Below are 115,343 nucleotides of genomic sequence, written 5' to 3' on the forward strand. Positions count from 1 at the left end.
AAATGCATCTTTCTGTCAAAGTAAGAAAAAGCTTGCTATAATAATTCTTACGAAAAAAGTAAGAAAGGGTGCGAAAGTATGAACGCTTACGAGGAGTATATGAAAGCCATCGTGCAGCCAATGCGTCAAGAATTGGTGGATGCTGGTTTTACTGAATTAACAACAGCGGATGAAGTGCATGAATTTATGGCAACAACAAAAGGGGTTTCTCTTGTGGTGATAAACTCTGTATGCGGTTGTGCGGCAGGCAGCGCACGACCAGCTGTACGAGAAGCGCTTAAAGAAATAAAACCTGACCATTTAGTAACGGTCTTTGCTGGACAAGACCGGGAAGCGACTGCTGCGATGCGTTCTTATTTTGAAGAGGTTCCGCCAAGTTCCCCATCTATTGCGATTTTGCGTGATGGTCAGTTGGAATACTTCATCCCAAGGGAACAAATTGAAGGGTATGAAGTGGAGCAAATCCGAGATCATATTGTAGGCGTGTTGAAACAAGCATGCAACGCATAATTGTTACGACAGCAGGAAGACCTGATGAAGAATCTTACCAATTGGCTAAACAGGTAAGCGAAGATTTAGGAGTGCCATTTATACCGCGGAAAAAACGTTCTATTAGCAAAATAAGTTTGCTTTATGAAGCGAATGTGTTAGTTGCTGGGAAAAATAGGTTGGAGTATTATGGGAAAGGCTCTCATATGCCTTTCTTCTTTCATCCCGATACAGCAGCTTTTCGTCTGAAACGGCTGAAAAGAGGGGAATCTGAGCCTTTCTTGGAAGCTTGTGCACTGCAAAGCAGCGATTCGTTTTTAGACTGTACGTTGGGAGTAGGTTCAGATGCAATCATCGCTTCTTATGCTGTTGGGGAAAAGGGGAAAGTGATTGGCCTCGAAGTAGATCCTGTTATTGCCTATATCGTTCGCCGTGGTTTAAAAGAATATGAAACAGCGGAAATTTCGTTGAAACGGTCGATGGAACGGATACAAGTGGTTCCTTGTGAGGCAGTTGAGTTTTTGAAAATGCAGGCCGATGAATCCTTTGAAGTGGTCTATCTGGATCCGATGTTTGAACAGACCATTGAGGAATCGAATAACTTTGAATCTTTGCGAGAAGTGGGGAGCCATCATCCATTAACAGAAGAATGGGTGAATGAGGCATATCGAGTGGCCAAGAAGAGAGTTGTTTTAAAAGCCCATTTTCGTTCAACTCATTTTGAAGATTTTGGTTTTGAGCGTAAGGTACGCCTCACTTCGAAATTTCATTTTGGGGTATTGGAAAAATAGGTGGTTAAAAGAGCGAATTCGTTTATTTCGCTCTTTTTTATGTGCGCCCGGCATGTACATGAACGATAGGGTGTAAGTCCCGAACCCCGAAGACAGAAGTAGAGGTTAGCTCAACGCAAGGGTGTCCGTGGTGACGCGGAATCTGAAGGAAGCGATCGGCAAACTTCCGGTCTGAGGAACACGAACTTCATATAAGGCTAGGTATCATTGGATGAGTTTGCTAAACAAAACAAAGTCCTTTCTGCCAAAGGTGGTACAGAGTAAATGAAGCAGATAGATGGAAGGAAAGATTACATTCTTACCCGGGGAGGTCTGGCGGATAGGTGAAGTACGCTTCATAACCTACTTAGTGATAAGTAGCTGAACCGTCAGAAGTCAGCAGAGGTCATCGTATTAGTTGGTTTAGAACTACTAAGAAGGACCGAACAATTAAGAGAGAATAGCCCTTTGCATTCAGTGAGTCATGATGAACACAGAAAACGTAGTACCTCACTTGAGGAAGGAAGCGGTGAATCCCGTGGGAGACCTCTTGGAGGGTGGAGTGACCACTGGCATAAAGAGAACAGCTAATCACGGAAGGAGAATAACGATGCTTTTGAATCAAATCCTGTCACGGGAGAACATGCTTCAAGCACTAAAACGTGTAGAACAGAATAAAGGAAGCCACGGACAATTTCATTCTATAAAAAAGGACGATTTTTTTGTACCCTAAAAACAGAAAAAAGGGCTGAGCCGAAGGTCGATTCAATCGACTTTTCGGACAGCCCCTAATCTATTTGAAAGGGTTGTCTCAGGGGGCACTCCTTTAATTCATTTGATTCAAAAGAGCCATTTCCTTTCCTTGAGAAACAATCCTTTCTGTTATCCCTTTGTTTTCTTGAAAAATAATTACATATCCGCTTCCATTTCAAATCTAGCGTATACAAACTCATAAGTCTCTTCTAACATCCGATCAGAAATGTTTGCAAATTGTATAGGCTCTAGTCCAAAATATGTCACTAAAAATTGAACAATATTTTTGCGCTCCGTATTGCTTAACATATCCATCCCCTCCTGTGTGATATATAACAATTATATTCTATAACAAACTGATATACAACAGATAAATGTCTAATTTTTCTTAAAAAATGTGAACGGTTTATTTTTTTATTTGTGAAGAATAATGAAAGAGAAAAACTAGGGGAAAGTGCCTGCTTTAAAAATATGGAGTGAGAAATTATGAATTTTTTTAGGGGCGATGCCCATAAAATCTATATCCACCTTAAGAAAAATAGGAATGCAATCAGACAATCCAAATATTTAAAGGAGCTGCATGAAGTTCGGGAGTTTTACGAGTCGTTGGAAAGCGATGTGCTGCAATTGATCTATTATCGTTTAGTAAAAGAGCAGAATGGGTCTGGTATGATACCGATTTTTGTTTCATCCATTCCCTTTTTGTTCTTAATCTTTTCCCAACAGCTTCAAAAAATTTTGCTGCAAGAAGGCTCAAGAAATTGGCTGATTTTTGTTGTTTTTTACATTGTAGGAATTACGGCGGCACTTATTTTTCATTTTCGGGAGAGGGCATGGGCATCCTCCCATGTGGAAATGATTAAAGATATTTTGGAGGAAAGAAAAACTTGTAGTTCAAAAAAACTACAGCATTAAGTCAGTTATTAACTTTTACAATATGGACAACACTGTATGTATAAAATGAAAAGGAGGACAAGCTATGGCAGAAACACCATTAAATATCGGTATCATTTTAGGAAGTACGCGGGAAGGGCGAGTTAGTCCCCAAGTGGCAAAATGGATTAAAGATATTGCAGATCATCAAAAGAATGCAAAATTTGAACTTGTAGATATTGCTGACTACGACTTGCCGTTTTTAGGAACAACTGAACCGACAGACCAGCGAATCCAAAAATGGAATGAAACATTAGCCGCCTTAGATGGATTTATTTTCATTGTAGCGGAGTATAATCATAGCATCACAGGCGCTTTGAAGAATGCTCTTGACTTGGCGCGGGAAGTTTGGAATAACAAAGCAGCAGGCATTGTGAGCTACGGTTCTGTGGGAGGAGCTCGGGCTGCAGAACATTTGCGAGGCATTTTAGGGGAATTGGCGGTAGCGGATGTAAGAACACATCCAGCATTCTCGCTTTTCACAGATTTTGAAGACATGACGAAGTTTAAACCAGCTGATCACCAAAAAGCAATAGTGGATGAAATGCTTGATCAACTACTTAAATGGACGGAAGCTTTGAAAACGATACGAAACAATTATTAATACTATTAAAATCTGCTCTTGAATAAACAAAGGAGCAGATTTTTTTTTGATTAAGGAAAAGAGAGTTGGTGGATATTATAATATAAAATATAGTTGACTTATAGGAATTATTAGAATAAAATAACTGTGAAATCATGATGTAGTTGATTGGACAAACCAAAGGCTACAAAATTCTCGGCTCTTCTAGTGGGAATTTTGTGGTCTTTTTTTATTTCAACTTGAAAGGAGACCATTATGACACAATTCAGTTTTATTTCCCATTTGGAGTGCCCAAAGTGCAATGAACGGTACGAAGAAAATAAAATTCAACAATTATGTAAATGCGGATCCCCATTGCTCGTTCGTTATGACTTGGAAAAAGCAAAGAAAAGTTTCTCGAAAGAAGAACTTTCAAAACGACCAAAAAATCTTTGGCGTTACCATGAAGTACTTCCGGTGAAAAATAAAGAGCATATTGTTTCATTAGGTGAAGGGGGAACGCCGCTTCAACCTTTTACGATATTAGGGGAAAAATACGGTTTGGAAAATTTACACATAAAGGATGAAGGAATCATACCGACTGGTTCTTTTAAAACTAGAGGCGCAAGTGTAGGAGTATCTAAAGCGAAGGAACTTGGCGTTACTAGACTGGCAATGCCAACGAATGGGAATGCAGGTGCTGCTTGGGCGTTATATGCGTCAAAAGCAAACATTCAAGCAACGATTGTAATGCCAATTGATGCTCCACTCATCACAAGAAAAGAAGTGTATATTGCTGGCGGCGATTTGCATCTGATCAATGGATTAATAAGCGATGCTGGGAAAGTAGTTGCTCATTTAGTTCGGGAAGAAGGAATTTACGATGCTTCTACATTAAAAGAGCCGTATCGAATTGAAGGAAAGAAAACGATGGGCTACGAAATTGTTGAGCAGCTTGGCTGGAAAGTACCGGACGTTATTTTATATCCAACAGGTGGCGGCGTTGGAATCATTGGAATTTATAAAGCTTTACTTGAAATGCAGGAGTTGGGCTGGATTGAAAAGGGAAAACTTCCTCGTCTAGTTGCGGTGCAAGCGGAAGGATGTGCTCCAATCGTAGAAGCTTGGAAGAAGGGTGAGAAGGAATCCGTATTTTTCGAAAACTCCGCAACATGTGCATTCGGAATAAATGTACCGAAAGCCCTTGGAGACTTTTTAGTGCTTGAAGCGGTTTACGCTACGGATGGTTGTGCGATTGCCGTTTCTGAAAATGAAATATTGGAAGCGCAAAAGCAAGTGGCTTCATTTGAAGGAAATTTTATTTGTCCAGAAGGGGCTTCCACTTTTGCGGCAGCCAAAAAGTTGCGTGAACAAGGTTGGATTCAAGAAGAGGAGCTTGTTGTATGTCTGAATACAGGACTCGGAGTGAAATATCCAGAGACTGTAGAAATTCAAGGAGTGCCTATTTTACAACCAGGGGAAACAATCAGTGCAAAATCTATATAAGACTTGCGGGAGAGAATACCGATGGACTGGCATTACATTATTGAAGTATTACCCTTTTACAAAACTGCGTTATGGCTAACGATAAAACTTGCGGCAATCGGAATCTTTTTTGCCACCATGGTAGGCTTCATTTGTAGCACGATCCAGTATTTTAAAGTCAAGATACTGAGCAAAATCGTGCAAGTATATTTGGAGATTGCTAGAAACACGCCATTGTTAATCCAACTCTTTTTCTTATATTTTGGACTGCCAAAAGTAGGTGTCATGTTAAGCGGGGAAATGTGCGCCATTATCGGCTTAACCTTTTTGGGAGGCAGCTATATGGCCGAAACGTTCAGAGCAGGTATGGAAGCTGTCTCAAAGTCGCAAGTGGAAAGCGGTAAAGCGTTGGGATTAAGCAGTTTTCAACTTGTGCGCTATGTTATTTTTCCTCAAGCTTTCTCTTACAGTGTGCCGGCCTATGGAGCAAACTGCATTTTCTTAATTAAAGAAACGTCCGTATTTAGCGGCATTGCCATTTTGGAACTGACGAATACAACAAAAAACTTGATGGGGATTTACTATAAAACGAATGAAGCGTTATTCATGCTTGTCGTTGGCTATTTGATGATATTGCTCCCGTTTTCATTGTTTTTAATGTGGCTAGAAAGGAGAGTTCGTTATGCTGAATTCGGGCGTTAATGTTTTATTTGAAGGAATTAATTTCCTTCGTTTGCTCGAAGGACTCTTCCATACGTTAAGAATTGCCTTGATTGCCATTGTGATTTCGATTGTAATGGGCATCATCATCGGCATGATTCGCACGACGAAAAACAAGGTTGTGCAATTTCCTTTCAAACTGTATTTAGAGTTATTTCGCATCATTCCGATATTGGTATGGCTGTTCGTAATTTATTACATTATTCCGGTGAATTTCAATGTGGAACTAAGTGCAGATGTGGTGGCGCTGATTGTGTTCAGCTTATGGGGAACGGCGGAATTGAGCGATATTGTGCGGGGGGCCATTATCTCTCTGCCGAAGCATCAGGTGGAATCAAGCCTTGCCCTTGGGCTGAGCAAGTTTCAAATGTATCGTTATGTTTTGTTGCCACAAGCGGCAAAACGTTCCATTCCACCGATGATTAATTTAATTACTCGCATGATTAAAACAACGGCCCTGCTCACAATGATTGGGGTTGTGGAAGTGATAAAAGTTGGTCAGCAAATTATTCAGTTTTACAACTCAGAATATCCAACCGTTGCGTTCTGGATATACGGAATCATCTTTTTCTTTTATTTTTGTATTTGTTTTCCGTTGTCTTGGATTTCTCGGAAGCTGGAACAAAAATGGGCAACTTAAGGGGGGAGTAGAATATGGCGCCGATATTGGAAATTAAAGGTCTTGTCAAAAAATTTGGAGATCGGGTCGTACTGAATGGAATCGATTTACAAGTAGAACAAGGAAAAGTCATTGCGATTTTAGGGCCATCCGGCTGTGGTAAAAGCACATTTTTGCGATGCATCAATGGACTGGAGGAAGTGCAGGATGGACAAATTATTTTCGAAGGTGAAGATTTAACGAAAACATCAAAATGGCGAGAAGTCCGACAAAAAATCGGCATGGTGTTCCAAAGTTATGATCTTTTTCCCAACATGACCGTAATGGAGAATATTCTACTTTCACCCGTTAAAGTTCAAAAAAGAAAACGGGAAGAAGTGGAATTGCAAGCTAAGGAACTATTGGAGAGAGTAGGCCTTGCTGATCGAGCAAACGCTTATCCGAGGGAACTATCAGGGGGCCAAAAACAACGAATTGCCATTGTTCGTGCCCTTTGTACCAATCCGAAAATTATGCTGTTTGATGAAGTGACCGCCTCTTTGGATCCAGAAATGGTTCGGGAAGTGTTGGAAGTAATTGCCCAGTTGGCTAAACAGGGAATGACGATGCTGATCGTGACCCATGAAATGAACTTTGCCGAATTAGTGGCAGACGAAGTCATTTTTATGGATAAAGGAAAGATTCATGAAAGAGCCCCTGCAAAAGAGTTCTTTGCAAATCCACAAACAGAAAGAGCTAAACAGTTTATCAATATATTAAATTTTTAGGAGGATGTAATCATGAGGAAATTGTATTTATTCTTATTCATTTCAATACTTACGATAGTATTGGCAGCATGCAATAACAACGAATCGACAGAGAAAGAAACGGCAAACGATGAAAGCAAATCAGTCATTGATGCGATTAAAGAACGTGGGGTTTTGCGAGTTGCGGTATTTAGCGATAAACCGCCATTTGGGTATGTGAATGAAAAAGGTGAAAATCAAGGATACGATATCGTTTTAGCGAAACGAATTGCGAAAGATTTACTTGGTGATGAGTCAAAAATTGAATATGTGATTACTGAACCACAAGCTCGGGTAGATTTATTGAAATCCGATAAAGTAGACATCGTATTAGCAAACTTTACAGTTACAAAAGAAAGAGCGGAACAAGTAGATTTTGTACTTCCATATATGAAAGTGGCAATCGGTGTTGTATCACCGAAAAGTGCACCAATTTCATCCGTAGAAGAATTGAAAGGAAAAAAATTGATTGTACCTAAAGGAACAACGGCTGAAACATTCTTTATGAAGAATCATCCAGATGTTGAATTAGTAAAATATGATCAAATCAACGAAGCATTCGAAGCGTTAAAAGATGGACGTGGTGATGCTCTAGCACAAGATAATGCTTTACTATTCAGTTGGGCAAATGAAAATCCAGACTTTACAGTGGCATTGACTACACTAGGTGAGCTAGATTATATTGCCCCAGCTGTGAAAAAAGGAAATACAGAATTATTAGATTGGTTGAATGCTGAAATGGAAAAATTATATGAAGAGAACTTTTTTACAAATGCATATGAGGAAACATTAAAACCGGCTTTCGGTGACACAATTCGTGCTGAAGAAGTAGTGGTTGAAACGAAGCCTAATAACTTCTTGAATTTTAACTAAAATCAACGATGCTAAACTTGCTGGAAACTTCTATCCAGCAAGTTTTTATGTTAATATCTTAAAAAAGTTTTTATTTCAATTTAACGGAATAAAGTAAGATAGTTGATAAAGATATCGGAAGTTTTATATGATAGCAATAAATAAAAATGGACAAAAGATTAGGATGGTGAATCATGAAATTAGATGATTGGTTGAACAAAGGGGTTCCGGACATCGCCAATTCATTACTAGATGTTCACAAAAGTTACTTTCCAATTGAACAATCTCTTGGCTTTGAAGGACAAGAGAAGATCATTAAAATTTTGAAGAATTTACGCAGCGTGTTGTATCCTTGCTTTTGCGACACATATAAAGATGAACTTCGAATTGAGACAAACATTGGAAATCTATTAAGATTAACTGCGCTCGATTTAAAAAATATCATTGCCAAAGTGCTGGCAAATAGCGGGGAAAGTAAACCAGAAGCGAAAGCGGAAGAAATCGTCGTTGATTTGCTCAATAAATTGCCTGAAATTCGCGAAATCTTGCAAACAGATATTCAGGCTGCTTATAACGGGGACCCTGCAGCTTTATCTTTGGAAGAAATTTTACTCAGCTATCCTTCCATCACAGCGATTACTATACATCGGATAGCTCATGAACTGTATGAAGCTGGCGTTCCAATTATCCCACGAATTATGTCAGAACATGCCCACAGCTTAACAGGCATTGATATTCATCCGGGAGCAAAAATAGGAGAGTCCTTCTTCATTGACCATGGAACGGGCGTTGTTATTGGCGAAACAAGCACTATAGGCAAAAATGTGAAAATTTATCAAGGTGTAACGATTGGGGCAAAGAGCTTCCCGTTAGATGAAAACGGAAATCCAATTAAAGGCATTAAACGCCATCCGGATATTGAAGATAATGTAGTCATTTATGCAGGAGCAACGATTCTTGGTGGAGATACGAAGATTGGACATGATTCCGTCATCGGAGGAAACATTTGGCTTACTCAATCTGTTCCACCGTACTCAAGAATTTATAATTCCCAACCGCTTCCAAATATTAAGCAATCGAAAAAAGAATAAAAATCTTGTCCCTTAAGCATAAGAGTGCTTAGGGGGTTTATTATTTAAGGAGGAATGAACATGCCGTTGAAAAAAATCACGCCTGAACAATTAATGCAAAAAATGCAGCAAAAGGAGCAGGTTGTGATATTAGATGTCCGGGATAAAGAGAAATATAACAATTTTCATATTGAAGGGGACAACATCCAATCATTGAATATTCATAAAAGCAAAATTTTCGAGATGGACAAAGAAATTTCTGCTTTGCCAAAGAGGACTGAAATCATCGTTACTTGCACAACCGGCAATTCAACAACTAAATGTGCAACAATTCTGTCCGAGCTGAATTATGATGTTGCAGTTTTAGAAGGGGGACTCACTGCTTGGAAGGAATTGAATATCGGAAAGAAAAATAATCTTTGAACGCAAAACTAGGGAACTGAGAGAATGGATAATCGCCAAAATCGTGAAGATAATCGCCGAAGTGGAGAGGATAATCGCCACTTCAAAGAAAATAATCGCCAAACGCAAAAAACTAGGTAATAGAGAATGCGGATAATCGCCAAAATCGTGAAGATAATCGCCGAAGTGGAGAGGATAATCGCCACTTCAAAGAAAATAATCGCCAAGCGCAAAAAACTAGGTAATAGAATACAAAGACTCAATCTCTCAACGTTAACCATGGAATTTGGCAAGTGTATGTATGCATTTTTAATTGCCATTTCATACATTTTCTACTTGCCAAAAACAACAATCAAGAGACTAAGAGTAATACGATTAAGCAAAAAAATTTATCCGATGAAGAACGCAACAGGTTAATGGCAGCAGTTGGGGGAAAGATTTTTCATTATGAATACAAAGCGGAAAAGGAAAAATTATTGCGGGTATGGGTGGAACGTTATGAATACGGAAATTTAGTTGAACAGGCTGGAGACATCGGGGGAATCATTGAAAATGAAGAGGAGAAATTCTCGTTTATTTTCTAGAAAATCTTGAGTGGGAACACTATTATTTGCGTAGTGCAATTATCAATGAAACAGGTCATTCTATGTCGAGTAGCCCATATTTCCAAACCGGGTGAAACTTTAGAAGTGGGATCTTGGAGTTCGATTGTCAGTGATGAGGTTCCTCTGACAGAGGATGTAGTATTAGGGTATATGGGACTTTTTGAAGCACATGACGGGAGCTCGATAAGTGTCAAGTACTAGTCAATCACCTCCTCAAGAATTGGTTGAGGAGAATACACATATTCCTGTACTTTACCTCATTCGAGCTTCATTAACGGATGATACCGACTTGGACGTCGAGTAGGAAGGTGGAATGATGATGAAGCGTTCGGAAAAAACATTAAGAGTTTGTGAGAAGGGTCATCGATATTATAAAAGCAGTGATTGCAACACTTGTCCAACTTGTGAAGCAGAACGAAAACCAACAGAGGGTTTCTTAGCTGGATTTTCCGCCCCGGCAAGAAGAGCACTTGAAAGCCAGGGGATTACAACTGTTGAAGAACTTTCGAAATATACGGAGAAAGAAATCATGTCCCTTCATGGCATTGGTAAAACTGCGCTTCAGAAAATGAAAGAGGCTTTAGATGAAGCGGGATTAAGTTTTAGTAAGGAATAATTTTAATCTTGAAATTTTTTCCATTTGCCGTCATAAATAAATGAACACTCTCTAATATCGGGCTTTATTTTAAAATTTTTTCTCATCGTCGACTTCACAAACAATTGCATTCGATGAAATTTCCGCATGGTCGTTACTTTTCATTATTATTGCTGCTTCAATTGCCTTCTAAAAATTCAGAAAGGGGAGTAAAAAATGGATATCAATCAATTAAAAAAAGCAATTTCAAATCTCAGCGAGCAGGAAGTCAAAAGTTTATTACATTTGATTATGATCCGTTCTGAACATATTGATGAAGACTTCCCAGAATTTATGCAATCCTTGAAAAACGCCCTTATTAAAAGAGAAAAAACACCGAACATGAAAAATCCTGAAACCATCCATATAGTATTCGGTGCTTCTGTAGCTGGTGGTTTGAAACACGCTTTTAAAGATCAACAAACAGAGGAAATCATCGAATTACCGGATTATTTTGCAGAAGGTCCATTGAAACATTATCATACCCCAGAAGGTTTCGAACAACGTTATCAATGGTTTAAAGAAAACTATCAGTGGGATTCAGAGCATGCAGAGTGGTACAAATTTAAAATGAAAGAAGCGTTTGAAAAAATTCAATCGATTAACCCTGAGCAGCGAGTGGTGATTTGGACTTCTTCAAATGCAAGTGAACAAACAGGATTACGCCTAGTGCTTTATTTATTGAAAGAAAAAACAAATGCGGTATATAAAATCAATACGTATGAAGCTTATCACAAACTTTACAAAGGAAAAGAAGAAGATTTTCCTCGCCATACGGGAGAATTAAATATTGAACAGTTGCGTGCATGTTACGAACTTGTAAAAATGAAGGAATTGACGGTAGAAATGCGCCATTCTTTAGCAAAAGAAGGGGAACAATTATTCACTTCCGAGTCGATTTTACGAACGTATAAAAATGGGCAAATTTTGAGCGCTGAAAGTAATCGGGATGACGAGTTCATCATTGAAAAATTGAAGGAGATTCATGAAACGCAAGGGAAAAAGGATTTCCTTAAAGCTGCTAGATTAATTGGAGAAGTGCTTGGTCATATGCAGCAGCATACGAGCTATGAATGGCTTGAGTACCGCTTGCGCCAATTAATTGCCGAAGGGAAAGTAGAATATCAAGGCGAACTCCGAGGCATGAGATATTATGAGGTCAAATTGAAGGAAGCGCTTGTTGGTTAAAGCATGTTTATACATGCTTTCAGCTTGTAGACAAAGTCCCAAACTAGGGGCCAAATCTACAGGCTTTTTTTGTATAATAGGGATAGAATTCTTGGTTAACGGGGGAAATTTAGGATGTTATCGAAGCGTACTGACAATAAGGATAATCGCCAAAATCGTGAAGATAATCGCCGAAGTGGAGAGGATAATCGCCACTTCAAAGAAAATAATCGCCAAGCGCAAAAAACTAGGTAATAGAGAATGCGGATAATCGCCAAAATTATGAAGATAATTGCCGAAGCTGGAAGGATAATCGCCACTTCAAAGAAAATAATCGCCAAGCGCAAAAAACTAGAGAATAGGAAGAGCGAATAATCGCCAAACACGAAAATACTGATAAAGCAATAAAAAAGAGCGAAATCGAAAACTTTCGCTCTTTTCTTTATTAATTCCCCAACGCTTGCAATGGAGCTGGAATGCGGCCGCCGCGGCGAATGATTTTTTCGGAGCTGAATGGATTTACTCCTATTACTGGCGCTCGTCCTAAAAGTCCTCCGAATTCGACCATATCGCCTTCTTTTGCTCCTGGAACAGGGATGACACGTACAGCAGTCGTTTTCTTATTAATCATTCCAATGGCTGCCTCATCAGCAATCATGGCAGAGATGGTGCTGGCAGGTGCATCGCCAGTAATCGCAATCATATCAAGTCCAACTGAACATACGCAAGTCATTGCTTCCAATTTTGAAAGTGATAGTGCTCCTTCTTCAATCCCGCGGATCATGCCGTTATCTTCACTGACTGGGATGAAGGCGCCACTTAAACCGCCAACATAAGATGAAGCCATGGCCCCGCCCTTTTTCACCGCATCATTCATTAAGGCAAGGGCAGCAATAGTACCGTGAGTTCCAACCCGCTCAAGGCCGATTTCTTCAAGAATTTCAGCCACACTGTCGTTCATAGCATTTGTTGGAGCAAGGGATAAGTCCATAATGCCAAATGGAACACCTAAGCGTTTTGCCACTTCCCGGCCGATTAATTCCCCGGCACGTGTGATTTTAAATGCGGTTTTCTTTATAATTTCCGCTACTTCTCCTAAATCCGCATCTGGATAGCGTTTCAGTGCATTGAGCACCACTCCGGGACCGGAAACGCCGACATTGAGCACGGCTTCTCCTTCGCCAGAACCAAGGAAAGCGCCGGCCATAAAAGGATTATCTTCCACAGGATTGCAGAAGACAACAAGCTTTGCACAGCCAAGGCCGGATTTGTCTTTTGTCAGTTCGGCCGTTTCTTTAATGATTTCCCCTAATTGGCGAACCGCATCCATGTTGATTCCAGCTTTTGTGGTGCCGACAGAAATGGAAGCGCAAACCCGCTCAGTAGATGCCAAGGCTTCTGGAAGAGCCTCAAACAACACTTGGTCGCCTTTTGCGATGCCTTTGTGGACAAGGGCGGAAAATCCACCGATAAAATCAACACCAAGGGTAAACGCAGCCTGATCCAATGTTTTGGCAAGTTCCACTGCTTGTTCTTTTGTCGCATTGCCAAGAAGGTCGGCAATTGGCGTTATCGCAATCCTTTTATTAATAATTGGAATACCGTATTCTTTTTCGACTTTTTCAGCAGTCGATTTTAAATCTTTCGCGTAATCGGTGATTTTATCATAGATTTTTTGCTTCATTTTATCGAAATCTGAATCCGCACAATCCCGGAGATTAATCCCCATTGTGACGGTGCGTATGTCCAAATTTTCAGTTCGAACCATTCGGATTGTTTCTAACATTTCATGAATTTCAAAGTTCATGTTTGCACATCCTTTCACACACGATGCATTGCTCGGAAAATTTCTTCCAGTTGTACAGTAATGACAACCCCGATGGATTTTCCAAGGTCATTCAGTTCCTGTTGCAAAGATTCTAAATCTTTTAGTTCAGTTACGTCAATGACCATCATCATGGTGAAGAAGTCTTGTAAAATAGTTTGACTAATATCTAAAATGTTAATATTTCGTTCGGCAAGCACGGTTGTGACTTTTGCAATAATTCCGACTTGGTCTTTCCCAATAACGCTGACAATAGCTTTTCTCATTTGTATCACCTCTATTGATGTAATAAAAAAAGAGATTGGTTTTCCCAATCTCAAAAGCACAAGAACAATAACGGTTTTATCATTCTTCTGTCCTTTTGCCTGAGATTGTGAATCCTTCGGCGCCACAGATGTGGTCTCTCCAGAAGCTGCTCCTGACTGTAGTGTTACCCACAGCATTCATCGCTACACCTATTCAATTCGATACTAGATGATACTAACACCTTTGTTGAAATTGGTCAACTCACATTAATTGAAATATTAAAAGATTTTAATAATTTTGTTGAAATATGTATGTTTTTTTATATATATAAAGGGGAATAGATTTAATGAAACTTTAGAATTTTGCGGTCTTTCTCATTGACAATAAAATTCAGGCATGATATATTTATCTTGAATTCAAAATAAATTGATTCAAGATTTTTTAATCATATATATCTCGAATTCAGAATAAAATAAACTGGGAGGAATGAAAGATGGCAAAATGGGTTATTGATAAAGCGCATTCAGAAATTGGTTTTGAAGTGAGACACATGATGGTATCAAAAGTAAGAGGGCATTTTGAGTCTTATGAAGCGGAGATTGAAGCGGACGATTTAACAGATTTAACAAATGGAAAAGTTTCATTTACATTTGATGTGGCAAGCATCAATACAAAATTGGCAGATCGCGACAATCACCTAAAATCTGCAGACTTTTTTGATGTGGAAAAATATCCAACAATTACATTTAAATCAACAGAAGTGAAGAAAAAAGATGATGATGAATATGAAGTGACAGGGGATTTAACAATTAAAGATGTTACAAAACCAGTCACATTCAAAGTAGAATTCAATGGAAAAGGGAAAAATCCTTGGGGTGTTGAAGTTTACGGTTTTGAAGCAGAAGCGAAAATCAACCGTGAAGATTTCGGGCTTACTTGGAATGCAATGCTTGAAACAGGTGGCGTGTTAGTGGGCAAAGATGTGAAAATTAAAGCTGCATTGGAAGTAAACCCTGCAAGTGAATAAGTTGGATGAAAGCCGATACCTAATAAGGTCGGCTTTTTTATATGCCCATTTGCAGAAAGCGATATAGCTAAAAAAAGAGCGAATTTTTCATTCGCTCTTTTGATTTAATAAACTATGCTTTCTTCCATACGTAAAATACACGATTAAACCAATTATCATCCAGATGAAGCATGTGAGAAATGTAAAGGAAGATAATTGGGTAATGATGAACACGCAAAGGATGAATGAAAGAATCGGTACAATAGGAAATAAAGGTACTTTAAATCCTTCGTTTAATTCTTGAAGGTTCATTTTTCTTACAAAGATGACGCCGATCGATACGGCTGCAAAGGCAATCAAAGTTCCCATATTTACAAGTTCTGCCAATTTATCAATTGGAATAAAGCCGGCAAATAATGAAATAAACAGCGCATAAATCCACGTATTTTTTAATGGAATTTTACGGCGTGGATGAATTTCAGACAGCACTTTTGGAAGCATCCCATCGCGTGCAAAGGAGTACACAAGCCGAGTTCCTCCATACAGCATAACGAAAATCACTGTCATCATACTGATTACGGCCCCTACGGAAATTACGCCGAATACCCAATCTAGGTTTGCCAGCTCCATCGCATAGGCTACCGGATTCCCTACATTCAACTCCGTATACGGCACCATTCCTGTTAGAACGAGGGAAACAGTCACATATAAAATCGTACAAATGACAAGGGTTCCAATAATCCCAATCGGCATATTTCGCTTTGGATTTTTAACTTCCTCGGCCGCCGTGGATACAGCATCAAATCCCAAATAAGCGAAAATCACTAAAGCCGCGCCGGATAAAATCCCTTGGAAGCCAAAAGGAGCAAATGGTTGCCAGTTTTCAGGCTTCACATAAAAAGCTCCGGCAATAATAAAGAGCAAAATAATGCCGATTTTAATAAACACGATAATACGATTCAGCCGGGCAGACTCTTTTACACCTATCGTTAAAACTCCAGCTAAAAGCACAATAATCAGGATGGCCGGCAAATTGACAAAAGTTCCGTTGGCGGGGCTGAAGGAGCCGGACAAAGCTATAGGAATATGAAGTCCGAATCCTTCAATAAGCGATTGGAAATAAGCAGACCATCCTGTCGCTACTGCCGCAACGGCTAAACCATATTCAAGAAGAAGGCTCCAGCCGACGATCCATGCAATCAGTTCGCCAAACAGTACATAGGAATACGTATAAGCGCTGCCAGCCAAAGGGATTGCTGAAGCAAGTTCCGAATAGCATAATGCAGAAAAGGCGCAAACAATCGCCGCTAAAATAAATGAAAAGACGATGGCAGGGCCTGTATGCATGGCTGCAACGGTCCCCGGCAAAATAAAAATTCCTGTGCCGACTACTGCTCCCACTCCGAGAGCAATTAAATCAAAGGCATTCATCGACTTATTAAATTGGGCTTTGTGTTGTTGATTCAACGGTAATTTTCTAAAGAGTTGATTTTTCATAAGTGATCCATTCCTATATTAAAATAATAAAATTTTGATATTTAGAAAAATCTAAAAAGCGCTTTTAGTATAACACTTTTTCGCGTTGAAGTGTTAAAGAATATAAAAGAAATAATATTTAATAAATTAGCAAATTTCTGATAATTTTATTATTACCAAATTATTCTAATATAATTTCTACGATCTATTAATTAAGGTGTCCAATTTTTTTAACTTAATCAAGGTATGTCTAAAAGAAAATTCTCATAAAATCAGACAAATATAATGGGGGAGGGAACCTCGATCAACTTCATGGTTTGCTTAGGTCTCTCGTTATTGCTCTTTGGGATTTTGATGGCGAAATGGACCGCTTTCACATTGGTGATTTCCATTGTTGGCTGTATGGCCATGTTTGGAGGGTTCCTTTTAGATGGACGGACAAAAATAAAAAAGCCATTCCATCACAATGGCTTTACGTTAAACGATAAATGATAAAACGTTCATTCCAAATTTTTTCATTGATTGCAGGAATAGGAATTTCCATCACTTTTTCAAAGGGCGTGGACCGGTTTAAATAATCAAGGTAGTCGATGGTTGGATAATATAAAATCACATCCACTGGCCGTTTCCTTTCTTCTGTTGAACGCATAATATGGTGAAGCGCTTTCATGAAAATGGGCAAGGAAAAGGGGTTAAAAAAATAAAATTTATTTTCGTTCGGCTGAATTGCGTAGTCTTCGGCAAGGCAGCAAAGAAACTGGATATTTTCCTCCTTCTTCCGAAATTTTTTACAATAATTTTCACGGTTTTTTATCGCTTTTTTGATAAATTGTTCGTTCAAATCAATGCCTAAAACAGATGCGTTTGTTTTGTTATGAAGGAAAATGCCAACCCTTCCTAAACCGCATCCAAAATCCACGATGGTGTCATTTTCATTGATGTGATAATGCTTCAACAATTCTTCCAACGCCAAATAAGGAGTCGGCTCATAGCGGTTATAATGGGAAGATTGATAAATGCCATTGTTTATTCCGCAAGTGTCGATATGAAGAAATCGGTCATATGCTGCTTCGTTCATCTTTCTTTCTCCATTCATTTAAAGAGTGCGTTCTCATCATTGGTTGAACATTTATGAACATAGTATAATGGAATCAATGATGGTTTTACAGAGTGAGGAGAACGCATATGTTAAAAAAATTTTTTGGCCGAAAAAATGAACCACTAAAAAATAAAGTCGAATTTTGTGTATCCAATGAAGCCTTTGCCCATCCGGATGTGTACGATGTATTGGAGCAAAGGGAAGATGTCATTGTAGAAGATGCAGGATGCAATTCTTACTGCGAAATTTGCGACTGCCACTATTATGCACTTGTGAACGGAGAACCGGTTGCAGCAGATAGCGCGAAAGAATTATTGGAAAAAATTGAGGAAGCATTAAAGTTGAATTCCGTTCAATAGACGTTGCGAAACTCAAGTAACAGTTCCCGCGCTTTTGCATATATCAAAAGTGAACAAAGTTATGCAATGGAGGGAACGCGATGGCTTATCCCATGTATGGACTTGAACAGCTATTAATCGATGCAATATATTTTTTAGGAATTTTTATTATTGTGGCTACTATTATTTGTGTGATCTCCGGAGCAATTTATAGTTTTTTATATGGAGGCGTTTAAGGATTCCCTTAAGCGTTTTTTTATTGTCAAAAAATATGGCAATCCCATTAGAGGGAATTAAATACTTCTTAAATTGAAGGAGTCATCCATGGAACAAATGAAAGGCAAAGCGTCTAAAATCTTGTTGGAACAAGCATTTCAGCCATTGTATGAAAAAATCGACCGGCCTGAACAGGAAGTAAAAAGTTTGAGAGAAGAATTAAAAACGATCGCATTTCCCTTATTGAAAGCATAAATTATTTTATTTCGCACAAATGAAGGCTACAACTTTAACCACATTATCTCTCTTTTCTATGGCTGTCTGTGAGGACTCATTGTCTTGCGGAACAGCTTTTTTATGAATAAAATATTTTTGTGAAAAAGGCCTATAAAATTGTTTCCTGATTTTCATTTTTAGTTTGTAGTTGAGAAAAATATACTTTATAATTTTGAATTTTTATTCTTGCAAATTTGTAGTATATTAATAAATAGTAAAAAATGATTAATTATTTTAAATGTTCATAAATAGATATAGTATTTTTGATACATTTTTCGATATTAATAAAGGAGCATTAACTTTATATGAATGATAAAAATGTTTCAAAAAAGATGGAGCAATCTTATGACATTCATCAATTAAAGCAGGAGTTAAAAGAATTAAGAGAGCTGAAAGATATCCTTGATAAAACTTCCATCATCATCATTTTGGATGAGCAAGGAAGGATTACATATGTTAACGATTTGTTTTGTGTAACGGCTCAATATTCCAGGGAAGAATTAATTGGAAAAACCCTTCAAGTAGTGAATTCCGGGCATCATTCTAAAGAATTTTTTAAACAACATTGGCATGAAATTTCAAGAGGAAATATTTGGAAAGGTGATATAAAAAATAAAAAGAAAGACGGTACTTATTACTGGGTTCGTTCAACCATTATTCCATTTTTAAATAAGAAAGGGAAACCCTATAAGTATATTGCCATTCAGACGGATATTACGAAAGAAAAGGAATTGGAAGAAGAACTGAAACAATGTAATAAAAAGTACGAATTAATTTCAGAATATATTGAACATTTAGTGGCGCTGGTTGATGAGCAAGGGAAGTTTTACTATATTTCCCCCACATTTAATAAACTCCTGCATGATGATTTGAAACATTTGGAACATCAAAATTTGTTTGATTTAGTACATACAGATGATTTGGATAGGATAAAAAAGGAAATGCAACGATTATTAAAAAATGGAAAGTTCACAACGAAACAGGAATTTCGATTGCTCCATAGTGAAGGAAATTATATTGATGTGGAAGCAAAGTTTAAAATCATTCATGATGAGGATAATGCAAGAAGACCATTTATATTATTGGTGATGAGTGATATCAGTGTTCGAAAAAAAGTAGAGCAAAATATTTATCATTTAGTTTATTACGATAGTATTACCAATTTGCCAAACTGCTCTTACTTTATGAAAGAGCTTCGTTCCTATGTACGGGATATTCAATTAACGAAGGAAAAGTTTGCGATCTTTTGCATTGATTTAGACCATTTTAAATGGATTAATGACGAGCAAGGGCATGATGTAGGGGATATGGTCATTGCAAATGCGGCCAATAATATTAAAGAAGCGCTTCGGGAACAGGATGTTGCGGCCAGAATGAGCAGCGATGAATTTATGGTGCTAGTTAAAAGCATAAAAAATCAAGAAGAAGCGATTGCTATTGTGAAAGCCATTATAGAGAATTTCCGAAAGCCGCTTTATTTGAATGGAAAAGAGTATGTCATTACATGCAGCGTTGGCGTTGTATTTTATCCAGAGCATGGAAAAACGCCAGAAGAGTTGATTAAAAATGCGGATTATGCTTTATCTGAAGTAAAACAAAAAAGTAAAAATAACTATATGATTTTCGATAAGCAGTTTGAAAATGTTTCTTTAGAGCGCCGCATTATCGAAAATACCATGAGAAAAGGGTTGAAAGAACACCAATTCTTTTTAGAATATCAGCCAAAATTCAATATTCAAAACAATCAATTAGTTGGAGTAGAAGCGCTGGTTCGCTGGAATCATCCGGATTTAGGGGAAATCCCTCCAGCAAAGTTTATTTCCCTTGCTGAGGAGACAGGGTTGATTGTTTCGTTGGGAGAATGGATTATAAGAGAGAGTTGTAAACAAGGTAAAGAGTGGCAGGATAAAGGATTTGGTTCCTTTATTGTGGCAGTCAATGTTTCTATGCGCCAATTGGAATCGCCGGATTTTGTTCAAAAAGTCGAGCAAATATTAAATGAGACAGGATTTGATCCTAAGTTGCTTGAATTTGAGTTGACTGAAAGTGTATTAGCGGATTTAAGCAGCATCATACCTGTACTGAAACGCTTGAGAGAGCTTGGCATTCATATTTCTGTCGATGATTTTGGCACAGGCTACAGTTCTTTAAGTTATATTAAACATCTTCCTGTTGATACCCTAAAGGTGGATGCATCATTTATTAAAGACATTCATAATAATGAGGAAAGTAAAGCGATCTTCAAAGCGATTGTAAATATTGCGGATACGATTGGACTAAAAGTGATTGCGGAAGGCATTGAAATGGAAGCGCATGTGGATGCTTTGCTTAATGGCGGATGTACTATTGGTCAGGGATTTTTTTATAGCCGGCCATTGAAGAAGGAAGAGTTTGAAGAATTTATTCAAAGCAGCGGATTTATGTCTTCCAAGTGAAACGAGAATCTCTTGCACTAATCGCAAGGGGTTTTTTGCTTTTATTTGAAAATAATAACTTTTTAAAGAGTTATTTCTATTAAATGATTATAATTGTTGGTTTTAGAAGGAATGAATGAAGGAATATTCACTAATAAATACTATTTTTGAAAAACAGTTCGCCAAACAGCAATTCTCCATAAAAAATAGTCATAATTTATCGAAATATTCTTTTAACAATTGAGGATAAAAGTATTATACTATTTTAATAACAGAAATATTATTCTGAATATTCCACAAAATATTGGAGGCTTTACACTATGACAGAGATTACAATTGAGTTAACAGATAGTCCGAAAGAAAAGCCAGCAGCGGACCAACTTGGCTTTGGACATCATTTTACAGATCATATGTTTATCATGGATTATACAGAAGGAAAAGGCTGGCACGATCCACGCATCGTCCCTTACCAAAAACTTTGCTTAGAGCCATCTTGCATGGTATTCCATTATGGACAAACAGTTTTTGAAGGGTTAAAAGCTTACCGCACACCAGATGGAGGAGTGCAATTATTCCGTCCAGATGCCAATTTCAGACGCCTAAATCATTCAAATGAACGTCTTGTCATTCCACCGGTAGATGAGGAATTTGCTTTAGAAGCGTTGAAAAAATTGGTAGATGTAGACCGCGATTGGGTTCCAGATGCACCAGGCACATCTTTATATATCCGGCCATTCATTATTGCAACAGAACCATTCTTGGGCGTTCATCCATCCAAAAACTACTTATTTATGATTATCATGTCTCCAAGTGGCTCTTACTATAAAGAGGGAATTAACCCAGTGAAAATCTTGGTGGAAGAAAAATATGTCCGCGCCGTTGTTGGAGGTACGGGTGAAGCAAAAACAGGCGGCAACTACGCAAGTTCATTAATTGGACAACTCAACGCAGAAAAAGCAGGCTATGCTCAAACATTGTGGTTGGACGGCGTAGAAAAACGCTATATTGAAGAAGTGGGCAGCATGAACATCTTCTTCAAAATCGATGGAAAAGTGATTACACCGGCACTTACGGGAAGTATTTTACCTGGTATCACGCGCGACTCCATGATTAAAGTGTTAAAATCAAAAAATATTCCAGTGGAAGAACGCCGTATTACAATTGACGAAGTAGTCGAAGCTGCTGATAAAGGCAAGTTGGAAGAAGTATTCGGAACTGGTACGGCTGCAGTCATTTCTCCAGTAGGGGAATTGAAATATTTAGATAAACGAATTGTCGTAAATGACGGGAAAATCGGTGAAGTCTCTCAAATGTTATATGATACATTAACTGGTATCCAATACGGAAAAATTGAAGATCCATTCGGCTGGACAGTACGCGTATAATTGCCTTTGTACTTTTGCTGTAGGCTCGCACCTTGAATGACGGGTGCGAGTTTTTTCTTAGCTTTTGTGTCGGTTATTCACTTTGGCTAGCCTTTCGCTCTTATTATTACTCATAGATAAAAAATACTGTTGAAAAGGGAGGAAGCAAAGTCTATAATTACTAAAAGTTTACATTTTGTTTAGGAAAGGTTGAATGTGGTGAAAATCCGTGTTTTCATCCTTTTATTTATAGCGTTGATTTTGGTTGGTTGCAGTAATGAGGGGATAAAAAATACGATTCAACAAAAGGAATTATCCAGCAAAAATCAATTGTTATTAAAAGCGGCTGTCGGGGAAATGAATTATTATTATGAATTTATTGCTGAAAAGGGAAAATTTTTAAGAATTTGGGTTGAACGGTATCAATACGGAAAATTGGTTGAACAAGTTGGTGGCATTGGAACGGAGATGCTAAAAGATGAGAAAGGAGAAATATTAATTTACTTTCTCGATGATCCCGAATGGGAAAACTATTATTTGAGAACGGTAGTTTTGGATGAATCAGGCTATGCAGTTGCAAACGGACAAATTGCCAAACCCAATGCCAACTTGAATGCAGGCATCTGGAGTTCAAATCTAAATGAAAAAGTGCCGTTAACGGAAGATATGTTGTTGGGGTATATGGCATTTTTTGAAGTGGATGATGAAAGTTCAATGGAGATAAAAACCACTCTGGCGGAACCGAAAGAATTCATCGAGGAAAACCGCGATATTCCTGATATCTATTTAATTCGGGCTTCATTATCCGATGAGGAACGATGGGAATGGTATAACGAATCAGGAGAGGAATTATAGGATGCCGAAAAAAACATGAAAAATTTGCGAAAAAGGACATCGTTATTATAAACAAAACATACAAAGATCAGTAGTACAAACCAAGGCCAAGGTTTGTACTACTAATCTTAGTATGTTTTATTTTTTTGTAACTTTTTCTAGCTTTCAAACGTGGATATAGCGAAAGGAGGGCGTGAGAGTGAAGCCATGAATTTAGAACAAATGTATGTTGTATATGTTCAAGATATATATCGATATATTTTTTCTCTTTGCAAAAATCAAGACTAAATCGTGCAAGAAACCTTCAATTGCGCCTTCCTATATCTTGAAAGCCATAAAGATGAAAAAAATCCGTCCATGGCTCTTTTTATGAATTTGGTTTCTTCCGCAAACAATAAAGAGTAGGAGGGAGAAGATGAAAAGAGCAGTTTTTTTAGATCGGGATGGCGTGATCAACGAAGTGTTGACGAATCGAGTGAAATTTGTCAACAAACCGAAAGATTTATATTTTTTGCCGGGCGTTCCAGAAGCCATCCGCAAACTGAATGAGCATTTTGATTATATATTCGTGGTGACAAATCAAGGAGGCGTTGGGCTCGGTTATATGAAAGAAACCCAGCTCCAGAAAATCCATGAACACATGATGAATGAATTGAAAAAACATGGCGCCATCATCCATAATATTGCTTATTGCCCCCATAAACCGAAAGAGGGATGCTCATGCCGAAAACCCGGTTCCAAGCTGATAAAAGACCTTGCCGAAAAATATAATGTAGATTTGTCTAAATCCTACATGGTGGGCGATACGGATACAGATATTCAAGCAGGAAAGAAAGCCGGCACAAAAACGGTTTTCATCGGGGATGAAGAGCCTTTAGCCGATGCAGTTTTCCCTGATTTATTCACTGCAACGGATTGGATTATTAAGGATGCCCATATGGTTTAAAGCCACAAGCTTTTGTATATATTTCCAAACTTTAGATGAAAAATTTTGTTAATTTCCTATGAATTTGATAAACTACAAGTAATTTTTCTTGTTCTAAAGAATCAACCTCCTCGTGCATGCAAAAATAAAAGAAAAAAAGGAACGATTCGAATGCAGTATCATCCAGGCTGGAATTTTCAAAACAGCTATGTAAAACTGCCGCCTATTTTTTATACAATGCAAGAACCAAAGCCTGTTGCTTCTCCAAAGCTCATTATATTCAATGAATCACTTGCGGAAGAATTGAATTTGGATTGTGGAGCGCTGCAGACAGAAGAATGGATTGCAACTTTTGCAGGAAACTATATCCCGGAAGGTGCAGAGCCGATTGCCCAAGCCTATGCGGGCCATCAATTTGGCTATTTTACGATGCTGGGCGATGGGCGTGCCATCCTTTTGGGGGAGCATGTGACCGCAAATCATCAACGGTTTGATATCCAATTGAAAGGTGCAGGAAGGACACCATATTCTCGGGGTGGGGATGGCCGTGCTGCTCTTGGTCCGATGCTTCGGGAATACATCATTAGCGAAGCGATGCATCATCTTGGAATTCCGACGACGCGAAGCTTAGCAGTGGTCACAACAGGGGAGACGGTCATCCGTGATCAATATCTTCCCGGCGCCATTTTAACGAGGGTTGCTTCAAGCCACATTCGCGTAGGCACTTTTGAATTTGCGCGGAAATTCGGCTCCAAAGAAGATTTAAAAGCTCTTTGCGACTATACCATCGAACGGCATGATCCGCATATTTTACAAGAGGAACATCCCTATCTGGCATTTTTAAAAGCCGTAATAAATCGGCAAGCGGCAACCATTGCTAAATGGCAGCTAGTCGGTTTCGTCCATGGCGTCATGAATACGGACAATATGACGATCAGCGGAGAGACAATCGATTATGGACCTTGTGCTTTTATGGATATTTATCATCCAGATACGGTTTTCAGCTCCATCGATACGTATGGACGCTATGCTTATGGAAATCAGCCAAAAATAGGTGGCTGGAATTTAGCCCGATTTGCCGAATCACTTATTCCTCTCCTTGATGCAGATAAGAACAAAGCTGTAACCCTTGCAAAAGAAGCCATTTCCGCTTACCCAACCCTTTATGTATCCTACTATGTAGACGGTATGCGGAAAAAACTAGGTCTCATGTCTGCAAGAGAGGAAGATGAAGAACTCATCCAAGAATTGCTTGATTTGATGCAAACCTATAAACAAGATTATACAAATACTTTTAGAGCGTTAACGTTGAAAAAACTAGAAGGAGCATTTTTCCAAACTGTTGAATTTCAACATTGGCATCAACATTATAAAGAGCGGATAAAAGACCAAAATCCAATTGAAACGGAAAAGCTTATGAAGCAGCATAATCCTTCTGTCATTCCCCGCAACCATCGGGTGGAGGAGGCTCTGGAAGCGGCAGTGGAGCGGGGTGATCTTTCAGTGATGAAAAAGCTGTTGTCGATTTTGTCGGATCCTTATTCATATTCAGAAGAACAAGAGGAATACTGTACATTACCAGAATGTCCAGATGAACCGTATATTACCTATTGCGGTACGTAAAATTTAACTGTAATGGAGGAATCCACATGGAAAAAATTGAAGTTGGAGAAGTTTTTACAATTGGTGATGAAGAACAACAAGAAGAAGTCGAAGTAATTGCAACGATGACGGTGGATGGGCAAGATTATGTAGCTGTAGCTTATGTCGAAGATTTGCATGAAGATAATGAAGATGAGATTGAAGTATTCTTTTTGAAAGTTGATGAGGATGGTGACTTTGACGTAATTGAATCCGATGAGGAATATGATCAAGTGGCCGATGTTTTTGATGAAATGTTGGATGAAATGGAAGAAGAAGAATAAATTGATTGGGGGGAGCGTGAGAAACTCTTGCGCTCCTTTCTATTTGGAAATATATATAGGAAAATGCTTATTTCCACTCGATTACTTGAGATTTCCCACAAGCTTTAAACAAAATACTTGCAGGATATCAAAAAATATCCATTAAAATGTAGATAAAACAATTCAAAAAAGGGGATTTTCAAGTGCCTAATGTGCAATCAATGGGAATCGTTTTAGGCGTGAGTTTAGTAGGGGTTTGGATATTTACTTTATTGCATTTGCCGGTGCCTTGGCTTTTGGGACCGTTATTTTTCGTACTCATCAGCCAATTTTTTATCAAAACGGACTTTTATTGGCCAGCTGCCTTGCGCAATATGGGATTAATTATTATTGGTATTTCCATTGGACAAAGCTTCCAATTTCATATGTTTAAAAATCTTGGTTGGCTCATTGGTGTCATGCTGTTAATGAACGGAATGATTTTGCTTTTTAGCTTTCTTTTATCTTTAATGCTTGTGAAAGTAGGGAACTTGCCTTTAAAAACTGCAATTATTTGTACGGTGCCTGGGGGTTTTTCTCAAGTTGTCGCATTTGCTGAAGAAGAAGAGATTGATTTGCCGATTGTTACCTATTTCCATGTAATCCGCGTGATTTCGATTGTTATAGGGATTCCGCTGCTTTTGCATGTGCACGCGATGAACAGCCAGAAAGAATCAGCCATTTCTTTTTCCACATTGATGGCTTTAATCCTCTTATTTCTAGTTGCCATCGGGGCAGTGTGGGTAGGGAAGAAGATAAAAATCCCGGTTCCTTATTTTTTATTGCCGTTAATCCTCGTGATTGGATTGCAGTTTTTCTCCATAAATACGCCGGAAGTCCCTAGCCCGTTTCTTCAAATGGCCCAATTAATGATGGGGGCGTATATTGGAAAATTATTAACACCCAAAATGCTTGTATTTGAGAAAAAGATAATATTATTAGGGATTATCACGACCATCCTCTTATTGTTATTTACTGTTGGACAAGGATGGATGTTGATGAAAATGATGAATTATTCTTTGGCTACTGGCATTTTAAGCACGGCGGCAGGGGGGCTTGATCAAATGAGTTTGCTTGCCAGTGCAATTGGAGCTGATGTGAGCGTTGTGACCGTATTTCAATTGTTTCGGATTTTATTTGTATTCATCTTTATATTGCCTTTATTGAAAGCCTTTTGTCATTATATCGATCAAAGGGATGCGGGAAGGGTTTAATTTATTGAAAAAGTTGTTTCTAGTCTTTGGCATAAAGTAATATTTTCATAGATAGCTGAACATCAACGGTCTATACATATGTAAAAATAAAAAACAATATTAATGAACTGTCGATTGTTGAAATCTATGAAAAAATGGTATGATATATATTAGTTTATTCTAGATTACAACCTTTATTTCTGATGAGGAGATTATGACATAAAATGAAGGACAACAAATTAGAATTATGGAAAAAGGCTGTGAAAACGGGAATTATCAAGTCTAATTTAATTCCGATGTTCGCTGCTTTAATGCTGGCCCTTTATACGTATAATTTAAGTTTCATTAAACATATTCCGCATATAATTTTTGCACTCATTGGAACGGCATGTGTGATTGGGGCAGCTGGAATTTTCAACAACATTTATGATCATGATATTGATGCGAAAATGCCACGCACTAAATTAAGGCCTTCTGTGACGGGGGAAATTCATCTTCGTACAATGCTTGTGGTGGGCATTATTTTGCTGATTGTTGGAATTGCCTTTTTGGCGTTGACAACATGGACAGCTGCATTGCTCGGATTCCTTGGGGTGTTTTTCTACGTAGTTCCATATACAATGTGGACAAAGCGGAGAACGATTTGGAACACGGAAGTAGGAAGCATTTCTGGAGCGATGCCGCCGTTAATTGGATGGGCAACTGTAGCACCGGATATTTGGCATCCTGCTTGCTGGGCGCTCTTTATTATCATGATTATCTGGCAGATGCCACATTTTTATGCGCTGGCTATCCGCAAAAAAGATGATTATGCAATGGCCAAAATTCCGATGCTGCCAGTGGTCAAAGGGATTAAAAGAACCTATATTCAAACAAATGTGTATTTAGTTTTGTTAATGTTAACAAGCTTTTTATTTGTCCCTTTAAGCTGGGGATTAACCCTTTCTTCATTGACTCTTGGAGGCATTTGGCTATGGATTAGTTTGGTGGGGTATCGCCAGATGGATGGAAACAAGTGGGCCAATAAAATGTTTGGTTATTCGCTCATCTATATGACGGCTGTTTTTGCGACAGTCATCATTTATGCAGGGGTAGGAATGATATTGAAATAGACATGGTTAAGGGGCTGTCAAGAAAGTGTAAAACTTTCCGGACAGCCCTATTTCTAATAGGAGAATTCTTTAAAAATCTTTGCTCCTGCGGTGGTCATATTAAACGCGCCTCCTCGTCGCAATTTATCTGCGGCGAAGCACTAGCTAAAGCCGCAAAGGGGGCGTCTCAAAATGTTTTTTAGACGCTCTTTTTTGTTGTTGCTAAAATATCTCTAAATTGTGAACAGGAATTTGATAAAAATATGACATCTGAATGGAACAGATATACATCAAATATGCTAGGTGCTATAGTAAATTATGAGAAAAAATTTTGTTGTGTATATAATCGCTCCTTTAGTAATCCAAAATCGCTCATTTGAACCTACATATAATCTCCCCCTGAGAGCCTGACCAATTTAGGTCAGGTTTATATAATTTAATAATTTTGCAGTGGGCATAAAACTCCACTTCACCGAAAAAGGGGCGTCTTCAAATCAGACGCCCCTTTTTTTAACAGTTATCATTGGAGAGATAGACAATTTGATTTTTTCCTTGTCTTTTTGCCATATACAGCGCTTGATCGGCAACTTTAAAAAGTTGAGCGAATTTTTTGGCATATGGAATGCTGGAGGTGCAGACGACGCCAATGCTCACTGTCACTTTAATTTCCTGGGAGAAATAGTTTACATGAAATGAAGTAATTTCGTTATGCAATTTTTTTGCTTTTTCCATGATGTTTTTCGGTTGGCTTTCTTTAAAGAGGACGATAAATTCATCTCCTCCGTAACGTCCGACAATGGTGTTCTCCTGATCTTCATTTGCCACTTTTAAACAAGCTTGCGCGATACCTTTAATAACTTCATCGCCTAATAAATGGCCATAGGTATCATTGATGACTTTAAATGAATCAACATCAATAATCGCGCAGCAAATATGCTGCCCCGATTTTTTATTTTCCTTCAACCATTTGTTGCATGTAGTTTCCAAAAAATAGCGATTGTAAACGCCTGTTAAACTATCCACATTGGCACGCTTCTCAATGGCTTTGATGCTTTGCTGTATATCAAAATCTTTCATTTTAGAAGCAAGTCGATTAGAATAAAGTTTTTCTGTAATTTTGATATAATTTTTCATTGCTTCGTAAGATTTTTTGTAATCTCCAAGGGACTCATAAACCGCTGCAATGGTTTTCAATATTGCCTTCAGCTTGATTTGGTTTTGATATGCAGCAAAAATTTGATAAGATTCGTTTAAGAGTTGCAATGCTTCATTAAATTCGCCTTTTGCACAGTGAAACGTCGCTTTCACATACAAAAAATTTGCTTTTTCATGAGGTAAATTATTAATATATAAATTAGGTTCAATTTTTTTCAACATTTGCTCCGCTTTCTCTAATTCTTTCATGCCGATATGGATGGAAACAAAGTTTAAATAAATATGACATTGTAATAAAATTTCTCTTGGACAGTGGGTTTCACAAATAGCCAGCGCCTTATTTGCATAATTCAAAGCCTCTTCATAATTTCCCTCTAGTATTAAATAACTGCAATAAGTGTTGTAGCTACCGCTGACCTCATAGTACATCTCCAATTCTTCTGCTATTTCAATACAACTTTCTATGGCTTTTTTTGCTTCGCTTAAATCCTGTTCATATTCATAAATTAAAGCACTTAGCCTGTATAAGTGGTATTTATCCCGATCATCCCCGTACTCATTGCATAATTTTTTATATTCAAGGATATGTTGAAAAGCTGTCTCGATTTCACCTAAAAAATAGTAGCAACCTGCAAGATGCAAATGAGCATTCATCATACCCTTTACATCATCTGATTCATTGGCTGAATTTAATAATTCCTTTGCTGCTTTGATTGCTTCTTTATATTTGCCATCAGAAAAGAGGTTGTTGATGATCGATTCCAATCTTGTAAGATGGTAAAGTAGCGCGTTCATTCAGGGTCACCTCCCTTTAAAAAAGGAAGAAATCCCTGGTAAAAGAAATGTTTTTTGGGCATTTCTTCCTTACTTACTATTATAAATGCTATAAAGGGACGAAAATATATATAATGTTTGACAAAATTCGAGGTGAATTGACTTAAAAAACGATAAAATATACTGACTATTATTATAATTTCAATTTTGCCACTTCACATAGATAATCGCACAGTACCCTCAAGCCTTTATCAAAATTTTCAAGATGGAAGTGTTCATTTGGCGCATGGAAGTTTTCTGTTGATAAGCCAAAGCCCATGAGCACAACGGGAACATTTAGAATTTGGTCGAAGGTTGCCACAATTGGAATGGACCCTCCACCGCGAGTGAACGCTGTAGGCACTTGATATACTTTTTCATAGGAACGGCTTGCTGTTTGAATTAATGGATGGTCGAAAGGTGTAAGATAAGGAGCGCCGTTGTCGAATTCTGTCACTGAAACTGTTACACCTTTTGGAGTGTGCTTTTCAACGTGTTTCCGAAGTAGGGCGATAATTTTGTCTGGGTCTTGGTCTGGAACAAGCCGGCAAGTAATTTTAGCTCCTGCTTCATTTGGCAAAACGGTTTTAATTCCTTCTCCAGAAAAACCGCCGAAAATGCCATTGATTTCAAGTGTTGGGCGAGCCCAAGTTCTTTCAAGGAAGGAGTAGCCTTCTTCGCCGAATAACTCATTCACGCCCAATTCCTTTTTCAAGGATTCTTCATCAAATTGGAGTTCTGCAAAAGCTTTTCGTTCTTCTTCAGAAAGTGGGCGAACGTCATCATAAAAACCTTCCACAAGAATTTTTCCATTTATATCCCGGAATGACGCAAGGATTTCAACTAATGCATGTACGGCATTTTGCACCCCGCCGCCATATAATCCAGAGTGAAGATCGCTGTTTGCGCCGCGCACATCAATTTGCACCCCGGCAAGTCCTCGCAGTCCGTAGCAAATGGCAGGTTTTCCAGGGGCGTACATACTTGTATCAGAGATTAATACAAAATCCGCTGCAAGTTTTTCTTTATTCCTTTCAATATATGCAGGAAGGTGAGCGCTGCCAATCTCTTCTTCGCCTTCATAAAGGAATTTCACGTTGACAGGCAATGTACCGAGGATGGCAAAAAGGGCTTCAATGGCTTTTAATTGCATAAACACTTGCCCCTTGTCATCAGACGATCCGCGAGCATATAGTTTGTTTTGGCGTATTTCCGGTTTGAAAGGTTCTGACTCCCATAAGTTTAATGGGTCTACTGGCTGTACATCGTAATGTCCGTAAATTAGTACGGTTGGTTTTCCTTCCGCATGAAGCCATTCTCCATAAACGACCGGATGACCCTCTGTTTCATCAATTGATACGTTTTCAATGTTCAATTGTTCCAGTTGCTGTTTTAACCATTGCGCGGCTCGTTCTACATCTTGTTTGTGCTCAGAGAGGGAACTGATGCTTGGGATGGATAAAAACTCAAATAGTTCTTGTATATGTTTTTCTCGATTTTCCTTAAAATACTCATGAAAACGCTGCAACTCCATAAAAATCCTCCGCTTCTCCAATTTACTAAAATTTAGTATAACACATAAATAAAATTTACAACCAAATGTCAGAAATTTTTGATAAACGTAATAAAAGATATGACAATAATCGAAATCTTACAGGAATGTAATGTAATTGAAAGCTAATCATATAGAGTGTAATACAAATTTTTGGGAAAATGTATATAGAAAGTAAAAGTTTCTTATACGGAGGAAATTAACGATGAATAGAATTTCTGATGTTTATGAGGAGTTTAATCGTTATATATATCATTTATGTTTAAAATTAACCCGCAATCCAATGGAAGCAGAAGATTTAATGCAGGAAGTTTGGGTTAAAGTTGTTCGCAATGAAAAACAAGTGGAACAAGTTGATCATATAAAAGCATGGCTTACAACGATTACAATGAACACATTCCGCGACCGCTACCGGAAAAATGTGCGCAGAAGCAAATATGTAATGAGTCAACCTGAAACATTAGACGTTCCAATACTAGATTTGGTTCCAAATAATGAAGTTTCAACAGAAGAGCAGATTGAAAAAGTTGTTGTAACCAAAATTGTGCAGGAAAAAATGAAGCAACTCGATAGCATTTATCAAAAAACTCTTTGGTATTTTTATGTGGAGCAATATTCCTTAGCGGAAATTTCAACATTAATGAAGGTATCTATTGGTACGGTAAAATCCCGTTTGTTCCGCGCAAAACAAAGATTGAAAGAGATACTGCTTTCTGACCGAAACTTATTGGATGTGGTTCCGGTATAAGGAGATTTTTTAACAAGGGGGCGTCTGAAAAGTTGAGACGCCCCCTTTGCGGCTGTCACTAGAGTTTTTGCCGCAGATAAATGGCGACGAAAAGGCGCGTTTTGTAACCACCGCAGGAGCGAAGTTTTTAAGAGAATATTACTATAAGAAGTAAGGCTGTTTCCGAAAGTGTTCGACTTTCTGGACAGCCTCTTTCTATTTTATAAATGAAAATGCAAGCTGCTTTTTTGGCAACTTGCATTTACCTAAATGGGTGATGTATAGACATTTTTTAACTCCTTCCATATTTTCGAGGAGATTGTTGCAAGCATTTTTCGAAAATGTGATGCAATGTTTGAATTTCCTCATTTGTTAGCATGCCAAACATCGAATGGACTAATGCTATCACTTGGGTTTTTGATTCTTCTAATACTTTTCTTCCTTCTGGCGTTATGGCAATTTGGGAAACCCGGCGATCCTTTGAACTTTGGGATTTTTGGATATATCCGCCTTTTAATAGTTTGGTTGTTAAAACCGTAACGCCGCCAGTTGTAATTTTTAATCGCTCCGCAATGACAGATGGACGTTTTGGCCCTTCTTTTGCAAGCAAGTCCAAAAGGAGTATATGGTTTTTTGAAAATCCTAAGTCATTGATTTGATTCCACTCATTTGACCATTTGCGCTCGAGAGAAGAAACCACTTCAAAGAGAGCGGAAATTGTGTCATATCTTTGGTTATTCATTATTTTCAGCTCCACTTTCAATTTTACATATGGTCAAAGGGGGATTAGCTTACCACTTCATCCGCATGTTTCATTAATTCATTTAATTCATAAGCGCGCACTTTTCGTGGGATAAATCGACGGATGTCCATTTCGTTGTAACCGACTTGGATGCGTTTTTCATCAACGATAATTGGGCTGCGAAGCATACGAGGATGTTCTCGAATCAATTCATAAAGCTCTTGAATGGAAAGTTGATCGATGTCGACGTTTAAATTTTTGAAGTCGTTTGAGTTGGTTGCAATGATTTCATCTGTACCATCTTCTGTCAAACGCAAGATGTTTTTGAATTCAGAGAGCGTCAGTGGTTGGGAGGTAATGCGTTTTTCAACAAATGGGATATTGTGTTCTTTGAGCCATTTAATCGCTTTACGAGAAGATGAACAACTGGATTGTGTATAGATGGTAACTGTCATATTTACCGCCTCCAATATTTTTTTTCATTATAGTGGGATAAATTCAGCATTAAATATCTTACTAGTAAGATATTTGGAAGTCAATTTTGATGAAAGTGGATGTAAAAATAATGTATAACCTTTAATCTATTAATTAATACGTTTTGCTTGGGCGAAGGTTTCGCTTTTTTTAAGAAAATTTGATAGAATTTTTCAGTTTATTGTAGCGCTGAAAGAAAAAACTACTCGCAAGCGTTACATCTTTGCGAGTAGTTTGTTGAGTTCTGCCAATTTCTTTTCCATGCGGGCTAGTCTCTGTTCTGCTTCCATAACAGAGTTGATATGGCCTGTATTTTCAAGTTTTTCTATATCGCCTTGCAAGTTGATGTAATCCATTTTGATTTCGGCAATTTGCTGCTCGATTTCTCGTTTTGTTAGCATAGATAACTCCCATCTTTCAATTTCATTGAATCAACGACAATATTATAACACAAAGAAGGGGAGTTTCATGGATAAAAAAATCAATGGCCGCTTTCGACCATTGATATAAATGTTATTGCACTTCCACTTTTTCCGGATTAGCAGAAAGAAGTAAATGGAAAGTGCCTTTTTGAGTTTTTACTGTGATTGTTACAAACTCTCCAGAAACTTTCACATTTTCTTTGAATTTTTGAGGGTTCATGGAAAGCTCTGTTCCCCAATTGGACATATTGACTAAATAGATGCCGTTATGCAAATTCAAAAATTCGCAAAAAGCATCCTTTGCCAATTCATCAACCTCAGTTAAATTTTCTTCTGCATGTTTTGAAGCTATGTATAATAATGCATCGTCGTCTGCTGCTATCGCTGTCAATAGGGAAGGGCCGCCCACGATTTCTTGGCTTACTAACCATTTGGCTTGCTGTAGATTTTCAGATATTTCAAGGAATGTTTGGCGATCAATAAAACGAATCATATTTTTTGCAAATAGAGAAATATAGCTTCCAAACTTTTCGCGAATATCTTCATGGCCTTTTGTTAAAATGTTTTCCACTAATGTTTCAATATTACCTCTTTGAATTTCTTCAAAATCTTCAGTGGAGAGGCTGTATTCTTTTTTGTAATCATTTAAGGCGGAACTGAACTCTTCCATGGACATATAGCCACGGTCAATCAACGCTTGTGCTAAATATAAATGCCCTCGTTTTTGATGGGAAATCAATTCTTCTACTTGTTCTTCCGTCAAGTATCCAAGTTCAACGGCAATTTCACCAAACCGCTTATCCATTTGTTTTTGTTTTTCATGGACTTCTTCCACTTGACTTGGAGTCATCAATCCTTTATCTACTGCAATAACTCCAAATTTTACATGCACTTTTTCTTGATACTCTAGCACATCTTGAAGCTGCTCATTTGTAATCAACCCACGGTTTAATAAATAATGACCGAAATATTGGCTAAACATGATTTATCCCTCCTTTAAGGCTTTTTCTACAATTTTTACAAGTGTATCGATTTGAATTGGCTTTTGAATAAAGTCATAAGCCCCGTATTTAAGGGCCTCTTTCAATTTGCCGCTTGTACCAACGGAAGAAACCATAATCACTTTAGTATCCGGGTTAATGGCTTTGATTTCTTTAAGTGCTTCAATGCCATCTATTTCAGGCATCACGATATCCAGAAATACTAAACTTGGTTTATATTTTTTCGTTTGTTCCACAGCAGCCACGCCATTTGCTGCTTCATAGAATGCTTCAAAATTAAAAGAATCTAGAGCTTCTCTTAACTTTTTTCTTATAAGAAGTGAATCATCGCAAATAAGGACTGTTTTTTTATCCATGTCATCAGCTCCTTTTTTTATATATACTACTACATACCTATCGAAAATTTCTATATAGCTATCCAAAAATTTTAACATTTAACAAAATATATAAATTCAATAAAAAATAAGCCGATTCAAAATTGGAATCGGCTGAGGTGGATAAAATAATATAGTAAGTATGGAAATATAATTTTATAAGGAAACAATATTATGCCGTTCATAGGCAAAATCTAATAACAAGGATTTAAGAACTTCATTATTGTCTTGGATTTCTAATTGAATTTGTTTTCGAACAGCTCTTTCCCGTCTTGCTTCATGAAGCAATAATTCCATCACTGCATTTTGAATATTGGATTGCTTCATTTTTCGACCCAAACCTAAGTTGATGAATCCATTGTTTTCGCGAGGGAAGGTATTGTTTAACTCCCGTTCATTTTGTGCGCTGACAATGCAAGGAATGCCGACAGCAGCTACTTTATATGGCGTATAGTTAGCATTGCAGATGACGATATCCGCTTCCGGCAATAATTTTTCCAGCGGTTTGTCATCTTTGAAAATTTTCGTGTTTCGACTGCTTAAGGCCATTAATTGCAAGTCGCTGATGGAATGCGAGTATTCTCGATCGAGTGCAATGGTTACTTTTAGTGGGATTTGCAAGTGGGTTAAGTGGCGCAGAGTGCGGTATGTTAAGTTGTTGGGGTCGCCATCTTCATATGCAACAACGATATGTGGTGGGTTTGATAATTCGTTGGATACTCTAGATTCGGCAATGGCTTTCAATGTATCGGAAACGGCGAAAGCAAAACTTCCTGCAAGAATGTTTTGAGATGTGGTTTCCCTTACTTCTTCTATGATGGACATAATATTGCAATCGGCAAGTTCTGCACCTTCACCAAAATCATCGAAATGCACAAGCGTTTTGCAGAAATGGCGTATCGTTTCAACATAGTCAGTGTACGTATCTTTTCCTTCTTGTATAATTAAATCTGGTTCAAATTCTTTCAAGTGTTTAACTAGTTCATTTAGATGGTCGTAAATGATTGGCGACAGCTGTGCATCTGTGAAGATTTCCAATGCTTCATCCTTCGGGCTTTTTAGAAATATCGCAACCTCTTCTTCATCGCTTAATTGCTTTGCAAGAATGCTCGCTCTTTCAAAAGGGTAATAACCTTTCATTGCATTATATTCAACAATAAAGGCGATTTTCTTCTTCTGGTTTTTACTCAATTCCTTCTGCATACAATCCCATCCTTTCCCAATCATTAATTAAAATATGGTGAAAGATTTGAAAGTATGTGTTAAAAATAAAATTTATATGGCTGGCGTAAATATTTTGCTAGAAGATGCAAGAAAATTTTTGAGGTCGGCAAGAATTTTAAAAAAATTTGAGGGATTTCATAAAAACAGAAGAATCTGCAGAAGTTTAGAAAAGCTCTTCAATTTTCAGCCTTAAGACTGAACTTTTTCTTTTTCTAATCCGTTTCCTATCGAAAGATTTGTGCATTTGCTACAATAGACAAATGGAAGAACCTATATGATGGAGGATTTGCAACATGAAAATTCTGCTTGTAGATGGTACAGTTTTTGGTACAAAGACGGGTGCACTATTAAGACAGGTGGAACAATATATTAAAGAAATTGATTCCGTTTTGGAATTGGAAATATTATATTTTTCGAAATTAAAACATCAAATTTTAGATGGAAGCCCGCTTAATGATGATATGAAAATGATGATACAAAAATTTGAAGAAGCGGATGGCTATATATTTGCTACACCGATTTATCAAGCCTCTATTCCGGGCGTGTTAAAAAATGCGCTTGATATGCTGCCGCCGAAAGCATTGCGATACAAACCGGCAGCCATTGTGGCAAATGGAGGTACGTTCCAGCACCATTTAGTCGTGGAAAATCAATTCCGTCCAATTTTGGATTATTTCCGCTGTCTAGTGACGCCAAATTATGTATATACCCATACAACCCATTTTGATGAAAAGGACCAAATCATTGACCAAGATATTCATGAACGTCTGCGGGAATTAGCACGCGTGTTTGTCCAATACTGCAAAATGAGCCAAACGTTGGCGAAAGAACCCATCGATAAACATTAAGCTTTGGGTAGAAAAGGGGCGTCTGAAAAGTCATTTCAAGACGCCCCCTTTGCGGATGTAGTTCTTTCGCCGCAGAAAAATTGCGACGAGGAGGCACGTTTTGTGACCACCGCAGGGAAAGTTTTTAAGAGAATATTACTATAAGAAGTAAGGCTGTTTCCGAAAGTGTTCGACTTTCTGGACAGCCTTTTTTTATTTTTATATGGAAGTTTCCTTCGCATGGCTAATATATGCTTTTTTTGAACTTATAAGAAGTACGTAATAGTTGGATTATTTTTGGATATTCTATAACTAGAGCTGTTATTACTCTAAAGAAGATTGGAGATAAAAGCCAATGTCTTCAAAGGAAATCCTTTCATGGATTATGAACCAATTTAACGATACGGTTGAATTAACATACAAACCATTGGAATTGGACAATAAAAAAATAACCGTATTATACATTAAATCTCTAATCGACCAGGAATTGTTTCAGAAATACATTCTGCAACCGTTTTTTGAAATCGATTCAGAAGAAAAATTGCAGGTATATTTAATGGCCTTGCCGCAATTTCAAGAAGTGCCTTCAAAAGAAGAAGGGCTATTATATGTCATGGAAGGGAATGTACTCGTTGAAATTCAAGAAAACTTGTATGCTATTGACTTCAAGTTGTCAAAAAATAGCGATGTCAATTCCACTTCTGTTGAAACAACCATCCATGGTTCGGAACTCGCCCTGAGCGATAATTTAATGACTAATATTAACATCATTCGCTCCTTTTATCACGAGCCTTCTTTAACCATTGAATATTTTTTGAAAGGGGAAGTGAACAAACCGAAAGTAGCCGTTATTTACGATCAGGAAAAAGTGAAAACAACGGCATTAGAAATGATTAAAGAAAAACTTAAGGAAATTGATAAGCAGGTCATTACAGAATCCCCTCAATTCAGTAATTTTTTAAACCAAAAGCGTTTTTCCTTATTCCCTCAAATGCTTTTAACAGAGCGGCCTGACCGGATTGTTTATAATCTGGCCGGAGGGAAAATTGTGCTGCTCGTCGACGGAAGTCCACAATGTATGATGGCTCCTGTTGTATTTTTTGATTTTATGACAACTATGGAAGATAACTATCATACCTTTGTGATTTCTAATTATTTAAAATTGCTGCGGTATCTTGGGATTTTTGTATGTCTTTTGCTTCCAGGTATTTATATTGGAGCTGCCTCCTTTTCTCCTGAAGTTTTTAGGACGGAATTCATGTTGACCATTGCAGGGAGCCGGATGGGGGTTCCGTTTACATCCTTTGTAGAAGTTCTGTTCATGCTTTTTTTTATGGAACTTTTGCTTGAGGCGAGTATTCGTCTTCCAAAAGCCATCAGTGCCACAGCAGCAACGGTTGGAGGTTTGATTTTAGGTACAGCTGTGACGGAAGCGGCCCTAGCTTCAAGCATTATGGTCATTATCGTATCAGCCGTTGCGATTTCCACCTTCGTTATTCCTGTAAATGAAATGGCTTTTGCCATCCGCATTGTCCGGCTGCTTTTGATTGTCGTTGCAAGTATTTTTGGGTTGGCCGGCCTCACCCTTGGATTTTTGTGCCTCGTTATGTATCTCGTGAATCAAACAAGCTTTGGGGAACCGTTTTTAAGAGTGTATAACTACCGTAAAGAGAACAAGAAGTCGGAGGGAGAGGCTTGAGTCGATTTTATTATTATTTAATTTTGATTAATATGATTGCCAATATTATTTCCGCTGTTCCTACCATTCTTCTCTATTATAGGGAAGATGGGGCTGTTTCCGCTTTAATTGTCGGGGCAATGTTAGGATTAGTCATTGTGGTCATTTATACAAAATTTTTCAACGCCTTCCCGGGGATGACTTTTCCCGAATTATTAGTGAAAACAATGCCAAAATGGTTTTATTATCCATTGCTTTGTTTTATGGCCATCATGTGGTTTGTAGCAGGGGCGAGTACTTTAATCACTTACACCTTTTTGCTAATACGATATTTAACGCCTGATATTCCCATCATGCTTATTGGATTGACATTAATTGCATCGATTATTTTTGGATGCTTTATGAAAACGGATCGAGTGTTATATACAATTGAAATCATTTTTTTAATAAATTTCCCTATTATCATTTTTATTATTATTAAAGCCTATACAAGCAAAAGTTTAGATTGGGATTTTATTAAAGCGGCCATGCTGCATGTGGTGGAAATGCCGAATATGAATGTCATAACTGCCTGCATTTTTTTATCCCTTGGTGTGGTGAATCTCGTCATTTTTAACCGTTTCTTTACGCAAAAACAAAACTTTGGTTTGAAACAGATAATAGTGGTTGCTTTTAGCTCCATTGCAACGATTTTTACCACTTACTTTATTCCAATGGGGTTTCACGGTTTAAAGTCAATTGATGAGTTGGTCTACCCATGGGTCGCAACGAGTGACTCCATGAGAATGAAATTCTTTTTAATTGAACGGTTAGTCTACGTCTTTCTGCTTCTTAATTTGTCCATGGCTTTTTTGAGTATCTTGATTCATTGGCATGTGGCAGTCGAGTTGTTTAAGTTTGTCTTCCGATTAGAGAAAATAAAGTATAAAGACATTCCGATTGGTTATTTGATCATTATCCTCTTTTTTACAGCTGCTTCTTTATTTTTGATTGTAACGTTGACAGAGTATCAATTGTTCCAGTATTCGAAATACTTTTTTAATCTAACCGCTGTAAACTTTGTTACCATGATTTTTTTACTTTTTTACATTGCTAGGAGGATGAAAGGTGCTAAAGACAGTAAAAACTAAATTTTTCATCCTGGCTTCTATTTCCTCTCTAATCCTGCTTTCAGGCTGCGGGGAGTTTAAAGATATTGATAAGATGGTCTTTGTTTCAATGATTGGGATTGATGAATCAGGGAATCCGGATAAGCCCTATAAAATCATTTTAAAACTTTATGTGCCGACGAGTTCTTTTAAGCAAAACCCCGCGCCGGAATATACCTATCTGATTAAAGAAGGATTGACCATGGATGAAACGATTTCTCTATTGGAATCTCATATTGATAAAGAACTGGATTTTGGACATTCGAAGCTGATTGTAGTTGGCGAGAAAATGCTGCAAAACAAAAAAAATAAGGTCATTTTGGATTTTCTAATCCGGAGGCCGGATATTCAAATGATTTCTTATTTTGCGGTGGGCAGACCGAATGCAGAAGAAATAGTAAAATTTGCCCCTGCAGGAGAAACCGCATTGCAGCCGACCATTTTCAACTATTTTGACAATAGCGGGGCGGAAACTTCATACATTGTCACTTCCTTTGTCTTTGATTTCAGAAGAAGAATGAAAGAGGACGGAATTAGTCCAATCTTGCCTATTGTTGAAATGGATGAATCAAAAACTCATTTTATTATTAATAAATCGATTGTATTAGAGGAAGATAAACCGCCTTACGAACTGGATTCCGAAAAAACATTGCTTGTCAAATTGCTTTCCAATGAGGCAAAAAGTATTTTTTATGAGGTGAAAAGGGAAGATGAGCTTTTTGTTACCAGACTTGATACGATTAAACCCCACTACACGGTAGATATAAAAGATAATCATAAAGTGTCCATCAAGGTGGATATTAAGCTTGCAGGAATTATTACAGAATCAAAAAATTCTTTGAGGAATAAAGAATTGCCTAGATACAGTAAACTATTGGATGAGGAAATGAAGGAAAAAGTAACTTCTATTATTAATGAGCTGAAAAGAGAAGGGTATGATCCCATTGGTTTTGGTTTAAGCTTAAATTCCCATACGCTGCCGAAAAATCGAATGAACGACAAGGAATGGCTTTCTGCTTTTCAAAACGCCGATGTAGAAGTCAAGGTAGATTCAAGTTTGAAAAGTACCGGAAGTATTCAATAGCAAATTCTATGCAAAAGGATCAACCGAGAGGGATCCTTTTGTTTCTCATTTACATACCATACATGGGTATTGTATAATGAATTTAAGAAATGGAGGTTGATAAAGCTGGAAAATTGTTCCTACCGAAGAAGCCATCATCCAGACCATGTTAAAAGGGACTTAATAACCCGTTTAAATCGGATTGAAGGACAAATTCGGGGCATTAAAGGTATGATTGAACGGGATGTTTACTGTGATGATGTCATCACACAAATTGCAGCTACTCAATCGGCGCTGAATAGTGTGGCGAAAATTTTATTGGCAGGCCATATTAAAGGATGTGTCGTCAGCCGACTACAAGAAGGCGACCAAGAAATACTTGATGAATTAATCGTAACAATTCAAAAATTAATGAAAAAATAAAGAGGAGGAGTGTTCATGGAAACTGTAACATTAAACGTAAAAGGAATGTCTTGCAATCATTGCGTAAAAGCAGTGGAAGGCAGCGTCGGCGCATTAGACGGTGTACAAGAGGTAAAAGTAAATTTAGAAGCGGGCCAAGTGAATGTTACATTTGACCAATCCAAAGTTACTTTAGAACAAATCAAAGAGACAATCGATGACCAAGGCTATGATGTGGAATAATATTCAACGGATTTTGTGAACGTAACGACAATTTTGGTGGCGAAAATGACTGATTTTGTGAACATATCTTCTGATTTTGTGACAATATCGACAGGGTGAGCCATAATGAATAAAAATTTGAAAGAAACAACCCTTCAAATTACAGGAATGACTTGTGCAGCCTGCGCCAACCGCATTGAAAAAGGGTTAAAGAAAATGCCTGGTGTGGAAAATGCCAATGTCAATCTAGCATTAGAAAAATCAACGATACAATATGATCCGAACCAAGTTAGCGTTAAAGACTTGGAAAAGAAAATTGAAGATTTAGGCTATGGCGTGGTGAAAGAGAAAAAGGAACTCGTCATTACAGGGATGACTTGTGCCGCTTGTGCCAATCGTATTGAAAAAGGACTTAACAAAATGCCTGGCGTGACTAATGCGACTGTCAACCTGGCTTTAGAAAATGCAACGGTTGAATTTAACCCTGCTGAAGTGAACGTTTCCGATATCATTCAACGGATTGAAAAATTGGGCTACGGCGCCCACCTTGAAGATAATAAGAAGGAAACGGTTGACTTTCGGGAGCAGGAAATGAAAAAGCAATTCATCAAATTTCTCGCAGCAGCCATTCTTTCAGTGCCATTGTTATGGACAATGGTCGGTCATTTTCCTTTTACTTCTTTTATATATATGCCTGATTTTTTAATGAATCCATGGGTGCAAATGGCCTTTGCTACACCTGTGCAATTTATTATTGGATGGCAATTTTACACAAGCGCCTTTAAAGCATTGAAAAACGGCAGCGCAAATATGGATGTATTGGTGGCTCTCGGCACATCCGCTGCATATTTTTACAGTTTATATCAAACCATTAAAACCTTTGAATCCACTACTGTGCATCCACAGCTTTATTTTGAAACGAGCGCAGTGTTAATTACTTTAATTCTTTTAGGGAAATTGTTTGAAGCAAAAGCAAAAGGGCGTTCTTCTGAAGCGATTAAGAAGCTAATGGGCTTGCAGGCAAAACAAGCGAGAGTGGTCAGAAATGGAGTTGAAAAGGAAATTCCCCTTGAAGAAGTGGTAGTGGGAGATATCATCCTTGTGAAGCCCGGCGAGAAAATTCCGGTGGACGGCGAAGTAATAGAAGGAAATACGGTTGTTGATGAATCGATGTTAACAGGTGAAAGCATTCCTGTCGATAAAACGGCTGGTTCCCTAGTGTTCGGCTCCACCATCAATAAAAACGGCTTCATCAAAATGAAAGCTACAAAAGTCGGGAGAGATACGGCTCTTGCGCAAATTATTAAAGTGGTGGAAGATGCCCAAGGAAAAAAAGCGCCAATCCAGCGTTTAGCAGATAAAATTTCTGGCATTTTTGTGCCCATTGTTGTGGGAATTGCCGTCATTACATTTGTGATTTGGATTTTCTTCATTGCACCGGGAGAAGTGACGCCAGCCTTAGAAGCAATGATTTCAGTGCTCGTCATTGCCTGTCCATGTGCATTGGGTCTTGCCACACCGACATCCATTATGGCAGGTACCGGCAGGGCGGCAGAGTACGGCATTTTATTCAAAGGTGGCGAATATCTTGAACAAACCCACCAGCTTGACACGGTGGTAGTTGATAAAACAGGAACCGTCACTAAAGGCGAGCCTGCACTAACTGACGTGGTGCTGGCAGCAGGCAAAGATGAACTGACTTTCCTCTCTCTTATTGGTTCTGTGGAAAAGCAGTCGGAACATCCGTTGGCCCAAGCGATTGTAAAAGGAATTGAAGCACGGGGAATCGCTTTACAAGAAGTTCAGGAATTTCAAGCCATTCCGGGACTTGGTGTGCAGGGAATCGTAGCAGGGAAAAAAGTGCTTGTTGGAAATAGAAGATTCATGCAAGCCAATCTTGTGGATATAACGCCGGTTTTATCCCAAATGGAACAATTTGAGGAAAAAGGGAAAACGGCGATGCTTGCAAGTATTGACGGCGAGTTTGCTGGTTTAGTGGCGGTCAGTGATACGGTGAAAGAAACATCGAAACAAGCAATCGAGCGGTTGAAGGAAATGGGCATTGAAGTAATCATGCTTACGGGGGACAATGAACGGACTGCCAAAGCAATCGGTGAAGAAGTCGGTGTTGATTACGTGATTGCGGACGTACTTCCTGAACAAAAGGCGGAAGAAATTAAGAAATTACAGAATACAGGGAAAAAGGTGGCCATGGTTGGTGATGGAATCAACGATGCTCCTGCTTTAGCCGTTGCGGATATTGGCATGGCGATTGGCACTGGTACGGATGTAGCCATCGAATCAGCGGATATCACGCTCATCCGCGGCGATTTAAACAGCATTGCCGATGCGATTTTAATGAGCCGCAAAACAATAAGGAACATTAAGCAAAATCTGTTCTGGGCTTTTGCCTATAATGCGCTCGGCATTCCTATTGCAGCAGCAGGCTTCCTTGCTCCATGGGTGGCCGGAGCAGCAATGGCCTTCAGCTCCGTGTCCGTTGTCTTGAATGCACTGCGTCTTCAAAAAGTAAAATTAAATCATTAATTATAGAAAAAATCACGATCAGATTTGGTCGTGATTTTTATTTTTCCGTTTTGGTTGACCGCGTTGCAACTTTCTATTTCCCACGCATAAATCCCTATGAAATGCAAATGCTGTAAACAGAGCAAACATCAACAGGAGGAATTCCAATGAGAAAGCAGCTTCTTGTATTTACAGCAATATTAAGCCTCTTTTTATTAATTGCCTGTGGAGATACGGAAAATGTATCGGTTAAAAATGAAAAAAAACCAACGGAATTATTAAATAGCGAAGATGTGGATGTGACAAACAATCAAGTGGATGGGGATAAAGTCGTCGGAGATAACATGGACGGTGAATTAGGGCATGCAGATGTGATCCATTCTACGTGGGGCAAAATACCAGAAGGATTAAAAGAAGCAAAAAATCCGAAATTTAAAGTCGGCGATCAAGTCATCATCAATGCTGCCCACGATGATGATATGCAAGGTTCGAAAGGGACGATTGTCGGCGCTTATGAAACTACCGTTTATTCGATTTCTTATGAATCCACAACAGGAGAACCGGAAGAGAACAAAAAATGGTTTGTTCGGGAAGAAATTGATTCTCTTGGCGAAAAGACATTAGATGTAGGGTCAAAAGTCATTATTGAAGCTGACCGGGAAGAAGGCATGAAAGGGGCGGAAGGAGTCATTGATACCGTTGAAGAAACGGTAGTCTATATGGTAGATTATGTAAATAAAGAAGGGCAAACGGTAGAAAATTATCAATGGCTTAAAGAAAGTGAATTATCGCCTGCTAAATAACGCTTTCATCCAGGGGCTGTCCAGAAAGTATAAAACTTTTAGGACAGCCTCAAATTATTGCTACTGCGGTGTAGCAAATGATGTGCAATATGCCAGGGAAAACAGCAATTAGGATAATGAATGCTTGATTTAGATAAAAATGGAAATGGAGAATTGGAGTGAAACCGAATTCTCCTTTTTCTAAATTGTTTCAACAAATGTCTCTTGCATAGTATATGCCCATCTCTTTCTCAAATGAATGAAATCCCGAGATATGCTATAGTTATCATATGACTTACGAAAGGATGTAATCTATGGGAAAAAGCTTAGTATTAGCCGAAAAGCCGTCAGTGGCCCGTGATATTGCCCGTGTTTTAAAATGCAATAAAAGCGGCAACGGTTATTTGGAAGGAAATCAGTACATCGTCACTTGGGCTCTTGGGCATTTAGTAACCCTTGCCGACCCAGAGTATTACGATGTGAAATATAAAACATGGAGACTTGAAGATTTGCCGATGCTGCCAAAAGAAATGAAACTTATGGTCATCAAGCAATCAGCGAAGCAATTCAACGCGGTGAAAACTCAACTTCATCGAAAAGATGTTAGCGAAATTATCATTGCAACGGATGCTGGAAGAGAAGGGGAGCTTGTGGCCCGTTGGATTATCGAAAAAGCGAACGTTCGGAAACCTATTAAACGCCTATGGATTTCATCGGTGACAGATAAAGCCATTAAAGAAGGGTTTAAAAATTTAAAACCAGGAAAGCTCTATGAAAACTTATATGCCTCTGCCGTAGCTCGTTCGGAAGCGGATTGGTATATCGGATTAAACGCGACTCGGGCCCTTACAACAAAATATAATGCCCAATTAAACTGCGGACGGGTGCAAACGCCGACTCTAGCCATCATCGCTGCGCGGGAGGAAGAAATTCAAAACTTTGTTCCAAAAGAGTACTATGGTATACAGGCTATCAGCGACAAAGTGACACTCACTTGGCAAGATGCATCTGGAAATACAAGAAGCTTCCATAAAGACAAAATTCAAACGATCATCCAAAAATTACAAGGCCAACATGCAGTTGTGGAAGCAGTTGAGAAAAAGTCAAAAAAATCCTACGCACCTGCATTGTACGACTTGACGGAATTACAACGGGATGCCAATAAACTCTTTGGCTTTTCCGCAAAAGAAACGTTGAATATCATGCAAAAGCTTTATGAACATCATAAAGTATTAACTTATCCAAGAACTGATTCCAGATACCTTTCATCAGATATTGTTTCAACGATTCCAGAAAGACTTAAAGCTTGCGGAGTTGGGGAATATCGGACGCTTGCCAATGAAATTTTGAAAAAGCCGATTAAAGCCAACAAATCCTTTGTAGATGATGCGAAAGTCAGCGACCACCATGCCATCATCCCGACGGAGCAGTCGCCAAACTTATCTAAATTTACGGATAAAGAACGCAAAATCTATGATTTAGTCGTTAAGCGTTTCTTTGCGGTGCTTCTTCCACCAACGGAATATGTGCAGCTGACGATTCATGCCAAAATCGGGGATGAATTTTTTGTTGCCAAAGGGAAAAACATCCTAAATCCCGGTTGGAAAAAAGTATTTGCGAACGATTTAGTGGAAGAAGATGACGAAGAAATTCGCGAACAAATTTTGCCGCCTATTGAAAAAGGAGATCTGCTTTCAATTCAAAAAATCCAAATGACGGAAGGAATGACAAAACCGCCTTCCCGTTTTACGGAAGCGACATTGCTTTCCGCAATGGAAAATCCAACGAAATATTTGGACTCGAACAATAAAAAGCTCGCCGAAACTTTAAAATCCACAGGTGGGCTTGGAACGGTGGCTACACGCGCAGATATTATTGAGAAGTTATTCAACAGCTTCATGATTGAAAAACGGGGCGGAAAGGAAATCTACTTAACTTCCAAAGGCCGACAACTTTTAGACCTTGTGCCGGAAGATTTAAAATCTCCAGCCCTTACTGCAGAATGGGAAATGAAGCTTGAGCAAATTGCGAAGGGCAAAATGCGAAAAGAAGCCTTCCTTAACGAAATGAAGCAGTATACAAAAGAAATTGTCCATGAAATTAAAACAAGCGATAAAAAATATAAGCACGAAAACCTTTCAACGAAAACTTGTCCGGAATGTGGAAAATGGATGCTCGAAGTAAACGGAAAAAAAGGAAAAATGCTTGTTTGCCAAGATCGGGAATGCGGTTATCGCAAAACGATTTCTCAATTTACAAACATCCGCTGTCCAAATTGCCATAAAAAGATGGAATTGCACGGAGAAGGGGAAGGGAAAATTCTCGTTTGCCAATGCGGATTCCGTGAAAAATGGTCCACATTCCAAGAAAAACGAAAACATCAAACAAGCGGCAAAGTAGACAAGCGCACACTGCAAAAATATTTAAAGAAAGAAGAGACTTTCATTAATGATGCCCTTGCCGAAGCATTAAAAAAATTAAAGCTTGATTAGCGTTTGAAAACTAGGTGGTTCAAAAGCCACCTAGTTTTTTGATAGAAAAGCACTATGGAAAAATAATATTTTTTTGTTTCAAAACATTTTATAATAATAATGATAGAATAAACTCACTATTCAGAAACTTTACAAAGTGGTGTGTAAAATGAAAGTAAATCATCGTTTTGTTGAAAAAGTGGATCCGATAGAAGAAAAGAAGCGTTTGTTACTGCGCAAAGAAATGAAGGAAGCCTATAGAAAGAACCGTGATTTTTTGTATGCGAGAAATAAGATTAACCAATTGTTTCAACATTTATTAGAAAATCCAGAAGAGACGAATGAGAAACCAAAGGCAGAAGAAGTTTCAAAGGAATATTTCCAGCTATTATCCTATACTCCTTTTAGTCAAATCCCATTGGCCCAAAATGCAAAAACGAAGAAAATGGTAGAAGGGAATCGGTTATTTAAAAATTTTCAGCAGAGCAAAGGGCAGAAAGTGTCGTTTAATAAAATATTAGAAAGTCCGATTTTCAAAAAAAGAATGTATCAAAAAGCGATTAATACCTACACTTTTCAAATGAACTTGGCGCAAAATCAATTTCGTTTATATGAGCCGATATTCTCGCAAACTGCATAAATGCCTTTGCCAAAACGTTTCCATCATGGAACGATTTTTTTTAATGAATTTTTCAAACACTTGCCTTTTTGTTATGATTAGTATGCATTGATGAAAATGAAGGTGATGGAATTGACGAAAAAGAAAATGGCAAAAACAAATGCAATTCGTCAGTTGGAACAAAAAAAGGTAGCGTTTCAAGTGCTTACATATGAATCAGAAGGAGTTATTGATGGGGTATCAGTGGCAAAGAAAATCGGGCATCCAGCAAATCATGTTTTTAAAACTCTTGTGACAACGGCAGGACCGGGCAAAATGTTTGTGTTTATTATTCCTGTAGAAGCGGAGTTGGATTTAAAAGCAGCTGCGAAAGTTGCGGGAGAAAAGAAAGTGGACATGCTGCCTTTAAAAGATTTGCTTGCAACAACCGGATATGTGCGAGGAGGCTGTTCGCCAATCGGCATGAAAAAGCTGTTTCCAACCTTTATTGATGAATCTGCAGAGCAACTTGATTACATCATCGTCAGCGGCGGGAAAATAGGGCTGCAAATTCAACTGGACCCTAAAGAATTGGCGGAAATGGTGTGTGCGAAATTTGCACCTGTTACCAAATTTAATACATAGATAGAAAGAAGGCATATAGGGATGAGGAGAATGTATTTATGGAGGTGGGGATTTTATCTCATCGGCTTAATGATTATGTCATTAGGCATAACAATGATCATTAAGGGAGAGGATATAGGGGTCAATGCATGGGATGTGCTGCATATTGCTTTATATAAAACAATTGGTTTATCGATTGGATCATGGGTGATTATTACAGGGCTCATTATTGTTGCCTTTACTTCCCTCATGTACAGAAGTTTCCCGAAAATCGGTACATGGCTTAATATGCTTCTAACAGGAGTATTCATCGACTTCTTTTATTGGCTTTTGCCTGATACAGATTCTTTTTCCTTTCAGCTGATTTATTTTATTGCAGGGATTTTTGTGTTAAGTTTTGGCACGGGAATGTATATTTCGCCGAATTTAGGATCTGGACCTAGAGATGGGTTGATGATGTGGATTGTGGAAAAACTAGGGGGAAGCATTAAGATTGCCCGCATGTCCATTGAATTGATCGTGGCGGTAATCGGTTGGCTGTTAGGAGGCCCGTTTGGCATTGGTACGGTCATTATCGCCATTGGTTCCGGCTATATAGTACAATTTGCTTTGCCTTATTGCCAAGGGCTGTTGTTAAAATGCATCGGCGAAGAGTCGCTGGAAGGAACGAAGCCATTTATTCAAATGCGATGATGAACTACATATTTGAAAACTTACGCAAATTGAGAAAAACTGCTTCTCAATTTGCGTTTTTTATAAAGTTTAATTCGCCATCAAACAATTTTCTTCCCTAGAATCAACAAATCCCGTTTTACTCTATCTAGTTCCGCCACTTCCGGAAAATGTCCCCATTTTTCGAATCCAAAATGGTAAAACAATTGAAGACTTGGTTCATTGTGTCCAAAAATGAAAGCAAGAAGTGTTTCAATGCCAAACTTAGGGCATTCTTCTATCACCTTGCTTAAAATCTTTTTCCCCAGCCCTTGTCCCCGATATTTTTCATGGAGGTAGATGCTAACTTCTACTGTGGCATGATAGGCAGGCCGGCCATAGAAAGACTGCAGACTTACCCAGCCGCAAATATTTCCTTCAGACTCCACCACCCATAAAGGTCTCTTTTCAGGCGTGTGTTCATGAAACCACTGCAATCGATCCTCAACGGTTACAGGTTCTGTATCTGCTGTAACCATTCTGTTTGGAATTGTGGAATTGTAAATTTCTACGATGATTGGCAAGTCTTCGAGTGTTGCAATGCGGAATGTTATATCAGCTGTCATCAAAACCATCCTTTTCATTCATGAAAGTACACTTTTTACTAGTATAAAATAAAAACATTTCTTTAGGAAAATCAGATAAGAATTGAAAGCCCATATCATATAGTGTCTGTAAGGAACTGAGTTGGAGGTGCAGGTTTGGCAAAAGCTTTAGATTCGTTTCTTGAGGAAAACTTGAAGCTACTTAAAGACCAAGGATTATACAACGAGATTGATGTGATTGACGGGGCGAATGGTCCTGTTATCGAAATCAGCGGAAAAAGGTTGATTAATTTATCTTCCAATAATTACTTAGGGCTGGCGACAAATCCACTTTTAAAAGAAGCAGCTAAGCGAGCGGTTGACCAATACGGGGTAGGGGCAGGAGCGGTTCGCACCATAAATGGAACCCTCGATTTGCATCAACAATTGGAAGAAAAAATTGCCGAGTTCAAAGGAACAGAAGCGGCCATTAGCTATCAGTCCGGCTTCAACTGCAATATGGCGGCCATTTCAGCCGTGATGGGGAAGGATGATTGCATTTTATCGGATCAATTAAATCATGCTTCGATCATTGATGGCTGCCGATTATCAAAAGCGAAAATTGTTGCATATACTCATTCTGATATGGATGATTTGCGCAAGAAAGCGAAGGAAGCGGCGGAATCCGGACACTACCGGAAAATCATGGTGATTACCGACGGCGTGTTTTCAATGGATGGCGATTTGGCAAAGCTTCCGGACATTGTGGAAATTGCAAAAGAATTTGATTTGATTACTTATGTAGATGATGCTCATGGTTCGGGCGTCACTGGAAATGGCAGAGGGACAGTGAAGCACTTTGGATTAGAAAAAGACATTGATTTTCAAATGGGAACGTTGTCAAAAGCGATTGGCGTTGTTGGGGGTTATGTGGCTGGTAAGAAGGCGTTAATTGAATGGCTAAAAGTGCGTTCCCGTCCGTTTTTATTTTCTACTGCAGTGCCTCCGGGGGATGTGGCAGCGACCATTGCAGCGATTGATATGTTGATGCAGTCTAGCGAACGGACTGAGAAGTTATGGGAAAACGGCAATTACTTTAAAGAAGGGTTAAAACGTCTCGGTTTTAATATTGGAAATTCCGAAACGCCGATAACTCCATGCATTATTGGAGATGAAAAACTCACACAACGATTTGCAAAACGTCTTTTGGAAGAAGGCGTTTATGCAAAAGCCATTGTGTATCCAACCGTGCCTAAAGGAACAGGCCGAATTCGCAATATGCCGACTGCTTCTCATACAAAAGAAATGCTGGATGAGGCGCTTGCCATTTATGAAAAGGTAGGGCGGGAGCTGCTCGGGGTTTAGCAAGCTGAAAAGAAAGGATGAAAAATTGAAAGGCTCCATTACAAAATATTTCGGGCAGGCGATGACCGGACAGGGATGGAAAAATCTATATAAGGACATTGTACGGGAAGCCAAGGAAGTCTATTTTTTGAAAGGCATCTTCGGCTTCAATGTTTCCAATTTATTGAAAGAAATCGGCTATCATTATGTCAATAAAGGCCATGATATCGAATTTTTCTATGATCCCCTTTTTGAAAATACCATTCAGGCAACCTTCATCAAAGGCATCGACACTTTATTTCTCCAAAGCTCTAAACCTTCCATCGAACCAACGCAACTTGGCACCCGCGATAAAGTCATTTCCTTCTATGAATGTCTAGATGAAGCAATTCTTATTCAGCACGGAGAAAGGCTCAAACAGCTTTCTGAAGAAGCGGAAAAATGGCACGACCAATGTTTTGCTTCTCTTCAAATGGCGATTCAAATTCATGATGAATGGGAAGAAGCGACGCAGCAGCATATGGATTGGAAAGCATTAGAAGAGCAAAGGGAAGAGCTGTTTGACCAAATTTTTAATGGCATTCTTCTGAATAAAACAGGGGTTTTAACCCACCGATTATTTGGAACGTTGACGCCGGATGGAGCAAAAGACTTTCTGCGAAATATTACCAGAAATTTAGAGAAAAGATATTTTATTAAAGGACTGCCGGGGACAGGAAAATCGACCATGTTGAAACAGTTGGCGCAAGATGCGTTAAAAAGAGGGTTTGATGTCCAAAAGGTGTGGTGCGGATTAGATTCCAAATCCATCGATATGGTCATTTTGCCGGAATTGAAGCTTTGCATTTTCGACAGTACCGCTCCCCACGAATACTTCCCTGAAGATGGAAGGGAAGGGGATGTCATCTTTGACATTACAAAACATTGCCAACTATCCGATGAAGCCGAGGCGAAAATTGAAGAAATTTCAAAGAAATATCGAAAAGCGATTCTCCGTGCGACGAACTACGCCAAATTGTATGCTGAAGCAGAAAAGGAAATCCGCGAAATTCTTGACCAGGCAACGGATTTTTCGAAATGGAAAAAGCAGTCGTCCTTTCTGTTTTAACATGAAAACCCCTTGGATTCTCTTGAGAGGGTCCAAGGGGTTCAAAGTCAGGAAAACATGCATCAAACATATATAAAGAGGAAAGGTGAGTGAACCATTTTCTTTTTATAGAAGCAGACGATATGGGTCTTGCAAGTAATCGGCGATTTTTCCCAAAAATTCTGCGGCAGGAGCACCATCGATAATTTGGTGATCGTAAGTTAAACTGAGCGGCAATTTCAATTTCTCCACCACTTCACCATTTTCCAGTGCCAGTTCTTTTTGGATGGCACCGACACCTAAAATGCCCACTTCCGGTGTATTCAAGATAGGGGTAAAGTATTCGATTTCATAACCGCCCAAGTTTGTAATCGTAAAAGTCGATCCGCTGTAAAGGCTGCCGTCCAGTGTGCCTTGCCGTGCTTCGGTTGTCACCTTCTTGATGGCAGCGCCAAGTTGGGACAAGGACATGAGATGGGCGTTTTTGACGACGGGAACGACCAAGCCGTCTTCCACCGCCGTGGCCATTCCGATATGCACTTCTTCCACACGGATATATTCGCCATTATGATACCAGGCGTTCATATCCGGCGTATCTTTTAGTGCCAAAACGACCGCTTTTGTCAGAAGGGTATTGATGCTTAGTTCATTATTGTCAAGCGGTTCTTTCACTTTCGACTTGATATCTTCGCGGAATTTCATCAATTCGGTGATATCCACTTTTCGATGGTTCGTTACTTGGGCAGTTGTTTGGACACTGCGCATCATTCGTTGGGCAATGGTTTTGCGCAAACCGGCAAGTCCGGCACCATATGAAACTGTTGACGCGGCTGGAACGCTGTCTGTTGCCGGAGATGCTTTCTCCATAGAGGCTTGATATCTCAATATATCTAACCGGGTAATTCGCCCGTTGCCGCCTGTACCGACAACATTGCGAATATCAATGCCAAGTTCTTTCGCCATCTTGCGGGCAATTGGCGTAATAAAGATTCTTTCTCCGTCATCTTTTACATTTGATTCCGTTTTTGCAGGTTCATTTGCCACCGGTGTTTTGACGGTTTGTACTTCCGGTGTACCGGCCGATGTAGAAGGGGAGCCGATCTGTTCACCAGGTTTTCCGATATACGCAATGGGTTCCTTGCTTGGTACGACATCTCCTACTTGAGCGACAATTTTAATGATTGTACCCGACTCTGGTGCAACGACTTCACCGGTCAATTTCTCTGAACTGATTTCCGCCACTGCATCACCTGCATGAACTTCATCCCCTTCATTTACAAACCAATGTTCTACTGTACCCTCTGTCATCGTCAAGCCTAGCTTAGGCATCAATATTTCCGTAGCCATGATGAATCACCCCTCTCTATTTAACTCTCAAGTCATCGATAATTTCTGTCGCTACTGTCAATACTTTATTAGCATCTGGGATATATAATTTTTCAAGATTAGCAGCAAACGGAACAGGTGTGTTTGGCGCGCATACGCATTTGATCGGTCCATCTAAATAATCAAAGGCTTTGTCTGCTACAACTGAAGCGATATCAGTTGCCGTGTTGTTGTGCGGATTGGATTCATCGATGATAATTAAGCGGCCTGTTTTCTTCACAGACTCCAGTACTGTTTCTTCATCCCATGGTGCAACAGTGCGCAAGTCAATGACTTCGACTGAGATATTGTCCTTTTCTAAAATGTCTGCAACTTCTAAGCCGACGTACAACATTTTTCCAATGGTAACAATTGTCAAGTCTTTACCTTCACGTTTGATGGCAGCTTTGCCAATTGGGATTGTGTAATATTCTTCCGGTACTTCGCCTTTCATTCCGTACAATGTTTTATCTTCCGAAAAGATGACAAGGTTATCATCTTCAATAGCGGAGAGGAGAAGACCTTTTGCATCATATGGTGTTGCAGGGACAACGACTTTGACGCCAGGAATTGAACCGAACAAACCGTAGTAGGAGCCGGAGTGTTGAGCTGCTGCGTTCACCCCTGCACCGTGCATTGTGCGCACTGTCATTGGGACTTTCGCTTTTCCCCCGAACATGTAGCGCATTTTTGAACCTTGTCCGATGATGGAGTCAAAGCAAAAGCCGATAAAGTCGCTAAACATCAGCTCAGCTACAGGACGCAAACCAGTAACAGCCATACCTACAGCCGCAGCCATATACCCCATTTCGGAAAGTGGCGTATCGATGACTCGTTCACGGCCGTATTTTGGCGCAAGACCGCGGGTTACGCCCATTACACCGCCCCAAGCATCTTCGTTGGCCTCTTCCAAATGTTGGACTTCCGCTCCGCCTGCAATATCTTCACCTAATAAAATGATGTTTTCATCTTTTGCCATTGCTTGATCAAGCGCTTCATTGATTGCTTTCATGAATAAAATTTCTCTAGCCATTCTCTATAACTCCTTTCCAAGTTTTTTAGATTAGTCCGCAAAAACATCTTGATAGAGTGATTCAGGTGATGGTTCTGGACTTTTTTTCGCAAATTCAATCGCTTCTTCAATATCGCGAACGGATTCTTCCCTCAATTGATCCAACTCTTCTTCAGTCAATAAGCCGTTTTCGATGGCGTATTGACGGAATACTTCAAGCGGATCCACTTCCGCCCATTCTTTTTCTTCTCCGCTAGGCGCTTTGTAAGTTTGTTCGTCACCTTCAAAGTGTCCGTGGTTCCGGTAAGTGACGCATTCTATTAGTGTTGGTCCTTCACCTTTGCGTGCGCGTTCGATTGCTTCGCCGGCCGCTTCATAAACGGCGACAACATCTTTTCCGTTCACCCGAACCCCAGGCATATTGTAGGCGGCCGCTCTTTCCGCGATTGTGCGGGAAGCGGAAGAATACCATTGTGGAGTGGATTCGGCGAAAAGGTTATTCTCACATACAAAAATCACCGGCAACTTCCAAATGGATGCCATATTCAAACATTCATGGAATACACCTTCATTAGCTGCACCATCACCGAAGAAGCAAACGGCAACCCGGTCCGTTTTCTTATATTTGTTGCGCATGGCAGCACCTGTTGCCAGTCCGAAACCGCCTCCAACCATTCCATTGGCGCCTAAAATTCCTTTATTCATGTCGGCAATGTGCATGGAACCGCCTTTACCTTTGCAAAGACCTGTGGCTTTCCCAAAGATTTCAGCCATCATTCCTTTTAAATCGCCGCCTTTGGCAATACAATGCCCGTGTCCTCGATGGGTGCTTGTTATGTAGTCTTCATCTGTCAGGTGGGCACAAACACCAACAGCAATCGCTTCTTCACCGGCGTATAAGTGCACAAACCCCGGAATTTCCCCGGCAGCGAAGAAACGTTTTACATTTTCTTCAAAATTGCGGATATCCTCCATGGATTTATACATGGATTTTGCCTTATCTTTTGTCAACTCCGCAGTATCCGTAGCTGTGCGAATCTCTAAATCCACCAATTCTTTCACCGACGTATCAACACTCGTAAACAATTTAGGCATGCCTTTTGCTTTTTCCGTCATTCTTGATTCCTCCTTATGATTTATTGATGTTTTAATATTTTTTTGGCTGTATCATGGATCAACTCAGAAATGGTAGGGTGGGCGAAGACTGTGTTTGCCAATTCATCAACAGTACCTTCCGCTTCATGGACGGCAAGAATTTGGTGAATCAGGTCCGCCGCATTGGGTCCGACAATCACGGCTCCCAATATTTCCCGATATCTCCTTTCGGATATGATTTTGACAAATCCTTCTGTTTCATTGGCGGCAATGGCCCGTCCATTGAATGAAAACGGCATTTTTTCGACAATTACGTCATAGCCTTTTTTTCTTGCTTCTTCTTCACTCATCCCGAATTCGGATACTTCCGGTTCGATGAATAGGGGGCGGGGGATGCTGTATGGCGATACGGGCCTTTCTTTTTTGCCGCTCATGGCCCGGACGGCTTTGATGCCTTCCGCGCTGGCCGAATGGGCGAGAGTATAGCCGCCGATTAGATCGCCAACGGCATAAACATGTTTCATGCTTGTTTCATAATATTCATTGACTTTCACAAATTGCTGTTTTTCATCCAACTCAAGTCCCATCGCTTTTGGAATCTCAAGGTTTTGTTTTCTCCCCGTTGCCACCAAAAGTTGGTCAAAAGGAATTTCCCCATGGCCGGAAAGGACAACCTTTCCTTTTTTCACTTGCTGTATGGACGCTTTTGTGATGATTTTTATTCCTAAGCTTCGAAGCTTTTCTTTTACAATGGCACGGGCTTCCAGATCAACCGTCAGCAATATGTCCGGTGCGGCTTCGATAATCGTGACATCGGCGCCGAAACTTTTCATGGCATAGGCCAATTCCACACCAATCACACCGCCGCCGATGATGGCCAATTGATTCGGTAATGTTTCCATGTCAAAAAAGGTGTTCGTCGTCAAATAATCTATATCGCTCAAACCTGGGATGTTCGGGATGAAGGGGGCACCGCCTGTGGCAAGCAACACATTTTTTCCGTAGTATCGCTCTCCATTCACTTCGAAAATTTTTCCTTCCACGTATTTCGCTTCGCCTGCAATATAATGGATGCCATTCTTTTTAAAGGTCATGTGAATGCCGGATTGTAAGGTGGAGATAATTTTGTTTTTTCTTTTCACAACGGATGGGAAATCGATTTGATTCACTGTTACGGATAAACCGTTTGCATTAAGGGCCTGTACGGCGGACAACCAGTGGCTGTATTGCAAATAAGCTTTGGAAGGGATGCAACCCACATTGAGACAGCAGCCGCCAACGGCATTTTTTTCAATCACCGCCACTGAATTCCCGAGCTGTGCCGCTTCTTCCGCCGCAACATATCCCCCAGGTCCTGCTCCGATAATGAGTACATCATAAGTTTTCAAGGAATCACCTTCTTTTTTTTTTGTGGGAAGAGTTACATAAGTAAGAATTTTCAGAATAATGAAAACGTTTATGAATTAATTGTAGCGAATTTCAAAATATCCGTCTATAGATTTTTTGAAAATTATTGGAACTTTGTTACAAAATATAACAGTTTTTAAGGTTTAATGGGATGAAATTTCGGGAAAAGAGAGAGAGGATAGGGGTAATCCCCTCCTTCATTGAAGTGGAATTATATCGGTTCATAATGGAAAACCGGTTCATCATTTTCGATGGAAATGGTAATACGGACATTTTCGCCGATTTGATTGGCGATGATATCCCGGGCAAGCGGTGTTTCAATGTGCTGGACGATAAACCGTTGAATTGGACGTGCTCCATAAATTGGATCGTACCCATTCTCCGCGATCCATTGGATGACCTCCGGAGTTGCGTGCAGAATCATTTTGTTTTCATTTAAGCGTTCATTGAGTTCTTTCATCATGATTTCCGCAATCGCTACCATTTGTTCTTTCATTAATGGATTGAAAATGATGGTTTCATCAATCCGGTTTAAAAATTCCGGTCTGAAATGGGCCTGCAATTCGTTCATGACCGCTTCCCTTGCTTCAGATGTAATGGCACCATAATTATCAATCGAATCCAATAGCAGTTTTGATCCGATATTGCTTGTCATAATTAAAATCGTATTTTTAAAATCCACCGTCCGTCCTTGGGAGTCCGTAAGTCTTCCTTCATCGAGCACTTGCAATAGAATGTTGAAAACATCCGGATGGGCTTTTTCAATTTCATCGAGAACGATGATGGAATGGAGCCGATGCCGGACCGCTTCCGTCAAGTGGCCCCCTTCGTCATAGCCGGCGTATCCCGGCGGAGGACCGATGAGTTTCGCGACCGCATGTTTTTCCATATACTCTGACATGTCCAATCGCACCATATCCAGCTCGGTACCGAACAACACTTTTGCCAGCACTTTTGCCAGTTTTGTCTTGCCGACGCCGGTAGGGCCAAGGAACAGGAACGAGCCGGTCGGTTTATTCGGATTTTTAATGCCAGCCCTTGAACGCAAAACGGCATGGGTCACTTTTTTCACCGCTTCATCTTGTCCCACGATGTATTGATGTATTTCGTCCTCCAAATGCAATAGCCGTTCCCGTTCATTTTCCATAACGCCTGTAATTTTGATTCCCGTCAGCCTTTCCACGACGCGCTCGATATCTTCGGCGGTCACTACATTATCGATAAAGGTTTTGCTTTGCTTTAATGCCTCCCATTGTTGTTCCAGCCCTTTCAGTCTCTTTTCGGATGCAGGAATGTCACCGGTTTCCAATTGAACGATTTGGCCGACTTCATTGTTCTTTACCGCTTTTTCGTATAACTTATGCAATCTTGCCAAATTTCTTTTTTCCCGCTGCGTGAAATGGAGCATTTCCAGCTCTTTGGCCCATTGCTTTTCCATTTTTTCCTTTTCGGTTTCCAAATTTTTTAGCTGTTGTTCAAATGTATGCCGGTCAAATGCCGGGTCGGGTTCCAACTCATGCTTATAAAGGGCAATTTTTGCTTGCAAAATTTGTTCGTTGATTTTTTTGATGGAGTGGGGGACTTCATTTAAGGAAATCCGTTTGACTGCGCTGGCTTCATCCATCAAGTCAATGGCTTTATCCGGCAAATACCGGTCGGTGATGTAGCGTTTCGAAAGTTTGACGGCCGCTTCGATGGCTTCATCGGTGATTAGGGTTTCGTGATACAATTCATAATCCTCTTTAATGCCCCGCAGAATTTCAATGGTTACTTCAATCGACGGCTCATTGACGATTACCCGCTGGAAACGGCGCTCCAATGCTTTGTCTTTTTCGATATATTCCCGATATTCATCTTGCGTGGTTGCGCCAATGCAGCGAAGTTCTCCGCGGGCAAGCATCGGTTTTAAAATATTGCCGGCATCCATGGAGCCCTCTGTACGTCCTGCACCGACGATTGTGTGGATTTCATCAATGAAGAGGATGATCCGATTATTGGATTGTTTCACATCATTTAATACGGCTTTTAATTTTTCCTCAAATTCCCCGCGATATTTGGCTCCTGCGAGAAGGGAACTCATATCGAGATTGTAGACGACTTTATCGAGCAAATTATTTGGAACCTCTTTGTTTACGATTTTTTGGACCAACCCTTCAACGATAGCGGTTTTCCCGACCCCGGAGCTTCCTATCAATATCGCATTATTTTTATTTTTTCTTGTCAATATGCGGATGATATCGTTGATTTCTTTTTCTCTGCCGACAACCCGGTCCACTTTCCCCTCTATGTATCGTTGATTCAAATTGACTGCATATTTGTTTAAAGAATCGTATAGCGCTTCCTGGTTGTCGGATGTGACATTTTGCCCGTTTCGCGTTTGATTCAATTTTTCATAGATGGATTCTTTTGTGACATGATGTTGGATCAGATATTTTGTAATCGGATTAAAATCTTGCTCAAATAGGGCAATCATCAAATGCTCAACGGAAATAAACCGGTCCCGCAGACGTTCCGCTTCGATTTCCGCTTGTTTGAACAGCCTTTTTAGACGTTGGCTCTCTTTTTCTCCATAGGCGATTTCCGTACTGGTTAAAGAGGGGATTTTATCCACTTCCTTATTGACGAGTTGGATTAGTTCATCCATATCAATGTTTAATTCCTGGTAAAAGTGATAGGCAAAGTGGTCCGGTTGCAATAAAGCGGCCCAGAGATGGGGAATATCCAGTTGATAATTCAGTTTCTTTTGGGCAATCTTTTTCGCATTCAGGATTCCTTCTTTTACCGACATTGTATATTTTGTTGTCATGTTATCACCCTTTGCTATAGAATAGGCAAACTTTGTAAATCTATCGTAAGCGAAAAATCCTATGAAAATCAATCTTATTTCTGAATTTTTCGCCAATTCGGTTTAGGAAAGCTTTATGGATGCAGGACAGGCAGAGGGTGCAAAAATATTAACCCCTCCGCTTATTTAAAGGGGAGGGGAATGATGTCATTTTTGAACTTTCGCTTTGTCTTTTTGGAATATCCCTAATGCTTCAATTCTTCGGATGGCTTCCCGGAGCCGGTCTTCTTCCACGAGCAGCCCCACCCGGATATAGCCTTCGCCGTGCTCGCCGAATCCGTTGCCGCTTGCGACTGCCACATCCGCCTTATCCAATAGGTAATCGGAAAATTCTTGGCTCGTAAACCCTTCCGGAACCGGCAACCATGCGAAGAAGGAGCCTTTTGGCGCTTTTACATTCCATCCGATTCGACGGGCTTCTTCCACCAACACATTGCGGCGGTATTCATAAACTCGTCTCAGTTCTTCCACACATGATTGGTCGCTGTTTAAGGCATATGCGGCTGCCCGCTGTACGGCAGGGAAGAGGCTGCAAAACAGATGGTCTTGCAACAAGTTGATGGCTTCAATGATGTCGCGGTTACCCACCGCAAAAGCAACGCGCCAGCCAGCCATGTTATAGGTTTTGGATAAAGTGTAAAATTCAACGCCGATTTCTTTTGCGCCTTCCGCTTGCAGGAAGCTCACGGGTTTTTCTCCATCAAATCCAAGGGCGCCGTAAGCAAAATCGTGGACAACATAAATGCCGTGTTCTTTTGCAAACTGCACCGTTTTTTCAAAGAACGCTAAATCGGCTGTGGCGCCAGTCGGATTGTTTGGATAGTTTAAATACATTAATTTGGCTCGCTTCTTCACTTCCGGTGATAAAGCATCGTAATCTGGGAGAAAATCATTTTCTTCAAGTAGCGGCATTGTATCAAAATGAACATTTGCCAGTACTGGTCCGGATAAATAGTCGGGATATCCCGGGTCCGGCAGCAGCATATAGTCGCCAGGATTCAACACGCAAATGGGCAGTTCCACTAATCCCACTTTGGCGCCGCCTAAAATCGCCACTTCATCGTTCGGGTCGATGTCGACATGATATTCTCTTTTGTAAAAGTCGCTGACGGCTTGTTTTAATTCCGGCATGCCGCGGAACAAGGAATATTTGTGGGTAGCAGGGTCCGTTGCTGCTTCTTGGAGGGCTTTCACGATGTGAGGAGGCGTTGGCCGGTCCGGATTCCCCTGTCCGAGATTAATCACGTCCCTCCCTTCAGCAATTGCCGCATTCACTTTTTGAACAAGGGAAGCAAAAAACTGAGTAGGAAGTTTTTTTAATGTATTTGATAATTCCATGGCCATCCTCTTTTCTTATCTTGATTGGATTCACAAAATCTGTCATTCTGTATTTTAAGGAAATGTCCGTATATAATTATAAGTAGATATGTAGGAATATTATTATTTTTTTGAATACTTGTCTAGGGGGATATGAGATGAAAATAGGTTGCATTCAAATGAATGTCGGGTTTGGGAAGGTAGAAGAAAACTTCCAGAGGGCAGAACAGTTGATTCGGGAAGCAGCAAGCCAAGGAGCAGAAATGGTGGTGTTGCCTGAGATGTGGAATACCGGCTATGCCCTTGAAAAGTTGGAAGAATTGGCGGATGAAAATGGAGAGCGCACTAAAGCGTTCTTAAAAACTCTTGCCCGCGAGCTAGGCATACATATCATTGGAGGCTCTGTGGCAACAAAGCAAAACGGCAAATTTTATAACACGATGTATGTGGTGAATCGCGATGGAGAATTAATAAGTGAATACAGCAAAGTACATTTATTTAGATTGATGGATGAAGAAAAGTATTTAGAAGCAGGAGACTCCATGAACTGCTTTGAATTGGGCGGTCTTCCGGCAGCGGCTGTGATTTGCTATGACATCCGCTTCCCTGAATGGCTTCGCGCCCATGCATTGGCAGGAGCAAAAGTATTGTTTGTATCAGCCCAATGGCCAACCCCAAGAATTGACCATTGGAAAATTTTATTGCAAGCACGGGCTATTGAAAATCAATGTTTTGTGATTGCGGTGAACCGGATTTCCCGCAAACCGGAAAACTTTAATGGCCAGTCAATGGTGATAGGACCTTGGGGCGAAGTGTTTTGGACAGGGGCGCAAGATGAGGAATTGGCAGTCATTGATGTTGATTTTTCAATTGTGGATGAAGTGCGCACACGAATTCCCGTATATGACGACCGCCGTCCAGAATTGTATGGAAAAGTGGTAGATTTCTAATTATGGTTATAAAAATTTGGAGATAATCATATAACCTGTCGATATTGTCACAAAACCAAGGGATATGTTCACAAAACTGGGTGTTATGGCCACAAAATTTGGGGATAAAATTATAACCTATCAATATTGTCACAAATCCAAGTGTTATGTTCACAAAATCTGGGGATAAAAATATGTCCATCACCCCAAATGACAAAATGCATGATAATATACTTTTGAGGTGAACAAATTGAATCTACCCCAAACCTTTCAAGACAAAATGAAATGCTTGTTGCAGGAAGAGTATGATGCGTTTATCCGAAGCTATGAGGAAGAAAAGAACCAAGGTTTGCGCATCAATACGTTAAAAATTTCAATAGAAGATTTTTTAAAAATCAATCCTTTTACAATCGAAAAAATTCCATGGGTGAAGGAAGGATATTTTTATCCCAACAACGAACGGCCTGGGAAACATCCTTATCATGATGCAGGTTTGTATTATATTCAAGAACCGAGTGCGATGGCGGTAGGGGAGTTGGTCGACCCGAAGCCGGGGGAAACAATTCTCGATTTATGTGCAGCACCGGGCGGAAAAACGACGCACCTTGCTTCTAAAATGAATGGACAAGGACTTTTGGTTTCTAATGAAATCCATCCGCAGCGGGCGAAAATTTTATCCCAAAACGTGGAGCGGATGGGCATCAAAAACGCTATTGTAACCAATGAAACACCCGAGCGATTGGCTGCGCATTTTCCAAGCTTTTTTGACCGAATTTTAGTGGATGCTCCGTGTTCTGGGGAAGGCATGTTTCGGAAAGATGAGGAAGCCCGCTTGCATTGGAGTCCGGAAAACGTGGCCCTTTGTGCAAGCCGGCAAGATGAAATTCTCGAATATGCCCAAAGCATGTTAAAGCCAGGGGGAAGACTGGTTTATTCCACTTGCACTTTTTCGCCGGAAGAAAACGAAGGAACAATCAGCCGCTTCCTTGAAAAATATCCAAACTTTGAGATTGAACAAGTGGAAGTGTATGAAGGTTTCAGCCCAGGAAGAGCCAATTGGGTAAAGGGGGCTGCACCAAATATTGAGCAGACAATTCGCATTTGGCCCCATCGTGTGAAAGGGGAAGGCCACTACATTGCGGTGCTGAAAAAGAATAATGGGGATGAACTGCCGCGGTTGAAATATGCAAAAACGAAACTCGATCCAAAAATGCTGAAGGCTTATCAAGAATTTGCTGGCGAAACGTTAAATAGCATGCCTTCTGGATTTTTTATTGCCTTCAACGATCAGTTCTATGTTTTGCCTGAGGAAGCGCCGACATTGGAAAAATTAAAAGTGCTTCGTCCAGGTTTGCATTTGGGAACGTTCAAAAAGAACCGCTTTGAACCTTCCCATGCCCTGGCATTGGCTTTACGCAAGGAAGAAGCGAAGAGAGTATTCGATTTATCGGCAGATTCAAGTGAAATCATTTCTTATTTGAAAGGAGAAGTTTTGTCGGTAAACGGCGTCAAAGGATGGCATTTAATCACCGTGGACGGCTATTCCATCGGCTGGGGAAAACTTGCCGGAAATATGATGAAAAACCATTATCCAAAAGGCTTGCGCTGGATGGGGAATGATTAGGAAAGCGCATAATACTATTGAATTCACCTATCAACAAATTAAAACTTTCACATACATTAACATTAACCTCTCGAGGCTGCAGCTGCGGCTTTGGGGGGTGTTTTTATTTACAAAATTACAATAATTATTCCAAATAATACAAATTTTTTCTAATATATAAGTAAAAATGATTAGGAAAGAAGGGGATTCTATGAGTAAAGTATTGGGATTGGATATTGGCATATCATCCGTAGGTTGGGGAATTATTGATACCGAGACAATGGAAATTATTGATGCTGGTGTAAGATTATTTGAGGAAGCGACGAGAAATGCTAACGAGGAAAGAAGAGGGTTTAGAGGATCAAGAAGATTAAAAAGAAGAAGAAATCATCGTTTAGAAAGGGTAAAGAATTTATTTGAAGAGTACGGTATTCCAACAAATTCAATTGGAACTGGAAACCCATATGAAATTAGATGTAAAGCGTTAAAAGAAAAAGTATCATTGGAAGAATTAGCAATTGGCCTTTATCACATTGTGAAAAGGAGAGGTACTGTTTTAGATGCACCTTTGGAAGAAGAAACAACTGCTGGAGAGTTATCTACAAAAGAGCAATTGAAAAGGAACAGCAAAGAACTGGAAACGAAATATGTCTGTGAAATACAAATGGAAAGATTACAAAAAGGATTAGTTCGTTCCCATGAAAATCGTTTTCGTACAGAAGATTATGTTAAGGAAGCGAAAGCAATTTTGAATAGACAAGCCCAATTCTATCAAGAAATCAATGATGAATTTATTGAGAAATATATTGATCTAGTTCAAAGAAGAAGGGCATATTATGAAGGACCAGGATCAGAAAAATCTCCTACGATATATGGAAGATTTTTTATTAAAAATGGGGAACTTCAAGAAATGTCAATGATTGAAAAGATGAGAGGAAAATGTTCGTATTTCCCTGAAGAGCCTCGTATTGCAAAAATGTCTTTCACTGCCGAATTGTTTGATTTATTAAATGGTGACTTAAATAAACTGAGAGTAAATGGTGAATATTTGACAGAGGAAGATAAAGTTTATATTGTCGAGGAAATTGTAAAAAAGGGTCAAAAGGTAACTATTGATAGAATCTTAAAATATAAAGGATTACCAAAAGATACCTATGTTTCTGGTTATAGAGTCGATCTTAAAAAAAATCAGCCATCCTTTACAGAATTTAAGGGATACAAAAGAATTTTAAAAGCTGTAAAAGAAAATGATTTGCCAAAAGAAATATTAGATAACGTTGAACTGTTAGATGAAATCAGTGAAATTCTTACGGCAGAGAAATCCTATAAAAGAAGAGAACATGATATAAAAGAAGCGTTGGAGAAATATTCTACTTTTGATGAGCGTACAAAGAATAACATCATCAATGCCTTAAAAGAAATCACAGAATTTAAAGGTTATCATTCATTATCTAAAAGAGCAATCCAGCTCATCTTACCGGATTTGTGGAAAACAAACAAAAATCAAATGGAATTGTTTAGCGAACTAGGTTTAGAAGGAAAGAGATATAAAAATATATCTAACGGAAAGAATATTAAGTTTGATGATTCTGCGATTTTAAGCACAGTGGCAAAAAGGGCCCATCGGGAAGCAATTAAAATTGTCAATAAAGTAAGAGAAGTCTATGGTGAATTAGATTCGATTGTTATTGAAACAGCAAGAGAGAAAAATAGTGAAGAAGCCCAACAAAGATATGGGAGATGAATCGCCTTAACTATATTTTACTGAATCTATATTATTTTCAGTAAAATTAAGTAAAATATAGTTAGATGGGAGGTGAAAAAATGTATTTTTGTATCAAGCAACAGCTAAATGGTTTGACGAAAGAAGAATACTTGACTCTTAGAGAACTGTGCCATATTGCCAAAAACATATACAACGTCGGATTATACAATGTCAGACAATACTATTTTGAACACAAGGAATTTCTTAATTATGAGAAAAACTATCATCTTGCAAAAACGAACGAAAACTATAAGCTGTTGAACAGCAACATGGCACAGCAAATTTTAAAAAAGGTTAATGAAGCTTTTAAATCTTTCTTTGGCTTAGTAAAACTAGCCAAACAAGGCAAATATGACTACAAGGCTATCAGTATCCCAAAATATCTTAAAAAAGATGGCTTTCATTCACTAATCATTGGTCAAATTCGTATAGACGGCAACAAATTCACGATACCGTATTCGAATCTGTATAAAAAGACTCATAAGCCTATCAAGATAACGATTCCGCCTGTGTTGCTTGACAAAAAGATTAAGCAGATTGAAATTATTCCTAAACATCATGCCAGGTTCTTTGAGATTCAGTACAAATATGAAATGCCTGAAGATCAAAGAAAATTAAATGACCAAAAAGCACTGGCGATTGATTTAGGATTAAATAATCTCGCCACTTGTGTCACATCAGACGGCAAATCGTTCATCATTGATGGGCGGAGATTAAAAAGTATTAATCAATGGTTTAACAAAGAGAATGCCAGACTTCAAAGTATTAAAGATAAGCAAAAAATCAAAGATACAACTCGTAAACAAGCTTTGCTTGCTATGAATCGCAATAATAAAGTTAATGATTATATCAACAAGACTTGTCGTTACATCATAAACTACTGTATTGAAAATCAAATTGGCAAACTTGTCATTGGCTATGCTGAAACATTACAGCGCAATATGAATCTAGGAAAAAAGACAAATCAAAACTTTGTCAATATTCCTCTCGGTAATATAAAAGAAAAACTAGAGTATCTTTGTAAATTTTACGGCATTAAATTCTTCAAACAGGAAGAGTCATATACGTCTAAAGCCAGCTTTTTTGACGGCGATGAGATTCCTGAATATAATGCCGACAATCCAAAAGAATATAAGTTCAGTGGCAAACGTATTAAGCGAGGTTTGTATCGAACAAAGTCCGGCAAACTAATCAATGCTGATGTAAATGGTGCATTAAACATTTTAAAGAAAAGTAAAGCTGTAGACCTGAGTGTCTTATGCTCTAGCGGCGAAGTGGACACGCCTCAAAGAATAAGGATTGCTTAAAGCAGTCAAACTTCTTTGGAAGCCCCCACTTCAAATTTTCGCTAGAAAATTAAGTGGGGGTAGTTCACACGGAAGAGCGTACGAAAAGCTTCCTTTATCCAAAAGAATTTTTGGGGCTCAGCAGTGTAGGATTTGTGTTGAAAGCCGATAAAGCGGATATTCATAGTTTGAGCGATTTTGCTTCTGCAGGATATACCCTTGCGCCAATCGCTGCAAGCAGTGCCCAATATACACTGGTTGATGAATATAATAAAGCCAATCCAAACAACCAAGTGAAACTGAAAGCAGGGGATGAGTTTAACTTGGATGTGGTGCAGTGGGTGAATGAAGGACGGGTCGATGGAGGAATCATCATCGAAGCTATGTACAATGCGCAAGTGGCTGATGAAAATGGGCCATACCACCAATTCAAAGACGATCTTGTCTACAATGAGTTTGCCGTAATCAAAACATGGCCGCTTTTCAACAAGAAAAACATAGAACTTGCTGCAGCTTATGACGAAGCGATGCAGGAAATTAAAAAGACGGACAAATTGAATAAATTAATGGAAAAATATTACGGAAAAGATTTGTTTCCGCTGCTTGAAGCAAGTCAATGATATTTTGATGGCACGTGTTTTCGTGCCATTTTTTGTGGAAGGAACCATCTGTCATGGTCACAAAATTTCGGCTTGTTCATGATAAAATAGATGTAAAGAATATTGTAAAGAAGGTGTCGGTATGAAAGAGGCTTTATTGATTGTGGATATGAGCAATGACTTTGTGGCCGATGACGGCAGTTTAACGGCGGGGAAACCTGCTCAAGACATTGTTCCTTATATTGTGGAAAAAGCCAATGAGTTTTTAGAGAAGGACCAGATTGTGGTTTTTGCGATGGATGCCCATCAAGAAAACGATCCGCATTTTGACTTATGGCCGCCACACAATGTGGTGGGTACAAAAGGGCAAGAGCTTTATGGGGATTTGTACACATGGTATGAAGCCCATAAAGAGCATCCAAATGTGTTGATGCAGCCGAAAGAAAATTACAATGCCTTCTATAACACTGGGCTTGCGGACAAGCTGCGTTCCCGTGGTGTGGAGAAAGTTCATGTGTGCGGCGTATGCACCGACATTTGCGACTTTTTAACGGTTGCAGGAGCCGATGCAGAAGGGTTCAAAACGGCCGTTCATAAGCGGGGCGTTGCGACATTTACCGGCCAAGGCGATCTTTTCATCGAGCATATGAAACGATGCTTCTTTACGGAAGTGGTGGAGTAATTCGAAGATTTTTCGGATGGGGGCTGTCCGAAAAGTCGATTGAATCGACCTTCGGCTCAGCCCTTTTTTCTGTTTTTAGGGTACAAAAAAATCGTCCTTTTTTATAGAATGAAATTGACCAAAAAACATTCTAAAGAAAGGACGATTTTTTATGAATAATCAAATGACTATTCAAGAAAATTATAACACGCAATTAGAAATGACTCTAGAGGGTATTCAAAAAATAGAGGTTCAAAAGAACAAGAAACGCAAAAAGCTAGTTTTCCAACCTTATTGCAATCGTCAAGTCATGAGCATTTTAGATATCGAAATGTATATTCCTGAAAATCATGTCGCCCGTTTAGTGGATGAAATGGTGGAATCGATTCCGGATGAAGTGTTGTATACTCATTATGTTGGTGGGGGTCGTGCACCCTATCACCCTAAAATGTTATTGAAAGTGATTTTATATGCGTACACTCAAAAAGTTTATTCAAGTCGGAAAATGGCGCAAATGGTGAAAGAAAATCTTCCGATGATGTGGTTGGCGGGATTGCAAACCCCTGACCATCGCACAATAAATGATTTTCGTAGTGTTCGTATGTCAAACATGATGGATTCTGTATTTGAACAATTTGTCCTTCAACTAGTAGAACAAGGATTTATCGACCTCGACCATATTTTTGTGGATGGTACGAAAATAGAAGCGAATGCCAACAAATATACGTTTGTATGGCGAAAATCCGTGCGTGAGGACATCTGAACTTGAGCTGGTCCTTATCAGCTCCCCAATAAGTCATTTCATAACCCATGGAACAACGCGGAGTTCCATTGGAAGAAATCCTTTCAGGAGGCTCTTTTTCGTTGCACAAATTGAGCGGGATAATGGCTTGTGCTCCAATGTTTTTGGCTGATTCATAGTTTTTTAGTTGGTCATATCCGCCATCCATGATCAGAAATTCAATTTTGGATTTGGTACGCTCTGCCACTTGCTCGATTAATTCTGGTGCGACTTCTCCATCGTTCACATGGGCAGGGGTTATTTTTATGGCCATTGGCAGTTCGCTTGCGGTATCGACTGAAAGATGCATCTTATAGCCAAACCAGGTAATTTTATTGCCGAAGGAATCATATTTTGCGCCCCAATTGGCATTACCCGTTTGTTCACTACGCTTTTTGGGCTGTTTCTTTTCATAGGCATCAATGGCGGCACTGTCGATGGCCTGGTGGCTGCCGTCAATTATTCCTTGTAAATTTTCACATTATTTCAGGCTGACTTTTTCAAATTATTTTGGTTCGTTTTCTGAAATAATGTGCAATTTTTTTGCGGATTATTTTAGATTTTGCGAGCAAAATACATATAAATCCATGAAATTGTTTGGATAAATCGTCGGAGATAGAAAGAAATGAGTTGTCTTTTTGATGGATTTGTGCCGGTTTGATGAAGCGCATCATGGAGCCATTGAACGATGGTACGAGTCGTATGTTGAAAGTATGGGAGAAGAAAGTGAGGGAGGATGGACACCGTTTGGAAACAAATCGAACAACGAAAACGGCAGATCAAGAGACGATATTCCTTTTCTGCGGTGATGGCATTCCGTTCATAAAAACCATGGCGATGAAGGGAATGCTTCGCATGACAATGTGGGCACTCCTCCACCATAGGAAAGTCATTGTTTTTTCCTAATTCATGATAGGTTTCGAGATCGACTCCAAAATCATGAATCAAGATCACAGATCTTCCATCCCCCTATGAAATAATTCACAAAAAATTTAGCACATTTTTTCAGAGGATGGCAAAGATGATTCCGAAGGAATTTGAAAAAATCGTACTCTTTTTAGATGAGATAAAATGAAAGTTTACAATTCCTTCCTCCTGAGCTAACTGTACCAAGTCAAGGAAGATCTTTTCAGCCAGCTTTTTTTTGGTAAGTGCTGCAAAAACCCGGCTGAGAGTGGAGATCCCTTAGAATCCCTTCTCTGGAATGACCGTCAGCCCCTCGGGGTGAAGAACTTCTCAACTGTTTAGCATAAGGGCGTAAATCAAGCGAGCTAAAAAAGATTAGGTAATTTCTCTTTTGACTCTAATTTTTGCAGTTCTTCAAAGGAAAATAGGCTTTCTTGTAGAATATACAAAGTGACTTCCTCCTTTTGAATTTTTTGTTGTTTCGTCACTTCAAAAATTCTACATTTTAGGGGTGAAGTCCTTTTTTATGTCTTTGAAATCCTTATGGCTCTTGGGTCAAAAAATATGCAAAATGCTCATATAGAATTTGAGTAGATAAAGTTGAAGTTACAGACGCAAAAAATCTACTCTTTTAAAAAAGATCAAGGTGTACTCCAAATCATCCCAACGATATAAACCCAAAGGATATAAAAAATCACCGTAATGAAGTTGGTCCACAATGCTAAATTGTTTAACAGACGATATTTAGGGTCGTTACGTTTCCCTATATAACCAATAAGCCCTCCTACTATCCATAAAGTAATTAAAAGATAGCCATTTGGATTTGTTGAGAAAACAATCATTAAAATGGTTATTATCCATATTCCTAATGATAAGTATTTATACAATTGATTCTCCCTCCTTTAAATTTTGTTAATGTAAAATATATAATTTTTATTTTACCAAATTATGATAGTTGAGTTAATTTCATAATTCTCACCCCTTGATTTTCAAGGGATTCAAGACAATAAAAAATGGGTACCTCCCCAAATTTCGTTATAATGGTAGGTAACCAAATCCCAAACCAATTTCAAAAATAAGGAAACAGAGCGAATGGAAAAACTCATTGTTTTCTCCATTCGCTCTGTTTTTATGGACTTTTTAGACAAGCCCTTTTATTTTTCCGGATGTATAGTTGGGATTTTCGTTTAAACGGATTATTATGTATCGTTGAGGTTTAAAGGAAAGAATATCGGTTAATGATTTTATTAAATCATAAAGTTAATGAAATTTATATATCATTAATACGGATTTTATAATAGGAGGTGATAGGGGTGACGTTCATGAGCATAACTGTATATGAACAAACACAAAAGGAGATTGAATGTGCTTATTTGGAAAAAGATAAAGCAAAGATTGAAAAAGAAACGTTGAATGTATTGAATTTTGTGATTATCATGTTCATCAACAAGTTTGAAGAGCGTATTAATAAGACTATTTTCGATCCAGATGATTTTCAATTGAATGAAGAATATTTGTTGTCTGAAGAAAATCATCAAGAGTTAAAACAGTGGGTTAATCGGCTATCATTGATGGAATTTCCTATAAATGATGAGGAATTTGGAAAACTAATAATTGAACTAGAGCAATGGTATTACAAAATTGGTGGTAAAAATTTGAAAATTTATTATAATGAAAATTATTTGCTGACACCGAAAGAGGCAGCAAATATGCTTAGCGTATCTACCGTAACAATTCATAAGTACATGAAACAGGGACTCGAGAACTTGGAGACACGTTCCCATCGAAAAATTCCGAAACACGCGGTTCTGTTATGGAAAGATTCGAAATATTGTATTTTGATGCAAAGGATTTATCATGAGAAAAAATTGCGAAATCAAACGCCGGAAGACCGTATTAAAGAGGCTAAACATGAATTGCTAGACTTGCAATTAAAGTACGGTGTGGACACTCTTGAACAGGCGTGGAAGCTAGTGGATGAAGAGAAGATGGACATCTCTGAATATTATGAATGGGAAGCTCTAGAAGATGAACTACGGGAGTTAGAGGGAAAACTCAAAGGGAAGGGAATCCGTGAGTAAAACACATAGAGATGTAAATGAACTGCTGAAATCGGCAGACATTCATCAAATGATGAATAAGTATGGTCATCTTCTTGAGTTTTATCCAAAAATTGCTGAAAGGGATTCAATTTTTCCGAAATACAAAAGAACATCCAATTTATTATCTGTTTTATTTCCACTGTGTTCATGGCATTACAGGATTGTATGCTATGGAGCGATATAATGAAGAAGGCTGTGTCTGGAAGTATTCCTATGAATGGAAAATTATTTATCCGAAAAAAGGAAAACATTTAAAACATATATCGGCATGGGGAAATGAACTTCATGAAGATGAAGAAACAAGGAAAGAATTCATTGTTGCATTTACTCCACATCATCATCACATTCCGGGATACCGAAGAGCGAGAAAAGAAAATTGGGATGTTTGGACATTGGAAGAGACATTTGAATTTGTTGCTTATTACATTCAGTCTGGAAAAGAATATAAACCTTGAAAATACATCTAAAGGAATTTGTTCTTTAGGTGTATTTTATTTTTCTCTAATTTTTAGAAACCTATGTCGGATAGAGCATTTTCCACCACGTAATTCCCAAATTCCCCCACTTGTCGTTTCAATCATCTCATTCTAAAATAAAGAATAGAACGTATGTTCCTTTCATACAATGTAAACAGGGGTGGTTCATATGAGGGTAACGGAACTGAATTACACGAACTTTAGCCCCGAAAAATTGCATCGCCTTCTTCCGTATCGTTCGATTATGTGCATTGATATGCGCTGCTTTTATGCCAGCTGCATGGCGATGCTTCACAATTTAGATCCAATGAAAGTGCCGATTGCCGTTGTAGGAAACTTTGAGCAAAAGGGCAGCATCGTGCTTGCCGCCTCGCCACCGATGAAAAAACGTTTTGGCATCAAGACGGGTTCGCGCCTGTATGAAATCCCGAAACATCCCGATATTCGGCTGTTTGAACCGAAAATGGAGTTTTTTGTGCGGATGTCCATGGAGATTACCAATTTAATCAACCAATTCGTACCGAAAGAAGCGATTCATGTCTACAGTGTGGATGAAAGTTTCGTGGACTTGACGGGCACTGAAAAATTTTGGGGGCCGCCGGAAAGAACGGCAAAGTACATTCAAGACAGCATCTACCGACAATTTCAAATTCCAAGTGCGGTAGGGATAGGGCCCAATATGCTGATGGCAAAACTCGCCCTTGATTTAGAAGCAAAGAAAACAGACTTTGCCAAGTGGACTTACGAAGATGTGCCGAAAAAATTGTGGCCTGTTGAACCACTTTCGGAAATGTGGGGCATCGGCCGCCGCACAGAACGTACGTTGAATCACATGGGCATTTTTAAAGTAGGGGATTTAGCCCATGCAGATTTAGGGCTGCTTGAAAAACGCTTTGGTATTTTAGGCAATCAACTATACTACCACGCGTGGGGAATTGATTTATCTCCCCTTGGCGCACCTCTTGTAGAAGGGCAGATCAGCTTTGGCAAAGGGCAAGTGCTGATGAGGGATTATCGCACGCGCAGCGAAATCCTCGCCGTCATTTTAGAAATGTGTGAAGATGTGGCACGCCGGGCAAGAGAAGCCTATCAAGCAGGGAGAACCATTTCCCTCGGTGTAAGCTACAGCAAAGATGCTTTTGGAGGAGGTTTCCATCATGCCCGAACGATGGATGAACCGACGAATGATACGATGAAAATATATGAAGTATGCAGGGAACTGTTTGATGAACATTATGCAGAACGTCCGGTAAGGCAAATTGCCATCAGCCTTTCGAAATTGGAAACAGAACGCTCGATGCAATTAAGTTTTTTCGACCAGCAAAAATGGAAAAGGAGAAAACTCGGCGCCGCGATGGATGCTTTGCGCTCCAAATGGGGGCCGACTGCTGTGCTTCGAGCCGTTTCTTATACGGAGGCAGGAACGGCGCTTGAGAGGGCGCAACTTTTGGGCGGCCATAAAAAATAAAAAGGTGCTGCTTTGTATAGAGGTGAGAAAGATGATTCGAGACCGTGGAAATATTAAATGGAATGCAATGATGCTCCCGGAACACGTGAAAATGCTCCGGGAATGGAGAGAAAAAGATGAGCGCGAAGAAAAGCCGGTTTTGGATGAATGGGCGCTGCAAGATTTGAACGAGCAGCTTCTTATTGCCTATCAAAATCACTATGAAGTCGAATTAAAAATTTGGAAAAAGGACCGCACTTCTAAAGAGACAGGAAAGATTGCCGTCCTTGATAATAAACGGCGCATTTGCATATTGGAAGACGGCCGCTCTTTTCCTTTTGAATCCATCTATGGCGCTACCATTTTGGAATGAAAATGCCCCCCTTCTCTAGTCGAACCAATAGCCTACTAGAAAGCACTGGCATATAAATAGTTTACAACATACTCTATATTGCTCGCGAAGTAGGTTTGAATTCATCAGAGGAGGGGCGAGATGAAAAGAATCCTTGTCACTGGTGCGCTTGGACAGATTGGTTCAGAATTGGTGAGAAAACTCCGATTTGAGTATGGAAAAGACAATGTATTGGCAACGGATATTCGGGAAGATAAAAATCATGACGGTCCCTTTGAAGTATTGGATGTGCTCGATGCATTAAAAATGTACGAAGTGGCGAAAAAATTCAATGCGGACACGATGATTCATTTGGCGGCATTACTTTCTGCAACGGCTGAAATCAAACCCATTCTTGCCTGGGAATTAAATATGGGCGGCTTGTTGAATGCATTGGAAGTATCAAAAGAATTAAATATGCAGCTCTTTAACCCAAGCTCCATCGCTGTCTTTGGACCATCAACGCCAAAAATCAATACCCCGCAAGAAACATTGCAGCGGCCAACAACGATGTATGGCGTCAATAAAGTAGCAGGGGAGCTATTATGCGATTATTATCACTTGCGCTACGGGGTAGATGTAAGAGGTCTCCGCTTTCCAGGGCTAATTTCACCGGGAACACCGCCTGGGGGAGGCACAACGGATTACGCAGTGGAAATTTATCATAAAGCGGTAAATGAAGGAAGCTACACTTCTTATATTGCTGAAGGGACTTATATGGATATGATGTATATGCCCGATGCTTTGAACGCGATTATCGATTTAATGGAAGCTGACCCTGCTAAATTAACCGTTCGCAATGCCTATAATGTTTCTGCCATGAGCTTTGACCCGTCGGAAATTGCAGCGGAAATCAAAAAACATATTCCTCATTTTGAAATTAAGTATGATGTTGATCCAGTGCGGCAAAGCATTGCAGAAAGCTGGCCAAATTCCATCGATTCATCCCAAGCCATTGCGGATTGGGGATTTAATCCGATTTATGATTTGCAGACAATGACAATTGATATGCTTGATAAAATCGGCGGCGGCATCACAAGCAAAACACCGATTTAAAAAGAAAGGGGAGTTCGGCAGTCCGAACATCCCCTCATGGTTTATTGATTTTTGAGCAATTCAAATACTTGTTGCACGTCTTTATCGCCGCGTCCGGAAATATTGACGATGATTGTGTCTTCAGGTGATAAAGTCGGTGCAAGTTTTAATGTGTGAGCAACGGCATGGGAGCTTTCAAGGGCAGGAATAATGCCTTCTGTCCTTGATAATACTTGGAAAGCTTCCAGCACTTCCTCATTTGTAACTGTTACATATTCGCCGCGTCCTGTTTCATGCAAGTAAGCGTGAAGTGGGCCGACGCCTGGATAATCCAAGCCGGCAGCGATGGAGTTTGTTTCAAGCAAATTGCCTTCTTCATCTTGAAGAACGTAGCTTTTGAAACCATGAAGAATGCCAGGGGAACCTTTTGTCAGCGTTGCAGCGCCAGCAGGTTCCACACCGATTAAACGCACGTTTTCGTCATTGATATAATGGGAGAAGGCGCCAGCCGCATTGCTTCCGCCGCCTACCGCTGCTACAACTGCTGTCGGTAGTTTGCCTTCTTTTTCTAAATGCTGCGCACGGCTTTCACGGCTAATAACGGATTGGAAATGCTCAACAATTTCAGGATATGGAGTAGGGCCTACTGCTGAACCTAGTAAATAGAAAGTGTTATCATGGTTTTTCACTAAATCTAGGAATGCCTCATCCACCGCTTCTTTTAATAAGCCGTTTCCTTTATCCACCGCCACAACTTTTGCGCCAAGAAGCTCCATGCGGAATACATTTAGCGCTTGGCGTTTCGTATCTTTTGCCCCCATGTAGATTGTACATTCCATTCCGAACATCGCAGCAGCTGTAGCAGTGGCAACTCCATGTTGTCCTGCTCCCGTTTCAGCGATGATTCTTTTAGCTCCCATACGTTTGGCAAGCAAAATTTGGCCAAGCACATTGTTTAATTTATGGGAGCCCGTATGGTTTAAATCTTCCCGTTTTAAATAAATTTTTGCTCCGCCTAATTTTTCCGTTAAGTTTTTAGCAAAATAAAGAGGTGTTTCACGGCCAGCGTATTCTTTCAAATAAAAGTTGAGTTCTTCGTTGAAAGCAGGGTCGTCTTTTACTTTTGCAAATTCTTCTGCAATTTTTTCAAGCACTTTTTGCACATCATCCGGAACGAAGCTGCCGCCATAGTTTCCGTAGTAGCCATTTTGAATTAATGTTTTGCTCATGATTACAACTCCTTTTTTATATTGGGTGATATGTTCACAAAACAGGGCGATATTGTCACAACCCCCAGTGATATGTTCATAAAACCAGATGATATTTTGAAGATAAATGAAGATTAAGCCAAAGGAACAGCCTTCGAAGCTTTCACAAGGTTTTCAATTGTCTCCCAATCGCCTTTTGTCAAACAATCGACAATTTTGCTTCCCACAATGACGCCGCTTGTAAAGGAGCCAAATTGCTTTACGTGTTCAGGGGTGGAGATGCCGAATCCCGCTAAAACCGGCGTATCCGTGTAGCTTTGAATTGTTTTGAAATGATCTTCCAAATTTCCTTCAAAAGAGGAACGGGCGCCAGTGATGCCGTTGACGGTCACCGCATAAATGAATCCTTCGCTTGCTTTTGTGAGTTTTTCAATCCGCCCCGGTGTACTTGTAAGTGACACAAGCTGCACTAAATCAATGCCAGCCGCTTGTAAAGAGGGATGGACTAACTCGCTTTCCTCTAATGGCATATCCGGAATAATAACGCCGCGGATACCTGCTTTATATGCATCTTTTGCAAAGTCATCAATTCCATAAGCTAAAATCGGATTCAAATACGTCATTGCCACTAAAGGAATGGCAACTTCATCTGCAAATGTTGCAAGGGTTTCAAGCACTTTTCGCAAAGTCGTTCCCTTTGCCAAAGCTCGTCGGCCTGCTTCTTCAATCGTTGGCCCATCAGCAACCGGGTCGGTGAAAGGGATGCCCACTTCAATGGCTGTGACTCCTAGTTCTTGAAGTTTTAAAATGGTCGGTTTCAACGTTTCAAGCCCGCCATCGCCTGCCATGATGTAAGGAATAAATGCTTTATGGCCTTGAAGATTGGTTTCTAAAATGGCTTCTTTGATTCGGCTCATGCTAAGTCACCTCCAAGGGCATCGTAAATCGTGTGCACGTCTTTGTCGCCGCGGCCGGATAAACAAACGACAACGATTTGGTCTTTCCTCATCGTTTTGGCTAGCTCTGCCGCATAGTGAACGGCATGGGCGCTTTCAAGGGCAGGGAGAATACCTTCTGTTCGGCAAAGAAGCTTTACGGCTTCAAGCGCCTCCTCATCTGTTGCCATGACATATTTTGCGCGGCCGGTTTCATGCAAATAGCAATGTTCAGGACCAACTCCTGGGTAGTCAAGACCTGCAGAAATGGAGTGGGCTTCTTGCACAAATCCGTTTTCATCTTGCAATAAATACATATAAGCGCCGTGCAGTACACCTGTTTTTCCAGCATTGATGGCCGCTGCATGTTTGCCGGTTTCAAATCCTTTTCCGGCAGCTTCCACGCCATATAATGCAACTTCCTTGTCTTCTACAAAAGGATAAAACATCCCGATGGAATTGCTGCCGCCTCCGATGCAGGCTACAACAGCGTCAGGAAGGCGGTTTTCCTTTTCTAAAATTTGTTTTTTCGTTTCATCCCCGATGACTCTTTGGAAATCGCGAACGATGGTAGGGAAGGGATGGGGCCCCATCGCAGAACCTAAAATGTAGTGGGTTGTTTCTACATTCGTCACCCAGTAGCGCAAGGCTTCGTTCACCGCATCTTTCAACGTTCTGGATCCTTTTTCAACAGCCACGACTTTTGTGCCTAAAAGCTCCATACGGAATACGTTTAATGCTTGGCGTTTCACATCTTCTGCTCCCATAAAAACGATGCATTCCATTCCAAGAAGGGCGCAGGCGGTTGCTGTCGCTACACCGTGTTGGCCGGCGCCTGTTTCAGCCACAATTTTCGTTTTGCCCATTTTTTTGGCAAGCAATGCCTGGCCGAGGGCATTGTTGATTTTATGTGCGCCGGTATGGTTCAAATCTTCCCGTTTTAAATAAATTTTGGCGCCGCCGCAATATTCAGTGAGCCGTTCCGCAAAATAGAGGGGCGTTTCTCTGCCGACGTAGTCTTTTAAATAGTAGCGGAGTTCCTGTTGAAAAGACTCATCGTGTTTATAATGTTCATAAGCTTCTTCCAGTTCTTGCAAAGCAGTCATTAAGGTTTCCGGCACAAATTGTCCTCCAAAACGACCGAATTTGCCTTTTACGGTTGTCGTCATGTCCGTTAGCTCCTTTTTGAAGTTTTTACAGCTTGGATAAAGGATTGAATCAGTTCGCAGCTCTTTTTGCCGTGTTGCTCAACGCCGCTTGATACATCCACTGCAAAAGGTTGAACCGTTGCAATGGCTTGATTGACATTTGCCGCGTTGAGTCCTCCTGCCAGAATCACTTTCTCCCTTGGGATGGAAAGTTGATCTAAAAGGGACCAGTCAAATGTATTTCCGCTCCCACCGGCGTAGTCTGTTCCAGGTGCATCGAATAAATAGTAATCTACGTTAAACTTGCTAGCTTTCTCCACATCATCCTTATCCCGGATGGAAAAGGCTTTAATAGAAGGGTAGCCTAATTGGTTAATAAAGTTCGGATCTTCATTGCCATGGTATTGCACATAATCAAGTGGTACGCTTTCAAAAGCTTCTCTTACTTCCTCTATGGTCGGATTAACAAAGACGCCGACTTTCTTCACATGGTTTGGCACCAGTTTTGCCAGTTCCCTGGCTTTCTCGATGGAAATTTGCCTCTTGCTCGGCGCAAACACGAAGCCTACAAAATCCGATCCAGCATTGACGGCGCAATGCACATGCACGTTTTCTTTTAACCCGCAAATTTTCACTTTTGTCATCGCTCTACATCCTCTAGGGCAGGAAGTTTGATTTGGAATGATTTTAACGTGTCCTCTGGGTTGCCGCTTCTCATAAGAGACTCTCCAACTAGAATTCCTCGGGCTCCTGCATTTGCCACTCGTTCTGCATCTGCTTTTTGAAAAATGCCGCTTTCGCTAATGAAAGCAATGTCCGGATAGCGTTTAATCATTTCTGCAAGCTTTTCGGTTTGGGCTAAATCCACATGAAAGGTTTTTAAATCTCGGTTGTTTACGCCAAGAAGTTTCGGGCGGAGGCGAAGGGCGCGCTCCAATTCTTCTTCGTTGTGCACCTCCACAAGCACTTCCAGCCCTAAACTTTCAGCGTATTCATACAATTCAGCAAGCGTTACGTCCTCTAATGCCGCCACAATGAGAAGAATGACGGATGCACCTGACCGCAGTGCGTAATCAACTTGTACTTTATCAATAATAAAATCTTTATTTAAGATTGGCAGATTTACATTTTTTGCAATGTTCGCCAAATCTTCAAATGAGCCTTTGAAAAATTTTTCTTCCGTCAGTACGGAAATGCAAGCGGATCCTGCTTTTTCATAGCGTTTTGCTTGCTCCACCGGATCTGCATTGGCATTAATAATGCCTTTGGAAGGAGAGGCCCGTTTCATTTCTGCAATGATTTGCAAGGTGTCCGATTTTCTGAGCAAATCATATAACGAAGGGCGTTTCACGATGGGAACGTTCCAATCCGGCTTTGTTTCTTGCAATTTCGGTAAAATGTTTTTTTTATGTTCAATAATCGTATCTAAAATTGTCATTAGCGGGATTGCTCCTTTATGATGTTTTGGCTGAATTCAATGACTGCTTCAAGCTTCTCGTAAGCTCGGCCGGATTCAATCGCATCGCGCGCTATAAAAACGCCATCTTTCAAAGATTCAACGGCACCGTATGCAAAGAACCCGAGCGCTGCATTTAATACCACTGCATCGTAATAAGGCGAGCGATTTCCTTTCAACAAGTCTTTTAAAATATTCGCATTTTCTTCTGGCGTACCACCGCGAAGATGGCAAATTGTAGCGGGCTGCAATCCTAATTCTTCAATGTTGATGGAAAGAGGTTTAATTTCTCCATTTTCCAAAATCACCGCATAGTTTTTTTGGTCAAGAGAAGCTTCATCCATTCCATTGGAACCAGATACAACAATCGCCCGTTTTCTTCCTAAAATGCGCAGCACTTTTGCATATTCTTCAACAAAATCAGGACGGCTAATGCCGACAAGTTGACATTCTAAATCGACCGGATTTGTCAGAGGACCTACTAAGTTAAAAATGGTTGGTTTTCCAATGGCTCGACGAACTTCGCCAATGCGTTTCAGTTTCGGGTGAACATTAGGAGCGTATAGAAAAGCGATGCCTTCCTGTTCTAGCAACTGAGCAGATTCTTCGGCAGTGAAATCATTGTGTATGCCCAATGCTTCCAACACATCCGTGCTGCCGGAAGAACTAGAAATTTTTCGGTTACCATGTTTTGCGACTTTCACACCGTTGCTTGCCAACACAAAGGCGGAAGTGGTGCTGATGTTGAATGTATGAAGTCCATCGCCTCCAGTGCCGCAATTGTCAATATAAGACCCTTTTGGAACGGGGATTTTGATGGCATTGGATTTCATTACGATGGAAAGGGCAGCAACTTCTTCCGCGGTTTCGCCTTTTTCGCGAAGAGCCAATAAAAATTCCGCGATGTCTTCTTTTGGCGTTTTCTCTGCAAAAATGAGTTCAACGGCTTGGATCATCTCATCGTAAGACAAATCTTCTTTTTGTTGAACACGTTTTGTAAAAGCTTGAATGTTCATTCTATCATCCTCCAAATTTAATAAATTTGAAGCTTAGATAGAATAGCCGCAATAAAAAAACCTCTGCAAATGGGCGCAAAATCCCATTTGCAGAGGACGACGAACAGGCCGCGTTGCCACCTCTGTTGAAGTAGTTGCTACTTCCACCTCAGTGTGCTTAAAAAAGCACTTCCCTGTAACGCGGGAAAGACGTCAACCACTTGCGCAGTTGCTCTCGTAAGGCCCATTCACGAAAGGTATGCGCTAGTTCCCACCAACCACTAGCTCTCTTAGGCATACGCATTTCGCTACTTTTCCTTACTCATCAATTTCAGCTCGGCTATTCTCAACTAAACTCAGGCTCAACTCAACAATCGGTGCGGTGCTGCGCTTCCACAGCCTTTCTCCGCCACGAACAATTTAGTTGAAAATTATTTTATTCAGAATTTGCATGAATGTCAATAATTTTCGCTCAATTCAAAAAGAAAGATGCGAAAAGAGGCTGGGACATAAACAAAGAATTAAAGGGGTAGTTGAAAGGGTTTTGATAAATATTTGATATAACTAAAAATTGATTGAAGTGACGGGGCGACTCCTGCGGGAACAGCCCGTGTCTCGAGACACCGCAGGAGCGAAGCAATGAGCTCCGAGGAGGCTCGAGCCGGGCCCGCGGAAAGCGTCCCCGGAACGGAAATCAATTTTAATAACATATCAAAAAAACATCATTTTCTCCTTGGAGAAAATGATGTTTTTTTAGATTTGTCCCAACCTCTTTTTTAGATTTGTCCCAGCCTCTTCTATCATGAATCGATTAAATTTTTAAAGTTTAATCGTTTATCAAGCAATTTCATAATCGGAATGCCAATAAGCAGCACGACAGCTTCTCCGATGGCCGTCGAAAGCCATGAAAGCCAGAAAGGAAGATCAAGCGCCAACTTTAATTCCAAGGCGATAATCCACATCATGAAAGTAAAGACAAAAGAGTTCATCAACATACGATAAACAATGTTTTTTACAAATTTGCTAATGATGATAAGAGTCGTTAAACAGATGAGGGAGTGGGCTACGCCGAACACTAAATCGAACCAGCCAAGAGGAGAGAATAAGTTTGAAATAAACACTCCCAGCACAACCCCTAACATATAGCGGGGATTGAAGGCGATTAAATGGTTAAAAATTTCCGCAATGCGAAATTGAATATCACCGAAGCTCAAAAAAGAGAGCGTATAAGTTACGGCGATATATAGTGCAGCAATAATTGCAGATACTGCTAAGAATTTTGTTTTCATCATGATACACTCCTTAGTTTTTTATCGTGGGATTTTGCGAACCACGGTGTGTGAACACACAAAAAAATATTATATTACATTTATCGAAAAATCACAAATTGGATTTTTGAGCAATTGAACCTATATATAGGTGTTTTTTATTACTGAAAAAGTTCACGATTTTTTCACAAATTATTCATTATTTTTATATAATATATTTTCTAGAAAATTCACGCAATTTATTGGTTGAAAGCACTAAATTGCTATTTTTGAAAGAATAAAAAGAACATTTTTAATTTCAGAAGATTCCTAATGTTATTGACTGTTCTTTTATGAAAATGTAATATAACGTTAAACTTCGCTTTATCAATTTAAAGCGACAAAATTTATATTAAAAATAGTCAGAAAATTTGAAGAATAACAGGGGGGAAATTTATGAAGAGCAGTATGAAAAAGCTATCATTTTTATTGCTCGGTTTATTGCTGCTTTTAGCTGCTTGCGGCGGTAATGACAATACATCTGAAAAAGATGAAAGCAAAGGTACTGATACGAAAACAGAAGAAACAAAAACTTACAAAATTGGTGTAACGCAAATTGTTGAACACCCATCTTTAAACGCAGCATACCAAGGATTCCAAGATGCGTTGAAAGATGCGGGATTAAATGTTGAATATGATTATCAGCTTGCCCAAAACGACAATAGTTTAAATACGCAAATTGCCCAAAACTTAGCAAGTGCAGGAGTTGATTTAATCTTTGCGAACTCCACTCCATCTGCACAAGCGGCAAAAAATGTAACATCTGATATTCCAATCGTTTTCACATCTGTAACAGATCCTGTTGCAGCACAATTAATCGATTCTATTGAATCTCCTGGAGGCAACGTGACAGGTACAATCGACCTGCATCCAGATGCTATTAAAACAACAGTAGAATTCATGAAAAATGAATTAGGCATTGAAAAAGTCGGCATGATTTACAATGCTGGGGAACAAAACTCTGTTGCACAAGTGAACCAAGTAAGAGAAATTGCTGATTCATTAGGAATGAAAGTGGAAACTACAACAGTAGCCCAAAGTTCAGAAACTAAACAAGCAGCAGAATCTTTAGTAGGCAAAGTGGATGCATTCTACATTATCACAGACAACACAGTTGTATCAGCTCTTGAATCTGTAATCCAAGTAGCAGAAAGCAATAAATTGCCGCTTGTTGTGGGCGAATTTGACTCTGTAAGACGCGGCGGATTATTGGCATTTGGATTTGAATACTATGACATCGGTTACCAAGCTGGTCAAATGGCTGTGAAAATTTTGAAGGGTGAAGCAACACCAGCAGACATTCCAGCAGAATATCCAAATACTTTAAAACTTGTTATGAACAAAGATGTTGTAGAAAAACTTGGCATTGAAGTAAAAGATGAATGGAATGCAGAGCTTGTAGAAACAGAAAATTAATAATGAATTTCGATATGTTAGGAGAGATGATTCAATATGTTTGCAGCAATGTTCGGTTCAGTTGAGCAAGGAATCATCTACGCGATTATGGCACTCGGAGTGTATCTAACATTCCGAGTGTTAGATTTTCCGGACTTGACGGTAGATGGTAGTTTTGTAACGGGGGCAGCCACGGTAGCAACGATGATTGTGCTAGGTTACCACCCCATTTTGGCAACACTCGCTGCAATCGTAGCGGGATTTATTGCAGGGTGTATTACCGGTTTATTACATACCAAAGGAAACATTAATCCGCTCCTTGCCGGTATCATTATGATGATTGGCCTCTATTCCATAAATCTAAGAATCATGGGCTTCTCAAGTGAAAATGCAACAAGCCTTCCGAACGTTCCCCTCCTAAATAGTGAAACCATCTTCACTCAATTTTCAAAGATTTGGGAACCATTAGGGATTGATTCAGCATTAAATAATATTTTGTCCAGTTTAGGTGTAAAACATTTACCTCAAACTTGGGGAACTCTTTTTATCATGATTATCCTAACAGCCATTCTCAAATTGGTTGTCGATTGGTTCTTAAAAACAGAAATTGGGCTTGCCATTCGGGCAACAGGGGATAATAAACGGATGATTCGAAGCTTTTCAGCAAATACGGACCATTTAATCATCTTAGGAGTAGGAATTTCCAATGCGCTTGTGGCATTAGCTGGCGCGTTAATTGCCCAATATTCCAAATATTCTGATGCTACAATGGGTATTGGGATGATTACAGTTGGATTAGCTTCCGTTATTATCGGGGAAGCGATTTTTGGCACAAAATCTATAATGCGTACAACCTTTGCTGTTGTCATTGGAGCCATTCTTTATCGTATTGTTTTGGCGCTTGCATTGCGCATGCAGTTCCTCGATGCAAGCGATATGAAGCTGATTACGGCGATTATTGTAATCTTGGCGTTGATTATTCCTCAAATGATTGAAAAACAAAAAAATAAGAAGCGAAAAGCGAAACGACTCCAAGCCAAAATTTAGCAGCTACGACAGAGAAAGTGGGGCGAACACTTTGCTTAAACTAGAAGGTATAACAAAAATCTTTAATGAAGGCACTCCGGATGAAAAAATTGCATTGAATCAAATTAATCTCCATTTAAAGCCAGGAGATTTCGTGACGGTCATCGGAAGTAACGGCGCCGGAAAGTCAACGATGATGAACATGATTTCTGGGGTGTTAACACCGGACGTAGGAAAAGTATGGATTGATGGAAAAGATGTTACGAGTTTGTCTGAGTATAAACGTTCTCAGTATATTGGGCGCGTCTTTCAAGATCCGATGGCAGGGACAGCACCATCTATGACGATTGAAGAAAATCTCGCCATTGCATATGCCCGAAATGCGAATCGTACTTTACGTTTAGGGGTGAATCGGGAGCGGCGGGATTTCTTCCGCACAGCCCTTGAAAAATTGCATTTGAATTTGGAAAACCGTTTAAATGCAAAAGTCGGGTTATTATCCGGTGGGGAAAGACAAGCGCTATCCTTATTAATGGCCACTTTTACGAAGCCGTCTATTTTGCTTTTGGATGAGCATACAGCGGCGCTTGACCCTTCCCGTGCGGAATTGATTACAAAATTAACAAAGGAATTGGTGGAAGAAGACAATTTGACAACATTGATGGTAACCCACAATATGCAGCAGGCTATAGATTTGGGAAACCGTTTGATTATGATGGATAAAGGGCAAATTATTTTGGAAGTGAATGAAGATCAAAAACCAAACTTAACTATCCCTGACTTAATGGCGGAATTCGAACGCATTCGCGGCGAAAAAATGACCACTGACCGAACATTGTTGGGGTAAAGTTGATAAAGATAGAAAACCAGCTCTTGGGAACGAGGGCTGTTTTTTTTTATTTTTTGAAAGATTGGGGGAAATGTAGATTTTCAAGGTTTTGGGAAGCCGAAAATTTATGTTTGGAACATTGATCGAGGGTAAATTCTGTTTTTCAAATTTTGCCAATTCATCGCTTGCTAAATAAAATAGGGGCAAGGGGGGATGGGATGATTATTTTGGAGCGGAAAAAACCTGTAAAGCTTTTTCTGTTGGAAGCATTGCTAAGAAGATGGCAAGAAAGCGAGAGGGATTATGGATATTTTCGGGAACTTTATTTGCAAATGAAGAAAGGATATGAGGGGGAATTGAAGCTTGACCGCGAGTGGAAAGAGTTGATCATACCAACGGAATATTATTTGTTTCATCATTTTGAAACAGAAAATACATATGGGCATTCCCATCAAATTGATACGCTATTTATTTGTCCGAATTTTTTATGGCTATTGGAAATAAAAAATTTTTCTGGCCGCATCGATTTTCAAATGGAGAGGAATCAATTAATACGGACGCGATTTGACGGTACGACCGAAAGTTTGCGAAACCCCATCGATCAAGCGGAAAGACATATCCGATTTTTAAAGGGTAAACTGGAAAAGTTGAACATGCATTTACCGCTTGTTTATTCGATTGTTATTGCGGATGCAACCATCATTGGCCCTGTTTCGAATGCGATTTCCGTGTTCCATTTAGGGGAATTGCAGAGCAAATTGAATGCACTTTATCGCCAATACCCCAAAAAGCTTTCCTCACAGCAAATGGAACAGTTAAAAGATGAATTGGTGAAAATACAAAATCCAACAAAGTGGAGTCCGCAAATTGATGTGAGAAAAATTAAAAAAGGCGCCCTTTGTAAGCAGTGTGAATATCAAACGGTGATGTATTATAAAAAAGGCCGCTTTATTTGCCCGAAATGCAATTTTAAAGATAAAGAGACTTTCATTGAGGCTTTACATGATTACGCTCTATTGATTAAACCGTGGATTACAAATGCTGAATTTAGCCGTTTTTTTAATATTCATCCCAAAACGGCTTACGAATTGATAAAAAAACTGCCTCTTCAACAAAAGGGAGAAAAGCGGGGAAGAATTTATATCATCCCTGAAAATATACTGGATTGGAAAAGGAGATTAAGATAATTCTGTGGATATTGTCATAAAAATTAGGGTTATGTTCACAAAAACAGGGGATATTGTCACAAAATCTGGAGATAAAAAATCAAAACAAAAAGAGGTTGGGACAAATCTAAAAAAACATCATTTTCTCCAAGGAGAAAATGATGTTTTTTTGATATGTTATTAAAATTGATTTCCGTTCCGGGGACGCTTTCCGCGGGTCCGTCACGCCAATCAATGTTTCGTTAGTTCAATTTTTTATCAAAACTCTTTCAGCTACCCCTATCATTTTTTTGTTTATGTCCCAGCCTCTTCTCTATCATTAAATCAACAATCCAAATAATGTGCTGTCTTTATTCACTTCTTTAAAATCGAATCCATTCACGCGCATGCGGTCGATTAAGCCTTCATAATCTTCAGGTTTGCTGATTTCGATTCCGACTAATGCAGGCCCTTCTTCTTTATTGTTTTTCTTCGTATATTCAAAACGAGTGATATCATCATTTGGGCCAAGCACCACTGTTAAGAACTGACGCAATGCTCCTGCCCGTTGTGGGAAGTTGACGATAAAGTAATGCAATAAGCCTTCGTATAGCAAGGATTTTTCTTTGATTTCCTGCATGCGGCTGATATCATTATTGCCTCCTGTGATAATGGCAACCGCCGTTTTTCCTTTCAACTGGTCTGCGTAGAAATCAAGAGCAGATACTGGCAGTGCACCGGATGGTTCTGCAATGATGGCATGTTTGTTATATAAATCAAGAATTGTTGTACTAACTTTACCTTCAGGGACTGTAATAATATCATCTAAATATTTGCGGCAAATTTCATATGTGATTTGTCCAACGCATTGAACGGCTGTACCGTCGCAGAATTTATCAATTTTTTCTAAAGCGACTGGCCCTCCATTTTCAAAGGCTGCTTTCATGCTTGGTGCGCCTTCTGGTTCAACGCCAATTACTTTTGTAGTAGGCGAGATATTTTTAATATAGGCAGCAACCCCGCTCATGAGTCCTCCGCCGCCAATGCCTCCAAATACAAAATCAAGAGGTTCATCTATATCATTTAAAATTTCGACGCCGACCGTTCCTTGTCCAGCGATAATATCATAATCGTCAAAAGGATGAATGAAAATCATATCATGTTCTAAGCAATAATCCATGGCTGCATTGGCAGAATCATCAAATGTATCGCCAGCCAACACAATTTCCACATAATCGCGGCCGAACATGCGCACTTGATCAATTTTTTGTTTCGGTGTAGTCAGTGGCATAAAAATAGTCCCTCTAATTTTCAAATGGGAGCAGGAATAAGCCACACCTTGGGCATGATTGCCGGCAGAAGCGCATACAACGCCTCGTACACGTGCTTCGTTTTCAATTTTTTTAATTTTATAATAGGCGCCGCGCAATTTAAAAGAACGCACTGATTGCAAATCTTCGCGTTTAAAATAAATATTTGCACCATACTTTTCTGACAAATATTCATTTTTTTGCAATGGTGTATGAAGGACGACATCTTTTAACTGATGTTGTGCTTTTAAGACGTTCTCGACTGTAAAACTTTTATCCGCAACTTCCATTTAATTTTAACCTCCATAAGTATCAGCATTTATATATTTTATCATAAAATTCGTGATTTTACGAAATTTTAAATATATAAATAATATACAGAATAGTCTAAAGACCGCTTTTGAAAAAATCAAGGACGAATCCATAAAAGACGAAAAATTTTAATTAAAAACGTTTTCAATATAATGCGTAAAAAAACCACCATTTTCCCCAAAGAAAAATGGTGGTTTCGAGTTAAAAGATAAAATGGGCAATGAGGGCCACAATCGGAATGGAAATGATCGTGCGGATTAAAAAGATCATGAACAAATCCCATAATTTTAATGGAAGTTTTGTACCTAAGATCAGCCCGCCGACTTCGGACATGTAAATCAATTGAGTGACGGAAACGGTTGCGATGAAGAAGCGTGTTAATTCCGACTCGATTCCGGCACCCAAAATAGAAGGCAGCAGCATATCCGCAAAACCGATGATCATCGTTTGGGCTGCATCTTCTGCATAAGGGATTTGGAACAACTGCAATATTGGTTCAAAAGGCATTCCCAATACTTTAAAGAAGCTTGTGTATTCCGCAAGAATCAAAGCGATTGTACCGAACGACATAATGACAGGCGTAATGGCAATCCACATTTCCAACACATTTCGAAAGCCGGAGCCGGCCACTTTCAATAGGTTTTGGTTGCTTTCGGCTTTTTCCAACGCATTTTTCAAACCGAAAGTAAATACGTTGAACCCTTCTGGAACATCCTCACGATGACCTTCCGGAGAAGAGCCGTCAAAGTATGTATCCGGCTTATTTCTCAAAGGATAGATTCTCGGCATGATTACCGCCAAAATCAGCCCAACCAAAATGACTGTCCCGTAAAACTGTAAGAAATATTGGCCAAGATTCACTGTTTCAACAATCACAAAACAGAAGGTGATGGAAACCACAGAGAAAGTTGTTGCAATGGTTGCCGCTTCCCGTGCGGTATAGTTGCTTTCCTCATATTGTCTGCTTGTAAGAAGTACCCCGATTGTACCATCGCCGACCCATGAAGCCAAACAGTCGATGGCGGCACGTCCGGGAATTTTGAAAATCGGGCGCATGATTTTCACCATCATGGAACCGAAAAACTCCAACAATCCAAAGTCCGTCAGAAGCGGCAAGAGCAACCCTGCAAACAGGAATAATGGAAACATCATTGTCACCAAGCCGCCATCCGGATTCAATAACAAACCGGACGTATTCTCGCTGGTGAAAGCTTCAGGTCCGATTCGGAATAAATACAGTGTCGCGAAAATGACCGCCAGCACCCGCATGATTGTCCAAAACAGGCGGGTGCGGAATAATGTATCAAAAATCGTCACTTTCCCTGATTGGGGGATAAAGTGCATTACGATTGAACCAACAGCAGCAATTATAAATACTATATACGCAAACCAATGGATAAAAGAAACGACTTTTCCTGAAAGACCATTCGCCAGAAGCGCGATTGGAACTTTGAGTCCATCCGGCGTATTCACAGGAATAATAAATAAAAAGATCCCTAAAACCGAAAGACATATGAACAGTAACCATATATATGGATGGAATTTTTTTTTCATAAGTACCCCTCATCAATTTTGTTTTGCATATTTATACACTATAAATGCTATTTATACGAATGTCCATATATAGAGAAAAAGAAATTATATTCCGAAATTTTATACTTTTTGTACAATTTTTCTGTGATAAGGATGGAAAAGCATGTCTTGATGCAAAAAGAAAAACACACCATCTTTTGTATATAAATGGTGTGTTTGGTATGAAAATCTACTATTTAATATTAATGATGCGATACTTCGGATACTGCAACACCAGTATTCGCTTTAACACGGATTTCATGGTATACTTTTTCGGCGTTTTTCGATTTATTTGAAGTCAATACAGTACCTAAATATCCAGCGATAAAGCCTAACGGAATTGTAATGATGGCTGGAACTGAAAGAGGAACTAATGGTTCGCCGACAAAGATTGCTGCACCTTCCACCGGGTTCCATACGTTTGGCCCCATTGCCCCCAATACCAAACAGGAAATCAATCCAGTTGCCATTGCAGCGATAACGCCGTTTGAATTGAATTTTTTCCAGTAAATTGTATATAGAATAACCGGTAAGTTGGCTGATGCTCCAATACAGAAAGCAAATGAAACTAGGAATGAAACGTTCAAGCTTTGGGCAAACAGCGCCAAAATGATCGAAATCACGGCAATTGAAATGGAACCGATACGAGCTGCCAACACTTGTTGTTTCTCAGTCAATTTTCCGTCTTTGATAATTTCGCCATAAATATCATGGGAAATTGCTGAAGCGCCAGTCAACACCAATCCGGACACTACCGCCAAAATTGTTGCGAATGCAACGGCTGCAACGAACGATAATAGAATGTTGCCGCCCAAATATTCCGCCAACAGTGGAGCAGCAGTGTTTCCGGCAGCGTTTTCCGCCTTGATTACATCAATTCCGACAAAATGCATTGCACCGAATCCCAGGAAAATTGTCAATGAGAAGAAAATCGCCGTAATCCAAGTTGTCCATGAAATGGATGTGCGGGCCGTTTTCGCATCTTTTACCGTAAAGAATCTCATTAAGATATGCGGAAGGCCGGATGTTCCCAATACCAACGCCATCATCATCGATATAGAATCGATCATGGAAGTGTATTTGATTCCCGGAACTAAGTATTGATCCCCGTGTTGAGTGGAAATTGTGTCAAACATTTTCATTAAGCTGAAATCAAATTTCCAGAATACCAAGAATGCCAATAGTGTTGTACCGAACAATAACAGGCAGGCCTTGATGATTTGCACCCAAGATGTGGCAGTCATACCGCCGAACAATACGTATGTTGTCATCATGACGCCGACGATAATAACGGCCAACCAATAATCAATGCCGAACAATAATTTAATGAGAGCCCCTGCACCTACAAGTTGGGCAATCATATAAAGGATAACGATTGTAATCGTAGAAGTGGCAGCGATGCCTCGGATTCGTTTTTCAGTGAAGCGTGCAGTCAACATATCCGCCAATGTGTAGCGTCCCAGATTGCGCATTGGTTCTGCAATAATGTAAAGAAGCACCAAGTTCGCAACTACATAACCGACAGAGAAGAAGAAGCCATCGAATCCAGTCAACGCTATCGCACCGGATACCCCCAAAAACGCGGCAGCCGACAAGTAGTCACCGGCAATGGCAAGTCCGTTTTGCCAACCCTTCAATCCACCGCCAGCTGTATAGAAATCGCTGGCCGAAGATGTGCGTTTGGCTGCGATATACGTAACGACCAATGTCAAACCTACAATTCCCAAGAAGAATGCTATTGTAACTAAATTCATTATTTTTCACCACCTTGTTCATATTCACGTAAAACTTCTGCAGCGATTTGATCGAATTTTGGTGCCATCTTTGTATATAACGCACAAAGCACCACTGTCATTACGAAAAGGCCGGCAGAATAAACCCAAACTCCAGTAATGTTTCCAATCCATTTCTGTTGTAATACAGGTGTGAACGCCAAAATCGGCAATAAGATGTAAAGGAACAAAAATACCCCTGTAGTACCGAATAAAAAGGCGTTTTTCTTTCTTACAAACCTGTTGAAAGTTTCCATATTATTGATTTTCTCATAATTTATGGAATCGTTTTTCGCCTTTTTTATAGGTGAATCTGGTTTTTCTTTTGTTAAATTTGGATTTTTTACCGTTGATACATTTGTCATATCGAATTCCCCCTTACGAAAAATTATTCTGTTTAAAACGTTATATTTCTGCTCCATCCCTTTCGCATGATACTATTCTAGGAGACAAATTCTTATAATTCAATATTAAAATTTTGTAAAATCCAAATCTCAAAATATTCCATATCAATTAACTATCTTTGAATTATCAACAATTTTTCTATATTTTTCTTGGAAAAGGGGAGAGGGAAAAGTTTTACTCATAGAATATTCGACGATTTATTTGTATAAAAAAGAGAAAAATAAACAAGATGCAGAAATATGGTATTAGGGGAGGTCAGTATAATAATTTGTGAAAAATATAACATAATTCAAATTTCTGTTATATAACAAATGTGGGATAATAAAAATTTGATAACTAAAAAAATTAAAAAAATTTTTCTTGACTGAGAATTTTACTGTTATTTCGCAGAAAATTGTAAACTTTTGTTAGATATCAAATGTCTGAAAAGGCTGAAATTTACAGTTTTTTGTTGGAACGTGCAAGGTTTTGAACAAAAAAAGGCAGTACAAACCTTGTCAGTGGTTTGTACTGCCAATTGGATTTGATTACTCTTCATCGAATGTAATCGTATAAAATTTTTCGTAGTGGAACCAACTGTCGCTCATTGGCTGTCCTTCATCTACACGCTTGTTGTTTTCTTCAATCATCCATGCCGTTTGGGAATTATGGGCCAGCAATGTTTTCAATTTATCTTCTTTCACGCTGGAAATATCGATTACAACATCAGGTTCTCCAATTTCAGCAACGGTGTTATTCGCAAAGGCTACTCCGTAAACAACAGGGCGCTTTTCTTTTGGCATGCGTCGAACTGCTTCCACCACTGCACGAGCGGTTGCTTCGTGGTCTGGGTGCACACTGTAATTTGGATAGAATGTGATAATGAGAGAAGGGTTCACTTCATCAATTAAATCTTGAACGAGCTTCACCATTTTTTCATCATCTTCAAATTCAACGGTTTTATCTCGGAAGCCCATCATCCGCAAATCTTCAATTCCCATTGCCTCGCAAGCTTTTAGCAGCTCTTTGCGGCGAATTTCTGGCAGCGATTCGCGGGTAGCAAAAGGTGGATTTCCAAGATTGCGTCCCATTTCTCCTAATGTTAAACAAGCGTATGTAACCGGAACTCCCATGTTTCGATAGAGCCGAATTAACCCGGCGGATGAGAACGCTTCATCATCTGGATGAGGAAAGACCATTAAAATATGGCGTTGTGGTGTTAAAGTCATGTTGATCCCCCTTTCAAGCAAATGGTGTTTCGCTGATTTCAAGTGCAATGGCTAACTTTCCTTCTTGGTTCAACCCAGCCATGAGCAGCCGTCCTTGCTCATCTACTTCATAATGGGTAATCCCTTGGGCATAAACCCATCCATTTTCCAATTTCAATCCTATACGGTGGGGATTGTCATCGATGACTTTACCATGCTCATATCGAATTTTGGCATTGCGTATAAATGCACTTGCGTTAAAAAATTGTTCATTGAAGTGGGTAGCGTATGAGCCGTTTGTTGTTTCCAGGTGTATATAGACGTCTTTTTTTGCAAAAGAATCAATCAGTTTTTGAAGCTCTTGCACATCTACTTCTTTCATTCACATTCCCCTTTCCCGAAAGACTATGCTACTAGTATAGTAAAAAGTTCCACATGATGAAAAACAAAAAGCAACATAAATTCGAAAAGGGCAAATAAAAAAGAAACACCCATACATTTTATTGTACGGATGTTTCTTTTTTCTCATGCCATTTATTCTGAATTTCTTTTTAAGAAAGGGAGAAATTTTATTAAATTTCGCGGATGGTTGCATTAGGAGCGCCGTAAACGTTTTTCGCTCCGTGCATCACTGGGCCGACATATTGATTTAAACGCCAGCCGTGCTGAATTGCTACTGAAACAAATTCTTTAGAAGTTACAACGGCTTCTTTTACGGATAAGCCGTTCGCTAAATTGGCTGTAATGCTTGCTGCAAAGGTACAGCCTGCACCGTGGTTGTAGCTTGTATTGATTGGCTCTGTTTCAAGGGCATAAAATTTTTCTCCATCGTAGAATAAATCGAGGGCTTTTTCTGTACCAAGGGAACGACCGCCTTTAATGACTACATTTTTTGCCCCTAAAGCATGGATTTTTTCCGCAGCTGCTTTCATTTCATCAATCGTTTTTGGCGTTTTCATACCAGCCAGCTGCCCAGCTTCAAAGAGATTCGGTGTAGTAACAAGTGCAAGGGGAAGAAGGTAGCGAATCATCGCATCTACATTACCAGGGTTCAACACTTCATCTTCTCCCTTGCAAACCATTACCGGGTCGATGACAACATTGTTAGTACCGGATTTTTCAATGGCTTCTGCCGCTACTTGAATGACTTCTTCATTTGGAAGCATTCCTGTTTTTACCGCATCAATGCCAGTCGAAATGGCTGTTTTTAATTGGTCTTTTAAAACATCTATTGGCAATGTGTAAACGCTATGTTTCCAGCCTTGATCTGGATCCATTGTGGCGATGCATGTCAAAGCTTGCATGCCATAAGTGCCGTATTCTTGGAAAGTTTTTAAATCGGCGAGGGTGCCAGCTCCGCCAGAAGCATCTGATCCTGCAATCGTTAACGTTTTTTTCAATGACAAATTCCTCATCTCCTAGTTTGTTGTAAGTCTAATTAATATTATATACACTTGCTGACTCTATAAAAATGGTCAGAATCTATAATATTAATAAAGCCAGATTGAGGAAGCATGCAAAATCTACTATTGATTAATCCCACTTATTAGAGTAGGTTGGAAATGAGGTGTTCCGACATGAAAAAAGTTTTTGACAATGACTGGCAAGAAATATTGCAAGAGGAATTTGAGAAACCTTACTATCATCATCTAAGAAAATTTATTGCTAAAGAATATAGCACAAATATTGTATACCCGCCGATTCATGAAGTGATGAGCGCCTTTTACACTGTTCCGTATAGAGATGTAAAAGTGGTGATTTTAGGACAAGATCCTTACCATGGACCTGGACAAGCGCATGGCATGTGTTTTTCCGTAAAGCCCGGTGTTCCCCATCCACCAAGCCTAAGAAATATTTTCATTGAATTACAGAATGATTTAGGTTGTCCTATTCCAAAAGATGGTTATTTAATGAAATGGGCAAAGCAAGGTGTGTTCCTTTTAAACACGGTACTTACGGTAAGACAGGGCCAGGCCAATTCCCATCAAGGAATGGGATGGGAGCAATTTACAGATGCGGTTATTGAAAAATTGGCTCAACGGGAAGACCCTATCGTCTTTGTTTTATGGGGGAGACCTGCCCAAATGAAAAGAGCTATTATTGAAAAAAATGGGTCCCAACATTGCATTTTACAAGCGCCGCATCCAAGCCCGTTAAGCGCCCATAGAGGATTTTTCGGAAGCAGACCGTTCTCTAAAATCAACGCGCAGCTCATTGCTTGGGGGAAAGAACCGATTGATTGGTGCTTGGAATAAGTTTTTTATTAGAAATTTGTGAACAAATTTCAATCAACTTTTCACATTCTATGAAATTTGGTACATTGGAATAAAGGTGGGATTCCCATGAGAGTAGACTGTTTTAAATGTAAATACTTTAAAGTAACGTGGGATCCAAACAATCCCCGAGGTTGCACAGCCTATCAATTTAAAACAAGGCAACTTCCATCCGTTGTCGTGAAACAGTCTTCCGGTATGGATTGTTTAAAATTTGAACCAAAAGAATTCAAGGGGGGGAGAAAATGATTTCCTATGAAAGATTGTTCATGGAAATTGAACATTATGCATTAAAAGCAAAAGGGGCAAAAGATGAGCAGGAGATTCGTGAATTGTTGAGCGCCATTCGAGCTTTGTGCGATGTTGCGTTGAATTCACCGAGACATGCTACTCTAGCGGAGCATAGCCAAATATTTACAACAGGAGGAAATCATCTTCCCTCTTCCATGAAAATAGATGACGAGGATGCGAATGGGGATTCGATTTTTGATTTTTAACACTAACGAAAAAGAGGTTATGGATGATGAAAAGTTCCATTATAACAGGAGCAATTTTTGGTTTTCTGGCCGTTGCATTAGGGGCATTCGGCGCCCATGCATTAGATGGCGTGTTGGATGCTTACGGTGAATCGATTTGGAATACAGCCGTTCAATATCAAATGTTTCATGCAGCTGGAATGATTTTAGTCGGCATTTTAATGCATCCAAGATTAATTGGCGAAGCGTCTTCTTTAAAATGGTCATTCCTTACAATGATTTTCGGGATTATTTTCTTCTCCGGCAGCTTATATATTTTAGCTGTGAGCGGCATTAAGATGTTGGGCGCCATCACGCCAATCGGTGGAGTATTATTTTTAATTGGGTGGACATTGCTTGCTGTGGGTGTTGGAAAAAGCCGCATTTATTAATTTTTTGCTAGAGCAGTTTAAAGTCGGGATTCATCGACTTTAAACTGCTTTTTTTGAAAAAATAGAGTTGATTCATCGCTTTTTAGGACTATCTGCTATGAAAAAAGTAACGAAATTTGGTGAAAAAATTCACAAGATTTCGACACCATTGATAAACATTTCATGCTACCATAGAATTTGAAAAAGAGCATCTTTTGTCAGCTCGGAAAGGGGTAAAAATAAATGGAAAACCTATTATTTAATTTAGATAAATATTATGAGGAAATGGTTTCCATACGAAGATATTTACATGCAAATCCGGAACTTTCATTTGAGGAAGTACACACGCCTAAATATATTGCCAACTTCCATCGGGAACTCGGTCTAGAGGTTCGGGAAGGAGTGGGAGGAAGAGGGGTAATTGCTACTCTGCGGGGAGCGAAGCCTGGAAAGACAGTAGCGCTACGGGCGGATTTTGATGCTTTGCCAATCCAAGAAGAAAACGATCTTCCTTATAAATCTAAAATTGATGGGGTTATGCATGCATGTGGCCATGATGGACATACAGCCACTTTATTAATATTGGCAAAGGCCCTCAATGAAATAAAGGAAGAGATTTGCGGAAATGTGGTGTTTATTCACCAATTTGCAGAAGAAGTGCTGCCGGGTGGTGCTAAACCGATGATTGAAGATGGTTGTTTAGAAGGGGTAGATGTGATTTTTGGTACACATCTCTGGGCACCTATACCATTAGGGGAAGTCCATGTAAAAAGCGGGGCTATCATGGCGGCGCCAGATATGTTTGAAGTAACGATTTATGGAAAGGGCGGACATGGTGCAGAGCCTCATCATGCTGTTGATGCAATCGTCCTCGGCGCTCAGTATGTAACCCAATTGCAAACAATCATTTCACGGAAAATCAGTCCATTAAAACATGCAGTTATTACTGTCGGACAATTTGAAGCAGGAAAAGCCTACAATATTATTTCAGAAAAGGCGATTATCAAGGGAACTGTACGGACGTTTGATGAAGAAGTAAGAAACCAAATCGAAAGGGAGCTTGAAATTTTGCTTAAATCCCTTTGCGATAGCGCTAATGCTACCTATGAATTTACCTATACAAGAGGTTATCCACCAGTTGTGAATCATCCGGAAGAAACAAAATTGCTTGCAGAAATCGCGAAAGATGTTCCCGGTGTAAATGCGGTGAAAGAATGTGAGCCGATGATGGTAGGGGAAGATTTTGCATATTATTTAAAAAAGGTGCCGGGCACATTTTTTATCACTGGGGCAAAAAACCCGGAATGGGATATGGCTTATCCGCATCATCATCCAAAATTTAATTTTGATGAAAGAGCAATGTTAATTGCTGCGAAAACTATGGGACTTGCAACTTTGAAATTTTTAGAAAGTTATCAAAAATGATAAGAAATTTAGTACAAATACAGTTAAAAAATGGGAATGAAAGTAGTATAATAGACATAATGTCGTATAGAGATATTTTAAAGAGGTGAATGGAATGAGCATCGGGGGAAAAATGAATGTAGCATTTTATTCATTAATCGGTCTACTATGCATTTCGATGATTGTTAGTTTTATTAATTTCCAAAGAATCGATAGGCAAGTAGAAGTCGCACTTAATGAGCGAGTAACAGCCATCCAAGGAATTTCTTCAATTCGCTATGAAGTGGCCCAATTAGATAAGTCTGCCACAAAATATATACTAAAAACAGACAACTCCGATTATGAAATGGTCAATACATATATACAACTAATTGATCAGGAAATAAAAGAATTAGAAAATTTAGCTGTTACGGACACAATGAAAGGCTATATTGATGAACTAAAGCAGGCCAATGAAAATTTTGCAAAAGAGTTTACTGCAGTAACTGAAAGAATAAATCGAGGAGAAACATTATCTGACAACGAAAAAATTCAGTCCCTCAGCTTAGACTTAATCAAAATAACAGACAAAATGATTGAGCATCAAACAAAACAGTTGGAAGACATTAAAAAAGCTACAAATCGGGCTATTTCCTCATCGAACATTACGGCAATCGTTGTATTAATTGCCAGCTTAATTGTAAGCGGCGTTTTAGTTTACTTTGTTTGGAAAACGATTACATCTCCATTGAGAAAAGTAGTGGAAGCCGTAAAAGTAGTCTCTTCCGGCAATTTGACGGAAGAAGATTTGAAAGTGTTTTCAAAAGATGAAATTGGACAGCTTTCAAATGCATTTAATACAATGAAAAATAACTTAAAATCGCTTATTCGCAATGTGCAGCAAAATGCAGAACAATTAAGTGCAGCAGCACAGCAGCTTTCTGCAAGCACAGAGGAAATTGCTGCTACGGCGGAAGATATGACACGTCGAGTAAATTCCACAGCAGAAATGGCCCATATGAACTCTCAATCGGCAAAAGATTCCGCCCGCGCCATGGATGAGACGGCGGGTGGGGTGCAAAAAATTGCAGAATCTACGCAAGTGTTGCACTCTACTTCATTGGAAACAAGCGAAATGGCTTCTCATGGTGGCGAAATTATCCGCCATGCGGAAAAACAAATGGATATAATTAGCCAATCAACAAATATTGTAAATGAGTTAGTCCAGAAATTAAGCAAACAAACAGAAGAGATTGAAAATATTTCTAGAGTGATTGCAGAAATTACCGATCAAACGAATTTATTGGCATTGAATGCGGCCATAGAAGCAGCGCGAGCCGGAGAACATGGTAAAGGATTTGCAGTTGTGGCTGAAGAAGTCCGCAAATTGGCAGAGGAATCGAAAGAATCTGCAAGCCAAATTACAGATTTAACAGTGGAAATTAAACGAGATACAGAAAATGTGGAAAAGGCGGTGTACGATTCTTTGCGTTCAGTGGAAGATGGCGTCAAAGTCATTACACAAGCAGGCCAATCTTTCGCTGATATCGTGCAGGCTATTGAAAAAATAAAAATGCAAATTGAGGAAATTTCCGCGACAAGTGAACAAATATCTGCTAGTGCAGAAGAAGTTTCCGCTGCGGTCAATGAGATTTCTAACGCTTCTACAGAATCAGCAAGCGAAATCCAAATTGTTGCCGCGAATATCGAGGAGCAAACGACAACCCTCGATCAAGTGAATAAAGTTGCAGCCGAGTTAAACGACAATGCGCAAAACTTGCAGCAAGAAATTCGGAAATTCCAAATTTAATAGCACTTCTTTATAGTTCAAAAAATTCATCACAAACGGGATTGGAAACATTTGCTCTCAAGGTCTGTACCATCTTAGAGCGATTTGCAAAAATTAAGATGAACAAAATAAAAAGAGCGAATTAGAATGCGATTTTCTATTCGCTCTTTTTTTCATTTTTTAATTTAACGCTGCGGTCTTGTGCGGGGAGAATTAATGTATTTAAATCCTTCTTCAAATCGAGCATAGTCGAAATAAATCATCGGCAATAAATACACGTAATTTGTATTTGCTTCACGAATCACCGCATGATCTCGTCCTGCTTGCATGACTGTGCCGCGAATTCGCAGTACATTTCCCTGTGTTTCACCTGGCCGAGTATCTGAGCTAGGGAATGTGAAATAGAATGTGCCAGGAACTCCTATATTTTCCCTCAAAATGTTTTCAATATATGATTCTTCAGTTTGTCGTCCAGTTCCTGTTGCAGGTATGACAGTTCCAGAAGGGGTAATAACATTTCCGCTTGATACAGGAGGCGGCGTTTGCTGAAATGGCCCTTGACCGAAAAATGGTTGTTGATAATATTGATTTCCCGTTGCACCAGGACCCCAATAATAATAAGTCACTACATACATCCTTTCTTTTTAATTATTAAATACCAGGACAAACACCCTCAGCAGGTGCATAGAAGCAATGTGACTTGAATCGGCCGGTATTCCATTGTCCATACCATTGAGCAGGGCAGCTACCAGTAGGCATGAAAAACCATAGAGCTCTGTCGGCCGGAACGAAACGTTCGCCATTGATGACTCTGCGGGCAAGGGCTATGTCTTGTGGACGCGCTCGTTGGTAAAAATAACTTTTTTGTACGGCTTCAAAGCCACCGGGACTTTGATATACCATATCTTCAATGGTTCGAATATTTTTAAAGTCTAGACAGTCTGCCCGCACACGGTTGACTCCTACATTTCCGACCAACAACATGCCAAGGTCTCCATCACCTTCCGCTTCTGCTCTCATCAATCGAGCAAGCAAGGCAACCTGTGCTTCATTAGCGGCAATAACAGCGATTTTTCATACCTCCTCAACATAATGTATGCATTTCATAAGGAATCAGAATAAAAATTGCAAAAAAAATATTTGGTTTTATTTCGGAAAAGATGATGAACGGAGTGAAAATTGTATAAAGTTAGTATTTTTGAAATACAATAGAATTGTAACATTAGACACGTTCCGACAATTCGCGTCAATGAATAGAATATATATAAAGAAGTTAGTTGATGACGAATTAGGGAATAGTTAAATAAAAAGGGGAGAAGGGAGCCAAAACAATAATTTGGAGGTTGGTTACATTGCAACTAGGGATATGGGTTGGGATTGTAGTAAGTGCGATTTTGTCTTTTGTGATAGCAGGATTCTTCAATCAACCACTCCATTGGTATCTCTTCATTTTGATACTTTTCATCGGCTTTTTCACTCATACGGTGATTTTGATATTGCAAACGCCTGATGAAAATGAATAAGCGAGGCGCGTTGAAGCGTCTCGCTTTTTTGTGCGCCCGGCATGTACATGAACTATAGGGTGTAAGTCCCGAACCCCGAAGACAGAAGTAGAGGTTAGCCAAGAGCAAGGGTGTCCGTGGTGACGCGTCAATTTCATTCTATAAAAAAGGACGATTTTTTTGTACCCTAAAAACAGAAAAAAGGGCTGAGCCGAAGGTCGATTCAATCGACTTTTCGGACAGCCCCGTTCAGGGGTTGTTTGGGCAGGAATGCTTCGTGTTGTAGGACCATAAATAACGATTAAATCTCGGTTTCCTGGATATGCTGAAAAGAGCTGCCCGTTTGTTAATATAATTTGAGTATAAGGTGATAAATGCAGCTGCAATTGTCCATCACTGCTCAACAGCTGCTGATTGAAATAGCTTACTTTCACATTCCTGTTTGCATGTTCTTTTACCATCACAATCGCACGATATTGGGGAGGGTAAATAAGAATGGCCGGCAAATCGCCATCATAATAAGCTGTCATTTTGTCGCCAATCATGATGGTTTCCTGATCAATGAAATAAGTTGAAGGGGTCACAACAAAATGGACGATTAAACCGGCATCATTGACCACTGTAAAGATTTTATCTTCAATAGGCGAGAAGACTCCCACTTCAACGAAGCGAAGCGAAGTAAGTGGGAGATGAATCGCCTTAACTATATTTACTGAAAATAATATAGATTCAGTAAAGTATAGTATAATATAGTTAGATGGGAGGTGAAAAAAATGTATTTTTGTATCAAACAACAGCTAAATGGTTTGACCAAAGAAGAATACTTGACTCTTAGAGAACTGTGCCGTATTGCCAAGAACATATACAACGTCGGATTGTATAATGTTAGACAATACTATTTTGAACACAAGGAATTTCTTAATTATGAGAAAAACTATCATCTTGCAAAAACGAACGAAAACTATAAGCTGTTAAATAGCAACATGGCACAGCAAATCTTAAAAAAGGTTAACGAATCTTTTAAATCTTTCTTTGGCTTAGTAAAACTAGCCAAGCAAGGCAAATATGACTACAAGGCTATCAGTATCCCAAAATATCTTAAAAAAGATGGTTTTCATTCACTAATCATTGGTCAAATTCGTATAGACGGCAACAAATTCACGATACCGTATTCGAATCTGTATAAAAAGACTCATAAGCCTATCACGATAACGATTCCGCCTGTGTTGCTTGACAAAAAGATTAAGCAGATTGAAATTATTCCTAAACATCATGCCAGGTTCTTTGAGATTCAGTACAAATATGAAATGCCTGAAGATCAAAGAGAATTAAATGACCAAAAAGCACTGGCGATTGATTTAGGATTAAATAATCTTGCCACTTGTGTCACATCAGACGGCAAATCGTTCATCATTGATGGGAGGAGATTAAAAAGTATTAATCAATGGTTTAACAAAGAGAATGCCAGACTTCAAAGCATTAAAGATAAGCAAAAAATCAAAGGTACAACTCGTAAACAAGCTTTGCTTGCTATGAATCGGAACAATAAAGTCAATGATTATATCAATAAGACTTGCCGTTACATCATTAACTATTGCCTTGAAAATCAAATTGGCAAACTTGTCATTGGCTATGCTGAAACATTGCAGCGCAATATGAATCTAGGAAAAAAGACAAATCAAAACTTTGTCAATATTCCTCTCGGTAATATAAAAGAAAAACTAGAGTATCTTTGTAAATTTTACGGCATTAAATTCTTCAAACAGGAAGAGTCATATACGTCTAAAGCCAGCTTTTTTGACGGCGATGAGATTCCTGAATATAATGCTGACAATCCAAAAGAATATAAGTTCAGTGGCAAACGTATTAAGCGAGGTTTGTATCGAACAAAGTCCGGCAAACTAATCAATGCTGATGTAAATGGTGCATTAAACATCTTAAAGAAAAGTAAAGCTGTAGACCTGAGTGTCTTATGCTCTAGCGGCGAAGTGGACACGCCTCAAAGAATAAGGATTGCTTAAAGCAGTCAAACTTCTTTGGAAGCCCCCACTTCAAATTTTCGCTAAAAAATTAAGTGGGGGTAGTTCACTTATTCGTATTTTGTGCTTTCAACAAGTCACGGATTTCCCTTAACAGCTCTTCCTTCGTATCCAGCTCAGGAGCGGCTTCCTCCTCCACCACTTCTTCCTTTTTCTTCTTTGTAAGTTTATTCAATAGCCGGATAAACATAAAAATTGCAAAGGAAATGATGAAAAAGTCAATGATGCTTTGCAAAAATACGCCAAAGGAAACCGTTGCATCGCCTACTTGCCAAATAAATGATTTCGTAAAATCAATTCCGCCTGTAAGAATACCGATAAGTGGCATAATGATGTTGTCCACTAAAGAAGAAACAATCTTACCAAAAGCAGCCCCGATTACAACAGCAATAGCAAGGTCAATGACGTTTCCTTTCATCGCAAAATCTTTAAACTCTTTCCACATATACATCCCCCCAAACATAGCGATGATGTTCAAATATTCCCTATTTTGATATGGCATAAACTTTAAACGGTTTTCCAATGAACAAGCTGGATATAATATAAGCAGAAATCTTTTCCTTTAGGGTTGAGGAAATGGTACTAAAGGGATTAAAAAGATGAAGAGTGCTTCATTATATTTCAAAATGAAGTGCTTTTTTTATATGGACTATAAAAAAAGAAATTTCACTAACGTTTTACTAGCAAAGAGTTGGGTACAATAATTTAGCACGAGGAAAAACAAAAGGGTGAAATGAAAGATGACAAAAAGCAAATTAACAAAGGAACAACAGGCAGAGTTTATCAGCCTATTAAAAGAACGTTTTGAGAAAAATAGACATCGCCATGAGGGAATGAATTGGGAGCTAATCCAGCAAAAACTTGAATCAAATCCTGACAAACTATGGTCCTTATATAGAATGGAACAAACAGGTGGAGAACCGGATGTAATCGGTTTTGATGAAGCGGCTGGGGAATATTTATTTTGTGATTGTTCAAAGGAAAGCCCAAAAGGACGAAGAAGCCTTTGTTATGACCGTGAAGCATTGGAGTCGAGAAAAAAACACAAGCCTGAAAATAGTGCGATGGACATAACGAAAGAAATGGGAATTGAGTTGTTGACGGAAGAACAATATCGCAAGCTGCAAGAATTGGAACCTTTTGATACCAAAACATCTAGTTGGATTTTCACACCTGAGGAGATACGCAGGCAAGGCGGCGCACTATTTTGCGATTATCGCTACGGCCGCGTATTTGTCTATCATAATGGAGCGGAATCTTATTACAGCTCAAGAGGGTTTCGGGGATTGTTAAGGGTTTGAAAAGCATCCATTGTATTGTTTCATAGAAGGAAGGAGAAAATGGAATGGCCATTCAAGTAAAAGAGATTCATTCCAAAACTTTATTGACGCAAGCAACAGGATATTTAGATATTGGATTTACTCATTCATTAAATCCTTACAGCGGCTGTGCTTTTGCTTGCCGCTATTGTTATGTCCGCGAATTGCCGATTCAAAAATTTAAAGGAATTCCATGGGGCGAATGGGTGGATATCAAAATGAATGCGCGGGAAGTTTACCGGAAAGAAATCATAAAACTTCGAAAAAAAGAACGTCCCATCAATCTTTATATGTCTTCTGCAACGGATCCATATCAACCTATCGAAAGAAAAGCGTGCATTACAAGAGGGCTATTAGAAGAAATGCTTTTCTATCCTCCTGATTTTCTTGTGATTCAAACGAGAGGCCCTTTAATTGAGAGGGATATTAATTTGCTGATTCAATTGAAAGAACGATGCAAACTGCTAGTTTCGATGACGATAGAAACGGATCGGGAGGATGTGAAAAGAATTTTTGCTCCTTTTGCCCCAAGTATACACAAACGATTGAAAGCCCTTCAAAAATTGCATCTTGCCAATATCCCAACACAAGCGGCTATTTCTCCCTTGCTGCCTTTTACTCCTGAGTTTCCCAAAATCCTCAAAGGCTTTGTTGATTATATTTGGATTGATACATTAACGATTGGCGATGGTGCGCAAGGGAGACGGTCATCTCGGTTAAAGATGCCGCAAGTTTTTGAGGAACATCAATGGTCGGAATGGTACAAGCGAGATTTGCATAAAAGCGTAGAAACATATTTTATACAGTTTTTCCCAAAAGAGATGATTCGAATTTCAAAGGAAGAAGCTTTTTTAAGATAGTGTTTTGTTGGAAGTTGACAAAGAGAAAATCCTTACTAAAATGATATTATTTTACTAAATTTACATAAAAAATTCATCATTTGAATTCTGAAAATTTACACAAAATGAGAAAAATGTTTTATAATGATAGTTAACACGATATGGTTCTGAGTTATCATAACTACTAAAATGTATATTTTTTCAGAAAGAATCAAAAGATTTATGAATAAAGTAATTAATTTAATAATATGATTCAAATTAAATGGAACTTAATTTAGTAAATAAGTATTATATTTGATTTAAGGCTGAATTAATGAGGAGGGAAAACATGGTGATATTTAGAAGTTTCAGTAAAAGCGATAAAACCAAACAGACGCAATCCGAACCAAAATGGGAGGAGGCAAGAAACCATTCAAAAAAATTATTAGAAGTAAATGGGGATTCCGACATAACAAAACAATTAAAATTGATTGATTTAGATGAAGATGATTTAAAGTTATTATCTTGCATTCAGCCACATATTGAAAAAAATCTTGATGAAATCGTACAAATTTTCTATGATGAGTTAACTTCCATCCCAGTATTGAATGAAATTATTCATCGATACAGTACGGTAGAAAAATTAAAGAAAACACTCAAAATACATATCTCAGAAATGTTTTATGGAAAAATTGATAAAGCATATGTAGAAAAGAGAATACGAATTGCACAAGTTCATTTAAGAATTGGTTTGGCTCCTAAATGGTATATAGGGGCATTTCAAAATATGTTAAATTCTTTCATCGATATTATCAACCGCATGAATTGGTCCAAAGACAGCATCGAAAAAGCGACTCTTCTTTGCACAAAAATCATCAACTTCGAAATGCAAATCGTTTTGGAAGAATATGAAAAAGAGAAGAGGGACCAAATACAAGAACAGCACGAAAAGGTGAAAGGGGAATTAAAAAATAATTTATCTCTTATCACAAAAAACTTGGCGCATCTTTCAGAAGAAACAACTAATTCCATTAACGAGATTATTCATTACTCAACAGATATTAAGAGTGATACCGAAAGTTATATCTATGAAGTAAAGGAAATGGAGAAAAATTCACACAGCGGAAACGTTTTAATGGAAGAGTTGAAAGAAAAAATATACTCCATTTCTGAAAAAACAAAAGAAATGGAAGCTCTTGTAATGGAGCAGCAAAGAGCATCCGATAAAATCAATAACATTATTTCTCTTGTTACCCAAATAGCTGACCAAACGAATCTGCTTGCCTTAAATGCAGCCATCGAGGCGGCAAGAGCCGGAGAACATGGAAAAGGGTTTGCGGTTGTTGCAGAAGAAGTGCGCAAACTTGCGAATCAATCGAAAGAGTCTGTTAAACAAATTACGGAAATTATTGAAAGCACTTCACAAATTACGAAAAATACGGTTTCCACAACTTCTACTATCCGAGAAACTGTATCCAAGGGCTTAGAAAGCGGAGTAAAAGTAAAAGAAAAATTTCATCAAATTGAATTGTCGCTTCAAGATAGCAAAAATAAAATTGAAATCGTTGGAAAAGATATTGAAAACCTTGTCGAAACGATTGCAAAAATCAATCAATTTATTGCTGATGTTGCGAATCAAGCAAAAGAATTGTATGAGAAAACCGTTAATCTTTAATACATGCGATCCATTTTTAATTTCAACAAGAAATGATTATCCAAACAATAGAGGGATTGGATAATCATTTAAATTATTAAAAACGGAATTTTCTTAAATATCCGATAAAAGGAATTGCTAAAATATAAACTAATCCCCACATTTATCCACCCAAGGGAAATGAAAAGTAAGAAAGGGGTAACTGCAATGAAATGAAAGCGCTTTTAGATGGTTTTTAATAGAAGTTCATATGAGTTGCCCCTATTTTTAAATGTGCCCATCCATTTACCGCCGTCATTGTAATCATCTTATTCAGTTAATAGAGAGTGCCGCAAAAAAACATTTTTTCACCAAACGATAAGTTTCTATTTTTTCCACAAGTAAATCATCCCCATTTCTTCCCATCATGTCAGAACAGACTTCAAGGAGATTTTTTTACTACTCTTTTTTTGGGAAATTGTTATAATCAGAGTATTAGTTTAATATCACGTAAAATGAATAAAAAGTATATTTTTTATCATATTTCGTGATGTTTCGAATAGGCAAAGGGAGGATGACTTGTGGAATTAAAAGACTTAGAAATTTTCCAATTGGTGGCTGAAAAAGGGACTGTTTCAGAAGTGGCGAGGGAACTGAATTATGTTCAATCCAACATTACTTCTCGTATTCAGAAATTAGAAGCGGAATTAAACACCCCTTTATTTCATCGCCATCGCCGAGGGATGATATTAACGCCGGAAGGAAAAAAACTATTAACGTATAGTGAAAAAATTTTAAAGTTGACAGATGAAATGATTAAAGCTGTCCAAAATCATGAAGAACCAACAGGGAAACTTGAAATCGGCACAGTGGAGACGGTTTATCATTTGCCGGTCATATTGTCTTCTTATATTAAAAAATATAAAAACGTAGAGCTGTCACTGTTTACAGGGGTGACAGAAAGTTTGGAAAAAGAAGTGCTCCATCATAAGTTGGATGGCGCTTTCGTTACGAAATCCAACTTTCATCCAGAACTTGAAGTATATGATGTGTTTGACGAAGAGCTTGTGTTAATTTCAGATCGCCGGGAATTGACAATGGAAGAATTAAAAAATGAACCATTTTTATGTTTCAGCGATGGCTGCGGATATCGTGCGCGGCTTGAACAATGGTATAAAGACCAAAATATCACACCACAAAAAATTATGGAGTTTGGCACATTGGAGACGATATTGCGGAGTGTTGCCATGGGGCTTGGCGTGTCCTTCGTTCCAAAATCTGCTGTTTCCCACTTGGAACAGAGCGGAGAAATCCGATGCTACCAATTGCCGGAACAATACAGCAAAGTAAAAACAGTTTTCATTCGAAGAAAAGATTCCTATTTAACGACCAGCATGGAAAAATTTTTAGAAACAATAGAAGAAAGCAAAGAGGCCATTCATCGCAATCTCGAATTAAATTAATATCCTATAGCTATTTTTATTTTTTTAATAGAATTGTTAAAATATATAAACCATCTGTTTTTACGTGGAATGAAAGAAGGATTTTTGCATGTTAACGACCTTTAATGCCAAGCTGCAAAAATTGATGCCCATTTTAACCCCTTTAAGTCTTGTCATAGGGGTTTTTTTAGATGAGATTGGCGGACATTTGCGGTTTCTTGTTCCTTGGATCTTTGCTGTTATGACCTTTGCAGGAAGCATCAGCATAAATTTTCAAGGTTTGCGAAGTGTCAGGAAGCATCCAAAATTTATTTTGTTGACGATTGCTTTTCTGCATATTCTTATGCCGATTTGGGCGTACATATTATCTATCATGGTATTTAATGACTATTTGCTGACAGTTGGCTTTATTTTGTCTGTTGCCGTTCCAACAGGTGTAACCAGTTTTATTTGGGTCAGCATTTGCAATGGAAATAAACCGCTTGGACTATCGATTATTTTAATTGATACCCTTCTCTCTCCATTTGTCTTCCCGCTTCTTTCTAAAATAGCAGTGGGGCAGAAAGTGATGATTGATACCACATCCATCATGCTTGATTTAATTTGGATGGTGGTGCTTCCATCGATTCTTGGTATGCTTGTGAATGAATGGGGAAAAGCGGATTTTGTGATGAAGCTGAACAGAGTGTTTGCACCTATGCAAAAGTTAAGCATTTTTCTCATTGTATTTATCAATAGCAGTGTGATTTCCCCTTATATAAAAAATATATCTTGGGAAATTGTTGAAATCATATTATTGGTTTTAGTTATCTCTTTATCCGGATATAGTTTCTGTATATTAATAGGGCATTTCTTATGGCGAAAAATGGACTTGATTACGACTTTTGTTTTTACTGGAGGCATGCGAAATATTGCAGTCGGCGTTGTGGTGGCTAGTACCTATTTTCCATCCAGATCGGTTTTGCCTGTGGTGTTCGGCATGCTGTTTCAACAAGTATTAGCATCCCAATTCAGCAAAATCCTTGAAATCTATAAGAAGAAATTTAATTTGAAAAGTGAATGAAAAAACTGCTCAAAGTTTTTCTTTGAACAGTTTTTTTTGTTTATTGGAAGGATGATGGTATAAAAACTAATTTATGAACCACATTAAGAGTAAATGTTATTTGTGGGAATATATGTATGAGACGGTTTTTCGTAAAGTACCAAAAAAAGCAATAACAGAGAGACATTTTTGAACAAATCAATCAGGAGATAGTTGCCATTACAGATACAAAAAAATTAATACATTTCAACAAGTGATTGATACGTTATTAACGGGGAATTCGATTCTCTTCATTGAAGGGGAAATAATAGATATTTTAAATGAAGTGAAGCGAAGACTAAATACGATAGATATAGATTTTTTACCTGACTCAGGAGTCGTTGAACAATGGATTGAAGATAGTCCCTTATCGCCATTTCCGCAAGTGGGATCAGCAAAAAATAAAAAATCAACAATCGTAAAGCAAAAGAAAAGGTGCTTCTTATGATTTATTATATTGGGATCACAAAGGATGGCCATTTGGAAAAAGGAGATTCTTTAAATCATTTTGACATTACAAGATATACGTGGTATTGGGTGGATTTTAGCGAACCGAAGGAAGAAGAAATTCAGCATTTATCCAATACATTCCATTTCCATCCGTTGGCGATTGAAGATTGTGTGCAAGACCTTCAGCGTCCAAAGTTGGATTATTTTAATCATTATACTTTTTTTGTCACCCATACCCTCCGTGAAGAAGAGGGTGAACTAATTAAAGAAGAGATTGATTTTTTCGTAGGAGAAACATTCATCATTACATTTCATAAACAGCCTTCAGTGGAGGTGACAAAAGTATGGAATGAATTGATTGGGCTAAGATCTACTCAACAATGGGATCCATATTACGTTTTCTATGAAATCTTGGACAAAATCGTCGACAATTATTTTCCAATTGTTTACAAAATAGAAGATGAGCTTGAACAAATTATTGTTCAGCAAGCAGAACTTCAGCAAATGAATGACTTGATGGAAACGAGAAATAGGCTCCTTCAATTGCTGCATTCGGTTAATCCAATGAGGGACTTGCTTTATCGTATGTTGAACTCCCATCATTTAAATTTAAATCAAATCGAGGAAAGAAGAGAATATTTTTCAAATATCCACGACCATCTATTAAAATTATCGGAAATGGTCATGTCCAATCGTGAAGTGACGGCGGATATCCGGGATAGCTATATCTCCTTAAATGCCCATTTAACTAACAATGTCATGAAGCTTCTCACAATTATTACATCCATATTTGCGCCGTTGACTTTTATTGCGGGCATCTACGGAATGAATTTCCGGTATATTCCAGAATTAACTTGGAAGTATGGTTATTTTGTAACCCTTTTTTTCATGGTGGCCATCGGTGCATCAATGCTTATGTGGTTTAAAAAGAAAAAATGGTTTTAAGTTATTTGATTTTCATGCCGATGATGACAAGCACAATGCCTGAAAAAAGACAGAGCATTTTTAAGAAGGAGATTTTCTCAGAGAGCCCGCTGATGCCGATTGCAGTTGTTAGAATTAAAATGGTTGGCCCCACTAATGCCAACATAGAATTAAGCATCAATGCTTTTTCCAAGTCGTTGAATTTCCACATAAGAGTGGCTGTGGTAATTTCAATGCTGCCGGATAACAATCTAAGCAGAACCATGTAAAGAAGTGCGCTTTCCAATTCTTCATCCTTCCGTTGTTTCTTGGAACATGCTATGCTTGTCCAAGAAAGATTATGAATGAATGGAGAAACCGTGATGAAACTTGCTTCATTGGATGAAGTGAATACATTTATTGAACAAAATCCCCTTGCATTCATTTATATTTCAAGAAAAGATTGCGGGGTTTGCCATGCGCTGCTTCCTCAAGTGGAAAAGCTTTTAGAAAACTATCCCTGCATAGCTTTTGGAGTAATCGACGCAGAAAAGGTGAAGAAAGTGGCGGGGCGTTTTTCAGTTTTCTCTGTTCCAGCATTGTTGTTTTTTGTGGAAGGAAAGGAATATTTCCGAGAAGCCCGATTTGTGCATATGGACATATTGAAAGAAAAAATCAATAAAATTGTAAGGCTGTATGAGGGGTAAAGAAAAAAGGAGGCGTTCAAAAACGACGTCTCCTTTTTTTCATTATAATTGGTTTACAAGAGCATGCATTGTTTCTTTTAATTCTTCATCATGATTGGAAAGTTGAACTAAGTTTGCAAGGCGCTCTTTTAAAATATGGCGTTCAATGATTTGTTTTTCATCAAGAACATTTACAATTAATTGAATAATTAAACTATCAAGGATTTGCAATGCTTCATCTTTACGTTCAGGTACAATTTTAGCATCTTTTCTTAAAGCTTTGCTTGCCATAATCATTCCCCCTAAATGTTTTCCTATAGTTCATAGTACCATAATATTATACATTTTTGGATATCGAATTATAGACGAGAACGGCAATTTTTATAAAAGAAAAGAGAGTATAAAAAATTTGCCCATTTTAAAGGATTTTAAAGATGTATTTAGAATATATATTTGTAAAAGGAGGAAGAATGAAATGAGAGGAATTATGCATAATGTAAAAAGGGCTATTTCACTGGATGAGGCTTATCAATTTTTAAAAACAGCAAAAGTGGCTCATGTGGCAACCGTTGGAGATGACGGCTATCCTTATGTCATTCCATTTGTTTTTGTGTATGAGGAAGGGACAAAATTATATTTGCACATAGGAAATTTAAGGGAAAGCCACTTTTGGGAAAATATTAAAAAGAATCCGAGGGTATGCATTGAAGTATGCGAGATGGGGGCAATTGTTCCAGGGAAAAAATATGCCTGCCAGTCGGCATTAGGTTACATGAGCGTTGTAGTGTTTGGAAAAACTCACCGCATTGAAGATGAACAAAAGAAAACATGGTTTTATGATTGCCTTTGGAAAAAGTACGGGGACCCGAATTGGCAATTTGAAAAAGGCGGTTATCCAGCCTTGCCAAAAACAGAAGTGTTTGAAGTGGATATTGAAACCATTACAGGGAAATGGAGCGATGCAATGAGCCATTAATCCAAAAAATAAGGTTGGGACAAATCTAAGAAAACGTCATTTTCTCCAAAGAGAAAATGATGTTTTTTTGATATGTTATTAAAATTGATTCCGTTCCGGGGACGCTTTCCGCGGGCCCGGCTAGACTCTCCTCTGATTCATTCCTTCGCTCCTCGTAGTCTTGAGAGGGATTGTTGCAGGAAAGCTTTGAATTTACTTCCTTGAGCTTGCTCCGCTTTGCGACTAAGCGTGCGCGACAGAAACTTGCCCCGTCACGCCAATCAATTTTTCGTTCTATCAATTTTTTATCAAAATTCTTTCAGCTGCCCCTATAATTTTTTGTTTATGTCCCAGACTCTTTATTTGTTTAGCTCTTATGTATTTAGTTATTCAACATCGCCGCATTTTTTCGCAAGTTCATACAATTTGTTTTTCATATGCTCTCCAATCCGCTTTTGTCCGCTTGAAAAATCTTCATTGTCTTGAAAAGCAATGGGTTCATCGGATATAATGAGACGATTTTTTTTGCTGACGTATAAGGGAACAAATTGCACATGCTGTCCTGTTTCCTTGAAATAATATTTTTCGATAAACAAATATCCTTCATGCATATCCTTTGTTTCATTGGATGTGCTCGTATAATCAATCGTTGGGTAAATGACGATGCTTTCGCCTTTTTTTAAGGCTTCCACTGTCAGTTGAAAGGTTTTGATGATTTTTTTTGATCCTCTATATACAGGAATACCCTTTCCTGATTTTAACAAGTTAGCGATTACAAAAGAAATGGGATAAGCGCAAATTTTAGCAATGGTTGGATTCATGCCAAATCTCTTTGTAAATGTGTAATCCACATATTGTTGGAAGCATTTTTTGCGGTCTAGAAATACATGCAATATCCAAGTTCTCAAACTTTTTGGAAACCATAAGTAAATAATAAATGGACTAAAGAGATTTTGATGATGGGAAATGTAAACTACGGGATCTTTAACTTTTTCGTTAATTTGGATGCGATAAGCCGGGTATATTTTTCGAACAATCCATTGAGAGATGAGAAAGAACTTGCCGTAAAAATTAGATGTCATGTTCTTTTCTTCACCTTCATTCCGTTTTTTGTTTTGTTACACTACCAGAAACAATCATTGAGAAAATTTTTAGCGAGTCTTTGATCGGATGGTAATAGGAGCTTTTGTTTTTATGAATGTAGATGGTTTGAATGGGAATTTGTTTAATAGGAATTTTTCTTTTAACAGCAGCAATCAGCATATTCATTTCATATTCATATCGTTCCCCTTCTAAAGAAAGCAGGGAAGGGAGAAGGGTGATTGGAATGCCTCTAAGACCTGTTTGTGTATCTTGAAGTTTGATTTTAAAGAATACATGAAATAAAAAACTTGTTATTTTATTGCCTAAGTAACTTCTTGCTGGGACGTGATTTTGGTCAAAATCCCGTACGCCAAGGAGAATGGCGTCTTGAATATCATTTAGGTTTTTTGCCAAGTGAATGACGTCGGCAACGGAATGTTGACCATCGGCGTCAGCAGTTACCACTCCATGCACATTTTGTTGCTTCAAAACGTATTCAAAAGCTGTTTTTAATGCTCTCCCCTTTCCTTTATTTCTTTCGTGGGTGAGCACCGTGCAATTTTGAATCGATTGAATTTGATGAAAAATCGGATTGCAGCTCTCCAAGCTTCCATCATTGACCACGACAATTTGTGAAACACCGTATTTCAATAAATGGTATATATAGTTGATTAATTCACGTGTTGGATTCAAGGCAGGAATGATAATGCAGACTTTGTTCATATCGTCCCTTCCTTTCTATACCTTTGTCCTTGGAGATAAAAATTTAATATAATTGTAGCATGAAAAAGAGAATTCTTGATATTTTTAGAAATTATGGAAATCAGAAAGTCGTTGGGTTGAATCTTTTATTCATGTATATTCAAAAATTTTCATTTCATTCCAATATTCTCGCTTTCCTTTAGAAAAGGGAAAATGTAAAGAATGAATAGAAAAAATAATTTGGGATATACGCAAAAAGGAGGTTCATCTAATCGATCCTCCTTTCATACACAATGCCTAAATCATTTTTAATAATGCTTCTTCGCCCGTCATTCCTTTGACGATCCCCAATTTTTCTGCTTCTGTTGTGACCGATTCTAGAGGAGCTTTTAATAAATCTTCAATGGTTTTTACACCAACAGCGCGGCCTGCAATAATCTTTCTGTCCGCAAGCCGAGTGTTTAATAATTGAACATCCAGCGCACCACACATGATATAGCCAATTTCATTTGAAATCGTTAATAAAGTCGTTTTAGGTAAATGCACAATGACGGCTGTAAACATATGTCCTTCCAGTTCAATTGGTTCAATGGAAACCAATAACATCGCTCCTTTCGTTAATAACATATGGAACGATGAAAAAAATGGTTCTGATTTCAATATAGAATTTTTAAGTGCGGTCAAAGGAATGAACAATATAAGGAACGTATAGTGTTTAACGAACTTTTCATACTAAGAATACTTTCACAAAAAAATCGTCCATGATGAAAGAGGTGACTGCCGATGACTAAG

The 115,343-nt window shown here is 39.0% G+C and carries 117 protein-coding genes, 4 pseudogenes, 2 riboswitches and 1 other annotated feature (1 of these 124 only partly in view); of the genes and pseudogenes, 74 read left to right on the plus strand and 47 right to left on the minus strand.

Features of this window, described 5'->3' with window-relative positions:
• Window positions 1–78: 78 nt before the first annotated feature.
• Both DKZ56_RS04000 and DKZ56_RS04005 read left to right on the plus strand, forming a co-directional pair.
• Window positions 79–510, plus strand: a complete 432-nt coding sequence (locus DKZ56_RS04000; RefSeq protein WP_208651458.1) for a BrxA/BrxB family bacilliredoxin — start codon at window positions 79–81, stop codon at window positions 508–510.
• On the plus strand, window positions 498–1,280 hold the full coding sequence (locus DKZ56_RS04005; RefSeq protein ID WP_208651460.1) for a class I SAM-dependent methyltransferase: 783 nt from the start codon (window positions 498–500) through the stop codon (window positions 1,278–1,280). The genes DKZ56_RS04000 and DKZ56_RS04005 overlap by 13 nt, the downstream gene beginning before the upstream one ends.
• An 888-nt stretch (window positions 1,281–2,168) precedes the next feature.
• Here the strand turns inward: DKZ56_RS04005 and DKZ56_RS04010 are convergent.
• On the minus strand, window positions 2,169–2,321 hold the full coding sequence (locus DKZ56_RS04010; RefSeq protein ID WP_208651461.1) for a hypothetical protein: 153 nt from the start codon (window positions 2,319–2,321) through the stop codon (window positions 2,169–2,171).
• A gap of 177 nt (window positions 2,322–2,498) precedes the next feature.
• Between DKZ56_RS04010 and DKZ56_RS04015 the strand changes: the two genes are divergently transcribed.
• The 12 genes from DKZ56_RS04015 to DKZ56_RS04070 all read left to right on the plus strand — a co-directional run bounded on the left by DKZ56_RS04015 (window position 2,499) and on the right by DKZ56_RS04070 (window position 11,867).
• Window positions 2,499–2,927, plus strand: a complete 429-nt coding sequence (locus tag DKZ56_RS04015) for a hypothetical protein (RefSeq protein ID WP_208651463.1) — start codon at window positions 2,499–2,501, stop codon at window positions 2,925–2,927.
• Window positions 2,928–2,991: 64 nt separating this feature from the next.
• A complete protein-coding gene (locus DKZ56_RS04020) occupies window positions 2,992–3,549 on the plus strand; it encodes an NADPH-dependent FMN reductase (RefSeq protein WP_208651465.1) in 558 nt (185 codons plus the stop codon).
• Between the two features lie 234 nt (window positions 3,550–3,783).
• On the plus strand, window positions 3,784–5,013 hold the full coding sequence (locus DKZ56_RS04025) for a threonine synthase (RefSeq protein WP_208651466.1): 1,230 nt from the start codon (window positions 3,784–3,786) through the stop codon (window positions 5,011–5,013).
• Between the two features lie 21 nt (window positions 5,014–5,034).
• Complete coding sequence (locus DKZ56_RS04030; protein ID WP_222837141.1) at window positions 5,035–5,694, plus strand: amino acid ABC transporter permease; 660 nt, start codon at window positions 5,035–5,037, stop codon at window positions 5,692–5,694.
• Window positions 5,675–6,352, plus strand: a complete 678-nt coding sequence (locus DKZ56_RS04035) for an amino acid ABC transporter permease (protein ID WP_208651468.1) — start codon at window positions 5,675–5,677, stop codon at window positions 6,350–6,352. Before DKZ56_RS04030 ends, DKZ56_RS04035 begins: the two co-directional genes overlap by 20 nt.
• 14 nt (window positions 6,353–6,366) lie before the next feature.
• Window positions 6,367–7,098 carry an amino acid ABC transporter ATP-binding protein gene (locus tag DKZ56_RS04040; RefSeq protein ID WP_281275683.1) on the plus strand — a complete coding sequence of 244 codons (732 nt, stop codon included), beginning with the start codon at window positions 6,367–6,369 and terminating at the stop codon, window positions 7,096–7,098.
• 12 nt (window positions 7,099–7,110) lie between these two features.
• Window positions 7,111–7,989: a cysteine ABC transporter substrate-binding protein gene (locus DKZ56_RS04045; protein WP_208651470.1), complete on the plus strand. Its 879-nt coding sequence runs from the start codon at window positions 7,111–7,113 to the stop codon at window positions 7,987–7,989.
• Between the two features lie 173 nt (window positions 7,990–8,162).
• The gene (gene epsC, locus DKZ56_RS04050; protein ID WP_208651472.1) at window positions 8,163–9,059 is read left to right on the plus strand and encodes a serine O-acetyltransferase EpsC; all 897 of its coding nucleotides are present in this window, start codon (window positions 8,163–8,165) and stop codon (window positions 9,057–9,059) included.
• Window positions 9,060–9,119: 60 nt separating this feature from the next.
• Entirely contained in the window at window positions 9,120–9,461 is a 342-nt protein-coding gene (locus DKZ56_RS04055) for a rhodanese-like domain-containing protein (RefSeq protein WP_208651473.1), read from the plus strand.
• Between the two features lie 272 nt (window positions 9,462–9,733).
• Window positions 9,734–10,024 (plus strand): hypothetical protein, encoded by a 291-nt coding sequence (locus tag DKZ56_RS04060; RefSeq protein WP_208651475.1) that lies wholly within the window; start codon window positions 9,734–9,736, stop codon window positions 10,022–10,024.
• A 340-nt stretch (window positions 10,025–10,364) separates the two neighbouring features.
• Window positions 10,365–10,661, plus strand: coding sequence for an RNA polymerase alpha subunit C-terminal domain-containing protein (locus DKZ56_RS04065; protein ID WP_016837372.1), 297 nt, complete (start codon window positions 10,365–10,367; stop codon window positions 10,659–10,661).
• 195 nt (window positions 10,662–10,856) lie between these two features.
• Window positions 10,857–11,867, plus strand: coding sequence for a DUF1835 domain-containing protein (locus tag DKZ56_RS04070; protein WP_208651477.1), 1,011 nt, complete (start codon window positions 10,857–10,859; stop codon window positions 11,865–11,867).
• A 424-nt stretch (window positions 11,868–12,291) separates the two neighbouring features.
• Here the strand turns inward: DKZ56_RS04070 and DKZ56_RS04075 are convergent, their stop codons facing one another.
• Window positions 12,292–13,653 (minus strand): PFL family protein, encoded by a 1,362-nt coding sequence (locus DKZ56_RS04075; RefSeq protein ID WP_208651479.1) that lies wholly within the window; start codon window positions 13,651–13,653, stop codon window positions 12,292–12,294.
• Between the two features lie 14 nt (window positions 13,654–13,667).
• Complete coding sequence (locus DKZ56_RS04080; RefSeq protein WP_208652158.1) at window positions 13,668–13,943, minus strand: ACT domain-containing protein; 276 nt, start codon at window positions 13,941–13,943, stop codon at window positions 13,668–13,670.
• A 71-nt stretch (window positions 13,944–14,014) separates the two neighbouring features.
• A riboswitch (glycine riboswitch) is annotated at window positions 14,015–14,090 on the minus strand.
• Between the two features lie 320 nt (window positions 14,091–14,410).
• Between DKZ56_RS04080 and DKZ56_RS04085 the strand changes: the two genes are divergently transcribed.
• On the plus strand, window positions 14,411–14,944 hold the full coding sequence (locus DKZ56_RS04085; protein WP_208651481.1) for a YceI family protein: 534 nt from the start codon (window positions 14,411–14,413) through the stop codon (window positions 14,942–14,944).
• 87 nt (window positions 14,945–15,031) lie between these two features.
• Here DKZ56_RS04085 and DKZ56_RS04090 read toward each other — a convergent pair whose 3' ends face one another.
• Together DKZ56_RS04090 and DKZ56_RS04095 are read right to left on the minus strand one after the other, a co-directional pair.
• A complete protein-coding gene (locus DKZ56_RS04090; RefSeq protein ID WP_208651482.1) occupies window positions 15,032–16,420 on the minus strand; it encodes an amino acid permease in 1,389 nt (462 codons plus the stop codon).
• A gap of 451 nt (window positions 16,421–16,871) precedes the next feature.
• Window positions 16,872–17,477 carry a class I SAM-dependent methyltransferase gene (locus DKZ56_RS04095; protein ID WP_208651484.1) on the minus strand — a complete coding sequence of 202 codons (606 nt, stop codon included), beginning with the start codon at window positions 17,475–17,477 and terminating at the stop codon, window positions 16,872–16,874.
• Between the two features lie 107 nt (window positions 17,478–17,584).
• Between DKZ56_RS04095 and DKZ56_RS04100 the strand changes: the two genes are divergently transcribed.
• The 11 genes from DKZ56_RS04100 to cyoE all read left to right on the plus strand — a co-directional run bounded on the left by DKZ56_RS04100 (window position 17,585) and on the right by cyoE (window position 28,113).
• Window positions 17,585–17,857: a YuzB family protein gene (locus tag DKZ56_RS04100; RefSeq protein ID WP_208651486.1), complete on the plus strand. Its 273-nt coding sequence runs from the start codon at window positions 17,585–17,587 to the stop codon at window positions 17,855–17,857.
• Between the two features lie 80 nt (window positions 17,858–17,937).
• Window positions 17,938–18,072 (plus strand): hypothetical protein, encoded by a 135-nt coding sequence (locus tag DKZ56_RS15705; RefSeq protein WP_281275684.1) that lies wholly within the window; start codon window positions 17,938–17,940, stop codon window positions 18,070–18,072.
• Window positions 18,073–18,160: 88 nt separating this feature from the next.
• The gene (locus DKZ56_RS04105) at window positions 18,161–18,307 is read left to right on the plus strand and encodes a hypothetical protein (RefSeq protein ID WP_208651487.1); all 147 of its coding nucleotides are present in this window, start codon (window positions 18,161–18,163) and stop codon (window positions 18,305–18,307) included.
• A 326-nt stretch (window positions 18,308–18,633) separates the two neighbouring features.
• The gene (locus tag DKZ56_RS04110) at window positions 18,634–20,763 is read left to right on the plus strand and encodes a sensor domain-containing protein (RefSeq protein WP_208651489.1); all 2,130 of its coding nucleotides are present in this window, start codon (window positions 18,634–18,636) and stop codon (window positions 20,761–20,763) included.
• Between the two features lie 299 nt (window positions 20,764–21,062).
• On the plus strand, window positions 21,063–22,127 hold the full coding sequence (locus DKZ56_RS04115; RefSeq protein WP_208651491.1) for a branched-chain amino acid aminotransferase: 1,065 nt from the start codon (window positions 21,063–21,065) through the stop codon (window positions 22,125–22,127).
• Between the two features lie 198 nt (window positions 22,128–22,325).
• Window positions 22,326–22,961 carry a hypothetical protein gene (locus tag DKZ56_RS04120; protein ID WP_208651494.1) on the plus strand — a complete coding sequence of 212 codons (636 nt, stop codon included), beginning with the start codon at window positions 22,326–22,328 and terminating at the stop codon, window positions 22,959–22,961.
• 394 nt (window positions 22,962–23,355) lie between these two features.
• Complete coding sequence (locus DKZ56_RS04125; protein WP_208651496.1) at window positions 23,356–23,886, plus strand: D-glycero-alpha-D-manno-heptose-1,7-bisphosphate 7-phosphatase; 531 nt, start codon at window positions 23,356–23,358, stop codon at window positions 23,884–23,886.
• A 150-nt stretch (window positions 23,887–24,036) separates the two neighbouring features.
• A complete protein-coding gene (locus DKZ56_RS04130; RefSeq protein WP_208651497.1) occupies window positions 24,037–25,488 on the plus strand; it encodes a protein adenylyltransferase SelO in 1,452 nt (483 codons plus the stop codon).
• Window positions 25,489–25,514: 26 nt separating this feature from the next.
• Complete coding sequence (locus tag DKZ56_RS04135) at window positions 25,515–25,790, plus strand: DUF1292 domain-containing protein (RefSeq protein WP_208651499.1); 276 nt, start codon at window positions 25,515–25,517, stop codon at window positions 25,788–25,790.
• Between the two features lie 182 nt (window positions 25,791–25,972).
• Window positions 25,973–27,022 carry an AbrB family transcriptional regulator gene (locus DKZ56_RS04140; protein ID WP_208651501.1) on the plus strand — a complete coding sequence of 350 codons (1,050 nt, stop codon included), beginning with the start codon at window positions 25,973–25,975 and terminating at the stop codon, window positions 27,020–27,022.
• Between the two features lie 203 nt (window positions 27,023–27,225).
• Window positions 27,226–28,113, plus strand: coding sequence for a heme o synthase (gene cyoE, locus DKZ56_RS04145; RefSeq protein ID WP_208651503.1), 888 nt, complete (start codon window positions 27,226–27,228; stop codon window positions 28,111–28,113).
• A 489-nt stretch (window positions 28,114–28,602) separates the two neighbouring features.
• Here cyoE and DKZ56_RS04150 read toward each other — a convergent pair whose 3' ends face one another.
• Both DKZ56_RS04150 and DKZ56_RS04155 read right to left on the minus strand, forming a co-directional pair.
• Window positions 28,603–30,042 carry a tetratricopeptide repeat-containing diguanylate cyclase gene (locus tag DKZ56_RS04150; RefSeq protein WP_208651505.1) on the minus strand — a complete coding sequence of 480 codons (1,440 nt, stop codon included), beginning with the start codon at window positions 30,040–30,042 and terminating at the stop codon, window positions 28,603–28,605.
• Between the two features lie 172 nt (window positions 30,043–30,214).
• Window positions 30,215–31,594, minus strand: a complete 1,380-nt coding sequence (locus DKZ56_RS04155; protein ID WP_208651507.1) for a dipeptidase — start codon at window positions 31,592–31,594, stop codon at window positions 30,215–30,217.
• A gap of 223 nt (window positions 31,595–31,817) precedes the next feature.
• Between DKZ56_RS04155 and DKZ56_RS04160 the strand changes: the two genes are divergently transcribed.
• The gene (locus tag DKZ56_RS04160; protein WP_208651509.1) at window positions 31,818–32,360 is read left to right on the plus strand and encodes an RNA polymerase sigma factor; all 543 of its coding nucleotides are present in this window, start codon (window positions 31,818–31,820) and stop codon (window positions 32,358–32,360) included.
• Window positions 32,361–32,631: 271 nt separating this feature from the next.
• On the opposite strand, the gene DKZ56_RS04165 is transcribed toward DKZ56_RS04160, so the two are convergent.
• The 6 genes from DKZ56_RS04165 to DKZ56_RS04190 form a co-directional block, all read right to left on the minus strand.
• Window positions 32,632–33,081 carry a MarR family winged helix-turn-helix transcriptional regulator gene (locus DKZ56_RS04165; RefSeq protein ID WP_208651511.1) on the minus strand — a complete coding sequence of 150 codons (450 nt, stop codon included), beginning with the start codon at window positions 33,079–33,081 and terminating at the stop codon, window positions 32,632–32,634.
• A gap of 44 nt (window positions 33,082–33,125) precedes the next feature.
• Window positions 33,126–33,536, minus strand: coding sequence for a transcriptional regulator Spx (gene spx / locus DKZ56_RS04170; RefSeq protein WP_208651512.1), 411 nt, complete (start codon window positions 33,534–33,536; stop codon window positions 33,126–33,128).
• A gap of 234 nt (window positions 33,537–33,770) precedes the next feature.
• The gene (locus DKZ56_RS04175) at window positions 33,771–33,956 is read right to left on the minus strand and encodes an SE1832 family protein (protein ID WP_208651514.1); all 186 of its coding nucleotides are present in this window, start codon (window positions 33,954–33,956) and stop codon (window positions 33,771–33,773) included.
• A 112-nt stretch (window positions 33,957–34,068) separates the two neighbouring features.
• Complete coding sequence (locus DKZ56_RS04180; RefSeq protein WP_208651515.1) at window positions 34,069–34,959, minus strand: cyclic di-GMP-binding domain-containing protein, MshE-related; 891 nt, start codon at window positions 34,957–34,959, stop codon at window positions 34,069–34,071.
• Window positions 34,960–34,962: 3 nt separating this feature from the next.
• Window positions 34,963–35,334 (minus strand): response regulator, encoded by a 372-nt coding sequence (locus DKZ56_RS04185; RefSeq protein ID WP_208651517.1) that lies wholly within the window; start codon window positions 35,332–35,334, stop codon window positions 34,963–34,965.
• A 174-nt stretch (window positions 35,335–35,508) separates the two neighbouring features.
• The gene (locus DKZ56_RS04190) at window positions 35,509–36,555 is read right to left on the minus strand and encodes a PseG/SpsG family protein (RefSeq protein ID WP_208651518.1); all 1,047 of its coding nucleotides are present in this window, start codon (window positions 36,553–36,555) and stop codon (window positions 35,509–35,511) included.
• 314 nt (window positions 36,556–36,869) lie between these two features.
• Here DKZ56_RS04190 and DKZ56_RS04195 point away from each other — a divergent pair, with 314 nt between their 5' ends.
• The 12 genes from DKZ56_RS04195 (at window position 36,870) to DKZ56_RS04250 (ending at window position 49,610) form a co-directional block, all read left to right on the plus strand.
• Complete coding sequence (locus DKZ56_RS04195; protein WP_208651519.1) at window positions 36,870–37,424, plus strand: NADPH-dependent FMN reductase; 555 nt, start codon at window positions 36,870–36,872, stop codon at window positions 37,422–37,424.
• A 334-nt stretch (window positions 37,425–37,758) separates the two neighbouring features.
• Complete coding sequence (locus DKZ56_RS04200; protein WP_208651520.1) at window positions 37,759–39,102, plus strand: spore germination protein; 1,344 nt, start codon at window positions 37,759–37,761, stop codon at window positions 39,100–39,102.
• Window positions 39,099–40,211 carry a GerAB/ArcD/ProY family transporter gene (locus DKZ56_RS04205; protein WP_208651521.1) on the plus strand — a complete coding sequence of 371 codons (1,113 nt, stop codon included), beginning with the start codon at window positions 39,099–39,101 and terminating at the stop codon, window positions 40,209–40,211. Before DKZ56_RS04200 ends, DKZ56_RS04205 begins: the two co-directional genes overlap by 4 nt.
• The gene (locus DKZ56_RS04210; RefSeq protein WP_208651522.1) at window positions 40,189–41,313 is read left to right on the plus strand and encodes a Ger(x)C family spore germination protein; all 1,125 of its coding nucleotides are present in this window, start codon (window positions 40,189–40,191) and stop codon (window positions 41,311–41,313) included. Before DKZ56_RS04205 ends, DKZ56_RS04210 begins: the two co-directional genes overlap by 23 nt.
• 96 nt (window positions 41,314–41,409) lie before the next feature.
• Window positions 41,410–41,715, plus strand: coding sequence for a metal-sensitive transcriptional regulator (locus DKZ56_RS04215; protein ID WP_425471039.1), 306 nt, complete (start codon window positions 41,410–41,412; stop codon window positions 41,713–41,715).
• Window positions 41,716–41,730: 15 nt separating this feature from the next.
• Complete coding sequence (gene copZ / locus DKZ56_RS04220; protein ID WP_208651523.1) at window positions 41,731–41,937, plus strand: copper chaperone CopZ; 207 nt, start codon at window positions 41,731–41,733, stop codon at window positions 41,935–41,937.
• A gap of 105 nt (window positions 41,938–42,042) precedes the next feature.
• Window positions 42,043–44,463 (plus strand): heavy metal translocating P-type ATPase, encoded by a 2,421-nt coding sequence (locus DKZ56_RS04225; RefSeq protein ID WP_208651524.1) that lies wholly within the window; start codon window positions 42,043–42,045, stop codon window positions 44,461–44,463.
• A 146-nt stretch (window positions 44,464–44,609) separates the two neighbouring features.
• Window positions 44,610–45,245, plus strand: a complete 636-nt coding sequence (locus DKZ56_RS04230; protein ID WP_208651525.1) for a YdhK family protein — start codon at window positions 44,610–44,612, stop codon at window positions 45,243–45,245.
• A gap of 293 nt (window positions 45,246–45,538) precedes the next feature.
• On the plus strand, window positions 45,539–47,716 hold the full coding sequence (locus DKZ56_RS04235; RefSeq protein WP_208651526.1) for a DNA topoisomerase III: 2,178 nt from the start codon (window positions 45,539–45,541) through the stop codon (window positions 47,714–47,716).
• Between the two features lie 148 nt (window positions 47,717–47,864).
• Window positions 47,865–48,335 carry a hypothetical protein gene (locus DKZ56_RS04240; RefSeq protein WP_208651527.1) on the plus strand — a complete coding sequence of 157 codons (471 nt, stop codon included), beginning with the start codon at window positions 47,865–47,867 and terminating at the stop codon, window positions 48,333–48,335.
• A gap of 90 nt (window positions 48,336–48,425) precedes the next feature.
• Window positions 48,426–48,938: a Cys-tRNA(Pro) deacylase gene (ybaK, locus tag DKZ56_RS04245; protein WP_425471049.1), complete on the plus strand. Its 513-nt coding sequence runs from the start codon at window positions 48,426–48,428 to the stop codon at window positions 48,936–48,938.
• Window positions 48,939–48,959: 21 nt separating this feature from the next.
• Window positions 48,960–49,610 (plus strand): YczE/YyaS/YitT family protein, encoded by a 651-nt coding sequence (locus DKZ56_RS04250; RefSeq protein ID WP_208651528.1) that lies wholly within the window; start codon window positions 48,960–48,962, stop codon window positions 49,608–49,610.
• An 80-nt stretch (window positions 49,611–49,690) separates the two neighbouring features.
• Here DKZ56_RS04250 and DKZ56_RS04255 read toward each other — a convergent pair whose 3' ends face one another.
• Window positions 49,691–50,194: a GNAT family N-acetyltransferase gene (locus DKZ56_RS04255; RefSeq protein ID WP_208651530.1), complete on the minus strand. Its 504-nt coding sequence runs from the start codon at window positions 50,192–50,194 to the stop codon at window positions 49,691–49,693.
• Window positions 50,195–50,329: 135 nt separating this feature from the next.
• Between DKZ56_RS04255 and DKZ56_RS04260 the strand changes: the two genes are divergently transcribed.
• Window positions 50,330–51,517: a glycine C-acetyltransferase gene (locus DKZ56_RS04260; RefSeq protein ID WP_208651531.1), complete on the plus strand. Its 1,188-nt coding sequence runs from the start codon at window positions 50,330–50,332 to the stop codon at window positions 51,515–51,517.
• A 25-nt stretch (window positions 51,518–51,542) separates the two neighbouring features.
• Window positions 51,543–52,604 carry a nucleotide kinase gene (locus DKZ56_RS04265; protein WP_208651532.1) on the plus strand — a complete coding sequence of 354 codons (1,062 nt, stop codon included), beginning with the start codon at window positions 51,543–51,545 and terminating at the stop codon, window positions 52,602–52,604.
• A 105-nt stretch (window positions 52,605–52,709) separates the two neighbouring features.
• Here the strand turns inward: DKZ56_RS04265 and DKZ56_RS04270 are convergent, their stop codons facing one another.
• The 6 genes from DKZ56_RS04270 to DKZ56_RS04295 all read right to left on the minus strand — a co-directional run bounded on the left by DKZ56_RS04270 (window position 52,710) and on the right by DKZ56_RS04295 (window position 61,645).
• Window positions 52,710–53,930: a dihydrolipoamide acetyltransferase family protein gene (locus tag DKZ56_RS04270; RefSeq protein WP_208651533.1), complete on the minus strand. Its 1,221-nt coding sequence runs from the start codon at window positions 53,928–53,930 to the stop codon at window positions 52,710–52,712.
• Between the two features lie 16 nt (window positions 53,931–53,946).
• On the minus strand, window positions 53,947–54,981 hold the full coding sequence (locus DKZ56_RS04275; protein ID WP_168411819.1) for an alpha-ketoacid dehydrogenase subunit beta: 1,035 nt from the start codon (window positions 54,979–54,981) through the stop codon (window positions 53,947–53,949).
• A gap of 30 nt (window positions 54,982–55,011) precedes the next feature.
• Window positions 55,012–55,947: a thiamine pyrophosphate-dependent dehydrogenase E1 component subunit alpha gene (locus DKZ56_RS04280; protein WP_222837151.1), complete on the minus strand. Its 936-nt coding sequence runs from the start codon at window positions 55,945–55,947 to the stop codon at window positions 55,012–55,014.
• Window positions 55,948–56,096: 149 nt separating this feature from the next.
• Window positions 56,097–57,443, minus strand: a complete 1,347-nt coding sequence (lpdA, locus tag DKZ56_RS04285) for a dihydrolipoyl dehydrogenase (RefSeq protein ID WP_208651535.1) — start codon at window positions 57,441–57,443, stop codon at window positions 56,097–56,099.
• Window positions 57,444–57,673: 230 nt separating this feature from the next.
• Complete coding sequence (locus DKZ56_RS04290; protein WP_208651536.1) at window positions 57,674–60,268, minus strand: ATP-dependent Clp protease ATP-binding subunit; 2,595 nt, start codon at window positions 60,266–60,268, stop codon at window positions 57,674–57,676.
• A gap of 186 nt (window positions 60,269–60,454) precedes the next feature.
• Window positions 60,455–61,645: a pyridoxal phosphate-dependent aminotransferase gene (locus DKZ56_RS04295; RefSeq protein WP_281275685.1), complete on the minus strand. Its 1,191-nt coding sequence runs from the start codon at window positions 61,643–61,645 to the stop codon at window positions 60,455–60,457.
• A 137-nt stretch (window positions 61,646–61,782) separates the two neighbouring features.
• On the opposite strand from DKZ56_RS04295, the gene DKZ56_RS04300 reads away from it, so the two are divergent.
• The 7 genes from DKZ56_RS04300 (at window position 61,783) to DKZ56_RS15490 (ending at window position 69,230) form a co-directional block, all read left to right on the plus strand.
• Window positions 61,783–62,574, plus strand: a complete 792-nt coding sequence (locus DKZ56_RS04300; protein ID WP_208651538.1) for a carbon-nitrogen family hydrolase — start codon at window positions 61,783–61,785, stop codon at window positions 62,572–62,574.
• Window positions 62,575–62,803: 229 nt separating this feature from the next.
• Complete coding sequence (locus DKZ56_RS04305; protein WP_208651539.1) at window positions 62,804–64,177, plus strand: RsmF rRNA methyltransferase first C-terminal domain-containing protein; 1,374 nt, start codon at window positions 62,804–62,806, stop codon at window positions 64,175–64,177.
• A gap of 190 nt (window positions 64,178–64,367) precedes the next feature.
• Window positions 64,368–65,900: a type II CRISPR RNA-guided endonuclease Cas9 gene (gene cas9, locus DKZ56_RS04310; RefSeq protein ID WP_208651540.1), complete on the plus strand. Its 1,533-nt coding sequence runs from the start codon at window positions 64,368–64,370 to the stop codon at window positions 65,898–65,900.
• Window positions 65,901–65,980: 80 nt separating this feature from the next.
• Window positions 65,981–67,228, plus strand: a complete 1,248-nt coding sequence (locus DKZ56_RS04315) for an RNA-guided endonuclease InsQ/TnpB family protein (RefSeq protein WP_208651541.1) — start codon at window positions 65,981–65,983, stop codon at window positions 67,226–67,228.
• A 53-nt stretch (window positions 67,229–67,281) separates the two neighbouring features.
• Window positions 67,282–67,827 (plus strand): transporter substrate-binding domain-containing protein, encoded by a 546-nt coding sequence (locus DKZ56_RS04320; protein WP_208651542.1) that lies wholly within the window; start codon window positions 67,282–67,284, stop codon window positions 67,825–67,827.
• 121 nt (window positions 67,828–67,948) lie between these two features.
• On the plus strand, window positions 67,949–68,488 hold the full coding sequence (locus DKZ56_RS04325) for a cysteine hydrolase family protein (RefSeq protein ID WP_208651543.1): 540 nt from the start codon (window positions 67,949–67,951) through the stop codon (window positions 68,486–68,488).
• 310 nt (window positions 68,489–68,798) lie between these two features.
• Entirely contained in the window at window positions 68,799–69,230 is a 432-nt protein-coding gene (locus DKZ56_RS15490) for a transposase (protein WP_484421935.1), read from the plus strand.
• Here the strand turns inward: DKZ56_RS15490 and DKZ56_RS04335 are convergent.
• The 4 genes and pseudogenes from DKZ56_RS04335 to DKZ56_RS04345 form a co-directional block, all read right to left on the minus strand.
• Window positions 69,214–69,717, minus strand: a pseudogene (locus DKZ56_RS04335) (transposase); the annotation flags it as partial. The gene DKZ56_RS15490 and the pseudogene DKZ56_RS04335 overlap by 17 nt on opposite strands.
• Before the next feature lie 86 nt (window positions 69,718–69,803).
• Window positions 69,804–70,130, minus strand: coding sequence for a DUF6431 domain-containing protein (locus DKZ56_RS15350; RefSeq protein ID WP_245989632.1), 327 nt, complete (start codon window positions 70,128–70,130; stop codon window positions 69,804–69,806).
• Window positions 70,131–70,292: 162 nt separating this feature from the next.
• Window positions 70,293–70,603: pseudogene (locus tag DKZ56_RS15935) on the minus strand (transposase); the annotation flags it as partial.
• Between the two features lie 192 nt (window positions 70,604–70,795).
• A complete protein-coding gene (locus tag DKZ56_RS04345; protein WP_173661257.1) occupies window positions 70,796–71,041 on the minus strand; it encodes a hypothetical protein in 246 nt (81 codons plus the stop codon).
• A 435-nt stretch (window positions 71,042–71,476) separates the two neighbouring features.
• Here DKZ56_RS04345 and DKZ56_RS04350 point away from each other — a divergent pair, with 435 nt between their 5' ends.
• The 5 genes from DKZ56_RS04350 (at window position 71,477) to DKZ56_RS04370 (ending at window position 75,626) form a co-directional block, all read left to right on the plus strand.
• Window positions 71,477–72,235, plus strand: a complete 759-nt coding sequence (locus DKZ56_RS04350) for a MerR family transcriptional regulator (RefSeq protein WP_208651546.1) — start codon at window positions 71,477–71,479, stop codon at window positions 72,233–72,235.
• Window positions 72,236–72,297: 62 nt separating this feature from the next.
• Window positions 72,298–72,711 carry a hypothetical protein gene (locus tag DKZ56_RS04355; protein WP_208651547.1) on the plus strand — a complete coding sequence of 138 codons (414 nt, stop codon included), beginning with the start codon at window positions 72,298–72,300 and terminating at the stop codon, window positions 72,709–72,711.
• Window positions 72,712–72,901: 190 nt separating this feature from the next.
• Window positions 72,902–74,200 (plus strand): Y-family DNA polymerase, encoded by a 1,299-nt coding sequence (locus DKZ56_RS04360; RefSeq protein WP_208651548.1) that lies wholly within the window; start codon window positions 72,902–72,904, stop codon window positions 74,198–74,200.
• A gap of 31 nt (window positions 74,201–74,231) precedes the next feature.
• Entirely contained in the window at window positions 74,232–74,552 is a 321-nt protein-coding gene (locus DKZ56_RS04365) for a YolD-like family protein (RefSeq protein WP_208651549.1), read from the plus strand.
• A 120-nt stretch (window positions 74,553–74,672) separates the two neighbouring features.
• Window positions 74,673–75,626: an NAD-dependent epimerase/dehydratase family protein gene (locus DKZ56_RS04370; protein ID WP_208651550.1), complete on the plus strand. Its 954-nt coding sequence runs from the start codon at window positions 74,673–74,675 to the stop codon at window positions 75,624–75,626.
• A gap of 41 nt (window positions 75,627–75,667) precedes the next feature.
• On the opposite strand, the gene trpB (DKZ56_RS04375) is transcribed toward DKZ56_RS04370, so the two are convergent.
• The 7 genes from trpB (DKZ56_RS04375) to DKZ56_RS04405 all read right to left on the minus strand — a co-directional run bounded on the left by trpB (DKZ56_RS04375) (window position 75,668) and on the right by DKZ56_RS04405 (window position 82,636).
• Complete coding sequence (gene trpB / locus DKZ56_RS04375; RefSeq protein ID WP_208651551.1) at window positions 75,668–76,834, minus strand: tryptophan synthase subunit beta; 1,167 nt, start codon at window positions 76,832–76,834, stop codon at window positions 75,668–75,670.
• A gap of 113 nt (window positions 76,835–76,947) precedes the next feature.
• Window positions 76,948–77,730, minus strand: coding sequence for a tryptophan synthase subunit alpha (gene trpA, locus DKZ56_RS04380; RefSeq protein WP_208651552.1), 783 nt, complete (start codon window positions 77,728–77,730; stop codon window positions 76,948–76,950).
• A complete protein-coding gene (trpB, locus tag DKZ56_RS04385) occupies window positions 77,727–78,917 on the minus strand; it encodes a tryptophan synthase subunit beta (protein WP_208651553.1) in 1,191 nt (396 codons plus the stop codon). The genes trpA and trpB (DKZ56_RS04385) overlap by 4 nt, the downstream gene beginning before the upstream one ends.
• Window positions 78,918–78,922: 5 nt before the next feature.
• Window positions 78,923–79,540: a phosphoribosylanthranilate isomerase gene (locus DKZ56_RS04390; protein WP_208651554.1), complete on the minus strand. Its 618-nt coding sequence runs from the start codon at window positions 79,538–79,540 to the stop codon at window positions 78,923–78,925.
• A complete protein-coding gene (gene trpC / locus DKZ56_RS04395) occupies window positions 79,537–80,334 on the minus strand; it encodes an indole-3-glycerol phosphate synthase TrpC (RefSeq protein ID WP_208651555.1) in 798 nt (265 codons plus the stop codon). The genes DKZ56_RS04390 and trpC overlap by 4 nt, the downstream gene beginning before the upstream one ends.
• Window positions 80,334–81,368: an anthranilate phosphoribosyltransferase gene (gene trpD / locus DKZ56_RS04400; protein WP_208651556.1), complete on the minus strand. Its 1,035-nt coding sequence runs from the start codon at window positions 81,366–81,368 to the stop codon at window positions 80,334–80,336. Before trpD ends, trpC begins: the two co-directional genes overlap by 1 nt.
• A gap of 89 nt (window positions 81,369–81,457) precedes the next feature.
• Window positions 81,458–81,682, minus strand: a binding site (T-box leader).
• Window positions 81,683–82,147: 465 nt separating this feature from the next.
• Complete coding sequence (locus DKZ56_RS04405) at window positions 82,148–82,636, minus strand: QueT transporter family protein (RefSeq protein ID WP_208652161.1); 489 nt, start codon at window positions 82,634–82,636, stop codon at window positions 82,148–82,150.
• Window positions 82,637–82,643: 7 nt separating this feature from the next.
• Window positions 82,644–82,687: riboswitch (PreQ1 riboswitch) on the minus strand.
• Between the two features lie 363 nt (window positions 82,688–83,050).
• Here DKZ56_RS04405 and DKZ56_RS04410 point away from each other — a divergent pair.
• The 4 genes from DKZ56_RS04410 to DKZ56_RS04425 all read left to right on the plus strand — a co-directional run bounded on the left by DKZ56_RS04410 (window position 83,051) and on the right by DKZ56_RS04425 (window position 87,091).
• Window positions 83,051–84,070 carry an ABC transporter substrate-binding protein gene (locus tag DKZ56_RS04410; protein ID WP_208651557.1) on the plus strand — a complete coding sequence of 340 codons (1,020 nt, stop codon included), beginning with the start codon at window positions 83,051–83,053 and terminating at the stop codon, window positions 84,068–84,070.
• Window positions 84,071–84,106: 36 nt separating this feature from the next.
• On the plus strand, window positions 84,107–85,096 hold the full coding sequence (locus DKZ56_RS04415; protein ID WP_208651558.1) for an ABC transporter permease: 990 nt from the start codon (window positions 84,107–84,109) through the stop codon (window positions 85,094–85,096).
• Between the two features lie 31 nt (window positions 85,097–85,127).
• Window positions 85,128–85,922, plus strand: a complete 795-nt coding sequence (locus DKZ56_RS04420; RefSeq protein WP_208651559.1) for an ABC transporter ATP-binding protein — start codon at window positions 85,128–85,130, stop codon at window positions 85,920–85,922.
• A gap of 200 nt (window positions 85,923–86,122) precedes the next feature.
• Window positions 86,123–87,091: an NERD domain-containing protein gene (locus DKZ56_RS04425; RefSeq protein WP_208651560.1), complete on the plus strand. Its 969-nt coding sequence runs from the start codon at window positions 86,123–86,125 to the stop codon at window positions 87,089–87,091.
• A gap of 298 nt (window positions 87,092–87,389) precedes the next feature.
• Here the strand turns inward: DKZ56_RS04425 and ilvA are convergent, their stop codons facing one another.
• From ilvA to thiD, 7 genes are all read right to left on the minus strand, one after another.
• The gene (gene ilvA / locus DKZ56_RS04430) at window positions 87,390–88,649 is read right to left on the minus strand and encodes a threonine ammonia-lyase IlvA (RefSeq protein ID WP_208651561.1); all 1,260 of its coding nucleotides are present in this window, start codon (window positions 88,647–88,649) and stop codon (window positions 87,390–87,392) included.
• Between the two features lie 223 nt (window positions 88,650–88,872).
• Window positions 88,873–90,225: a YjiH family protein gene (locus tag DKZ56_RS04435; protein ID WP_208651562.1), complete on the minus strand. Its 1,353-nt coding sequence runs from the start codon at window positions 90,223–90,225 to the stop codon at window positions 88,873–88,875.
• Between the two features lie 221 nt (window positions 90,226–90,446).
• Entirely contained in the window at window positions 90,447–91,997 is a 1,551-nt protein-coding gene (locus DKZ56_RS04440) for a solute symporter family protein (RefSeq protein WP_208651563.1), read from the minus strand.
• Window positions 91,997–92,380, minus strand: a complete 384-nt coding sequence (locus DKZ56_RS04445) for a DUF485 domain-containing protein (protein WP_208651564.1) — start codon at window positions 92,378–92,380, stop codon at window positions 91,997–91,999. Before DKZ56_RS04445 ends, DKZ56_RS04440 begins: the two co-directional genes overlap by 1 nt.
• A gap of 567 nt (window positions 92,381–92,947) precedes the next feature.
• The gene (gene bshB2 / locus DKZ56_RS04450; RefSeq protein WP_208651565.1) at window positions 92,948–93,628 is read right to left on the minus strand and encodes a bacillithiol biosynthesis deacetylase BshB2; all 681 of its coding nucleotides are present in this window, start codon (window positions 93,626–93,628) and stop codon (window positions 92,948–92,950) included.
• A gap of 13 nt (window positions 93,629–93,641) precedes the next feature.
• Complete coding sequence (locus DKZ56_RS04455) at window positions 93,642–93,989, minus strand: YojF family protein (protein ID WP_208651566.1); 348 nt, start codon at window positions 93,987–93,989, stop codon at window positions 93,642–93,644.
• Between the two features lie 190 nt (window positions 93,990–94,179).
• On the minus strand, window positions 94,180–95,013 hold the full coding sequence (gene thiD, locus DKZ56_RS04460) for a bifunctional hydroxymethylpyrimidine kinase/phosphomethylpyrimidine kinase (RefSeq protein ID WP_208651567.1): 834 nt from the start codon (window positions 95,011–95,013) through the stop codon (window positions 94,180–94,182).
• 171 nt (window positions 95,014–95,184) lie between these two features.
• Here thiD and DKZ56_RS04465 point away from each other — a divergent pair, with 171 nt between their 5' ends.
• From DKZ56_RS04465 to DKZ56_RS04485, 6 genes are all read left to right on the plus strand, one after another.
• Window positions 95,185–95,862: a uracil-DNA glycosylase gene (locus DKZ56_RS04465; protein ID WP_208651568.1), complete on the plus strand. Its 678-nt coding sequence runs from the start codon at window positions 95,185–95,187 to the stop codon at window positions 95,860–95,862.
• An 87-nt stretch (window positions 95,863–95,949) separates the two neighbouring features.
• Window positions 95,950–96,129, plus strand: a complete 180-nt coding sequence (locus DKZ56_RS15500) for a uracil-DNA glycosylase (protein WP_245989595.1) — start codon at window positions 95,950–95,952, stop codon at window positions 96,127–96,129.
• Window positions 96,126–96,377, plus strand: a complete 252-nt coding sequence (locus DKZ56_RS04470) for a YwdI family protein (RefSeq protein ID WP_208651569.1) — start codon at window positions 96,126–96,128, stop codon at window positions 96,375–96,377. Before DKZ56_RS15500 ends, DKZ56_RS04470 begins: the two co-directional genes overlap by 4 nt.
• 26 nt (window positions 96,378–96,403) lie before the next feature.
• Entirely contained in the window at window positions 96,404–96,787 is a 384-nt protein-coding gene (locus DKZ56_RS04475; RefSeq protein WP_208652162.1) for a DUF423 domain-containing protein, read from the plus strand.
• Window positions 96,788–97,009: 222 nt separating this feature from the next.
• Window positions 97,010–98,191, plus strand: coding sequence for a M20 family metallopeptidase (locus DKZ56_RS04480; protein WP_208651570.1), 1,182 nt, complete (start codon window positions 97,010–97,012; stop codon window positions 98,189–98,191).
• Between the two features lie 94 nt (window positions 98,192–98,285).
• Window positions 98,286–99,959 carry a methyl-accepting chemotaxis protein gene (locus DKZ56_RS04485; RefSeq protein ID WP_208651571.1) on the plus strand — a complete coding sequence of 558 codons (1,674 nt, stop codon included), beginning with the start codon at window positions 98,286–98,288 and terminating at the stop codon, window positions 99,957–99,959.
• Between the two features lie 164 nt (window positions 99,960–100,123).
• Here DKZ56_RS04485 and DKZ56_RS04490 read toward each other — a convergent pair whose 3' ends face one another.
• From DKZ56_RS04490 to DKZ56_RS04500, 3 genes and pseudogenes are all read right to left on the minus strand, one after another.
• A complete protein-coding gene (locus DKZ56_RS04490) occupies window positions 100,124–100,564 on the minus strand; it encodes a spore coat protein GerQ (protein ID WP_208651572.1) in 441 nt (146 codons plus the stop codon).
• Window positions 100,565–100,589: 25 nt separating this feature from the next.
• Complete coding sequence (locus DKZ56_RS04495) at window positions 100,590–101,009, minus strand: cell wall hydrolase (protein ID WP_208652163.1); 420 nt, start codon at window positions 101,007–101,009, stop codon at window positions 100,590–100,592.
• A gap of 676 nt (window positions 101,010–101,685) precedes the next feature.
• Window positions 101,686–102,072, minus strand: a pseudogene (locus tag DKZ56_RS04500) (hypothetical protein); the annotation flags it as partial.
• 141 nt (window positions 102,073–102,213) lie between these two features.
• Between DKZ56_RS04500 and DKZ56_RS04505 the strand changes: the two are divergent.
• Window positions 102,214–103,461 carry an RNA-guided endonuclease InsQ/TnpB family protein gene (locus tag DKZ56_RS04505; protein ID WP_208651573.1) on the plus strand — a complete coding sequence of 416 codons (1,248 nt, stop codon included), beginning with the start codon at window positions 102,214–102,216 and terminating at the stop codon, window positions 103,459–103,461.
• Between the two features lie 64 nt (window positions 103,462–103,525).
• Here the strand turns inward: DKZ56_RS04505 and mscL are convergent, their stop codons facing one another.
• Entirely contained in the window at window positions 103,526–103,924 is a 399-nt protein-coding gene (gene mscL / locus DKZ56_RS04510) for a large conductance mechanosensitive channel protein MscL (RefSeq protein WP_208651574.1), read from the minus strand.
• A 295-nt stretch (window positions 103,925–104,219) separates the two neighbouring features.
• Between mscL and DKZ56_RS04515 the strand changes: the two genes are divergently transcribed.
• The 7 genes and pseudogenes from DKZ56_RS04515 (at window position 104,220) to corA (ending at window position 111,167) form a co-directional block, all read left to right on the plus strand.
• Complete coding sequence (locus DKZ56_RS04515) at window positions 104,220–104,780, plus strand: DUF4256 domain-containing protein (protein WP_208651575.1); 561 nt, start codon at window positions 104,220–104,222, stop codon at window positions 104,778–104,780.
• A gap of 44 nt (window positions 104,781–104,824) precedes the next feature.
• Entirely contained in the window at window positions 104,825–105,658 is an 834-nt protein-coding gene (locus tag DKZ56_RS04520; protein ID WP_208651576.1) for an SPL family radical SAM protein, read from the plus strand.
• 307 nt (window positions 105,659–105,965) lie between these two features.
• A complete protein-coding gene (locus tag DKZ56_RS15505; RefSeq protein WP_245989596.1) occupies window positions 105,966–107,291 on the plus strand; it encodes a globin-coupled sensor protein in 1,326 nt (441 codons plus the stop codon).
• 539 nt (window positions 107,292–107,830) lie between these two features.
• Entirely contained in the window at window positions 107,831–108,712 is an 882-nt protein-coding gene (locus tag DKZ56_RS04530; RefSeq protein WP_208651577.1) for a LysR family transcriptional regulator, read from the plus strand.
• 88 nt (window positions 108,713–108,800) lie between these two features.
• Window positions 108,801–109,754, plus strand: a complete 954-nt coding sequence (locus tag DKZ56_RS04535; protein WP_208651578.1) for a bile acid:sodium symporter family protein — start codon at window positions 108,801–108,803, stop codon at window positions 109,752–109,754.
• Window positions 109,755–110,043: 289 nt separating this feature from the next.
• Window positions 110,044–110,160, plus strand: a pseudogene (locus DKZ56_RS15940) (spore germination protein); the annotation flags it as partial.
• 56 nt (window positions 110,161–110,216) lie between these two features.
• Complete coding sequence (corA, locus tag DKZ56_RS04545) at window positions 110,217–111,167, plus strand: magnesium/cobalt transporter CorA (protein WP_208651579.1); 951 nt, start codon at window positions 110,217–110,219, stop codon at window positions 111,165–111,167.
• Window position 111,168: 1 nt separating this feature from the next.
• Here corA and DKZ56_RS04550 read toward each other — a convergent pair whose 3' ends face one another.
• Window positions 111,169–111,432 (minus strand): YqhV family protein, encoded by a 264-nt coding sequence (locus DKZ56_RS04550; RefSeq protein WP_390264707.1) that lies wholly within the window; start codon window positions 111,430–111,432, stop codon window positions 111,169–111,171.
• Between the two features lie 76 nt (window positions 111,433–111,508).
• Between DKZ56_RS04550 and DKZ56_RS04555 the strand changes: the two genes are divergently transcribed.
• On the plus strand, window positions 111,509–111,832 hold the full coding sequence (locus DKZ56_RS04555) for a thioredoxin family protein (protein WP_208651580.1): 324 nt from the start codon (window positions 111,509–111,511) through the stop codon (window positions 111,830–111,832).
• A 42-nt stretch (window positions 111,833–111,874) separates the two neighbouring features.
• Here DKZ56_RS04555 and DKZ56_RS04560 read toward each other — a convergent pair whose 3' ends face one another.
• A complete protein-coding gene (locus DKZ56_RS04560; RefSeq protein ID WP_208651581.1) occupies window positions 111,875–112,102 on the minus strand; it encodes a phosphate-starvation-inducible protein PsiE in 228 nt (75 codons plus the stop codon).
• Between the two features lie 184 nt (window positions 112,103–112,286).
• Here DKZ56_RS04560 and DKZ56_RS04565 point away from each other — a divergent pair, with 184 nt between their 5' ends.
• Window positions 112,287–112,787, plus strand: coding sequence for a pyridoxamine 5'-phosphate oxidase family protein (locus DKZ56_RS04565; protein WP_208651582.1), 501 nt, complete (start codon window positions 112,287–112,289; stop codon window positions 112,785–112,787).
• Window positions 112,788–113,152: 365 nt separating this feature from the next.
• Here DKZ56_RS04565 and DKZ56_RS04570 read toward each other — a convergent pair whose 3' ends face one another.
• The 3 genes from DKZ56_RS04570 to DKZ56_RS04580 form a co-directional block, all read right to left on the minus strand.
• Entirely contained in the window at window positions 113,153–113,848 is a 696-nt protein-coding gene (locus DKZ56_RS04570; protein ID WP_208651583.1) for a lysophospholipid acyltransferase family protein, read from the minus strand.
• A gap of 16 nt (window positions 113,849–113,864) precedes the next feature.
• A complete protein-coding gene (locus DKZ56_RS04575) occupies window positions 113,865–114,572 on the minus strand; it encodes a glycosyltransferase family 2 protein (protein WP_208651584.1) in 708 nt (235 codons plus the stop codon).
• 276 nt (window positions 114,573–114,848) lie between these two features.
• Complete coding sequence (locus tag DKZ56_RS04580; protein WP_425471040.1) at window positions 114,849–115,157, minus strand: YunC family protein; 309 nt, start codon at window positions 115,155–115,157, stop codon at window positions 114,849–114,851.
• 177 nt (window positions 115,158–115,334) lie between these two features.
• Here DKZ56_RS04580 and DKZ56_RS04585 point away from each other — a divergent pair, with 177 nt between their 5' ends.
• Window positions 115,335–115,343, plus strand: the start of a protein-coding gene (locus tag DKZ56_RS04585; RefSeq protein WP_208651586.1) for a YpzG family protein. The gene runs 129 nt beyond the window's last position; the window shows 9 of its 138 coding nt (coding positions 1–9); it begins with the start codon at window positions 115,335–115,337; the stop codon falls past the right edge of the window.

This window comes from Ureibacillus thermophilus (assembly GCF_004331915.1).
Taxonomy (GTDB): Bacteria; Bacillota; Bacilli; order Bacillales_A; family Planococcaceae; genus Ureibacillus; species Ureibacillus thermophilus.

Excerpts from the sequence above, each read along its gene's own strand:
- DKZ56_RS04000 (WP_208651458.1), top strand. The coding sequence starts at position 79 with ATGAACGCTTACGAGGAGTATATGAAAGCCATCGTGCAGCCAATGCGT.
- DKZ56_RS04005 (WP_208651460.1), top strand. The coding sequence starts at position 498 with ATGCAACGCATAATTGTTACGACAGCAGGAAGACCTGATGAAGAATCT.
- DKZ56_RS04010 (WP_208651461.1), bottom strand. The coding sequence starts at position 2,321 with ATGTTAAGCAATACGGAGCGCAAAAATATTGTTCAATTTTTAGTGACA.
- DKZ56_RS04015 (WP_208651463.1), top strand. The coding sequence starts at position 2,499 with ATGAATTTTTTTAGGGGCGATGCCCATAAAATCTATATCCACCTTAAG.
- DKZ56_RS04020 (WP_208651465.1), top strand. The coding sequence starts at position 2,992 with ATGGCAGAAACACCATTAAATATCGGTATCATTTTAGGAAGTACGCGG.
- DKZ56_RS04025 (WP_208651466.1), top strand. The coding sequence starts at position 3,784 with ATGACACAATTCAGTTTTATTTCCCATTTGGAGTGCCCAAAGTGCAAT.
- DKZ56_RS04030 (WP_222837141.1), top strand. The coding sequence starts at position 5,035 with ATGGACTGGCATTACATTATTGAAGTATTACCCTTTTACAAAACTGCG.
- DKZ56_RS04035 (WP_208651468.1), top strand. The coding sequence starts at position 5,675 with ATGCTGAATTCGGGCGTTAATGTTTTATTTGAAGGAATTAATTTCCTT.
- DKZ56_RS04040 (WP_281275683.1), top strand. The coding sequence starts at position 6,367 with ATGGCGCCGATATTGGAAATTAAAGGTCTTGTCAAAAAATTTGGAGAT.
- DKZ56_RS04045 (WP_208651470.1), top strand. The coding sequence starts at position 7,111 with ATGAGGAAATTGTATTTATTCTTATTCATTTCAATACTTACGATAGTA.
- epsC (WP_208651472.1), top strand. The coding sequence starts at position 8,163 with ATGAAATTAGATGATTGGTTGAACAAAGGGGTTCCGGACATCGCCAAT.
- DKZ56_RS04055 (WP_208651473.1), top strand. The coding sequence starts at position 9,120 with ATGCCGTTGAAAAAAATCACGCCTGAACAATTAATGCAAAAAATGCAG.
- DKZ56_RS04065 (WP_016837372.1), top strand. The coding sequence starts at position 10,365 with ATGAAGCGTTCGGAAAAAACATTAAGAGTTTGTGAGAAGGGTCATCGA.
- DKZ56_RS04070 (WP_208651477.1), top strand. The coding sequence starts at position 10,857 with ATGGATATCAATCAATTAAAAAAAGCAATTTCAAATCTCAGCGAGCAG.
- DKZ56_RS04075 (WP_208651479.1), bottom strand. The coding sequence starts at position 13,653 with ATGAACTTTGAAATTCATGAAATGTTAGAAACAATCCGAATGGTTCGA.
- DKZ56_RS04085 (WP_208651481.1), top strand. The coding sequence starts at position 14,411 with ATGGCAAAATGGGTTATTGATAAAGCGCATTCAGAAATTGGTTTTGAA.
- DKZ56_RS04090 (WP_208651482.1), bottom strand. The coding sequence starts at position 16,420 with ATGAAAAATCAACTCTTTAGAAAATTACCGTTGAATCAACAACACAAA.
- DKZ56_RS04095 (WP_208651484.1), bottom strand. The coding sequence starts at position 17,477 with ATGAACGAAGCAGCATATGACCGATTTCTTCATATCGACACTTGCGGA.
- DKZ56_RS04100 (WP_208651486.1), top strand. The coding sequence starts at position 17,585 with ATGTTAAAAAAATTTTTTGGCCGAAAAAATGAACCACTAAAAAATAAA.
- DKZ56_RS15705 (WP_281275684.1), top strand. The coding sequence starts at position 17,938 with ATGGCTTATCCCATGTATGGACTTGAACAGCTATTAATCGATGCAATA.
- DKZ56_RS04105 (WP_208651487.1), top strand. The coding sequence starts at position 18,161 with ATGGAACAAATGAAAGGCAAAGCGTCTAAAATCTTGTTGGAACAAGCA.
- DKZ56_RS04110 (WP_208651489.1), top strand. The coding sequence starts at position 18,634 with ATGAATGATAAAAATGTTTCAAAAAAGATGGAGCAATCTTATGACATT.
- DKZ56_RS04115 (WP_208651491.1), top strand. The coding sequence starts at position 21,063 with ATGACAGAGATTACAATTGAGTTAACAGATAGTCCGAAAGAAAAGCCA.
- DKZ56_RS04125 (WP_208651496.1), top strand. The coding sequence starts at position 23,356 with ATGAAAAGAGCAGTTTTTTTAGATCGGGATGGCGTGATCAACGAAGTG.
- DKZ56_RS04130 (WP_208651497.1), top strand. The coding sequence starts at position 24,037 with ATGCAGTATCATCCAGGCTGGAATTTTCAAAACAGCTATGTAAAACTG.
- DKZ56_RS04135 (WP_208651499.1), top strand. The coding sequence starts at position 25,515 with ATGGAAAAAATTGAAGTTGGAGAAGTTTTTACAATTGGTGATGAAGAA.
- cyoE (WP_208651503.1), top strand. The coding sequence starts at position 27,226 with ATGAAGGACAACAAATTAGAATTATGGAAAAAGGCTGTGAAAACGGGA.
- DKZ56_RS04150 (WP_208651505.1), bottom strand. The coding sequence starts at position 30,042 with ATGAACGCGCTACTTTACCATCTTACAAGATTGGAATCGATCATCAAC.
- DKZ56_RS04155 (WP_208651507.1), bottom strand. The coding sequence starts at position 31,594 with ATGGAGTTGCAGCGTTTTCATGAGTATTTTAAGGAAAATCGAGAAAAA.
- DKZ56_RS04160 (WP_208651509.1), top strand. The coding sequence starts at position 31,818 with ATGAATAGAATTTCTGATGTTTATGAGGAGTTTAATCGTTATATATAT.
- DKZ56_RS04165 (WP_208651511.1), bottom strand. The coding sequence starts at position 33,081 with ATGAATAACCAAAGATATGACACAATTTCCGCTCTCTTTGAAGTGGTT.
- spx (WP_208651512.1), bottom strand. The coding sequence starts at position 33,536 with ATGACAGTTACCATCTATACACAATCCAGTTGTTCATCTTCTCGTAAA.
- DKZ56_RS04175 (WP_208651514.1), bottom strand. The coding sequence starts at position 33,956 with ATGCTAACAAAACGAGAAATCGAGCAGCAAATTGCCGAAATCAAAATG.
- DKZ56_RS04180 (WP_208651515.1), bottom strand. The coding sequence starts at position 34,959 with ATGTTTAGCCAATATTTCGGTCATTATTTATTAAACCGTGGGTTGATT.
- DKZ56_RS04185 (WP_208651517.1), bottom strand. The coding sequence starts at position 35,334 with ATGGATAAAAAAACAGTCCTTATTTGCGATGATTCACTTCTTATAAGA.
- DKZ56_RS04190 (WP_208651518.1), bottom strand. The coding sequence starts at position 36,555 with ATGCAGAAGGAATTGAGTAAAAACCAGAAGAAGAAAATCGCCTTTATT.
- DKZ56_RS04195 (WP_208651519.1), top strand. The coding sequence starts at position 36,870 with ATGAAAATTCTGCTTGTAGATGGTACAGTTTTTGGTACAAAGACGGGT.
- DKZ56_RS04200 (WP_208651520.1), top strand. The coding sequence starts at position 37,759 with ATGTCTTCAAAGGAAATCCTTTCATGGATTATGAACCAATTTAACGAT.
- copZ (WP_208651523.1), top strand. The coding sequence starts at position 41,731 with ATGGAAACTGTAACATTAAACGTAAAAGGAATGTCTTGCAATCATTGC.
- DKZ56_RS04225 (WP_208651524.1), top strand. The coding sequence starts at position 42,043 with ATGAATAAAAATTTGAAAGAAACAACCCTTCAAATTACAGGAATGACT.
- DKZ56_RS04230 (WP_208651525.1), top strand. The coding sequence starts at position 44,610 with ATGAGAAAGCAGCTTCTTGTATTTACAGCAATATTAAGCCTCTTTTTA.
- DKZ56_RS04235 (WP_208651526.1), top strand. The coding sequence starts at position 45,539 with ATGGGAAAAAGCTTAGTATTAGCCGAAAAGCCGTCAGTGGCCCGTGAT.
- DKZ56_RS04240 (WP_208651527.1), top strand. The coding sequence starts at position 47,865 with ATGAAAGTAAATCATCGTTTTGTTGAAAAAGTGGATCCGATAGAAGAA.
- ybaK (WP_425471049.1), top strand. The coding sequence starts at position 48,426 with ATGAAAATGAAGGTGATGGAATTGACGAAAAAGAAAATGGCAAAAACA.
- DKZ56_RS04250 (WP_208651528.1), top strand. The coding sequence starts at position 48,960 with ATGAGGAGAATGTATTTATGGAGGTGGGGATTTTATCTCATCGGCTTA.
- DKZ56_RS04255 (WP_208651530.1), bottom strand. The coding sequence starts at position 50,194 with ATGACAGCTGATATAACATTCCGCATTGCAACACTCGAAGACTTGCCA.
- DKZ56_RS04270 (WP_208651533.1), bottom strand. The coding sequence starts at position 53,930 with ATGGCTACGGAAATATTGATGCCTAAGCTAGGCTTGACGATGACAGAG.
- DKZ56_RS04275 (WP_168411819.1), bottom strand. The coding sequence starts at position 54,981 with ATGGCTAGAGAAATTTTATTCATGAAAGCAATCAATGAAGCGCTTGAT.
- DKZ56_RS04280 (WP_222837151.1), bottom strand. The coding sequence starts at position 55,947 with ATGTATAAATCCATGGAGGATATCCGCAATTTTGAAGAAAATGTAAAA.
- DKZ56_RS04290 (WP_208651536.1), bottom strand. The coding sequence starts at position 60,268 with ATGACAACAAAATATACAATGTCGGTAAAAGAAGGAATCCTGAATGCG.
- DKZ56_RS04295 (WP_281275685.1), bottom strand. The coding sequence starts at position 61,645 with ATGGAATTATCAAATACATTAAAAAAACTTCCTACTCAGTTTTTTGCT.
- DKZ56_RS04300 (WP_208651538.1), top strand. The coding sequence starts at position 61,783 with ATGAAAATAGGTTGCATTCAAATGAATGTCGGGTTTGGGAAGGTAGAA.
- cas9 (WP_208651540.1), top strand. The coding sequence starts at position 64,368 with ATGAGTAAAGTATTGGGATTGGATATTGGCATATCATCCGTAGGTTGG.
- DKZ56_RS04315 (WP_208651541.1), top strand. The coding sequence starts at position 65,981 with ATGTATTTTTGTATCAAGCAACAGCTAAATGGTTTGACGAAAGAAGAA.
- DKZ56_RS04325 (WP_208651543.1), top strand. The coding sequence starts at position 67,949 with ATGAAAGAGGCTTTATTGATTGTGGATATGAGCAATGACTTTGTGGCC.
- DKZ56_RS15490 (WP_484421935.1), top strand. The coding sequence starts at position 68,799 with ATGTATATTCCTGAAAATCATGTCGCCCGTTTAGTGGATGAAATGGTG.
- DKZ56_RS15350 (WP_245989632.1), bottom strand. The coding sequence starts at position 70,130 with ATGGTGGAGGAGTGCCCACATTGTCATGCGAAGCATTCCCTTCATCGC.
- DKZ56_RS04350 (WP_208651546.1), top strand. The coding sequence starts at position 71,477 with ATGAGCATAACTGTATATGAACAAACACAAAAGGAGATTGAATGTGCT.
- DKZ56_RS04355 (WP_208651547.1), top strand. The coding sequence starts at position 72,298 with ATGGTCATCTTCTTGAGTTTTATCCAAAAATTGCTGAAAGGGATTCAA.
- DKZ56_RS04360 (WP_208651548.1), top strand. The coding sequence starts at position 72,902 with ATGAGGGTAACGGAACTGAATTACACGAACTTTAGCCCCGAAAAATTG.
- DKZ56_RS04365 (WP_208651549.1), top strand. The coding sequence starts at position 74,232 with ATGATTCGAGACCGTGGAAATATTAAATGGAATGCAATGATGCTCCCG.
- DKZ56_RS04370 (WP_208651550.1), top strand. The coding sequence starts at position 74,673 with ATGAAAAGAATCCTTGTCACTGGTGCGCTTGGACAGATTGGTTCAGAA.
- trpB (WP_208651551.1), bottom strand. The coding sequence starts at position 76,834 with ATGAGCAAAACATTAATTCAAAATGGCTACTACGGAAACTATGGCGGC.
- trpA (WP_208651552.1), bottom strand. The coding sequence starts at position 77,730 with ATGAGCCGAATCAAAGAAGCCATTTTAGAAACCAATCTTCAAGGCCAT.
- trpB (WP_208651553.1), bottom strand. The coding sequence starts at position 78,917 with ATGACGACAACCGTAAAAGGCAAATTCGGTCGTTTTGGAGGACAATTT.
- DKZ56_RS04390 (WP_208651554.1), bottom strand. The coding sequence starts at position 79,540 with ATGACAAAAGTGAAAATTTGCGGGTTAAAAGAAAACGTGCATGTGCAT.
- trpC (WP_208651555.1), bottom strand. The coding sequence starts at position 80,334 with ATGACAATTTTAGATACGATTATTGAACATAAAAAAAACATTTTACCG.
- trpD (WP_208651556.1), bottom strand. The coding sequence starts at position 81,368 with ATGAACATTCAAGCTTTTACAAAACGTGTTCAACAAAAAGAAGATTTG.
- DKZ56_RS04405 (WP_208652161.1), bottom strand. The coding sequence starts at position 82,636 with ATGAAAACAAAATTCTTAGCAGTATCTGCAATTATTGCTGCACTATAT.
- DKZ56_RS04410 (WP_208651557.1), top strand. The coding sequence starts at position 83,051 with ATGAAGAGCAGTATGAAAAAGCTATCATTTTTATTGCTCGGTTTATTG.
- DKZ56_RS04415 (WP_208651558.1), top strand. The coding sequence starts at position 84,107 with ATGTTTGCAGCAATGTTCGGTTCAGTTGAGCAAGGAATCATCTACGCG.
- DKZ56_RS04425 (WP_208651560.1), top strand. The coding sequence starts at position 86,123 with ATGATTATTTTGGAGCGGAAAAAACCTGTAAAGCTTTTTCTGTTGGAA.
- ilvA (WP_208651561.1), bottom strand. The coding sequence starts at position 88,649 with ATGGAAGTTGCGGATAAAAGTTTTACAGTCGAGAACGTCTTAAAAGCA.
- DKZ56_RS04435 (WP_208651562.1), bottom strand. The coding sequence starts at position 90,225 with ATGAAAAAAAAATTCCATCCATATATATGGTTACTGTTCATATGTCTT.
- DKZ56_RS04440 (WP_208651563.1), bottom strand. The coding sequence starts at position 91,997 with ATGAATTTAGTTACAATAGCATTCTTCTTGGGAATTGTAGGTTTGACA.
- DKZ56_RS04445 (WP_208651564.1), bottom strand. The coding sequence starts at position 92,380 with ATGACAAATGTATCAACGGTAAAAAATCCAAATTTAACAAAAGAAAAA.
- bshB2 (WP_208651565.1), bottom strand. The coding sequence starts at position 93,628 with ATGACTTTAACACCACAACGCCATATTTTAATGGTCTTTCCTCATCCA.
- DKZ56_RS04455 (WP_208651566.1), bottom strand. The coding sequence starts at position 93,989 with ATGAAAGAAGTAGATGTGCAAGAGCTTCAAAAACTGATTGATTCTTTT.
- DKZ56_RS04465 (WP_208651568.1), top strand. The coding sequence starts at position 95,185 with ATGAAAAAAGTTTTTGACAATGACTGGCAAGAAATATTGCAAGAGGAA.
- DKZ56_RS15500 (WP_245989595.1), top strand. The coding sequence starts at position 95,950 with ATGAGAGTAGACTGTTTTAAATGTAAATACTTTAAAGTAACGTGGGAT.
- DKZ56_RS04470 (WP_208651569.1), top strand. The coding sequence starts at position 96,126 with ATGATTTCCTATGAAAGATTGTTCATGGAAATTGAACATTATGCATTA.
- DKZ56_RS04475 (WP_208652162.1), top strand. The coding sequence starts at position 96,404 with ATGAAAAGTTCCATTATAACAGGAGCAATTTTTGGTTTTCTGGCCGTT.
- DKZ56_RS04480 (WP_208651570.1), top strand. The coding sequence starts at position 97,010 with ATGGAAAACCTATTATTTAATTTAGATAAATATTATGAGGAAATGGTT.
- DKZ56_RS04485 (WP_208651571.1), top strand. The coding sequence starts at position 98,286 with ATGAGCATCGGGGGAAAAATGAATGTAGCATTTTATTCATTAATCGGT.
- DKZ56_RS04505 (WP_208651573.1), top strand. The coding sequence starts at position 102,214 with ATGTATTTTTGTATCAAACAACAGCTAAATGGTTTGACCAAAGAAGAA.
- mscL (WP_208651574.1), bottom strand. The coding sequence starts at position 103,924 with ATGTGGAAAGAGTTTAAAGATTTTGCGATGAAAGGAAACGTCATTGAC.
- DKZ56_RS04515 (WP_208651575.1), top strand. The coding sequence starts at position 104,220 with ATGACAAAAAGCAAATTAACAAAGGAACAACAGGCAGAGTTTATCAGC.
- DKZ56_RS04520 (WP_208651576.1), top strand. The coding sequence starts at position 104,825 with ATGGCCATTCAAGTAAAAGAGATTCATTCCAAAACTTTATTGACGCAA.
- DKZ56_RS15505 (WP_245989596.1), top strand. The coding sequence starts at position 105,966 with ATGGTGATATTTAGAAGTTTCAGTAAAAGCGATAAAACCAAACAGACG.
- DKZ56_RS04535 (WP_208651578.1), top strand. The coding sequence starts at position 108,801 with ATGTTAACGACCTTTAATGCCAAGCTGCAAAAATTGATGCCCATTTTA.
- corA (WP_208651579.1), top strand. The coding sequence starts at position 110,217 with ATGATTTATTATATTGGGATCACAAAGGATGGCCATTTGGAAAAAGGA.
- DKZ56_RS04555 (WP_208651580.1), top strand. The coding sequence starts at position 111,509 with ATGAAACTTGCTTCATTGGATGAAGTGAATACATTTATTGAACAAAAT.
- DKZ56_RS04560 (WP_208651581.1), bottom strand. The coding sequence starts at position 112,102 with ATGGCAAGCAAAGCTTTAAGAAAAGATGCTAAAATTGTACCTGAACGT.
- DKZ56_RS04565 (WP_208651582.1), top strand. The coding sequence starts at position 112,287 with ATGAGAGGAATTATGCATAATGTAAAAAGGGCTATTTCACTGGATGAG.
- DKZ56_RS04570 (WP_208651583.1), bottom strand. The coding sequence starts at position 113,848 with ATGACATCTAATTTTTACGGCAAGTTCTTTCTCATCTCTCAATGGATT.
- DKZ56_RS04575 (WP_208651584.1), bottom strand. The coding sequence starts at position 114,572 with ATGAACAAAGTCTGCATTATCATTCCTGCCTTGAATCCAACACGTGAA.
- DKZ56_RS04580 (WP_425471040.1), bottom strand. The coding sequence starts at position 115,157 with ATGTTATTGGTTTCCATTGAACCAATTGAACTGGAAGGACATATGTTT.